The 82,966-nt window shown below is 63.4% G+C and carries 73 protein-coding genes and 7 pseudogenes; 34 read left to right on the plus strand and 46 right to left on the minus strand.

The genetic code is table 11. The annotated features are described in order from the left end of the window. Positions 1-248: 248 nt before the first annotated feature. Positions 249-629, minus strand: a complete 381-nt coding sequence (locus tag EVC45_RS28300; protein WP_129961505.1) for a hypothetical protein — start codon at positions 627-629, stop codon at positions 249-251. Positions 630-2,081: 1,452 nt separating this feature from the next. Between EVC45_RS28300 and EVC45_RS28320 the strand changes: the two genes are divergently transcribed. The 3 genes and pseudogenes from EVC45_RS28320 to EVC45_RS46960 form a co-directional block, all read left to right on the plus strand. Further along, positions 2,082-2,645 (plus strand): hemerythrin domain-containing protein, encoded by a 564-nt coding sequence (locus EVC45_RS28320; RefSeq protein WP_129961506.1) that lies wholly within the window; start codon positions 2,082-2,084, stop codon positions 2,643-2,645. Positions 2,646-2,679: 34 nt separating this feature from the next. Beyond that, positions 2,680-3,888: a zinc-dependent alcohol dehydrogenase gene (locus EVC45_RS28325; protein ID WP_129961507.1), complete on the plus strand. Its 1,209-nt coding sequence runs from the start codon at positions 2,680-2,682 to the stop codon at positions 3,886-3,888. Positions 3,889-4,024: 136 nt separating this feature from the next. Further along, positions 4,025-4,332: pseudogene (locus tag EVC45_RS46960) on the plus strand (cytochrome c oxidase assembly protein); the annotation flags it as partial. A gap of 480 nt (positions 4,333-4,812) precedes the next feature. Here the strand turns inward: EVC45_RS46960 and EVC45_RS28335 are convergent. The 5 genes and pseudogenes from EVC45_RS28335 to EVC45_RS28355 form a co-directional block, all read right to left on the minus strand. Further along, on the minus strand, positions 4,813-5,280 hold the full coding sequence (locus EVC45_RS28335) for a PRC-barrel domain-containing protein (protein ID WP_129961508.1): 468 nt from the start codon (positions 5,278-5,280) through the stop codon (positions 4,813-4,815). A gap of 200 nt (positions 5,281-5,480) precedes the next feature. After that, positions 5,481-5,603: pseudogene (locus EVC45_RS46965) on the minus strand (DUF72 domain-containing protein); the annotation flags it as partial. A gap of 81 nt (positions 5,604-5,684) precedes the next feature. Then, positions 5,685-6,227 carry a DUF4142 domain-containing protein gene (locus EVC45_RS28345; protein ID WP_129961509.1) on the minus strand — a complete coding sequence of 181 codons (543 nt, stop codon included), beginning with the start codon at positions 6,225-6,227 and terminating at the stop codon, positions 5,685-5,687. Positions 6,228-6,541: 314 nt separating this feature from the next. Beyond that, the gene (locus EVC45_RS28350) at positions 6,542-7,141 is read right to left on the minus strand and encodes a hemerythrin domain-containing protein (RefSeq protein WP_129961510.1); all 600 of its coding nucleotides are present in this window, start codon (positions 7,139-7,141) and stop codon (positions 6,542-6,544) included. A 247-nt stretch (positions 7,142-7,388) separates the two neighbouring features. Next, complete coding sequence (locus tag EVC45_RS28355; RefSeq protein ID WP_129961511.1) at positions 7,389-9,128, minus strand: ATP-dependent DNA helicase RecQ; 1,740 nt, start codon at positions 9,126-9,128, stop codon at positions 7,389-7,391. Positions 9,129-9,359: 231 nt separating this feature from the next. Here EVC45_RS28355 and EVC45_RS28360 point away from each other — a divergent pair, with 231 nt between their 5' ends. The 3 genes from EVC45_RS28360 to EVC45_RS28370 all read left to right on the plus strand — a co-directional run bounded on the left by EVC45_RS28360 (position 9,360) and on the right by EVC45_RS28370 (position 11,712). After that, the gene (locus EVC45_RS28360; protein ID WP_129961512.1) at positions 9,360-9,734 is read left to right on the plus strand and encodes a phage holin family protein; all 375 of its coding nucleotides are present in this window, start codon (positions 9,360-9,362) and stop codon (positions 9,732-9,734) included. Continuing rightward, complete coding sequence (locus tag EVC45_RS28365) at positions 9,731-10,033, plus strand: hypothetical protein (RefSeq protein ID WP_248295283.1); 303 nt, start codon at positions 9,731-9,733, stop codon at positions 10,031-10,033. The genes EVC45_RS28360 and EVC45_RS28365 overlap by 4 nt, the downstream gene beginning before the upstream one ends. A 143-nt stretch (positions 10,034-10,176) precedes the next feature. Beyond that, a complete protein-coding gene (locus EVC45_RS28370) occupies positions 10,177-11,712 on the plus strand; it encodes a CYTH and CHAD domain-containing protein (RefSeq protein WP_129961567.1) in 1,536 nt (511 codons plus the stop codon). Positions 11,713-11,780: 68 nt separating this feature from the next. Here the strand turns inward: EVC45_RS28370 and EVC45_RS28375 are convergent. Then, positions 11,781-12,449 (minus strand): annotated as a pseudogene (locus EVC45_RS28375) (sorbosone dehydrogenase family protein); the annotation flags it as partial. On the opposite strand from EVC45_RS28375, the gene EVC45_RS46240 reads away from it, so the two are divergent. Next, a complete protein-coding gene (locus EVC45_RS46240; RefSeq protein WP_211193491.1) occupies positions 12,433-12,600 on the plus strand; it encodes a hypothetical protein in 168 nt (55 codons plus the stop codon). The pseudogene EVC45_RS28375 and the gene EVC45_RS46240 sit on opposite strands and share 17 nt — an antisense overlap. 88 nt (positions 12,601-12,688) lie before the next feature. Next, entirely contained in the window at positions 12,689-13,789 is a 1,101-nt protein-coding gene (locus tag EVC45_RS28380) for an SDR family oxidoreductase (RefSeq protein WP_248295285.1), read from the plus strand. Between the two features lie 47 nt (positions 13,790-13,836). Here EVC45_RS28380 and EVC45_RS28385 read toward each other — a convergent pair whose 3' ends face one another. From EVC45_RS28385 to EVC45_RS28420, 8 genes are all read right to left on the minus strand, one after another. Beyond that, positions 13,837-14,850, minus strand: a complete 1,014-nt coding sequence (locus EVC45_RS28385; RefSeq protein WP_129961513.1) for a UDP-glucuronic acid decarboxylase family protein — start codon at positions 14,848-14,850, stop codon at positions 13,837-13,839. A 50-nt stretch (positions 14,851-14,900) separates the two neighbouring features. Beyond that, positions 14,901-15,857: a glycosyltransferase family 4 protein gene (locus EVC45_RS28390; RefSeq protein WP_129961514.1), complete on the minus strand. Its 957-nt coding sequence runs from the start codon at positions 15,855-15,857 to the stop codon at positions 14,901-14,903. Continuing rightward, entirely contained in the window at positions 15,847-16,986 is a 1,140-nt protein-coding gene (locus EVC45_RS28395; protein WP_129961515.1) for a glycosyltransferase family 9 protein, read from the minus strand. Before EVC45_RS28395 ends, EVC45_RS28390 begins: the two co-directional genes overlap by 11 nt. Continuing rightward, a complete protein-coding gene (locus tag EVC45_RS28400) occupies positions 16,983-18,071 on the minus strand; it encodes a glycosyltransferase family 2 protein (RefSeq protein WP_129961516.1) in 1,089 nt (362 codons plus the stop codon). Before EVC45_RS28400 ends, EVC45_RS28395 begins: the two co-directional genes overlap by 4 nt. Further along, positions 18,068-19,813 carry a carbamoyltransferase C-terminal domain-containing protein gene (locus EVC45_RS28405; RefSeq protein ID WP_129961517.1) on the minus strand — a complete coding sequence of 582 codons (1,746 nt, stop codon included), beginning with the start codon at positions 19,811-19,813 and terminating at the stop codon, positions 18,068-18,070. The genes EVC45_RS28400 and EVC45_RS28405 overlap by 4 nt, the downstream gene beginning before the upstream one ends. Positions 19,814-19,835: 22 nt before the next feature. After that, positions 19,836-21,095 carry a lipopolysaccharide heptosyltransferase II gene (gene waaF / locus EVC45_RS28410; protein WP_129961518.1) on the minus strand — a complete coding sequence of 420 codons (1,260 nt, stop codon included), beginning with the start codon at positions 21,093-21,095 and terminating at the stop codon, positions 19,836-19,838. After that, positions 21,092-21,694, minus strand: coding sequence for an HAD-IIIA family hydrolase (locus tag EVC45_RS28415; protein ID WP_129961519.1), 603 nt, complete (start codon positions 21,692-21,694; stop codon positions 21,092-21,094). The genes waaF and EVC45_RS28415 overlap by 4 nt, the downstream gene beginning before the upstream one ends. Positions 21,695-21,818: 124 nt before the next feature. Further along, positions 21,819-23,126, minus strand: a complete 1,308-nt coding sequence (locus EVC45_RS28420) for a glycosyltransferase family 1 protein (protein WP_129961520.1) — start codon at positions 23,124-23,126, stop codon at positions 21,819-21,821. Between the two features lie 384 nt (positions 23,127-23,510). Between EVC45_RS28420 and EVC45_RS28425 the strand changes: the two genes are divergently transcribed. Next, positions 23,511-26,192 (plus strand): ATP-binding cassette domain-containing protein, encoded by a 2,682-nt coding sequence (locus EVC45_RS28425; protein WP_129961521.1) that lies wholly within the window; start codon positions 23,511-23,513, stop codon positions 26,190-26,192. A 44-nt stretch (positions 26,193-26,236) separates the two neighbouring features. Here EVC45_RS28425 and EVC45_RS28430 read toward each other — a convergent pair whose 3' ends face one another. Then, positions 26,237-27,166 (minus strand): glycosyltransferase family 2 protein, encoded by a 930-nt coding sequence (locus EVC45_RS28430; protein WP_129961522.1) that lies wholly within the window; start codon positions 27,164-27,166, stop codon positions 26,237-26,239. A 58-nt stretch (positions 27,167-27,224) separates the two neighbouring features. Next, complete coding sequence (locus tag EVC45_RS28435) at positions 27,225-27,932, minus strand: PIG-L deacetylase family protein (RefSeq protein WP_129961569.1); 708 nt, start codon at positions 27,930-27,932, stop codon at positions 27,225-27,227. A 176-nt stretch (positions 27,933-28,108) separates the two neighbouring features. On the opposite strand from EVC45_RS28435, the gene EVC45_RS28440 reads away from it, so the two are divergent. Further along, complete coding sequence (locus EVC45_RS28440) at positions 28,109-29,140, plus strand: flavodoxin family protein (RefSeq protein WP_129961570.1); 1,032 nt, start codon at positions 28,109-28,111, stop codon at positions 29,138-29,140. Between the two features lie 28 nt (positions 29,141-29,168). Further along, positions 29,169-30,461 carry a phosphatidylserine decarboxylase family protein gene (locus EVC45_RS28445; protein WP_129961523.1) on the plus strand — a complete coding sequence of 431 codons (1,293 nt, stop codon included), beginning with the start codon at positions 29,169-29,171 and terminating at the stop codon, positions 30,459-30,461. A gap of 72 nt (positions 30,462-30,533) precedes the next feature. Here the strand turns inward: EVC45_RS28445 and EVC45_RS28450 are convergent, their stop codons facing one another. From EVC45_RS28450 to EVC45_RS28475, 6 genes are all read right to left on the minus strand, one after another. Then, entirely contained in the window at positions 30,534-30,767 is a 234-nt protein-coding gene (locus EVC45_RS28450) for a hypothetical protein (RefSeq protein WP_248295287.1), read from the minus strand. Next, complete coding sequence (locus tag EVC45_RS28455; protein ID WP_129961524.1) at positions 30,757-31,029, minus strand: UBP-type zinc finger domain-containing protein; 273 nt, start codon at positions 31,027-31,029, stop codon at positions 30,757-30,759. The genes EVC45_RS28450 and EVC45_RS28455 overlap by 11 nt, the downstream gene beginning before the upstream one ends. Before the next feature lie 55 nt (positions 31,030-31,084). Next, positions 31,085-32,299: an NAD(P)/FAD-dependent oxidoreductase gene (locus EVC45_RS28460; protein ID WP_248295288.1), complete on the minus strand. Its 1,215-nt coding sequence runs from the start codon at positions 32,297-32,299 to the stop codon at positions 31,085-31,087. 194 nt (positions 32,300-32,493) lie between these two features. Continuing rightward, positions 32,494-32,733 carry a DUF6566 family protein gene (locus EVC45_RS28465; protein ID WP_129961526.1) on the minus strand — a complete coding sequence of 80 codons (240 nt, stop codon included), beginning with the start codon at positions 32,731-32,733 and terminating at the stop codon, positions 32,494-32,496. Between the two features lie 27 nt (positions 32,734-32,760). Beyond that, positions 32,761-33,003, minus strand: a complete 243-nt coding sequence (locus EVC45_RS28470; RefSeq protein WP_129961527.1) for a hypothetical protein — start codon at positions 33,001-33,003, stop codon at positions 32,761-32,763. Between the two features lie 65 nt (positions 33,004-33,068). Then, entirely contained in the window at positions 33,069-34,283 is a 1,215-nt protein-coding gene (locus EVC45_RS28475) for an alkene reductase (RefSeq protein ID WP_129961528.1), read from the minus strand. Between the two features lie 307 nt (positions 34,284-34,590). On the opposite strand from EVC45_RS28475, the gene EVC45_RS28480 reads away from it, so the two are divergent. Continuing rightward, complete coding sequence (locus EVC45_RS28480) at positions 34,591-35,511, plus strand: LysR family transcriptional regulator (RefSeq protein WP_129961529.1); 921 nt, start codon at positions 34,591-34,593, stop codon at positions 35,509-35,511. On the opposite strand, the gene EVC45_RS28485 is transcribed toward EVC45_RS28480, so the two are convergent. From EVC45_RS28485 to EVC45_RS28530, 10 genes are all read right to left on the minus strand, one after another. Next, positions 35,508-36,209 carry a sterol desaturase family protein gene (locus EVC45_RS28485; RefSeq protein WP_129961530.1) on the minus strand — a complete coding sequence of 234 codons (702 nt, stop codon included), beginning with the start codon at positions 36,207-36,209 and terminating at the stop codon, positions 35,508-35,510. The two genes, EVC45_RS28480 and EVC45_RS28485, sit on opposite strands and share 4 nt — an antisense overlap. A 61-nt stretch (positions 36,210-36,270) precedes the next feature. Then, the gene (locus EVC45_RS28490) at positions 36,271-37,647 is read right to left on the minus strand and encodes an MFS transporter (RefSeq protein WP_129961531.1); all 1,377 of its coding nucleotides are present in this window, start codon (positions 37,645-37,647) and stop codon (positions 36,271-36,273) included. A 67-nt stretch (positions 37,648-37,714) separates the two neighbouring features. Next, entirely contained in the window at positions 37,715-39,436 is a 1,722-nt protein-coding gene (locus EVC45_RS28495) for a GMC family oxidoreductase (RefSeq protein ID WP_129961532.1), read from the minus strand. Positions 39,437-39,481: 45 nt separating this feature from the next. Then, positions 39,482-40,288 (minus strand): enoyl-CoA hydratase/isomerase family protein, encoded by an 807-nt coding sequence (locus EVC45_RS28500; RefSeq protein WP_129961533.1) that lies wholly within the window; start codon positions 40,286-40,288, stop codon positions 39,482-39,484. 6 nt (positions 40,289-40,294) lie between these two features. Beyond that, on the minus strand, positions 40,295-41,869 hold the full coding sequence (locus EVC45_RS28505; protein ID WP_129961534.1) for an AMP-binding protein: 1,575 nt from the start codon (positions 41,867-41,869) through the stop codon (positions 40,295-40,297). Then, a complete protein-coding gene (locus EVC45_RS28510; protein WP_248295289.1) occupies positions 41,862-42,398 on the minus strand; it encodes a (2Fe-2S)-binding protein in 537 nt (178 codons plus the stop codon). The genes EVC45_RS28505 and EVC45_RS28510 overlap by 8 nt, the downstream gene beginning before the upstream one ends. After that, positions 42,395-43,216 carry a xanthine dehydrogenase family protein subunit M gene (locus EVC45_RS28515; RefSeq protein WP_129961536.1) on the minus strand — a complete coding sequence of 274 codons (822 nt, stop codon included), beginning with the start codon at positions 43,214-43,216 and terminating at the stop codon, positions 42,395-42,397. The genes EVC45_RS28510 and EVC45_RS28515 overlap by 4 nt, the downstream gene beginning before the upstream one ends. Continuing rightward, positions 43,213-46,254 (minus strand): molybdopterin cofactor-binding domain-containing protein, encoded by a 3,042-nt coding sequence (locus EVC45_RS28520; protein WP_129961537.1) that lies wholly within the window; start codon positions 46,252-46,254, stop codon positions 43,213-43,215. The genes EVC45_RS28515 and EVC45_RS28520 overlap by 4 nt, the downstream gene beginning before the upstream one ends. A gap of 4 nt (positions 46,255-46,258) precedes the next feature. Next, complete coding sequence (locus EVC45_RS28525; protein WP_013093433.1) at positions 46,259-46,873, minus strand: UbiX family flavin prenyltransferase; 615 nt, start codon at positions 46,871-46,873, stop codon at positions 46,259-46,261. Continuing rightward, on the minus strand, positions 46,866-48,359 hold the full coding sequence (locus EVC45_RS28530) for a UbiD family decarboxylase (protein ID WP_129961538.1): 1,494 nt from the start codon (positions 48,357-48,359) through the stop codon (positions 46,866-46,868). Before EVC45_RS28530 ends, EVC45_RS28525 begins: the two co-directional genes overlap by 8 nt. A gap of 278 nt (positions 48,360-48,637) precedes the next feature. On the opposite strand from EVC45_RS28530, the gene EVC45_RS28535 reads away from it, so the two are divergent. From EVC45_RS28535 to EVC45_RS28545, 3 genes are read left to right on the plus strand one after another with little or no spacing between them, the layout of a single operon-like run. After that, positions 48,638-49,579: a LysR family transcriptional regulator gene (locus EVC45_RS28535; RefSeq protein ID WP_129961539.1), complete on the plus strand. Its 942-nt coding sequence runs from the start codon at positions 48,638-48,640 to the stop codon at positions 49,577-49,579. Continuing rightward, on the plus strand, positions 49,576-51,015 hold the full coding sequence (locus EVC45_RS28540) for an aldehyde dehydrogenase family protein (RefSeq protein WP_129961540.1): 1,440 nt from the start codon (positions 49,576-49,578) through the stop codon (positions 51,013-51,015). The genes EVC45_RS28535 and EVC45_RS28540 overlap by 4 nt, the downstream gene beginning before the upstream one ends. 19 nt (positions 51,016-51,034) lie before the next feature. Beyond that, positions 51,035-52,057: an XdhC family protein gene (locus tag EVC45_RS28545; RefSeq protein WP_129961541.1), complete on the plus strand. Its 1,023-nt coding sequence runs from the start codon at positions 51,035-51,037 to the stop codon at positions 52,055-52,057. 125 nt (positions 52,058-52,182) lie between these two features. On the opposite strand, the gene EVC45_RS28550 is transcribed toward EVC45_RS28545, so the two are convergent. Beyond that, on the minus strand, positions 52,183-53,178 hold the full coding sequence (locus EVC45_RS28550; protein ID WP_129961542.1) for a LysR substrate-binding domain-containing protein: 996 nt from the start codon (positions 53,176-53,178) through the stop codon (positions 52,183-52,185). A gap of 186 nt (positions 53,179-53,364) precedes the next feature. Here EVC45_RS28550 and EVC45_RS28555 point away from each other — a divergent pair, with 186 nt between their 5' ends. Continuing rightward, complete coding sequence (locus tag EVC45_RS28555; protein WP_129961543.1) at positions 53,365-54,531, plus strand: Xaa-Pro peptidase family protein; 1,167 nt, start codon at positions 53,365-53,367, stop codon at positions 54,529-54,531. A gap of 89 nt (positions 54,532-54,620) precedes the next feature. Then, positions 54,621-56,006 carry an MFS transporter gene (locus EVC45_RS28560; RefSeq protein ID WP_129961544.1) on the plus strand — a complete coding sequence of 462 codons (1,386 nt, stop codon included), beginning with the start codon at positions 54,621-54,623 and terminating at the stop codon, positions 56,004-56,006. Positions 56,007-56,135: 129 nt separating this feature from the next. Here EVC45_RS28560 and EVC45_RS28565 read toward each other — a convergent pair whose 3' ends face one another. The 7 genes from EVC45_RS28565 to EVC45_RS28595 all read right to left on the minus strand — a co-directional run bounded on the left by EVC45_RS28565 (position 56,136) and on the right by EVC45_RS28595 (position 63,122). Next, complete coding sequence (locus EVC45_RS28565; protein WP_129961545.1) at positions 56,136-57,308, minus strand: fumarylacetoacetate hydrolase family protein; 1,173 nt, start codon at positions 57,306-57,308, stop codon at positions 56,136-56,138. Positions 57,309-57,354: 46 nt separating this feature from the next. Further along, complete coding sequence (locus EVC45_RS28570; protein WP_129961546.1) at positions 57,355-58,575, minus strand: glycoside hydrolase family 88 protein; 1,221 nt, start codon at positions 58,573-58,575, stop codon at positions 57,355-57,357. Positions 58,576-58,718: 143 nt separating this feature from the next. Continuing rightward, positions 58,719-59,612 (minus strand): helix-turn-helix domain-containing protein, encoded by an 894-nt coding sequence (locus EVC45_RS28575; protein ID WP_129961547.1) that lies wholly within the window; start codon positions 59,610-59,612, stop codon positions 58,719-58,721. 214 nt (positions 59,613-59,826) lie between these two features. Further along, the gene (locus EVC45_RS28580; RefSeq protein ID WP_129961548.1) at positions 59,827-60,270 is read right to left on the minus strand and encodes a MaoC family dehydratase; all 444 of its coding nucleotides are present in this window, start codon (positions 60,268-60,270) and stop codon (positions 59,827-59,829) included. Beyond that, on the minus strand, positions 60,267-61,460 hold the full coding sequence (locus EVC45_RS28585) for a CaiB/BaiF CoA-transferase family protein (protein WP_129961549.1): 1,194 nt from the start codon (positions 61,458-61,460) through the stop codon (positions 60,267-60,269). Before EVC45_RS28585 ends, EVC45_RS28580 begins: the two co-directional genes overlap by 4 nt. Positions 61,461-61,504: 44 nt before the next feature. Next, entirely contained in the window at positions 61,505-62,650 is a 1,146-nt protein-coding gene (locus EVC45_RS28590; protein ID WP_129961550.1) for an acyl-CoA dehydrogenase family protein, read from the minus strand. 46 nt (positions 62,651-62,696) lie between these two features. Further along, a complete protein-coding gene (locus EVC45_RS28595) occupies positions 62,697-63,122 on the minus strand; it encodes a MaoC family dehydratase (protein ID WP_129961551.1) in 426 nt (141 codons plus the stop codon). A gap of 532 nt (positions 63,123-63,654) precedes the next feature. Between EVC45_RS28595 and EVC45_RS28600 the strand changes: the two are divergent. From EVC45_RS28600 to EVC45_RS28625, 6 genes and pseudogenes are all read left to right on the plus strand, one after another. Further along, positions 63,655-64,574 (plus strand): annotated as a pseudogene (locus tag EVC45_RS28600) (TRAP transporter substrate-binding protein). 12 nt (positions 64,575-64,586) lie between these two features. Continuing rightward, a complete protein-coding gene (locus EVC45_RS28605; RefSeq protein WP_129961552.1) occupies positions 64,587-65,120 on the plus strand; it encodes a TRAP transporter small permease in 534 nt (177 codons plus the stop codon). 11 nt (positions 65,121-65,131) lie between these two features. Then, positions 65,132-66,403, plus strand: a complete 1,272-nt coding sequence (locus tag EVC45_RS28610) for a TRAP transporter large permease (RefSeq protein ID WP_129961553.1) — start codon at positions 65,132-65,134, stop codon at positions 66,401-66,403. A gap of 108 nt (positions 66,404-66,511) precedes the next feature. Continuing rightward, on the plus strand, positions 66,512-67,345 hold the full coding sequence (locus EVC45_RS28615) for an enoyl-CoA hydratase-related protein (protein WP_129961554.1): 834 nt from the start codon (positions 66,512-66,514) through the stop codon (positions 67,343-67,345). A gap of 16 nt (positions 67,346-67,361) precedes the next feature. Then, positions 67,362-68,597: a CaiB/BaiF CoA-transferase family protein gene (locus tag EVC45_RS28620; protein WP_129961555.1), complete on the plus strand. Its 1,236-nt coding sequence runs from the start codon at positions 67,362-67,364 to the stop codon at positions 68,595-68,597. Between the two features lie 65 nt (positions 68,598-68,662). Further along, positions 68,663-70,387, plus strand: coding sequence for an FAD-binding protein (locus tag EVC45_RS28625; RefSeq protein ID WP_129961556.1), 1,725 nt, complete (start codon positions 68,663-68,665; stop codon positions 70,385-70,387). 270 nt (positions 70,388-70,657) lie between these two features. Here EVC45_RS28625 and EVC45_RS28630 read toward each other — a convergent pair whose 3' ends face one another. Beyond that, a complete protein-coding gene (locus EVC45_RS28630) occupies positions 70,658-71,866 on the minus strand; it encodes an MFS transporter (RefSeq protein ID WP_168991552.1) in 1,209 nt (402 codons plus the stop codon). 215 nt (positions 71,867-72,081) lie between these two features. On the opposite strand from EVC45_RS28630, the gene EVC45_RS46970 reads away from it, so the two are divergent. Together EVC45_RS46970 and EVC45_RS46975 are read left to right on the plus strand one after the other, a co-directional pair. Continuing rightward, on the plus strand, positions 72,082-72,522 hold the full coding sequence (locus EVC45_RS46970) for an aldolase/citrate lyase family protein (protein ID WP_248295293.1): 441 nt from the start codon (positions 72,082-72,084) through the stop codon (positions 72,520-72,522). A gap of 71 nt (positions 72,523-72,593) precedes the next feature. After that, positions 72,594-72,956: a hypothetical protein gene (locus EVC45_RS46975; protein ID WP_248295294.1), complete on the plus strand. Its 363-nt coding sequence runs from the start codon at positions 72,594-72,596 to the stop codon at positions 72,954-72,956. Positions 72,957-73,048: 92 nt separating this feature from the next. Here the strand turns inward: EVC45_RS46975 and EVC45_RS28640 are convergent, their stop codons facing one another. Beyond that, the gene (locus tag EVC45_RS28640; protein ID WP_129961557.1) at positions 73,049-73,750 is read right to left on the minus strand and encodes a FadR/GntR family transcriptional regulator; all 702 of its coding nucleotides are present in this window, start codon (positions 73,748-73,750) and stop codon (positions 73,049-73,051) included. 232 nt (positions 73,751-73,982) lie between these two features. Between EVC45_RS28640 and EVC45_RS28645 the strand changes: the two genes are divergently transcribed. From EVC45_RS28645 to EVC45_RS46985, 6 genes and pseudogenes are all read left to right on the plus strand, one after another. Then, positions 73,983-75,533 (plus strand): sugar ABC transporter ATP-binding protein, encoded by a 1,551-nt coding sequence (locus EVC45_RS28645; protein ID WP_129961571.1) that lies wholly within the window; start codon positions 73,983-73,985, stop codon positions 75,531-75,533. Next, positions 75,526-76,557: an ABC transporter permease gene (locus tag EVC45_RS28650; RefSeq protein ID WP_129961558.1), complete on the plus strand. Its 1,032-nt coding sequence runs from the start codon at positions 75,526-75,528 to the stop codon at positions 76,555-76,557. The genes EVC45_RS28645 and EVC45_RS28650 overlap by 8 nt, the downstream gene beginning before the upstream one ends. A 38-nt stretch (positions 76,558-76,595) precedes the next feature. After that, positions 76,596-77,543 (plus strand): ABC transporter substrate-binding protein, encoded by a 948-nt coding sequence (locus tag EVC45_RS28655; RefSeq protein ID WP_129961559.1) that lies wholly within the window; start codon positions 76,596-76,598, stop codon positions 77,541-77,543. 106 nt (positions 77,544-77,649) lie between these two features. After that, positions 77,650-78,660 (plus strand): zinc-binding alcohol dehydrogenase family protein, encoded by a 1,011-nt coding sequence (locus EVC45_RS28660; RefSeq protein WP_129961560.1) that lies wholly within the window; start codon positions 77,650-77,652, stop codon positions 78,658-78,660. Positions 78,661-78,983: 323 nt separating this feature from the next. Further along, positions 78,984-79,139: pseudogene (locus tag EVC45_RS28665) on the plus strand (aldehyde dehydrogenase family protein); the annotation flags it as partial. Positions 79,140-79,662: 523 nt separating this feature from the next. Then, positions 79,663-79,996: pseudogene (locus tag EVC45_RS46985) on the plus strand (ABC transporter); the annotation flags it as partial. A 228-nt stretch (positions 79,997-80,224) separates the two neighbouring features. On the opposite strand, the gene EVC45_RS28675 reads toward EVC45_RS46985, so the two are convergent. The 3 genes from EVC45_RS28675 to EVC45_RS28685 form a co-directional block, all read right to left on the minus strand. Continuing rightward, positions 80,225-80,563: a type II toxin-antitoxin system RelE/ParE family toxin gene (locus EVC45_RS28675; protein ID WP_129961561.1), complete on the minus strand. Its 339-nt coding sequence runs from the start codon at positions 80,561-80,563 to the stop codon at positions 80,225-80,227. Further along, positions 80,560-80,796: a type II toxin-antitoxin system ParD family antitoxin gene (locus EVC45_RS28680; RefSeq protein WP_129961562.1), complete on the minus strand. Its 237-nt coding sequence runs from the start codon at positions 80,794-80,796 to the stop codon at positions 80,560-80,562. The genes EVC45_RS28675 and EVC45_RS28680 overlap by 4 nt, the downstream gene beginning before the upstream one ends. Before the next feature lie 323 nt (positions 80,797-81,119). After that, positions 81,120-81,503 (minus strand): hypothetical protein, encoded by a 384-nt coding sequence (locus EVC45_RS28685; protein ID WP_129961563.1) that lies wholly within the window; start codon positions 81,501-81,503, stop codon positions 81,120-81,122. A gap of 249 nt (positions 81,504-81,752) precedes the next feature. Here EVC45_RS28685 and EVC45_RS28690 point away from each other — a divergent pair, with 249 nt between their 5' ends. From EVC45_RS28690 to EVC45_RS46245, 3 genes and pseudogenes are all read left to right on the plus strand, one after another. Next, a complete protein-coding gene (locus EVC45_RS28690) occupies positions 81,753-82,196 on the plus strand; it encodes an Hsp20/alpha crystallin family protein (protein ID WP_129961564.1) in 444 nt (147 codons plus the stop codon). A 28-nt stretch (positions 82,197-82,224) separates the two neighbouring features. After that, positions 82,225-82,632 (plus strand): Hsp20/alpha crystallin family protein, encoded by a 408-nt coding sequence (locus tag EVC45_RS28695; protein WP_129961565.1) that lies wholly within the window; start codon positions 82,225-82,227, stop codon positions 82,630-82,632. A gap of 153 nt (positions 82,633-82,785) precedes the next feature. Beyond that, positions 82,786-82,966 (plus strand): annotated as a pseudogene (locus EVC45_RS46245) (Hsp20/alpha crystallin family protein); the annotation flags it as partial.

Below are 82,966 nucleotides of genomic sequence, written 5' to 3' on the forward strand. Positions count from 1 at the left end.
CCGACGCATAATCCGCTCGTCCTGCCTGGGGGAATTTAGCCGCCCGCAAGTGGAGGAGTTTGAACTGCCCATCGGGGTTCCTGTTCCGGATTGCCGGGGAACGTTACGGTCCATGACACGCGATAGCGGCGATACTTGCCACCAAGCCAACGCGTCTTCGATAGCGTGACGTGAACCTCGATATTGCAGCCACGATACGGAGCATATTCCTGAGTGGACATCGCCTTTCTCCCGCAACTGAACGCTGGTCAGGTACTGTCTGTTTTACGCGTCGCGTAGCCGGACGCGTCGGCCGCGCGATTGGCAACGGGCGGCGCGCGAGCGTGCGTGACGGTGCTCTCGCAACCTGCGCTTTGCGCGCGGTTGCCCACGGTGTCGAAGCCGGCGGAAAAGTCGATCTCGACCGCGACCGGGTCATAGCCGGAGCAGTGGAGACGTCTGAGGTGCTTTATGACCGCATTGTGCATCGGAACGGTCGGTGCAGCGGCGCGTCTGCTCGGTACCGATGTGCCGTCAGCGGTCAGCACAACAGCGGAATAGGCGCAAGCCGATCGAGCGCAACGGGCGCCTGAGGGCGTCGCATCGCTCCGCTGGTCGCCCGGTTCGGCCGCGATAAACGCGCAGGCCATTTCTGTCTCCGTTATGCGTTTCATATCGACGATGCACGCTCAGCAACGGGCGTTCCCGCGCGGCAAACGTCGCCTGGCTCCGAGGTGCGGCTACGCTCGCGGCCACTTGGACGATCTTCGTGACCATGAACCGGGAGATGGCGACGAACGCGGCTAACGCGACGCGGCCTAATGTTCCGCACACGTGCGACAACGCACTTGGGCCTCGTCGCACCTTCGCCCCGTGCTATCGCGCCGATCCGATCAGTCCCGTCGTGTCCGTAAGGAAGGTAACCATGGCTTTCGCGATCGAGCTCAAAGAAGAAGAACGGATGACCGGCAAGCGCCCGAGCGCAAGGCATTTCCGGACATGGCCCGGTGTTCGCGGGACTGGCCGGAAAGATCCTCGCGGACGCAATTGGCGGCGACGCTTCTTCATTTGGCGTGTTCGGCGCAAAGGGTATCGGCGGTCCTCGGGCGGCAGGATGCCGCGCACCCGGGCTTCGGTTCTGGGCATGTGGTACTACCAAGTGCGGGAACTCATCTGACCGCAGGAAAGGTTGCCTCCGGACCAATCAGGACCTTTTCGGCCGGACCTTCATCATTCCAGCCCCTCATGCTTCATGGCAAGCTGGACGGCCGGACGAGCGCGCATCAGATCGACGAATTTTCGCAGTTTCTCCGGGACTCGCTCATTCCAATTTAATCCCGCCGCATGGCCTCGGGGCTCAACAGGCACGGGCAACGAAGGCACGTTCGACACGGACATCTCCGAATCCAGCGAATGACGGCACGATGACACCGACCACGGGTGCGCGATGGATCTGTTCGCAGCGGCGCCCTTAGAGCGGGAGCGGTTCGGGGAGGGACCGGATCCGGCGAGACAGGGATCGGCGAAATATGCTGGATGCTCACGCGACGCTCGGTGACATTCCCCAGCGCAGGAATCGCAGGAAAAAGTCACTACTGGCGGCCGGGCGCGTCAGCGTGCCCGGCGATGCCGCTCACACCATTCCACGGCCCAGGTTCGCGCGCGGTCGGCCGCCTCGGCTTCCGACCCACACTCGCCGAGATCGCCGCTCCATTTGATTTCAGCGTGCGCATCACCCGTGAAGATCTTCGCTCGCGCGTAACGCGCGCGCAATAGCGGCCGCCTTCGGCAAGCGGTGTCGGATCGATGCAAAAACCACCGAATCCGAATTCCATTGCTGCCTCCTGGCCGCGGTCCGATTTGCCTGCAACTCAGCGGGGGCCGTTCCATCGCGAATGCAGCCGCCTGCCGTCAAACGCGCGACGACAAAAGTGTCCGCGTCGCGAATCACGCTCGCGAGTTGCCTGACGCCGATGCATTCATGCGTCAGCGACGTTCGCACCGCGCCACAGCGTGAGGGCAGATCGGCACAAGCTGCGCGACCTATGCCCCCGGTATGCCGTTTGCTCGACGGAGGAACTTGATCAATCAAAGGAGCCGCCATGAATGACCGCACAACAAACTCCCCGTCCGACGAACCGGAGCTCAGCGCTGCGCGCGAAACCACGAAGACTCCTGACGCGCTCGCGCTGCTCGAAGCCGATCACCGCGCCGTGGAAAAACTGTTCGATGCCTTCGGCAAATCGGGCGGCGACGGGCGCGACGCGCTCGAGACGAAAGCTGCGCTGGCGCAGCGCGCGTGCGAAGAGCTAACGATGCACACGATCATCGAGGAAGAACTCTTGTATCCGGCCGCGCAACAAGCACTGCCCGACGACGACAAGCTCGACGTGGACGAAGCCTACGTCGAGCATTTTCTGGTGAAGATGTTGATCGGGAAGTTCGAGACGCTGAAGCCTGGCGATAAAGGTTTCGATGCGACGTTCAAGGTCATGTCGGAGCTCGTGCGACATCACGTCGAGGAAGAGGAGGGCGAGCTGTTTCCTGCCTTGCGGCGCACCGGCTGCGATCTCGCCGCGCTCGGCAAAAAGATCGCGGCGCGCAAGCAAACGCTGCAAGCGAAGCTGGACGAGGCGGGCAGTCGCGCGGTCGGCGACAGGACCTGATGGGCGCTAACGCCATCGAGCATCGGAGGTGATGATGAAGGCAGTGGTTTTTCACGGGATCGGGGATATCCGGCTCGACAATGTGCCGGACCCGAAATTGCAACAGCCGAGTGACGCGCTCGTGCGACTCACGTCGAGCGCGATTTGCGGCACGGATTTGCACATGGTGCGCGGCACGCTTGGCGAGATGCAGCCCGGCACGATCCTCGGGCACGAAGGCCTTGGCATCGTCGAGGAAGTGGGGCGCTCGGTGCGCAATCTGCGCCGGGGTGATCGCGTGCTAATCCCATCAACGATCTCGTGCGGCTTCTGCTCATATTGCCGCGCCGGTTATACCGCCCAGTGCGATACCGCGAATCCTAATGGGCCGGCCGGCGGCACGGCATTTTTCGGCGGTCCGAAATCGACTGGACCGTTTCAGGGATTGCAGGCACAGTTCGCACGCGCGCCGCTCGCGAACGCAAGCCTGATCCGGTTGCCCGACGAGATTGACGACGACCGCGCAATAACGCTGTCGGATATTTTTCCGACCGGCTATTTCGGCGCACAACTGGCGGGAATCCGTACCGGCGATACCGTTGCGGTGTTCGGCGCGGGCCCTGTGGGGCAATTTGCGATTGCGAGCGCGAAGCTGATGGGCGCGGGCCGCGTCCTGGTGGTCGATCGCGTTGCTTCCCGGCTCGACATGGCGCGGGCACAAGGCGCCGAAGTGATCAACTTCGACGACGAAGACCCGGTCGACATAATCCTGCAACTGACCGGCGGCATCGGCGTGGATCGCGTGATCGATGCGGTCGGCGTCGATGCGGTACGCGCGGAGCACGGACCCGCCGCGCAGAAAGAGAAGGACCAGCAGAAACTGTTCGATCAGGAGGTCAAGGAGATCGCGCCGCGGACGAGACCCGACGGGGACAACTGGCAGCCCGGGAGCGGCCCGACGCAGGTGTTGCAGTGGGCGGTGCGCGCGGTGGCAAAGGCAGGCACGGTGGCGATCATCGGTGTGTATCCGCCGACCGATCGAGTGTTTCCGATCGGCGAGGCGATGAACCGCAACCTGGTGCTGCGCATGGGCAACTGCAACCATCGGGCGCTGACCCCGCGGTTGATCGAACTCGTACGCAACGGCACGTTCGATCCGCTTGCGGTGTTGACTCAGCGCGAGCCGCTAGTCGATGCGATCGCGGCGTACCGCGAGTTCGACCGGCGGGAGCCGGGTTGGATCAAAGTGAAGCTGGTGCCTTGACTAGTACACAGGGCATGGGCCTGATTCACTTGAAGCGTCGCTGGAGACAGTCCTCTCTATAAGTCCATGATTGCGGACGAACGCATCCCGGCAAAAGTCCGCGCGACGCGGCGCCGGCTCGCGCGGGCTGCAGCCGTTTTCCGCGCATACGGTGCACCACGAATCGATGATGCCGATCGCGATGCCTCTGTGTGTCGCTGGGCGTCCGCTCGCCTTGTGGGTCTGGGCGCTGCATCCCGTCGCTTTGTTGAGGGTGGTTCGCGGCGACGTTGCTCGAAGTCGCGCTTGCGCGTCCGGCGGTACATTCGTTGCAGCACGCGAGCCCCTTGCTCAGCGCGGGGATCTTCTGGTGAACCGTGACGGGGCGACGGCGCGCCCCGCGGCAACGGCGGTCGCGGGATGCTGTCGCTATTCACGACGATGAGTCACACGAGTGCGCTCGGCCCCTCATCATCGCGTAGACGCGCGCTGCGCTGACAGGTCAGCGGGCGTAGCGTGCTCGCGAAACTTGCGCGTCGTCGTGAGTGCTACCGGCATGGCACGGTCTGATTGCGTCCGACGCGACGTCCACCCGGCCGATGGCCGCGTGTAGCGTGATTTCCCATTACCGCCGGGAACGGCGCCGTGCTGATCTTCTGCGCAATCTTGGCCATCACGACCGGTGTTGCTCGACGCGGTCAGGACGTTGAACCTCATCGGACCAGTGATTCGCTTCAGGTGCGACCAACGGTCCCCCAAACAGTCATCCCAGCTGCGGTAGGGAAACGAATAAAAGGAACTTCCCGTCCCCGAGGTTGCGGCGGAAGTCGACAATCGGCATTGCCTTCGATCCGCAAGGGACCGGCGGTATCCGCCGGGAAACGTGCAGACCCGTCGGCCCAGGTGCGGAAAATGACGCGAGCAGTGTCGCCTCTGGGTATGCCCTCACACGTCTGTCGGACCAAGCGGTATGTCCGCCGAGTCCGTAGCGGACCAGTATGGTCGTCGGTTGTAGTACTGATGCAGCTGGGTTCCCCACGTTGGATCAGCCATTGACGGCCAGTGGTCCTTGTCGAACCCCGGGTCATCCTTTATTCGTTGCGCCGTGATGTCAACTCGGAAACACTCTTCCGCCGTGTCGAGGGTGAGTGCATTCCACGGAATCGCGTGTAGCGTGCTGCCCATGCCGAGGAAACCTCCTTCAGACAGGACAGCGTAGGCGACGCGACCGCTACGGACGTCGAGCATGATGTCCGAAATCTTGCCGACATGTTCGCCGTCGGCCGTGATCACCTTATTGCCGTCCAGCGTGTCGGCGGCCATCACGTCCGGCCCCGGTCCCTCGCCTACGCCCCCGCCAACTATCCGTGCGCCGGCTTCACCGGTCGACCGTTTTTGATCAAAGGTGCTCATAATATTCTCCCAATGTTTTCTCTCGGTATTTTCCCGTGCGCAACGGCCATGCCTGCCAGGGAAATCTGCTCTGACGAGGTCATAGCTCAATCGTCAGCCTACCTGGCAGTTAGGCGAGGCGTCCCAGAATGCCCGACGAACCTGGACGCGTATTCGCATACAAGAGCCGCACGCGACGGGCGAATATCGCCTTACTGCGAGTTGGTTTCGATGGTCTGCACGACACACAACGCGAATTCGAGCTCGCGTTTTTGCGGCAAGCAAAAAGCGCCGCGCCAGCCGTCGTAGCGCCAGCCCGAAATGCCAATCCGCACTTCACGCATCGTGCTGGCCTCCCCGATTGAAAGCGGGCCGAGACGCCTATTCGTCCGTTGGTCGCGCGCAATGCGGACGTTGTTCACACTTCATTGCGTTACGCCCTTTTTCGCCGCGAGATCCTGCGCCATCTTGTAGTGCTCCTCGATGGTGGGGAGCGCCTTTTGAGCGGCCTTCTTCAGATCGGCGTTCTGTCCGTCCGAAATCTCCTTGTTGAACGCGCTCACTGCGTCCTGATGGCCCTGCAAACCGACCTTCTGGATATACGCCTGATCGAACGCCTTGCCGTGCAAATTCTTCAGGGAGTCGAGCACTTCAGTATCGGAATTGTCTTTTGGCACTGCCACGCCGTGGGGCGCGGCCATCTTCAATTGCATCGTGAGCTTCGTATGATCGAGCATCATGTGATGTGCGAACGATTTCACGTCCTTGTCGCTCGAATTCTTCGTCGCGAGCTTGGCCGCGTCGATCTCGGTCGACGACGACATGCTCGCCGCCTGCACGAAATCCTTGTCGGCCTGGGGCAGTGGATTGGCGGCCGTGGTCGAGGCGGCCTCGGTTTGCGCGCCGGCAATATGCGGGATGACGAAAAGTCCGAAGCATAGTGCAGCAATGGCGGTTACGCGCTTCATGTTTTCTCCTTTACAGAATCCAAAGGGGATGCGGCAAGCGGGTCGGATGACACGCTTCCAACGACGTGCCGCAAGCGCCATACCAACGTCCGCGCACACATCTCGCGTCGCTCTATCCACGGTCGCTGCGCGACATATAGAACACCGCGGACCCGCAGGCGTTGCATGTCGCAATGGGTGCGTGCTTGAAACGAGCGTCTACGCGGAAGTCGCGCAACATCGGGTACGCGCCCCGAGCCTCGCGCTGGGCGCGGCGACGTGTGGCTGCCCGCGGCCGAGACGAAGCGCGGCCGCGCCAGTCATTAGTGAATCCGCTACTGCAATTGACGCCGGGTCCGCGCCGCGCGACGCGACCTTGGCAGGCAATGCCTCAGGGCAAGCAATAAAGTCGATCCCAGCAGCAGCGTAGCGATCGGAAACGTACCCGCGGCATTCATCGCGATGTCCATCGGGCGCTCGCCGAGCAACTGCATCCGGCGGCGCGTCATCGCGGCGCCGAGCGACTGCAGTTCGTTTTTAAGCACGCGCTCGGCCTCGGGCAGCAGGATGGTTTCCTCGTCGGCGACATGATGAGTGACTTCGCGGATCAGATGAAAAAAGAGACCGTCATAGGCGGCGTTTTCGGGTCCGATTGCGCGCAGCTTCGCGATCGTCGTGCGCATCTCGTCGTGCTCCGGACGGCTTTTCGTCAGTGTTTCGTCATTGCCGAGTGCGCGGTCGAGCGCCGGATAGAAAATTTCTTCCTCGAGTTGCGCATGGATTTCTATCGCGTCGCAAACCCCGTTGACGATCGCGCGTTTGCGCCACCACGGCGTTGACGCGTGATATCGGTGCGAAGCGGCGAGCACGTGCATATGATCGAGGCGAATCATCGATGTGATCGACGGCGACAGCGATGAAGCGTCAGTAGACATGGCGGTCTCCAAAGGAAGGGGGCTTCGGGGGATATCGCATGCGCCATTCCTGCTGGCCAACAAACGCTCAGCCGGTTGCCGGCGTCCGCTAGCGGCCCTCATTGCCTCTCGTACCGGCGTTCAACGCAGAGTCCATGGCATCGGCCTCGTGGGCGAACAGGTGCGTTTTTTGTGGCGGCGCTCCGGTTCGGGCGTGGCAAACGCTCGCCTCACGGATGACGGACAGACGTATGCGCGAACAGCAGCATCACGCGTTCTCTTCCTTTACGAACCTGGCCATGAACGTGCGGGTTGTGCCATCGGGAAACAGCACAGCGACCTGTTCGTCGGTTGAAAAAACGACGTGGCCCGAGCCGTACTTGCGTACGCGCACGGCGTCGCCGCGGCCGAAGCGCGGGTTCTTGCCGGCGCGGCGCGGAGGTTTTTTGTCGTCGGGAGCGGTTCGTTGCGCTTCGAGTGTCGCTTCAAGCGGGTTCAGGCAGTTGTCGCAGGTACCGCAGCGCTCGAAACCCTGCGCATCGTCGAAATATTCGAGCATCACGCGCCATCGACAGCCGCCGGTTTGCGCGTAGTCGATCATCTGCTGGAGGGCCTCGCGATCACGCGTCGCGATCTGCGCGTAGCGTTCGACCGCGGCATCGATCGCGCTGTCCTCGCCAGCTTCGCGTAACGCATACCGCTGCATTCGGTCGCGCGACACGTGCCGCGCGTCGGTCAGCATCATCAGCGCGACTGCGAGCTTGTTGCGGCCGACGTCCGGCACCACATCGAGCAGTTCGCGCGCGCTCACGCCAGCACCGAGAGGTTTCGTGCACTGAGCGAGCGCGTCGCGGATTCGGCGCAGCAGCGCGGCATCGGGATAGCGGCCCAGCGCGAGAAACTGCTGCACGCGTCGATCGTTCAGATCGAACAGCAGCTCGCAGCGCGCGACGTTGCCGTCGCGTCCGGCGCGTCCGCTTTCCTGGTAATACGCATCGATGCTGCCGGGCATCTGGTAGTGGACGACAAAGCGGATATAGGGAATGTCCACACCCATCCCGAATGCGTTGGTCGCGATCATCACGCGCACGTCACCGGATACGAAGCGCTCCTGCGCATCGTGCCGCTCGCGCCCGGACATGCGGCCGTGATAGCAGGCCGCGGCAACTTCCCAGCCGTGCACCGTCGCGGCCAGTTGCTCGGCTTCGCGCACGGTCGCCGTGTAGACGATTCCTCGACCCGTATGGCTCGCGAGCAGCGCGCGCAACGCGGCCGCTTTCGCCTCTTTCGCGCGCGTCGACGCGCGCTGATGACCGCCCGCGACCGACACCTGCGTGACGCGATAGTGAAGATTGTCGCGATACACGCCAGTGTTCACGATGCGCGGCTCGCGCAGGCCGAGCGAACGCACGATGTCCGCGCGAATGTCCGGTGTCGCCGTCGCGGTCAGCGCGAGGATCGGCGGCTTGCCGAGCGCCTTGACCGCATCGACGATGCGCAGGAATGCCGGGCGAAAATCGTGGCCCCACTGCGACACGCAGTGCGCTTCGTCGACGACCACGAGTTCGATGCGCTGCCGGGAGCGCGTCTGCAATGCGTCGATAAGCTCGGGCCGCGTCAGTTGCTCAGGCGTGACGAACACGATGCCGCGGCGTGTGCCGCGCAACGCGTCGTACGTCTCGCGCAGTTCGGCGGCGGATATCGCGCTATTGATCCGCCAGGCGTCGATGCCGGTCTCGCGCAGCTTGTCGAACTGGTCTTTCATCAGCGCGATCAGCGGAGACACGACGAGCGTCCAGCCGTCGAGGTGCAATGCCGGCAACTGGTAGCACAATGATTTGCCGGCACCCGTCGGCATTACGGCGAGCGTGTCACGCCGTTCGAGCACGCTGCGGATGATGTCCCGTTGGCCGGGCCGCAGCCGGCTGATCCCGAACACCTCGCGCAGCGTTCTGCGCATCGCGTTCAGACGGACGGACATGTCGCGCGGGGTGGTGGTGTTGGTCATGAAGCTTGGTTGGTGGCTGGCAACGACGCGTGGAAGCCTGCGGCGCAGCAAACACCGTACCGAGCGACGCCGCAGCCGGGAACGTGACGTGCTGGTCCATCGCAAGGCCGCGAGACCGCCCAAAGTGCAAGACAAGCGACATACCCTCAGCGCAGCAAGCGCCGCCGCGACGCGGCTGGCGTCAAACTCGCGACGCCCGGCAGACCGGTTCGATCGTTAAGGAGGTAGTGAATGTCGATCCATGCGAGTGTCACGCGGTGGCGCCATGTTGGGCGATTCTGCGTCGAGCGGGTCACCGACTATAGCGAGTTGCTGGCGCTGGAGGTCGAGCAGACGCGCAAGCGTCTCGTGCGCGAGCTGAGCGCACTCGTGGCGCTGGCCGTCGCGGGTCTGTTCACGCTGTCATTCGTCTGCATCGCAATCATCGCCACGGCGTGGCAGACGCCTTACTTTCTCGAAGTGGTTTGGGGCGTGGCCGTGGTATGGCTGCTTGTATGCATCGTTTCTTTTCTCGTCATACGGGCGCAGAAACCGGCGCAGTCGCTTCATATCCTCAAGGCCGAGATTCGCAGTGATCTCGACGCTCTCAAGGAGTCGCTCAAATGAGTCAGCAACTTCACGCGCTCGACCTCGCGCGGATCACCGTTCTTGAGCGCATGGAGGCATCGCGAACCGCCCTGGTCGTGGCCAGCAGGAACGCCGCGTCGCCGGCTGCTCGTACGCCATTGCGATCTTCCGCCGGTAACGTGGTGGCGGCACTCACCGATGCGCCGCACGTGACGATGCTTCTCGCTCTCGTGGTCGGCGTCGTCGTGTTCGGGCCGCGCCGCACGCTGACGATCGCCGGCCGCTCCGGTCTTGCCGCGTGGATCGGCAGCAATGTGCGGCGGTCGATAGCGCAGTGACGTGAAGCGCTCGAATGCTGTGCGGTAACTTTGGCGTCAATTTAGAAAGGAGCGCAGACGAATTTGCTGCCGCGCCTGTACCGAAAATCGGCGACCTGATCGCGGCAATCGGTGAAAAAGGGCGATTCAGGAAGGGAGTTTATATGGAAAGGGAATTGAAGCTGCAGGTCAGCCTGGAGGACGTAGGCAAAATCTGCGATGCACCTGTGCTCGCCGATTACAAAAGAAATGGCGACCTGACTGAAATGTTGCTCACGAGCACCTACTACGACACGCCTGACCTGGCGTTCCGCCAGTGTGGTGCATCGCTTCGCGTGCGAAATCAAGGTGACACGATGGTCCAGACCATCAAGCTCGACGGATCGGCGAACGCCGGACTCTACGAGCGTGACGAACTGGAAACGCCCGTCGGCAGCGACGCGCCGGATCTGACGCTGTACCATGACGCGATACGGTCCAATAGCGATCTTGGCAAGCTCATTCGCGATGAAGCCAGCGCCGCCCAGCTCGCGCCCGTCTTCGTCACCCGGATTCGCCGCACTATCGTGCCGTTGAACCTTCAGTCCGGAGAAGAGATTGAGTTTGCAATCGATGAAGGCGTCATTGAAGCCGAAATGCGCTCAACGTCTATCGCTGGCGTTGAAATCGAGTTGAGGCAGGGTGAGCCCGGACGTCTCTATGAGCTTGCTTTGAATCTTCTACAAACAGTGCCATTGCGCTTCGACTTTATGAGCAAGGCCGATCGCGGCTACGAAATGCTGGTCAAGAAGCACGAGGCGCCCGTCAAAGCACGGCCCGTCGCGCTACGCAAACGCGATAGCATCGAAGACGCGTTCTACCAGATTGCGCGCAATTGCCTCGCTCAGGTTCACGCGAACGAACGCGGCGTAGTATCCGGGCATGATCCATCGAGCGTTCATCAGATGCGTGTCGGCCTCAGGCGTTTGCGTTCAGCGCTCGATCTGTTTGACAAGGTCATTCCACCCTATCCGGGGCTTCAGGACGAATTGCGATGGATCGCATCCGAACTCGGAGATTCGCGCGACTGGGAAGTGCTAACCCGCTCAACCGTCGAACAGGCGTTCGCGGAAACGGACCATGAGGAACAACGGCGTGCTGTAGAAGATGCGTGCGCTCAGATCGTGACGGAAAAGCGTTCCCACGCCGCGGCCGCTGTCGATTCCGTTCGTTATACGCGCCTCATGCTTCAGCTAACGGCATGGCTGAATGTCAAAGGCTGGCGAGACAGCGCGTCCTCGAAGGAGCGCGAGACCGAGCAAAAAGGAGTCAAGGCGTTCGCCTTCGACGTCGTGCGCCGCAGGCACGACATGTTGCTCAAACGCGGCAAACGGCTTGCTGATCTCGATGATCGCCGTCGCCATCGCGCGCGCATTGCCGCCAAGAAGCTACGCTACGCGTCGGAGTTCTTCGCCTCGCTTTTCCCCAAATCCGTCGTACAGGATTACGTGCGAGTACTAAGCGAGCTTCAGGACGATCTCGGTTGGCGTAACGATGCCGTGGTCGCGGACCGGCTGTTGGATTCGCTGCCGCGCACGCACCCTGATGCGGCCGCGGGTGCCGCTTTTGCTCAAGGGTTCTGGGCTTCGCGGGTCGCGGCTGACCATGACGCAATGAAGAAACTCTGGAAGCGCTTCAGGTCCCTTTCTCCACCTCAATAGCGGTTCACAGCGCATTGCAAAACCGTGAGTCGGCCGCCGACGTTCACGTCCTGCCACAGACCGCGCCGCTATGAGCCGCCTGCTCCCGTCACGCGCCACACCGTGTTACCGACGTCATCGGCAATCAGAAGGCCACCGTCGCGGTCCTGAGCGACGCCCACCGGCGCGCCATACAACTCCTTCTGATCCGGGGACGCAAAGCCGCTCACAACATCCTTCGGCGCACCGACAGGCTTGCCGTTCGCAAACGCGACGTAGGCGACGACATACCCGCTCAAGGGCGAACAGTCCCAACTGCCGTGCTCGCCGATGAACGCGCCTCCGCGATACTGCGAGGGCAGGTTATCGCCGGTATAAAACATCCGTCCCAGCGGCGCGACATGCGAGCCGATCGAGAAGTCTGGGGCAATCGCCTTTGCGACGAGGTCGGGACGCTGCGGTTGAGCGCGGGGATCGACGTGCTGGCCGTAGTAGCTGTATGGCGAGCCGTAGAAGGCGTTTTCCTTCACCGACGTCAGATAGTCAGGCACGAGATCTGGGCCGATCTCGTCGCGCTCATTCGCGATGGCCCAGAGTTGGCCCGTCGCCGGTTCCCACTGGAGGCCGGTCGGATTACGAATACCTGCGGCGTAAATGCGGCTTGCGCCGGTCGCCGGATCGACTTCGAGCACGTCCGCGCGACGATACTCGACGTCGAGTCCATTCTCGCCGACATTGCTGTTGGAGCCGACGCCCACAGCCGCGCTGCCCGGTGGCGCGTGGCTCGGCTATAGCGGCGGCGTGATGGCCGGCGCGCTCGCGTGCGGGGACACGCCGCATCCGCTGCTGATCGCTGCGATGGTCTTCATAGCCGTCGCGTGCACGTACTGGCGCGAGCCGCGCCCGTGAGGTCTAAATTGCGTGGGCGTTGGGATTGAAAGGCATAGAAGGGTATAAGGCTTGCTCGAGCGTCTGGACATCATGGAAGGAGAAGCTCATGTCCAACGATCCATCGACAAGCGCGTCGGGCCGCGAGTCGTCACCCGAAAACGACACGCGCGCGGATCACGTGTCGAAAACGCGCCGCAAGGTGGTACAGAGCGCCGCGGCGGGTCTGGCCGCGGTCTTCGCGGGCAACGCGCTTGGCGCTGATCCGGGGACGCCGGGTAGCGGCGGCGCCAATGCACCGGCTGCGCCAGCCGCGCCAGAGACGAGCGCGTTGCTGAGCGATCCGCGCGACTTATATCCGCATCCGCCGTTTCAGGATCAGGAGCAGCCGTGGCCCGGTCTCGCGAGCCGCATGACGCCGCGTCCCGATCATGGCGAGTCGAGCTACCGCGGCAGTGGTCTGCTGGCGGGACGCAAGGCGTTGATCACCGGCGGCGATTCGGGCATCGGCCGCGCGGCGGCGATCGCGTTCGCGCGCGAAGGCGCCGACGTGTCGATCATCTATCTCCCGGCCGAGGAGCCCGACGCGCGCGAAGTCGTTGCGCTGATTCGCGGCGCGGGCCGCAACGCGATCGCGATACCTGGCGACATTCGCGGCGAGGCGTTCTGCAAGCAGGCCGTCGATCGAGCGGCCAACGGCATGGGCGGTCTCGACATCCTCGTCAACAACGCGGGGCGCCAGCATAGCCACGACTCGATCCTCGACATCAGCACCGAAGATTTCGACTGGACGCTGCGCACCAATCTGTACGGCATGTTCTGGATCACGAAGGCCGCGATTCCCCACATGCTGCCGGGTGCGGCGATCGTCAATACGACTTCGGTGAATGCCTACGATCCGTCGGTCAATCTGCTCGACTACGCCATGACGAAGGCCGCGATCGCGAACTTCACGAAGTCGCTCGCCAAGCAGATGATCTCGCGCGGAATCCGCGTGAACGCGGTAGCGCCCGGTCCGTTCTGGACTCCGTTGCAGGTCAGCGGCGGACAGACGATGAAGAACCTCGAGAAGTTCGGCGCCGACACGCCGATGGGACGTCCGGGTCGGCCCGCTGAGATCGCGCCGATTTATGTGGCGCTGGCGATGTCGCGCGCGAGCTACGTGACGGGGCAGGTGTACGGTGCGACGGGCGGCGAGGGCCCGCCGTGATCGAGTGAAACAGGGCGCGGCGACGCCGACATCGCCGCGCCGCTCGCTCAGTGAGGGTGAGCGGACCTGATTCGAGGCCCGTGCGCGCCCGCATGCGGTGGCGTCTGACTCGCCTCGATGCGCGCGCGGAAATAGCGCGCGGTGCGCAGCAGGCCTTCGTCGAGCGACGTGCCCGGCTGCCAGCCGAGCAGTTTGCTCGCTAGCGAAATGTCCGGCTGCCGATGCCACGGATCGTCGGCCGGCAGCGGCCGTGTTTCGAGCGGCGACGCGGAGCCCGTGACCGCAACGATGCGCTGCGCGATCTCGCGCATCGACACTTCGTGCGGGTTGCCGAGATTCACCGGCCCGCCCGGATCGTCGGCGCTGTTCATCAAAAGCACGAAGGCGTCGATCATATCGTCGACATAGCAGAACGAACGCGTTTGCGTGCCGTCGCCATAGACGGTCAGCGGTTCGCCGCGCAGCGCCTGCATCATAAAGTTCGACACCACGCGGCCGTCGGCCGGATGCATGCGCGGGCCATAGGTGTTGAAGATGCGCGCGATGCGGATCGACAGACCATGCTGGCGGCGATAGTCGATGAACAACGTTTCCGCGCAGCGCTTGCCTTCGTCGTAGCACGAGCGCGGACCGATCGGATTCACGTGGCCCCAGTAGTCTTCCTTCTGCGGATGCACGAGCGCGTCGCCATACACCTCGCTGGTCGACGCCTGGAAAATCCGCGCTTTCACGCGCTTGGCGAGCCCGAGCATATTGATCGCGCCGTGCACGCTGGTCTTCGTGGTCTGCACCGGATCGTGCTGATAGTGGACTGGCGACGCTGGGCACGCAAGGTTATAGATTTCATCGACTTCCACATACAGCGGGAACGTCACGTCGTGACGCATCAGCTCGAAGTTCGCGCAGTCGAGCAGATGCGCGATGTTGTCCTTCGTGCCGGTGTAGAAGTTATCGACGCACAGCACGTCGTGTCCCTGCGCGACGAGCCGCTCGCACAGATGCGAGCCGAGAAAGCCGGCGCCGCCGGTGACCAGAATGCGCTTGCGGGTGAGTTCTTTCATGGTGCGTGATCTTGAGGTTGGACCGCGTGAACGTTGAGAAACAGGCGGCATCATGTCGTGACGTGCAGCAGCGCGTCGTGCCAGTCCTGCGCGAAACGGTCGATATGAAAGCGCTCCAGCGCCGTGCGCCGCGCGCCTTCGCCGAGCCGCCGCGCTTCGCCGGGATCGCGCAGCAGCGCGAGCATCGCGTCGACGAGCGCGTCGACGTCGGTATGCACGAAGCCGTTTTCGCCGTTGCGGATCACGGTGGCGAGCTCGGTCGTCGCGAGACCGACGATCGGCATGCCGATCGTCATCGCCTCGACGATCGCAAGGCCGAGACTGGTCCAGCGGATTGGATTGAAGAAAAACCGGTAGCGCGCGCTGAACGCGGCCAGATCGAGATTGCCGATTTCGCCGATGCCGTCGAGCCGCTGCGCGTCCATGCCGACGAGATCGAGCGGCACGCGCGTGCGCGTTTCGCTGAAGACGTCCGCGCCCAGCCGCCGGCCGCGCTGCGCGAGATGATTGACGACCACGATGCCGCGCTGCAACTCGCCGCTGTAGCGAACGCCGTCGGGCACCACGACGCCATGTTCGATCACGCGCGTCGGCGTGACGCCGCTGTCCCACATCAGCCGGTTAAAGTGCGTCACGTGAACCAGCAGCGTGCTGGGGTCGTCGACCCAATGCCATTGCTGAAACGGGTTTTCCTGCGGCGGATCGTGCTCGACGTAGACGCGCGGCAGTCGTTGCTGCGCGGCGCTCAGCACGTGCTCGCGGTCGTGCTCCCAGTGCGTGCGATGCTGGTACAGCACCACGTCGAATTCGTGATTGGCGACGTCGTCGATCGCGATCTCATGCACGTTGTCGCCCCACGGCAAGACGCCGACCTTGCCGGCATAGCCGGGCGGATGGCCGGGTTTCGTCACCAGGTAGAAATCGTGCGGCGTCTGGCTCAGGTAATACATGTAGTTGCCGTGCACGTGCCAGGTCAGCACGCGCAGCCGGCGGCAATTACGCAGCATGGTGCAGATCCTCGTAAGACAGCGAAACGGTTTCCTGATGCAGGCTCCCGGGTGCGCCCGGTTGCGCGCCAGGCGCGCGCGCAAGCTGTTCGCGGGCGGTCTCGACGACACGTTCGACGCTGATGTTCAGCGCGCACGGATGACCGTAAGGGCAGTCGCGGAACATGCACGGACGGCACGCCGGATAGTCGGCCAGCACGCGATGCCGCGCATGATCGAGCGGTGCCCAGCGCCGCGTGTCGCTGCCGCACGCGATAACGACCGACCCGGTCGCCATCGCCGCGGCGATGTGCGAGATACCGGTGTCGTTGCAAATGACGAGCCGCGCATGCGCGACGAGCGCAGCCAGTCCGCCGAGCGACGTCGCGCCGGCCAGATGCAACGCGGGTGCGCTCATCGCGCCGAGCACCGAACAGGTCAGTGGCGCTTCGGCGGCTGTGCCGGTGATCGCGATTTGCCAGCCGTCCGCGGCGAGATGGTCGGCGACGGCCGCGAAGCGTTCGGCGGGCCAGCGGCGCGATGACAATTGCGAGCCGGGGTGAACCAGCACGAGCCGCTCGTCTTCGATGCCGTGATACGCGCACAACGCGGTGTACTCGTCGAGATCGACCTCGGTGAGTGGAATCGTCAGGCGCCGGTCGTGCGCCTGCGCGCCGAGCGCGCTCATCAGCGCGAGATAACGCTCGGGTTCGGTCAATGCATCGGGCCAATCGATGAAGCAGCCTTCGCGCGGCGCCTCGTCCGGCTGCACGAAGCCGGCGTCGGCACGCGCGCCGAGCCGATGCAGCAGATCGTTGGCGACGCCGCCGCTGCCGTGCAACTGGATAGCCAGATCGAAACGCCGGTTGCGCATCCGCGCGAAGAACGCGGGCAAGCCGTCGTTCGACTCGGCCTGCTCGGGAAACCCCACGGCGCCCGGAAATAAGATCAGTTCGTCGATGAGCGACGCATAGCGTTCGACGAACGCGTGCGCCCACGGCAGTCCGATCAGCGCGATATGCGCATCCGGCGCGGCCGCGCGCAGCGCGCGCAGCGCGGGCACCGCGCACAGCATGTCGCCGAGTTGCAGCGCGCGAAACACGACGATACGGCGCGGCGCGAGCGCCGCCAGCAGCGAGGGTGCGGTCATGGAAAGAACACCTTGAAACGGATGGCGCCATAGAGCCGCCAGTAGATCGACAGGAACGGAATCGGGATCGACGTCCAGATCATTTCGGCGACGTGGCGCCAGCCGTGGTTGCGCCCGCGCAGGCGCCGCGCGCAGAAATGGCCGGTCAACGCGCACCACGCGACCAGACCCGCGCCGGCGAGCGTCGCCAGATTCGCGAGCGCACCGCCGATCGCGAGCAACGCGGCGATGAGAATCGCGTAGTACAGCAGCGGCGGCCGCGAGCGGATGCGCGTTCGAAACAGCTCGGGATGCTTGCGATAAAGCAGCGCGTCGAACTGGCTTTTTTTCTGCTGCGCGATGCTGACGCCCCAGCGTGCAGGCCGCACCGGATGCACGACCACTGCGTCGCGGGCCCGCACGATCTGGCCGCCGGCGGTAAGCAGCGTGAACTGCAGGTCCGAATCCTCTCGCCACGCCGACGTGAACCGTTCGTCGAAGCCGCCGGTCGCGACGAGCGCCTCGCGCGTGACGAACACGTTCGCGGTCGCAAACTCGGCACGCGCGAGGCCGCTCGCGTCGGCTTCGTAGTCGGTCGGCAGATCCGGCAGTTCGGGCAGCGGCACGACGATCCGGCCGGCTGCCGCCGCGGCACCGGAAGCGAGCGCCGCGACGCCGGCCGTCAGCCAGTGCCGATCGGGCAGCGTGTCGTCGTCGGTGAAGGCGATCAGCGAAGCGCGCGCATACTGCCAGCCCGCATTGCGCGCGCCGGCCGGCCCCTGCGTTCGCGCGACCGGCAGGTAGCGCACTTCCAGTCCGCGCGGCGCCTGCTCGCGCGCGAATCGTTCGACGCAGGCGCGCGTGGCGTCGTCGGGACCGTCGTCGCAGACCACGATCTCGTAGCGGTATGACGCGAACTGCTGCGCGCACAGCGCGGTGAGGCAGTTCGCGAGCATCTCGGGACGGCGGTAGGTGGGCACGACCACCGATACATCGGGCCACGACGGCGTGCTCTGCGAGCGGCCAGTTTCCTCGGCATCCTCGCTGCTATATCGCGTTGCCACGCCGCCATGCAGTGGCGCCGGACACATGACCGACGCAGTCATAGACCGCCCCCTGTCTTGTCGACGAGAAATGGACCGATCACGAGCGCGTCGAGCGGCGAGGTCCAGAACGACTCGACCGCGTCGCGTGGCGAATTCACCATCGGCTCGCCGCGCGTGTTGAACGACGTATTGACGAGAATCGGCACGCCGGTGCGCTGCTTGAACGCGGCGAGCAGGTCGTAGTACAGCGGGTGCTGCGCGCGGCTGATCGTCTGCACGCGCGCGGTGCCGTCCACATGCCGCACGGCCGGAATGCGCGCGGCCTTGTCGGCCCGCACGTCGAAGATGAACAGCATGAACGGTGCTGTTTGACCATCGACGAACCATTCATTGGCTTCCTCTTCCATGACGACCGGCGCGACCGGACGGAAGTCCTCGCGATCCTTGATCTCGTTGAGCTTCGCCTGCATATGCGGATCGATCGGCGACGCGAGGATCGAGCGCGCACCGAGCGCGCGCGGCCCGAATTCCGTGCGGCCCTGATACCAGCCGATTACCTTGCCTTGCGCGAGCAGATCGGCGCTCTCGCCGGCGATATCGTCGAGGCGCCGGTAGGGTACTTTTGACCAGCGCAGAAACTGCTCGATTTCCGCGTCGCTGTATTCCGGCCCGAGGTACGCGTGATCCATTTTCCAGTGACGCTCGCGGTCGCCGCGCGCGGCACGCTCGCGATGATCGGTCCACAGCGCCGCGCCGAGCGCGGTGCCGGCATCGCCGGCCGCCGGTTGCACCCACACGTCGCTGAACGGGCCCGCATCGCGCACCTTCGAGTTCATCACGCAGTTCAGAGCGACACCGCCTGCCATGGCGAGCCGGCTCAAGCCGGTCTGCCGATGCAGCCAGTGCGCGAGTTCCAGTACGGTCTCCTCGAGCACGCGCTGCAACGAATTGGCAATGTCGAAGTGGCGTTGCCCGAGCGGGCCGCCGCGTTGGCGCGCGGGACCGAAGCGCTCGGTCAGACGCGGCGCATCGACGGTATAGCTGCCGTCCTGCCGATAGCGGACGATCTCGCGGAATACGTCGACATAGGCCGGCTTGCCGTACGACGCGAGCGCCATCACCTTGTACTCGTCCGAGGAGTGCAGGAAGCCGAGCCAGTCGGTCACCGCTTCATACAGCAAGCCGAGCGAGTGCGGCAGTTCGACCTGTTTCAGACGCCTGTACTCGCCGCCGACGAATTGGCCCATGCTGGTCGTCACACCTTCGCCGCGGCCGTCCATCGTCAGCACGGCGGTGTCGTCGAACGGCGCGGCGAGAAACGCGCTCGCCTCGTGCGCGAGATGATGCTCGACGAAGTGCCATGCGAAGCCGTGCCCGCGGTCCACACCCTGGAAGCGCTTGCGCAGATGATGCGGCGCGCCGTCGAGCAGCTGGCCCTTCGCGTTGGCGATATAGCTGAGAAATAGCGGATCCCACGGCGACGCGGACGGATTGTCGGGACGCGTGCCGGCCGGATCGAACGGTAGCTCGATCGTCGCGCCCGGCTTCTTCGGCATGCCGCCGAACAGCGTGGGGTCGTACGAGTAAGCGACGTGATCGATGTCAGCGAGCGTGATGCCGGCGGCTTTCAGGCAGTAGTCGATCGCGTCGAACGGCAACTGCCAGGTCGAGAACGGCACCGGACGTTTCGCATGCTTGACGTGCGTGAAGCGTTCGTCTTCGGCGGCGGCGAGCACCACGCCGTCGCGCAGCAGCGCGGCCGCGCTGTCGTGATAGACCGCATTGATTCCGAGTGTATACATGGCGTTGGCAGTGGGAGTGGGTTCAGGGGAGCGTTGGCTGATCCGTCAGCGACAGCGATGGTGCGCTCGTGCTATCGGTACGACCGGTGCGAGAGCCGGTGCGCTCAGGCACATCGCGACGCGGGGCACGTGCAGATGCGTGCCGCAATTCGAGTGCCGCGTGTACGACCTCGTCGGCCGGAACGCCGAGCAGGCAGGCGTGATGTCCTTGCGGACACGCGCTGCGATAGCACCAGCGGCATTCGACGTCGCGATACAGCACACGTTGCGGCGTTTGCCACGGGGTGTGCTGAGGGTTGGTCAGCGCGTAAAGATCAACGACCGGCGTGCCGAGCGCGGACGCGACGTGCACGGGGCCGCTGTTGTTGGAAACGAGCACGCTTGCGCGTTCGAGCAGCGCGGCAAGTTCGGCGAGCGTCAGCGCACCGCTCAGGTCGTATAGCCGCGCGTGCACATCAGGCGCGGCCGCGCGCATCACGGTCTCGACCAGCGCACGCTCGCTCGCGCCGCCGGTCACGAGCACGGGGGCGCCGGTTTCGCGCGCGAGCCGTGTCGCGACTTCGCCGAAACGCTCGGGCGGATAGCGGCGCGACGCGGCGGTCGCGCCCGGATGCAGCACGATGCACTCGGCGTGGCGAGAGATACCGAGCGTCCTCAGCTTCGTGGCGAGCGCCTCGCGCGCGGCGGGCGGCACGCGAAAGCGCATGCCGGTGTCACTCGTTTGCGCGCCCACGTGACGCACCAGATCGAGCTGGCGTTGCACCTCGTGCCGCATGCGCTGCTGCGGTTCCGGTTCGCGCAGCCAGTCGGTCAGAAGCGCGTACGGATTCTCGCGGCAATGCGCGAGGCGGCGCGGAATCCCTGCGAGGTAACACAGCATCGCGGCCGGCAACGGGCTCTGGCTATACACGGTAAAAATCACCGCTGCGTCGAAGCCGCCGCGTCGCAACCGGTCCTGCATGCGGTGATCGTCGAGCAAATCCCGTGTCACGCTCGACGCGGGCGCGACCCACGGCGCGTCGTATTCGATCACGTCGTCGACGTCATCGAGAAACGGCGCGAGCGCGACGCCGCTGCGCGATGCGAGCAGCGTGATATGGCGATCTTCGGCGGATTCGCGCAGCGCGTGCAGCGCGGGCGTCGTCATCAGCACGTCGCCGAGATTGTCGAGGCGCACGCACAGAATCCGTTTGACGTCGTCGCCCCAGCACACCGGCTGCGACGTGTCGGACACGCGCGCATGAGCCAGACTGGGCGGTGCAAGTGGCAGAGGTGCGTTCACCGCAGCGCCTCCTTGCGGCGCGCCGCCGGGCCCGGTGGCAGGCCGTACGACACGACGCGTTGTGCGGCCTCGTGCAGACCCGTGGCGCGCGCGCTCGGCACGCGCCGCGGGCCGGTTCGCCATTCGGTCTCGTGGCCGTTGTCGAGCAGGATCGTCCGACAGCCGGCGCGATTGCCCGCTTCGACATCGTCGAGAATGTCGCCGATGAACCAGCTGTTGGCGAGATCGAGTTCATGCTCATCGGCCGCGCGCAGCAGCATGCCAGGCGCGGGCTTGCGACAGCCGCAGACGATCGCGTAACGCGCGACGTTGCCCTGGGGATGATGCGGGCACCAGTACACGCCGGCGAGCGTGGCGCCGCACTCGGCAAACATCTGCTGCAACCGGTGTTCGACGTCGAACAGCGCGACGTCTTCGAATTTGCCGAGCGCGACGCCGGACTGGTTGCTAATGACGAACAGCGCATACGGGTAGGCGGCGAGCAGCGCGAGCGCTTCGCGCGCGCCCGGCGCAAACCGCATCAAGGCGGGATCGGCGTTGTACGGCACGTCTTCGAGCAGTGTGCCGTCCTTGTCGATGAACACAGCGGGTAACGTCATGATGGTTCGTGATATGCGCGAGCTTGGATCGAGAGTCGGAAAAAAGGCGCGCCGCAGCAGCTGGACCGGCCGCGGCGAGTTCCAAATGCGCACGCCGCGCGCGTTCGCGCGGCGTGCGCCGTCGTCAACCGAACGACGCTCCGGCTGCCGCCCGCAGCGGTAGCTGCGCCGGCTCGAATGTGGTGTCGAGCGATACTCTGGCGGGAGCGAGCCTTGCCGCGCGCGCATAGAGTTGCGCGAGCGCTTCGCTGACGCCGCTCCACGTGAAGCCGGTCCGCGCCCGGTCGAGGCCAGCTTCGCCCATCCGCCGCGCGAGCGCGGGGTCGAGCCGCAAGCGGTCCAGACGCGCGGCGAGCGCGACCGGATCGCGCGGCGGCACGAGAAAGCCGGTCACGCCGTCGACCACCGAATAGCGGATTCCGCCGACATCGGCGCCGATCACCGGCGTCGCGCAGGCCATCGCCTCGACCGGCGTGATGCCGAACGGCTCGTACCATGGCGTGGTCACGAACACGTCGGCGGCGCTGTAGAAGTAGCGCAGCCGCTCGCGGGCGCGCCGGCCGACGAAGCAGGTCTCCTGCGCGACACCGCATTCGCGCGCGATCTCGCGCAGGCGTGCGATCTCCGGCGTGGCGATTTCGTTCGGCGCGTCAGAATTGCCGCCGACCACGTACAGCCGCGCTGACGCGTCGAACCTTTGTTTAAGCACTCCGACGCCGCGCACAACGTTGTCGATGCCTTTGCGCTGCACGAGCCGGCCCAGCTGCAGCACGATGAATTCGTTCTGGTGCCAGCCGAGCGCGTTGCGTGCGACCGAGCGATCGATGGGCCAGAACTCCTCGGCATCGAAGCCGCACGGCACGGTCTCGATCCGCGCCGGGTCGGCGCGATAGTGTTCGAGCAGATCGGCTTCGTCCTGCGGACATTCGGCAACGATCACGTCCGAGCGTGCGACCAGTTCGTCTTCGATCGCGAAGCGCTCGTCGGGGAAGCCGTCATCCGCGCCTTGATGGATACGCCTCACGCGGCCGAGCGCATGAAAGGTCGTGACGAGGGGCACGCCGAGCACAGCCTTCACGTGCAACGCGGCGCGGCCGGACATGAAGAAGTTCGCGTGCATCACGTCATAGGGCACTGGCTCGCGGCGAAAGAACGCGATCAGAAATGCGGCGAACTCGTCCATGAACGGCAGCAGCTGCTCCTTTGGCAATTGCCGCGGCGGTCCAGCGGGCACGTGAATCACGCGCGCGCCGTCCATATCGACGCACTCGGGCACCAGTGCGCGATCACGGCGCGTGAACACGTCGACCTGATGGCCCATTTCCACCAGCTGACGCGCGACGTTCGCGACGTAGATGTTCTGCCCGCCGCTATCGACGCCACCGGCGACAGCGAGTGGCGACGCGTGTTCACTGATCAGGGCGATCTTCATTGGCACTCCTTCCTGAGGGTCGCGGTATTCGATATTGAGGATTCGTTCACCGGCCGGGAGCATTCGCTGTGCCATTCGTTTCCTGCGGTGCCGGAAGGCGACACAAGCCTCAGTTCGAACGGACGATGGGCTGTGGCGTGCCCTTTTTGGTGCTGAGAGAAGCACTGTGGCGTTCCCTGTTTCTACATACGGTCATGTAACTTCGAACCGCTCATGCCGCGCCGGTACTAGCATGGGTGGAGGACTGCACGCGATGAACAGGTAAGCGGTGCATGTCAAAACGGCTACGCACAGGTCATTTTTTGCCTACCGCCGGGCGCGTCCCTTGCTCGACGCCACATCTGTGCGACACTTTTTTCCGGCCGCGCCAAGACCCAGGATCTCATGCCGAATTCCGCCCCGCCGCCTCGCTCCGAACTGACGCGCCGAATCGTCGGCGATCTCGCGCATGCGGTATGGCGTTATCGCTGGCAGACCAACGGGGCGCTCGCGCTGATGATCGCCGCGCGGCTCGCGACCGTGCTGATGCCGCTGACGCTGAAGCACATCGTCGACGAACTGAGCCGTCCGCTTGCGCATGTGGCGTTTCCGGTGTTCCTCGTGCTCGCCTATGCGCTGTTGCGCTTTCTCGGAGACGCGCTGAACGAGGCGCGCGACGTCGTGTTCAGCATCGTCGTGCAACGCACGGTCGCGGCGCTGACCGAGCGGACTTTCGCGCAATTGCATCGGTTGAGCGCGCGCTTTCATGCGCGGCGCGAGACCGGCGCAATTGTGCGCGACGTGCAGAAAGGCGCCGACGGCATCGGTTTTCTGCTCGGCACTGCGCTGTTTACGATCGTGCCGACACTGTTCGAGATCGCGGTGATCGTCGGGATCATGGTGCACAGCTACGCGCGCGAGTTCATGTTCGTGATCGTCGCGACCTTCGTGGTGTACGCGGCTTATACGTTCGTGTTCACGCGGCGGCGTGTCGCGTTTCAGCGCGCGGTCAATCTGCTCGAAGCGCAATCGGACGGGCGGCTCGTCGACAGTCTGCTGAACTACGACACGGTCAAGTACTTCGCGACCGAAGACAGCGAAACGCAACGGCTCGGCGAGGTGCTGGAGAAGTGGGTGCACGCGCGGATCGCGAACCAGAACGCGTTGACCGCGTTGCACGTAGGGCAGAGCGCGGTGATCGCGCTCGGGGTGGCGGGGGTCATGCTGCTCGCCGCGCAGCACGTGGTGGCAGGCAGCATGAGCGTCGGCGATCTGATTCTGGTCAATGCTTACCTGATCCAGGTCTGCATGCCGCTGAACACGCTCGGATTCGTGTTTCGGGAGACCAACGACGCGCTCGTCAACGTCGAGCGCATGTTCGTGATTCTGGCGGCGCACGGCCGCGTCGGTGAGGATCTCGATGCGCGCGACGCGCAGCCGCTGAACGTCGGCGCGGGGCTGATCGAGTTCGAACACGTCGATTTCGGCTACGACAGTGCACGCCAGGTGCTGCGCGACGTCGACTTCCGCGCGTATCCGGGCAAGACGCTCGCGGTGGTCGGCGGCAGCGGCTCAGGAAAATCGACGCTAGTGAAGCTGCTGTTCCGCCTTTATCGGCCCGAGCGCGGCACGATCTGTATTGACGGGCAGGATATCAGCAAGGTCACGCAGCGAAGCCTGCGCGAGGCGATCGGCATCGTGCCGCAGGACACCGTGCTGTTCAATGAAACGATCGCCTACAACATTGCCTATGGGCGGCCGTCGGCGACGCGCGCAGATGTGGTGCGCGCGTCGCGGGCCGCGCAGCTCGACCAGTTCATCGAGCGCTTGCCCGATCACTACGACACGCGCGTCGGCGAGCGTGGCGTGCGGCTGTCGGGCGGTGAGCGCCAGCGCATCGCGATTGCACGCGCGATTCTGAAGAACCCGCGGATCATCGTGTTCGACGAGGCGACCTCCGCACTCGACACGCGCTCCGAGCGCGCGATCCAGACGGAGTTGACGCGCCTCGCACAAGGCCGCACATCGATCGTGATCGCGCACCGACTTTCGACGGTCGTCGACGCGGACTGGATTCTGGTGATGGAGCATGGCCAGGTAGTCGAGCAGGGCACGCATCGCGAGCTGCTCGCGCGCGAGGGCGTGTACGCGAAGATGTGGTCGCTGCAATGGCACCAGGGCGAACTCGAGCACGCGCAGCGCCGGCTGACCGCTCGATCGGTCAGCGTCAGCGCATTGGCGGCGGGTGTCATCGATGCGTTGCACGACGAAATCGCCCAGCAGCGCGTGGTCGTCTACGCGGAGCCGTCCGACGACGAGCTGCGCGTGACCGGCGATCCGAGCGTGCTGCAACCGCTGATTGCCGAGTTGGGCCGCAACGAGATCGCGCAGGCGAGCCCGGGACAGCGCATCGCACTGCGCGCGACGCGGCACGGCAATCACGTGTGGTTCAGCGTGCTCGGCATGGGCGACAAGCCGGCCGAGCTATCGCAGTCGATGGCGCGGCATATGGAAAGCGCGCTGGCGGCCGCGGGCGGCAGCTTCACGCTGACGCCGCTGAATGGGCGGCTCGCCTATGTGGCGATGCTGCCGCTGCGGCCGGTGGCGGATGCGCAGCAGCCATCGGCGCCGGTGCCCGCGGCGCCGGATGCGGCAGATCCCGCTCCGCTCGATGGCCTGTTCGTGCTCGTGATCGACGATCAGGAAGAAGCGCGCGACGCGCTCGAAGCAGTGCTGAGCACGAGCGGCGCGCAAGTGCGGCTGTTCGCATCGGGCGCCGAAGCCCTGGACTGGCTGCGCGGGACGGACCCAGCGCAATGGCCGCACGTGCTGCTCTGCGATCTGATGTTGGTCGGCGAAGATGGCTACGATGTGTTGCGCCGGCTGCGCGAACTGGAAACTGCGCGGCCGTCGTTACAAGGCAGGCCACTGCCTGCGATCGCGTTGACCGGCTACGCGGACGCACTCGACGAACAGCACGCGCCCAGCGCTGGCTTCGATGCACATTTGCACAAGCCAGTGCCGCCCGCAGAACTGATCGCCGCGATACGGCGACTCGCGCATATGCCATCGCATACGGACACCTAGTCGCCTCGATAAAGGAGCTTGCCGGTCAGGCCTATGTCGAGGTCTCAGGACGGCGCGTCGAACTTACCCACGGTCGTCGTGGCGGACGCATCGAGATTGCGCTCGGCCGCATGCACGCGGGCCCGCAACCCGAGGATCGACCGTGGGACGACCCGCCGTCGCGGCGCGGTCCATGCGAGCCCGGCCAGTAAGTTGATGCCGTCGCGCACAAGCGCGCCTTCCCGCGCAAACACGTCGAGCGCGCGCAGCGTCGCGCGCAACGCTTCGCCCAACGGCAGACGCAGCCATGCGACCCAGGCCGCGTTACGCGCGAGCATGCGAGCCCGCAACGCGCTGTCGCGCACCGGCGACGGATGATGATGGAGCGTTAATTGCTCGCAGTAGACGATCGCATGTCCGGCTGCGAGCACGTCGAGCGAAACGAGTGCTTCCTCACCGCCGATGAAAAGATGCGGCTCGTAGCCGCCGACATCGCGAAACAGCGCGGTGCGAAACACGCATGCGCCCGCCATATAGCCGATCAACGAGGGGCCTGGCAGGCCGGCGCGCCCGAGCGGGCTCGCGCGCATCAACGTGCAGGTCGGATCCGTCGCGTTGTCCGCGCCGACGGCGACGCGCGCATTCAGCACGCCGACGCACGGCCATCCATCGAGCAATTGCACCGCGCATTCGAGCGAACCGGGCTCCCACCAGGTGTCGTCGTCGCAGAACGCGACATAGTCGGTCTCGACGCACGCGAGCGCGTGGTTGCGGCCGGCCGCGCCGAGATTACCTTTGCATTCGACGACACGAACACCCGGGAAGCGCGCTTGAACGAGCGTGACCGTGTTGTCGGTGGAGCCGTTGTCCGCGATGATGATCGGCGGGTTCTCGGGTAACGCGAGCAGACGTTCCAGGGTGGTGAGCAATTCGCCCGCACGGTTATACGTGAGAACGACGATCGAAATGCGCGGGTGGGTGGCTTGTCTTTGCATTCTGGGCGATCGCTTTGACGGTTGGACTGCGATCGCGACGCAAGCCCTGTGCCCTCCATCACGCGCTTTGCGCAGAGAGACCCGATTCGTCGCGGCCAAGCTGCCAATAGCGTTCCGGCGAAAAGAGGCTTGCCTGTCCTTCGGGACCGAATGCGCGCAATTGGCTGCAATACGCGTCGAGTGCCGCCCGCTTCATGCGTTCGTGTTGCGGCGTGCCGGGCACAGCCACCGCCCGGGGCGTGTCGGCGACGTAGCCACGTTTCGCGAGCTCGCAGAGGCGCGCTTGCACGACGCCGGGATTGCGTCGGTAGGGCACGTCTTCATAGGCGATGAACGGCGTGGCTGGCTGACTCTGCATCAGCGCAAGACAGGCATTGGCCACCAGAACATGATCCGAATGGAACAGGCCCAACGGTATCAGGACCAGCGTGGGTCTTGCACGAGAAAGAGTCTGGCTCAACGCTGTGATCAGTTCGTCCGCACCGGGCGATGTGTGGTATTGAGCGTCGCGAAACAGCAGATGCACGGGCATCGCCGACAGTAGGCCAAGCGCCTCCCGGTCTTCCTCCTGACGTGCCCGCATCGCTTCGAACGCGTCGGCGAAACCGGACGCGCGGTCCCAATCGGTCGTCATGTTCTCTGTGGGCGGCGCGGTGAAGACCGTGCAGACGACCGCGCCTGGATGCGCGGCGATCAGAAGTCCGCAACCGAGGACCGCATCGTCGAGGTGCGGTGAAATGACGAGTAGACGCTGGTTCGAATCCATACCGGCGGACAGCAAGCTGCGTTCCGCCGTCGCGCGCGCACAGGGTCGGTGCTGGAACAGCGCTTGCTCGCTGTTGGGTTCTAATATCGCTTGCCACTTCAGCCATGAGTCCCTCTGCCAAACCGCCCGATCATGTACGCACCGTCGAAGTCCGGAAAGGTCAGGTAACCGAAGCGATGTCGCGCGAAGCGTTTCGAGAGCGCTTCATGGCTCGCTTCTACGATCCGGCCTTTCGCGCGGAAGACGAATCGCTCGCACGGCTCGAAGCGATCGCGTGGGACGCCTATTCGCACGGCCGCAAGGCGCCGGTGACGGAAAAGGCCGGCCCGGGATTCGCCGACCCGGACTACGATCTGTCGGTCGAATGGCGCGCGGCGAGCGAGCGGATCAAGGCGGCGCAAACGCGTCAGCGCGATCCAGCAACGCGTTCGCGCGTGCTCGTGATCAACGCGTCCTCGCGGAACGACTACACGTGCCCCGGCGAGATGTCGAAGAGCTTCCGGCTCGCGAAGATCGCGCAGCAGGCGCTCGAACGCCGGTCTTGCGACGTCGATTTGCTTGATCTGTCGCGCCTGAACTCCGATCGCGATCTTCATATACATCCGTGCAAAGGCTGCGTGTCGACCGCGATGCCGCTGTGTCACTGGCCATGCAGCTGCTATCCGAACCACTCGCTCGGGCTTGTCAACGACTGGATGAACGACATCTACGAGCGCTTTGCGGCCTGTCACGGCGTGCTGATCGTGACGCCGGTCTACTGGTATCAGGTGTCCGCGCCGCTCAAGCTGATGATGGATCGGCTCGTGTGCGCCGACGGCGGCAATCCCGATCCCACCTCAACGCACGGCAAGAAGCCGGACGAAGCAAAGCGTCTCGAACTGGCCGGCTGGGACTACCCGAAACATCTGGCGGGTCGCGCCTATGGCGTGGTCGTGCATGGCGACGTCGCCGGCATCGAGGACTCGCGCCGGGCGCTCGCCGACTGGCTCGAGTGGATGGGCTTCGTCGAATCGGGCGCGAAATCGCGGCTCGATCGCTATATCGGCTATTACGAGCCCTATGCGACCAGCCATGAAACGCTCGATCGCGACGAGGACATGCAGCAGGAAGTCGCCAACGTAGCGGAAGCCGTCGCGACCTGCGTCGAGCAGATCCGTGGCGGGCGCAAGGAGCCGGACCACAACCTCGGCACCCCGCGCGCCAAATGATCTGCAACTCACATAGGAAGGGCAAAGCATGACGAACGGCGAAGCGACGAGCCCGCGCACGCAACGGCGCCGGCTCGGAGGATGGCTGCCGCGCGAGGAAGCTCATCTCGCGCGCTATCGGACAGAGCTGGCCGCTAAAGCGTGCGAACGTGCGCGCACAGCGCCACGCACGCGCGCCGTCGAAGAACTGGCGGCGCTGATCGAAGGCGATCCGGTGCTACGCATGGATATGACGCGGGCCATCATGCAGGCGCAGCAGGCGGGTTACGTGCTCGGCTACGCATCGGTCGACGAACTGATGACGATCTTCGATTACCTGATGACCTACGCGCCGCCGTTCAGCGAATCCGATCTGATTCATTGTCCGTTGAATGCGGTGCTCGACTGGCCGATGTGCATGCCGTCCGGCTATGCACTGTTTCGCGACCCGGCACTCAACGCGCAGCTCAAGCATGTGCTGAACTGCTGGTGCGGTTTCCTGAGCGGCCCGCATTCACGCGAGCATTTGAACACGTCGTCGCCCGACGGCTGGTTCAGCCCCGAGGCCGATAAACGCATCGGCCTCGCGCAATTCGTCTGCGATCCCGAGCGGGCGTATTGGGGCTGCACGTCGTGGAACGATTTCTTCACTCGGCGCTTCCGTCCCGGCATGCGGCCCGTCGAGGAGCCGGACAACGACAGGTTGATCGTCAGCGCGTGCGAGGCGACGCCGTACAACGTGCAGCACGGCGCGCAACTGCGCGACACGTTCTGGATCAAGTCGCAGCCGTATTCGCTGGAAGACATGCTGAGCTCGCGCGAGCGCGAACTGGCGCGGCGCTTCGAGGGCGGCTCGGTGTATCAGGCCTTTCTGAGCGCGTTCAACTATCATCGCTGGCATGCGCCGGTCAGTGGGGTGATCGCGCGCGCGTACGCGGTGGATGGCAGCTACTATTCGGACGCCGATAGCGAAGGCGAAGACCCGAGCGGGCTCAATGATTCGCAGGGCTACATCACCGCAGTGGCGGCGCGCGCGGTAATCGTGATCGAATGCGACGATCCGGCGGTGGGGCAGGTGGCGTGCGTGTTCGTCGGCATGGCGGACGTATCGTCGTGCATCATCGAGGCGCCGCCTGGGCAGCGTGTCACGAAAGGCGACGAACTGGGGTTTTTCCAGTACGGCGGATCGACCTGCTGCCTCGTGTTCGCGCCGGGCGTGATAGACCGCTTCGTCGTCGAACCACCTTTCGACGACAAACAGCCGCCGATCAAGGTCAACGCGGCCGTTGCGAGAGTCGCGTCACGCAACGCGTCGCCGTCAGCGTCGCAAAGCAACGGATAGACGCGTTGCGCTCCGCCGTGCGGCGGGTTCAACCGCGCAGCCGCGCGAAAATACTCAGCAGGTCTTCGAGAATCACCGGTTTTTCAGGTGGGCGTCGAAGCCCGCGTCTTCAGCCGCGCTGACGTCCGCCTGCTGGCCAAAGCCGCTGACCGCGATACAGATCACGGACTTCATCGCCGGCATGCCGCGGAGCTTGCCGATGAACTCCATGCCATCCATGCCCGGCATGCCGATGTTGCGCTGCTGGCATCCTGAAGAGAAGAACGGGAGGCCGCCCGCCCGGGCGGCCTCGCCGTCAGGATTCAAGCTCACCCGCGACGATTTCGTCGCGATAGCACCAGATCCACGTTTCGCCGGGCTCGATTGAACGCACCAGCGGATGGCCGGTCGCGTGAAAATGCTTGCTTGCATGCCGGTTGGGCGACGAATCGCAGCAGCCGACGTGTCCGCAAGAAAGACAAAGCCTCAAATGTACCCACGGCTGGTTGAGCTTCACGCAGTCCTCGCAATAGTCGATGGACGTGTGGAGAATCCGGGCTTCGCCCAGGTGCGTGCAACCAGGCGTCATGATTGTGCTCCTCGGACAGGTGCGCGCAGACGCGCGCGGATCAAGGTTGCGCTTCTCAAGCGCTATTGAGGTAGCGATGTACCAGCGCCACAGCCATTGCCCCCTCGCCAACTGCCGACGCCACGCGTTTGATCGACGCGTGACGCACGTCGCCCGCGGCGAATACGCCGGGCATGCTCGTTTCCAGATGCAGCGGCGCGCGGTCGAGCGGCCATTTCAGGTCCGTTCGATATTCCTGCAGATCGGGACCGGTCACGAGATAGCCGGCTTCATCGCGGACGATGCCGACCTCCTTCGCCCATTCGGTCTGCGGCACACCGCCAATGCAGACGAACAGCCAATTCGTTTTGACCGTGCGGGCCTGCGCGGTTCGCACATCGGTCAGCGTGATCTCCTGCAACACGTCGCTGCCTGCGAGGGCGGTAACTTCGACGCACGTGCACACTTCAATGTTCGACGCCGATGTAATGCGATCCACCAGGTATTGTGACAACGTGTTCTTGAGCGATGCGTCACGCACGAGCATGAAGACGCGGTTGGCGGACTGCGAAAAATGCATGGCGGCCTGTCCCGCCGAATTGCCGCCGCCCACCACATATACGTCTTCGCCATGAATCAGCGCGGCCTCGCTCGCGCCGGCGCCGTAATAAAGGCCCGCGCCGAGAAAGCGCTCTTCACCTGCCAGTCCTAGCGTGCGATATGCCACGCCGGTCGCGCAGATGGACGTGCGCGCCGTGATACGCGTGCCGTCTTCCAGATATACGATGCCCTGACCGGGCGGGAACTCCGCGCGCACGCCGGCGCGCGCGAGCAGGATTTCGGCGCCGAACTTAATGGCCTGGTCGCGCGCCCGTTCGGCGAGCTCCGCGCCGCTCACGCCCTGTGGAAAGCCCAGATAGTTCTCGATCCTGGAACTGCTGCCGGCCTGGCCGCCCAGTGCCCAGCGCTCCACGAGTACGGTCTGCAGCCCCTCCGATGCACCGTACACCGCGGCACTCAATCCCGCCGGTCCTGCGCCGTAGATCGCCAGATCGTAGGCCTCACGGGATGGACTCGCAAACCAGCCGAGCTTCTCGATGATTTGCCGGATGGTCGGACATTCGAGTCGCGTTCCGTCGTGGAAGACACAGACCGGCAGGCGCGAATCGGAAACGTGCTGCACATGCGCCAGTTCCCGAGCTTCCTTATCGCTGCGCAGTTCGATCCATTCGAACGGTATGTCGCAGCGATGCAGGAAGTCGCGTATCGCGTAGCCATTTGTGCTGCGCATGCGTCCATAGATCCTGACCATGAAGATGCCACCTTTGAGGAGGTCACGACTTTGTTTCGTTTTCTCGCGCTTCACGAGCAGGCGGCCGCGCCACGAAAACGGCGGTTGGCCGTATTCTTGCACCGTAAGCGCATCGGAAGCTGGCGTCTTTCGCGAACCTGCCGGGTTTTGTTCGCTTTCTGCCGACGGCTCGATCAGATCGGGTTTTGCAACGCTTCCAGCTTGTGATCGATAAATCGCGTGCCCCATTCGATGCCGTCGCGCACCGCCTCGCCCTGCGTCAGCCATTCAGGCTGAACCGTCTCCGGACGGAACTCGGCCACGGGGCTATCGGCATGGCGCACACTGACCTTCGCCTGCCACGCGCCGTAGGCATTCTGCTGCGGCTGTAGCGCGATCTCGTAGCCTCGATGCTCGAACACGTGCGTTTGCATGAGCGGCTCCGGTTGGGTATCAAGGCGTCAATCGGGAAGCACGAACTCGGTACGCATGTCTTCGATCACTTTCTGGACATGATGTACGTAATCGGCGCCGGGGTCATTGAGCGGCACCAGGTTCCAGTTGCGGCCGGATGCGTCCGGCGGATGCCGCTCCGGTAACGGTATGCGCACGCGCAAAGCTCCCGGCACGTCAGCGGCGATTTTCGCCATGCGGTTCTGCAGTTCGTCGCGAATCTGCTCAGCGGTTCGAACGGTCTTCGACATCGGTTCTTCCTCCCTCGGTCGCACGTCCGGGTGGTTATTGAACGGATAGCTCGCGGTGGGCCACGCTATCTCCACCGCCCATCGATGACGGACCGTGGGGCCTCCCCGCGCTCTTGCGCGAGCGACGGATAGTCGGTATACCCGCGCTCGCCGCCTCCATAGAACGTGGACGGATCGGGCGAATTGAGCGGAGCGTGCAACCGCAAGCGTTCCGGGAGGTCGGGATTGGCGATGAACAACCGTCCGAACGCGATCAGGTCCGCCTTGCCGTCCTCGAGCCATCTTTCCGCACTGCCGCCGTCAAATCCGCCCGCGACCATCAGCACGCCGCGATAGGCGCGGCGGATCATCTCGCTCATGCGTTTCGCTCGCTCCGTGAAGGCGACATCCTCACCGGTCGCCGCCAGCGCGGGATTGACGATGTGCAAATAAGCCAGCCCGTATCGATTGAGCTTCTCGATAACGTAGGAGAAAGTCGCCTCGGGGTCGTCGTCATGCATGTCGTTGAAGGCGCCGAGAGGGGACAGCCGTACGCCGACCTTTTCCGGCCCCCACACCTCGCAAACCGTTTCGATCACCTCGAAAAGCAGCTTGGCCCGACGCTCGATCGATCCGCCGTATTCATCGGTGCGGCGGTTCGTGCCGGACAACAGAAACTGGTCGAGCAGATACCCGTTCGCCGCGTGCACTTCGACGCCGTCCATACCGGCCGCCTTTGCGTTGCGCGCACCCCTGAAGTATTGGCGCACGAGATACGGCATCTCTTCGACCTGCAGGGCGCGAGGCGTGACGCAGGGCGCGACGACACCTTCGCCGCGCTCGTTCTCGATGAACGCCTCCGCTTTCGGCCGGACCGCAGAGGGCGCGACGGGCAGCATTTCATCGGGCTGCAACGAGGGGTGCGATATGCGTCCGACGTGCCAGAGCTGCATGAACATCAGTCCGCCCGCCTCGTGCACGGCGTCGGTCACGAGCCGCCAGCCCTCGACCTGCTCGCGACTATGGATGCCGGGCGTCCAGGCATAGCCCTGTCCTTGCATCGACACCTGCGTCGCCTCGCTGATGATGAGCGCGGCCGCCGCGCGTTGCGCGTAATAGCAGGCGTTGAGTTGCGACGGTATGCTGCCTGGCCGGCTCGCGCGCGAACGCGTCAGCGGCGCCATCACGACACGATGACGCAGGTCGTGCGGTCCCACCCTGATGGGTTCGAAAAGCTTGTGCAGCCGGACTTGCTCGTCGTGCTGCCCGGCTTCTGCGGGCGCGATTTCCGTATCAGGCATAGATTCGCTCCTTGTGTTTTCAACTCGGCCCGAAAGGTGCTACTTTCGACGCGTCGAAGCGTCGGCGCCAAATGAGATCGACAGGATCCCGCTCTGTGGCCAGTCTAGCCATGGCCCGCGCGCGCTTCTTTCCAGTTTCTGCTCAGCTGTGTCACGATTCTGCGGTTACCCGGTCAGTCGAACTGACCGCGTTTGGCGATGAGCAAGCGGTGATCCGCATCGCGTGGGTTAGCCATACCACGCCCACCTCATGAAAGACGGTGCGCGGTACTATCTTCGTCGGCCCGTCACGTATACGCCATGTCCCATGGAACTGAAGCAGATCCAGTACTTCATCGCGCTTTTCGAAGAAGGCACCGTCACGCGCGCCGCCAGGCGGCTCAACATCGCGCAACCGGCGCTCAGCATGCAGATCGCCAAGCTCGAAACGGAGATTCGGCAGAAGCTCTTCGAGCGGGGGCCGCACGGCATGGCGCCGACCGAAGCCGCGCGGTTGATGTACCGCCTTTACACGCCGATCATGCGCGACATCGATCACGCACGCGAACACCTGAGCCGTCGCGATGTCATCGTGACGGGCCGCGTGTCGCTGGGAATGGTGTCGTCGGAGGCGCAGAGCGTATTGCCCGAATCGCTCGCCCGATTCGATGCGCTTTTCCCGCAAGTCGAAGTCTCCGTCGCCGATGGCTTCAGCGCGCAGCTGATCGACGCTGTCGAATCGGGCCGGCTCGATGCCGCCATCATCAACAAGCCGCGCGGACGGCTGACGCTCCACGTAGAGCCGTTGTTGGTCGAGGAAATGGTGCTGGTGACGAGCGTGGAGCACGGCCCAAAGCTGCCCGACGAGATCGATCTCACGCAGCAGTCGGACATCGAATTCGTGTTGCCCACGCGCCGCAACGGCCTGCGCGGCGCGCTCGATGCCGCGCTGATGGCGGCTGACGTCGTCATCAAGCCGAAGTTCGAGATCGATCTGCTCAGCACCATCGTGCAGTTCGTCGAGCAGAGCGGTGTCGCGACCATCCTGCCGCGCGTCGTCGTGCAGGCGAAAGTGGAGGAAGGGCGCTTGCGCGCACGCACGATAGCGTCGCCGCCGATCGTGCGCCACATCATTCAGGTCACGCATCCGAAGCGGCCGATCGGACCGGCCGCCCAGGCGCTCATCACGATTATCACTGATGAGATAAAGCGCGTGACGACGGGTGTTTTGGGGAAACAGGCGCCTTAGCGGCCGCGTTCCAACTGTTCGCGCGCACGGCTCGGAACGTCGCTTCGCGTGCCGAACAGCGTGTCGCAGATCGGGAACGTGAGGTTAAAGTTCTGTGTCGCCATCACTTCGGGATCGTGGTGTGTGGCGTGCAGGCGCCGCACCGTGTTGACGAGCGGAACGCGGTCGAGCAACGGGCTGTCGGTGACGTGTGAGAGCGTATGTAGGCCCTCGTACATCAGAAAGTACGCCGCCATCGTGAGCAGCGCGACGTAACCTGCGTTGCGGGAGAATACGAACCCGATCACGAGCGCGAACGGCACGGCCGCCAGCACGAACGCAACCGGCGCAAAAGGCGGAAACAGCAGCGCGCGCCAGTGACGGTGGCCCTTGTATTCAAGCGTCACATGCGTGAAGAACCGGTGATGGACCGCGCAATGGCGCTTGTAGATCATGCTGAAATACTTCGTCGGACGATGCAGCACGTAGCGGTGCGCCGCCCATTCCGCCCAGTTGCCGAACAGAAAGAGCGGAATGACCGCCAGCCATTCGGCAAGCGTCGGTGCATGAAGCTGCATCAGGCAATACACGATCACGCCGCCGGTGAAGAGTAATGTGAAGCCGAGGTGCATTTCGCCGCGATACCACCATGGCGTGGCATTGACATACTCGTCACGGAACTTGTAGGAACGCGCACGAACGTCTTCTTCGTATTTCATCGATGTCTCCGGCTATAGTGAAGGCGTGCGCCCGTTGGCGTCCGCCGTTACGTCCAATGACTCAGGATCGACTGCGCGCGGAACCGCCTTCGAGCTTGCCGAGCGTCTCGGGCACCACGAACGCGCCCACGAGAAAGATCACGCTGATCGCACCGACGAAGATCGCGAGCGTCGACGGCAACTGGCCCGCGTCCTTCGCGACGAGGGAAACGAAGGTCGGCATCATTCCGCCGATCGCGAAGCCGATGTTCCAGGACAGACCCGTGCCGGTCGCGCGGATCGCGGTCGGGAAGCGTTCGTTCAGGAAGATCAGCACGGGTGCATAGCCGGCGCTGCCGAGCGCGGAAAGCAGCACCGCGTAGACGCCGACCATCGTGATGCTTTGCGCCGTCGGCAGCAGCAGGAACAGCGCTGGCATCGCGATGAGCCGGATGATGCCGATCCAGATAAACGCGCCCTTGCGTCCGATGAACGTACTGACGTGCCCTGCCGCGACCGAAGCGATCACCACGGCCACGCTGCAGATCATCAGGATCGCGGCGGCGGCGCCGTTCGGCGCATGACTCACGACTTTCAGGAAGGTCGGCAGATAGCCTGATGTGAGGTAGTAGCCGCTGCCGCCGCCGATAGTCAGCAGCAGATTGACGAACAGCACGCCGCGATATTCCCGCGAGAACAGCGTGCGGATCGGCGAGCGCGCCTTATCGGCGTTGACGATCTTCTTCTGTGCAGCGGATTTTGCAGCTTTTTCCGCGGCGAGCTTCTTCCAGAGCGGCGATTCTTCCAGACCGTTGAACACGAAGAGACCGAGCACCGAACTCAGGATGCCTGTGAAGAACATGCAACGCCAGCCCCAAGCGTCGAACGCATCGCCGGGAAAGACCGCGGACATCGCCAGATACGTGAGCGATGCGAGCAACGCGCCGAGCCCGGCCCCGCCCCCACCGATGAGACCGGACACCGCGCCGCGATACTTCGGCGCGACGGATTCGGTGCCGATCGTATGCGTCGACGCGACCACGCCGCCGACGAACACGCCCTGCACGAGACGCAGCAGCAGAAACAGGACCGGAGCCACGAGCCCGACCTGGGCGACCGTCGGCAGCGCGCCGAAGGCCGCCGTCGAAAGCCCGACGCCGACGACCGCGACGATCATCGCACCCTTGCGGCCATGACGGTCGGCATAGGAGCCGAACAGCGCGGAACCGAGCGGGCGCATCAGCAGCGTCACCGCGAAGGACGCGTACACCGCAGCGAGCGAGAGCATCGCATGTTCGGACGGAAAGAACAGACGCCCGACAACCGGCGCCACATACAACAATACGAACAGGTCGAACAGGTCGAGGGCCCAGCCGAAGCATGAGGCCATCACAGCGCCCATCACCTGGCGCTGATTGACCGGAAGCACGGTGGCCCCGTCTTGCGCTGCTACAGACATTTGCATCTCCTTGTGTGTCACAGGCGCGCTTTGTTGGATGCGCGCTCTTGTCGAGGTTGAAAAATCGTCAGTGCGCGGCGGCGAACGGCGATGCCACGCTCGCCCGTCGCTGGGCGACCATCGCATCGGCGATCTTCTCGGCGATCATGATGGTCGGTATGTTGGTATTCGCCGATGGCAGTCGCGGCATCAGCGACGCATCCACGACGCGCAGCCCGCACGTGCCTCGCACGCGGCCTTCGGTATCGGTGACCGCGTCGTGGTCCTGCGCGCCGCCCATGCGGCACGTGCCGCTCGCATGCCACACGCCGAACACGTTCGCGCGGATGAAATCGGCGAGCGCGCGCTCGTCGTGGATCAGCGAAGTCATCTGCAGGCCGCGCGTGAAGAAGCGTTCGATCAGCAGACGCCGCAGCGGCGCGGGCGTATCGAGCAGCACACCGAGGATCGAAGTCAGAAGCGCATTGCCTTTGCCGACCTTGCTCAGCGCCTTCACGCGCGGTGAGAACGCGGCCGGGAAGAAGTCACGTGAATCGCGGCCAAGACCGGATGCGTCGACGACGCGCGCCAGCATCCGCACGCCGGCGGCGAGCCGCTGCAAATCGCGTTCGTCGTCGAGCAGATTCAGATCGACACGCGGCGCAACGGCCGCATCGGGCGATGCCAGTTGCACGCGGCCTCGCGAATACGGCCGGTTGCACCAGAGGGACAAGAGGCCGAGCCGGTTGCCGAGCGCATGCCACGCGGCGCGCGTCGCGCTCGACAGATACAGGTCCGACTCGTCGCAGCCCGCGACCCCCGAACTCATGCGCGCGGCCATCATGCTCGCGCGGCGGCGCGCGAGCGGCATGCGAAAACGTGGCTCGAGAAAATGACAGAACGTGAGCGACGGATGATCCTGCAGATTGCGTCCGACACCCGGCAGGTCGGCCACACAAGGAATACCCATCGCGACGAGTTGGCGAGCATCGCCGATACCGGCGCGCATCAGCATCGCGGGCGACTGCAACGCGCCCGCGCTCAGCACCACCTCGCCCGCATCGAAACACACGCGCTCGCCGTTCGCCGCGATCGCGACGACACCGCGGGCCGTCGCGCCTTCCATCACGATGCGCTCGACGCGCAAATTCGAATAGATGCTGAGATTCGGACGCTTGCGCGTGGCTTCATCGAGATAGGCGATGGCCGTCGACACGCGCTTGTCGTCGAGGTTCGAGAATGCGCCCGGAAAGAAGCCGTCGCCGAATTCGCCATTCTGGTCCTGAAGTTCCGCGAAGCCGTTCGCACGCAAACCCTTAGCGAATGCATGGCAGAAAGCCGGCCAGTCCTTGGGCATGATCCGGCGGATCGGAACCGGTCCGTCGCTGCCGTGCAATTCGCCGCCGGGAAAGTTCACGTCGCGTTCGAGCTTGCGAAAGTACGGCAGCACATCGCGCCACGACCAGCCTTCGGCGCCGTTCGCAGCCCATTCGTCGTAGTCGCGCGGCAGGCCGCGATTGGCCGATTGCACGTTGATGCTCGAGCCGCCTCCCATCACGCGGCCCTGTTCGTAGACGCGCGGCGCGGCGTGCTGCGTGGCCCTCGCTTTCAGATCGGGCCAGATGTACGCGTCGCCGCAGAAGACGGGCATCGGATAGCTGTCGAGAATCGCCGCGGGCACCGCGCCCGGCGGTGTATCGGCGCCCGCCTCGATCAGCGCGACGCGCACCGACGGCGCCGCCGACAGCCGATGCGCGAGCACGCATCCGGCCGAGCCGCCGCCTACGATCACGTAGTCGAAGCGATTCATCGCGTTGTCTCCTCTTGTCTCGTCCGCCGCGCGGCGTGTCAGGTATCAGTTGCCGCGAAACACCGGCTTGCGCTTGCCATGAAACGCTTCGACGCCTTCGCGGAAATCGTCCGACGAGCGCAGACGGCTATAGCAATGGCCTTCGAGTTCGATCGCGATCGACAAGGGCGCGTCTTCCGAATCGTTCAGGAGCTTCTTCGCGGTACGTTGCGCGAGCGGCGAGAATGCGCGCAGTTCGTCGACGAGCGCGTCCGTCGCCGCTTCGAGTTCGGCGTCCGCAACGCAATCGACCGCGATGCCCCACTCGCACGCCTGCTTGCCGGGAATGCGGCGCGAGCGCATCACGATGTCCTTCGTGCGGCCGATGCCGACCATCGACTGCAAACGCGCCGAGCCGCCCGAGCCGGGAATCTGGCCGAGCTTCTGCTCCGGCAGCGCATAGAATGTCGTATCGGTGACGATCCGGAAATCGCACGCCAGCGACAACTCGAAGCCCACGCCGAAGCAGAAGCCGCGGTTGGCCGCAATCACCGGCTTCGAGCAGCGCGCGGGCGCCGCGATATTCCACGCGAGCTTCGACACGTGTTCCGGCGAGGCTTCGAGAAAGCCCTTGATGTCGCCGCCGCTCGAAAAATGCTCGCCCTTCGCGCGCACGACGATCACGCGCACGCGGTCGTCCTCGTCGAGGGCTTCGAATACGGCGCGCAACTGATCGCGTGCGTGCATCGAAATGACGTTGAACGGCGGCCGATGCAGGATGATGTCGGCGCGCTCGCGCTGCGCGTCGATTTCGACCGAGAAGCCGTCGAGGTCTTGCAGCAGCGTCTGGCCGCGATGGTTGAGATCACTCATTGTGGGTTACTCCTTGGTGGTTGCTGTAGGTTGCGCGGGCAGGGCGTGTGAATCGGGCGTGTACTCGCCCGCTTGCAGCTTGCGGCGCAAAATCTTGCCGACCGGCGACTTCGGAATGTCGTCGACGAACACGTAATCGCGCGGGCGCTTGAAGTTGACGAGGTCCGACTGGCGGCACCATGCATCGAGCGCAGCGGAATCGACGTACTCGCGGCGCTTGATGAACGCGACCACGCGCTGCCCCCAGCGCTCGTCCTTGACGCCCGCGACCGCGACTTCATCGACGGCGGGATGCAGCGACAGCACCGATTCGATATCCACCGGTGAGATGTTTTCTCCGCCGCTGATGATCATGTCGTCGACGCGGCCCGTCACATACAGATCGCCGTCGCGGTCGAGATAGCCCGTGTCCCCGGTGAAGTACCAGCCCTCGCGCAGGCACTTCGCATTCGCGTCCGGGCGATTCCAGTAGCCTTCGAAGGCTTCGTCGCCGAGCAGGTCCACGATGATCTGTCCTTCTTCGCCGGCCTCGGCGATCTCATCGGGCGAGAGCGCATCGAGTCTCGCGACGCGAAGCCGCGTATTGATGCCCGCGCGGCCCGCGCTGCCGGGCTTCTTTGTCGCGTCCTGGTCGATGCTGAACGTGTAGACCTCGGACGAACCGTAGTGATTGACGAAGAGCTCCGGCTCGAACGCGGCCGAGAGGCGCTTGAGCAGGCCGTCGTTCATCGGCGCGCCCGCGAAGCCGAGCTTTCTGACCGACGACGTGTCCGTGCTCGCGAACGCGCTGTCGGCGAGCAGATCGTGATAGAGCGTCGGCACGAGATAGAGGCAGGTGAGCGTGTGCTTCGAAATGCAATCGAGCGCGAGCTTCGCGTTCCAGCGCCGCACGCAGACGAACAGGCCATCGACGAGCGCCATCGCGAGCAGCGAGCGCACGCCCATCGTGTGATAGAGCGGCATCACGCCGAGCGTGCGCTCGCCGCGCCTGTACAGGTTCTGCGCGACGTGCGCGAGCGCGCCCGCGCGTTCATGCCGATGCCGGCGCGGCACGCCCTTGCCTTTGCCCGTCGTGCCGGACGTATAGAGGATCAGCGAAATGTCGTCGGCGGTGGCGTGCGTCGTGTCGGTCACCTCTCCACTGCGCGTTCGTTCGACGATGAGCGCATCGAAGGTGTTGGTGCGGCCGGGCGGATCGTCGAGTCCGACGCGCGGCACTTTTTGCGCGGCGGCGCTCTGCACGACGGAATCCGCGCTGACGGGTTCGTAGACGATCGCCTTCACCCCCGCGTCGGTCACGCAGTAGTCGACTTCTTCCGGCTTCGCCCGCCAGTTGAGCGGCACGATCACGATGCCCGCAAACTGTCCGGCCCAATGCAGCGTCGCCATTTCCCAGCGGTTTTGCAGGACGACGAGCAGCCGGTCGCCGTGTTCCAGGCCCAGTTCGCGCAGGCCATCGGCGACATTGAGGATCATGCGATGCCACTGCGCGTAGGTCAGTTGCACATCGCCGTCGACGAGCGCGAGCGCGTTCGGACTGCGCTCGACGCTTTGCAGGAACGTACGTCCGAGATCAAGCATGTTCGGCCTCCTTCGCGCTTGCCTCGGCCCGGCGGCGCGCCGCTACGTCGAGCACGGCGGCCACGATGGGCGTGTAGCCCGTACAGCGGCAGATATGGCCCGAGAGCATCTCGCGCACCTGCTCTTCGGAAGGATCGGGCACGCGCCGCAGATAATCCGCGCACGACATCAGAATGCCCGCCGTGCAGAAGCCGCACTGCAGCGCGTGATGCCGCTGGAATGCCTGCTGCAGGTCGCCGAGCGTCTGGTCGGGCGCAAGGCCTTCGACGGTATCGATACGCCGTCCGTCGGCCTGCACCGCGAGCATCAGGCACGAGCGCGCCGCGACGCCATCGACCTGCACGGTACATGCGCCGCACACGCCGTGTTCGCAGCCGACGTGCGTGCCCGTCGCGCCCAGTTCGTGCCGAATGAAGTCCGACAGCAGTTCGCGCGGCTCGCAATAGCCGCTTCGTTCGCGGCCGTTCAGCGTCAGCGCGATGCGCCGCGCTTCGCCGTGCCGCATGATGGTGTCCGGTATCCTGCTCACTTTGCCTCCTCGATCACGCGCCATCCGAGTTGCCGGACCAGATTCCGGCGATATGCCGCGCTGATCTGCGCATCGTCCTGCGCGTTCAGTTTCCAGCTCAAATCGTTCAGTGCGCCGCGCAGGTCGTCGCCCCGCAGACGCGGCCATTGCTCCGTCACCGGCCGGTCCGCGACGCCGCCGACCGCAATACGGATCGACTCGTCGGTGACCACGGCCGCGCACGCGACGATCGCGAAGTCGCCGTGCCGCGCGGAAAATTCGGCGAACGCGTAGCGCTCGCCTTCCTTGCGCAGCGGGAAGCGCACCGCCTCAACCAGTTCATCGGGCTCGCGCGCGGTCATCAGCATTCCCTGAAAGAAGTCCTGCGCCGCGAGCGTGCGGCGCCTCTTTCGCGAGCGCAGCATCACGTCACCGCCGAGCGCCGCAAGCACGAGCGGCAACTCCGCGCTCGGGTCCGCATGCGCGATCGATCCGCACACGGTGCCGCGATTGCGAATCTGAAAGTGCGAGATATGCGGGAAGGCCATCGCGAGCAGCGGCGCTTCGTCGGTGAGCGTGCTGCGCCATTCGACGCTGCCTTGCGTCGCCGCTGCGTTCACCACGAGACGCCCCGCCTGCTTGTCCACGCGCACGGCATCGAGTTCGGCGGTGCGCGAGATATCGACGAGCACCTTCGGCTGCGCGAGCCGCATATTGAGCACGGCCATCAGCGACTGGCCGCCCGCCAGTACGCGGGCGTCTTCGCCGTATTGCGTGAGCGCGTCGAGCGCGTCTTGCGCGGTCATCGCGCGCAGGTAATCGAATGGTGCGGGCTTCATGCGTGCCTCCTGAAACGTGCAAGGAGTCTTGCGATCCACGATCCGTGCGCTTGCACGGGCTTGCCCGCCGCCTGCCGTCCGAGCGATGCGAACAACTGCTTGAGCACGACCTTCGCCGCGCCTTCGAGCATCCGGCCGCCGACCGCCGCAACCTTGCCCGACACCTGCGCTTCGTAGTCGTATGTGAGCCGCGTGCCGCTGCCTTGCGGCGTCAGTTCGACGAGACCGCTGCCGCGCGCGCTGCCGAGCGGCGAGATTCCCGAGCCGGCGAGTCGCAGGCGGCGCGGCGCATCGATCTCCGACAAGCCGATGCGCGCCTCGAAACGCGCCTTGATCATGCCGACGCCGGCGGTCACGTCAGCGTGATACTGGTTCGGCGCCGTCTCTTCGAGCGCGTGACAGCCGGGAATGACGTTAGCGAGTGCCTTCGGATCGAGCAGCACTGCGAACACGGCTTCGGGTGTCGCGGGCAGGTCGACCGCGCCCTGCGCCGTCAGTGCGCGACCGCCGCCTGGCGTCGCCGGCTTCGCGGCGGGCGCTTCGCGATATTCCGGCCGCGACGGTTCGGGATCGTCCATGCCGATCATCGCCATCACTCTGGGCGGCGTGAGCGGCAGGCGAATGTCTTCCACGCCAAGCGCGTCCGCCACCGCATTCGCGATGCACGGCGGCGTGCTCATGTTGTTGCCTTCGCCGAGACCCTTCGCGCCAAGCGGCGTGAAAGGCGAAGGCGTCTCCAGATGCACGATCAGCGGATCGGGCACTTCGCAGGTGGTCGGCATCAGATAGTCGGCGAGCGTGCCCGACTGGAAGCTGCCGTCCGCGCCGTAGCGGAACTCTTCCATCAGCGCCGCGCCGAGGCCTTGCGCGAACGCGCCGCGAATCTGGCCATCGGCGAGTGCGGGATTGAGGAGGGTGCCGGCGTCGTGCACGGTCACATACCGGTCGATGCGCACGCGTCCCGTCGCGCGATCCACTTCGACCCCGCACATGTCGAACGCGAAGCCATATGCCGCCGAGGTATTGATGCGGTCCTGTTCGTCGGGCGCATCCATGTGCGGCGGCGACCAGAACACGGTTTCGCGCAGGCCCGGCTCTTCGCCTGCGGGCAGGAGCGCGGGCGCCCAGTGCGGCGCATTGCTCGCGGCACGCGCGAACGGCAGCGCGCGGTCTTCGGCGTCGTGCGGAAAGACGCGCGCGCCTTCGAAGCGCACGTCGCCGGGCGCGCAGTTGAACTGCTTCGCGAGCACGCGCGCGAGCTTGTCGCGCACGCGCGTCGCGGCGAGATGCACCGTGCCCGCCACCGCGCCCGCGAAGCGGCTCGAATAATTGCCTGCCGCGACGGACCAGGCGTCCTTGTGCGTATCGAATTCGACGTTGACGACGATGTCCTTCGGATCGAGCCCGAGCACATCGGCGACGACTTGCGCGCACACGGTCATGTGGCCCTGGCCCGCGGGCGTCGATGCGATCGTGACGACCACGCCGCCGAGCAGATCGACGCTGACGGTCGCGCTCGCGATCGCGCCGTTCTTCGGCCCGGCTTTTTTGCGTGCGTCGGCTGGCATCACGGTCGTGATGTAGCCCATGTTCGATACCGAAGGCTCGACGATCGCCGCGAAGCCGATGCCATACAGCCGCCCTTCGTTGCGCGCGGCGTCGCGGCGCGCAACGAGTTCCCGGTATCCGCCTTCGTCGAGTGAACGGCGCAGCGCTTCCTGATAATTGCCCGAATCGAGCAGGGCGCCCGCCGCTGCGCGATACGGGAACGCATCGGCGGGAACGAAGTTGCGGCGATACACGTCGAGCACATCGAGCTTCAGTTCGATCGCGATACGCTGGATCAGCCGCTCCAGCGCGAAGTACACCTGCGGGCCGCCGAAGCCGCGCACGAGCCCCGTCGGCGTCTTGTTCGTCAGCACGACGCGATTGCGCACGAGCAGATTCGGGATCGCGTATGCGCCCGTCAGGCAGCCGTGCATCCGGTAGAACGTCGCCGGCTCGGGCGCGCGCACGTAGCCGCCCACGTCTTCCAACTGATCGTAAGACAGCGCGACGATCCGGCCATCGGCTTCGACCGCCGCTTCTATGGTTGAAAGACGCGCCGTCGCCGATGTCGCCGCACTCAGGTGTTCGAGCCGATCCTCGACCCACTTCACCGGCGCGCCGGCCTTGCGCGACGCGAGGCACATCAGCACGACATACGGAAACACCGCCTGCTTCACGCCGAAGCTGCCGCCGGAATCGCGCGGAGCCTTATGACGCAGCCGATTGGCGGGCACGTTCAACGCCATCGCCATGACGGCGTGCAGCGAGAACGGCCCCATGAAATTGGACGTGACGTCGTAGCCTTCTTCGCCCGAAAGATACTCGGCGATGACCACGCCGCACTCGATCGGCGCGCAGGTGTTGCGTGGATAATGCGCGACCAGCTTCACGCGATGCGGCGCGCGCTCGAAGGCCGCTTCGGGCTCGCCGTAGCGGAAATGCCGGTCGCTGATGACGTTGCTGCCGACGCGTTCGTGCAGCACCGGCGCGTCGTCCTTCGCGGCCTGTTCGATCGACGTCACGGGATCGAGCATCGCGTAGTCGACCTTGATCAGATCGAGCGCGTCTTCCGCGAGCGCACGCGATTCGGCCATCACGACCGCAACCGGCTCGCCGACGTAGCGCACACGGTCCATCGCGAGCGCCCACTGTTCCATCGGCGATTTCACGCCGACGACGAACGGTCGCGACCACGGACGCAAATCGTCGCGCGTGAGCACGGCACGCACGCCCGCGAGTTTCGACGCGGCTTGCGTATCGATCGACAGGATGTCCGCGTGCGCGTGCGGCGAACGTAGAATCGCGGCGTGCAGCGTGCCCGGCTTGACAGCGATGTCGTCGCAATAGCGGCCACGGCCCGTCAGGATCGCCGGGTCTTCGAGGCGCTGCATCGAGCGTCCGATGTGACGCTGCGGTGCGCTCGCTTCGCGCGCCTCGTTGCCGGCGACGCGCGCGTCCATGTCGGCAAATGCGGTTTCGCGCTGATTCATGACCTTACTCCTCACGTGCGGCGCGGCCGCCGAATTCATCGGCGAGACCGCTCCAGCGGCGCGCAATCTCGTCGTGCTCGATCTCGAACAGATCGAGAATGCGCCCGACAGTGTGGTCGACCACGTCGTCGATAGTCTGCGGATGCGCGTAGAACGCGGGCACCGGCGGCATCACGATCGCGCCCATTTGCGTGGCGAGCGTCATGTTGCGCAGATGCGCGAGATTGAGCGGGGTTTCGCGCGCGACCAGCACGAGGCGGCGGCGCTCCTTGAGCATCACATCGGCGGCGCGCGTCAGCAGGTTGTCCGCGAAGCCGTTCGCGACGCCCGCGAGCGTTTTCATCGAGCATGGCGCGATCACCATGCCTTCGGTCAAAAACGATCCGCTCGCCACGGCCGCGCCGATATCACGCACGTTGTGCACGACGTCGGCAGCGGCTTCGAGATCGCCGCGCGCGAGGCCGAGTTCCTGGGCGGCCGTCACCGCGCCCGACGACGACACGATGAGATGCGTCTCATGCGTGCCGAGCCGGCGCAAGGCGGCGAGCAAACGCACGCCGATCACCGCGCCGCTTGCGCCCGAAATGCCGACGACGATGCGTTTCTTTCGTTCAGCCATGATCGCGTGACAGATAGGCGTCGAACGCGCTGTTGTCGGCGGCGACGAGTGCTTGCAGGTCGACCGTGTCCTGCCCCGGTATGCGCACGCGCGTGAACACATGCGCGGGATAGACGACGGGGCGGGTCGCATCGAGACCCATCTTCGCGCTGACGCCTTGCAGATGCGACGGCGCATCGTCGGGCTGACCGACCGTCGTCGACGGATCGAGCGGCGAGCCTTGCGCGCCTGCTATCACGACGAGATCGCGGTCTGCCTGGAAGCGCGTCGCGATGGCCCATTCGATTTCGGCAGGATCGTGCACGTTCACATCGGTATCGACGACGACGACCTGCTTGATGTCGTAATGCGCGCCGAACGCGCACAGAATGACGTTCTTCGCTTCGCCTTCGCGCTTCTTGTCGAATTGCACCCACAGGTGATAGCGGCACACGCCACCCACCGACAGATGCACGTCCTTCACGGCGGGATGACTGCGCTGAAGATGCGCGAGCAACGTGGCTTCACGCGGAATCGCGCCGAGCAGCAGATGCTCCATTTCGGCGGGCACGATCGTATGAAAGATCGGATCGCGCCGATGCGTGACGGCCGTCACTTCGATGACTTCGCGTGCTTCCTTCGCGCTGTAGTACTTGGGAAATTCGCCGAACGGACCTTCCGGCTCACGCACGTTCGGCAGAATGCGCCCTTCGATGACGATCTCCGCGAACGCCGGCACGTGCACGCCGTTCGTCACGCATCGCGCGACAGGCAGCGACGCACCGTGCAGCGCGCCCGCGATTTCGAGTTCGTCGTGATCGATCGGCGTGATCGCTTGCGACGCGAGCATGGTCAGCGGATCGACGCCAATCGCGATCGCGACGTCGAGCGCATCGCCCGCGGCTTCCGCGTCGCGCTGGAATGCGTAGAGATGACGCGGCAGCAGCAGAATCGCCATGCGATCCGGGCCGTGCACCTGAATGCGGTTGATCGAGACGTTCTGCACGCCGGTGCGCGGATTGCGCGCGATCACGAGACCGGCGGTGATGTACGGGCCGTTGTCGTGTTCGCTGTGCGTGGGAATGGGCAGCAGCGCGTGAAGATCGATGCCGCTCGTATGCACCACTTGCTGACAGGGCGCGTCCTCACGCTGAATCAGTTTCGATGTGAGCGGTGCAGCCGCCGCATCGGAAAAATGCGCGAGCAATGCGGATTCATCGACGCCCATCGCTTCGGCGATCCACGCGCGCTTCGACATGAAGCCGCTCACGACGGGCATCGCATGTCCGCGCGGCTGCGTGAAAAAAGCAGCCTGTTCGCCGTCGAGCCGTTTCGCAATGGCGGCGAGTTCGTGCTCGAGCGCGACGGGCTTGTCGATCGTCGCGACACGGCCGGTTTTCGCGAGATGCGCGAGCCAGTCGCGCAGCGACAGCGAGCTGGTGTCGGCGTGATCCCGTGCTCGGGCGAATGAGGGAATGCCGCGCGTTGCGGCATCGCGTGTGTTCATCAGCGTCTCCATCTGTGCGCGCTACCGTAGCAAGCGCATGGGATGAAGCGTAGCGAGATCGCGCCATAACATCTAATACTGTTTACTGATGCGACGAATCATTCGTCGTTATATCGGTGTTAGCCCGGATGACAGCGGTCTTACAGTTACGTATCAATAGACCGCTCACGCACGCCCGTGCTGAAGGGCGTACTACCAAAAGGGGCCCTGCACCGTCGATGAACGCAGGGTGATAATGTCACCGCGCCCCATTAGCATCGCTGATGCCCCGAGGGAACATGGATCTCAAGCAAATCCAGTACTTCATCGCACTATTCGAGGACGGCTCGGTCACCCGTGCCGCGAAGCGGCTGAACATCGTGCAACCGGCCCTGAGCATGCAGATCGCCAAGCTCGAGGACGAACTGCATCAACAGCTGTTCGAGCGCGGCGCACACGGCATGGCGCCGACCGCCGCGGGACGGCTGATGTACCGCCTGTTCTTACCGATCGTGCGTGACCTTGCCCACGCACGGCAGCAACTCGTGCAGCGCGATGAAGTGGTGACGGGGCATGTCGGCATCGGGCTGATCGCATCGGTGACGGAAAGCGTGCTCGCGGATTCGCTGTCGCGCTTTCACGCGCGTTACCCCGATGTCGAGGTCACCGTCGCCGATGGCTACAGCGCGACCTTCATCGACTGGGTGGCGGGCGGGCAGCTCGATGCCGCCCTCATCAACAAGCCGCGCGCGCGCTTGTCGCTCGACTCGCGCCCCCTGCTCGACGAAGAGATGGTGCTAGCCACCAGCGCCGCGCATGGCCCCGACTTGCCGCATGCAATCGAACTCGCGCAATTGCCCGAACTTGAACTCGTGCTGCCCACCAAACGTCACGGCCTGCGCGGCGTGCTCGACAGCGCCGCGCAACACGAGGACGTGCTGCTCGCGCCGCGCTTCGAGATCGACGTGCTTTCGACGATTCTCAAGCTCGTCGAGCACACGCGCTTTGCGACGATTTTGCCGCGCATCGTCGTCGAGCGCGCCGCGCGGCACGGCACGTTGCGCGCGTACCCGATTCTGGCGCCTCGCATCGTGCGGCACATCGTCTGCGTGAATCATCCGCGCCGCCCGTTGAGCGCGGCGGCGGAAGCACTGATCGAGATCATCGGCGACGAGTTGCACCGCGCGTCGAGCCGGTCGGGCGACGAGCCCTCACACACCATCAAGGAACGATCTTCATGAACGCACGACACTGGATTGCCGGCGAATGGACCGGCACGCCCAACCTCGACAGCATCGATCCCGCGACGGGCGAGCCCATCGGCCGGTTCGCCGACGGCGGATCGAGCGAAGCCGATGCCGCCATCGCCGCCGCTCGCCACGCGTTCGATCGCACGACATGGGCGCAGGACGCGCGTTTGCGCCAGGACGTGCTGCTCGGCTGGGCTTCGGCGCTCGAAGCCGAACGCGACGTGCTCGCGACGCTGCTCACGCGCGAAAACGGCAAGGCGATCGCGCAATCGCGCGGCGAGATTGCCGGCGCGATATCGGAAGTGCGCTATTACGCGGGGCTCGCGCGCCATATTGCCGGGCACGTGCTCGAACCGGAACCGGGCACGATATCGACGATGCTGCGCGAAGCGGCCGGCGTCGCGGCGATTATCGTGCCTTGGAATGCGCCCGCCGTGCTGCTCGTGCGCTCGCTCGCGCCCGCTCTCGCGGCCGGCTGCACGGCGATCGTCAAACCGGCGGCGCAAACGTCGCTGCTCACGGCCGCGATGTTGCGCTGCTTCGAACACACGGCGTTGCCTGAAGGCGCGGTGAACCTCGTCAACGAACGGGGATACGCGGCCAGCCAGCGGCTCGTCGATTCGCACGGCGTCGACGTGGTGAGCTTCACGGGATCGACGGCGACGGGCAAGCAGATCATGGCGGCCGCTGCCGACAGCATGAAGAAGCTGTCGCTCGAACTTGGCGGGAAGTCATGCTGCGTCGTCTTCGACGATGCCGATGTCGCGGCGATCGCGCCGCGTCTCGCGCGCGCCGCGACGATCATCTCCGGGCAGCAATGCACTGCGGCGCGCCGGGTGCTGGTTCATGCGTCGCGCGCCGCGCAAATGCGCGAGCACCTCGCGTCGGCGCTTGCGTCGCTGCGGGTCGGACCGGGCATCGATCCGGCGACGGATATCGGCGCGCTCATCGACGGCACGACGCGCGATGCGGTGGCACGGACGATCGAGCGCGCGTGCGCAATGGCCGAGCGTGTGCTGTTGCGAGGCACTTGCTCGGGGCACGCGTTTCTGTCGCCGACGCTCGTCGAGCATGACGATCCGAAGGCGTTCTTTTGTCAGGACGAGATCTTTGCCCCGTTCGTCACCCTGGAAGTCTTTGAGAACGAAATGGAAGCGATCGAGAAAGCCAACGACACGGTCTTCGGTCTCTCGGCGAGCGTATGGACGCACGACGGAGCGCGCGCATTGCGCGTCGCGCGTGCGCTGCGCAACGGCACGGTGTGGATCAACGACCACAACAAGCTGTTCGCCGAAGCCGAAACGGGCGGCTATCGGCAAAGTGGGCTGGGTCGGCTGCACGGCTACGATGCGCTGGCGGACTTCACCGAGTTGAAGCACATCTGCATGCCGGCCGGCGTGTCGGAAGGTATCGCGCCGTTGCGGTGAAGGGCAAGGAGGCGAGTCAATGGATAGCGTGGATCTCGAAGTCCTGAAAAGCAGCGCGCGATGGCTGGCAGACGGGCATCGCGTGCTGCTGGTGACGGTCGTGAAGACATGGGGATCGTCGCCGCGTCCCGTGGGCGCGATGCTCGCGGTGCGCGCCGATGGGCAGGTGGTCGGGTCGGTGTCGGGCGGATGCATCGAAGACGATCTGATCGATCGCGTGCGGCAGCGAGGCATCGAACAGGAAAGTCCGCAGGTGCTGAAGTACGGCGTCAGCGCGCAGGAGGCGCATCGCTTCGGCCTGCCTTGCGGCGGCACCATTCAGCTCGTGCTGGAGCCGTTGACGCTCGCGAGCGGTATCGCCGGGCTGTGTGCAGCGGTGGAGGCAGGCAGGCTCGTAGCGCGCACGCTCGACATGGCGACGGGGGCTGCGCGCCTCGAACCCGCGCAGGCGACGGACGGCCTTCTGTTCGATGGGACGACGCTGCTGAGCATCCATGGGCCCCGTTACCGGATGCTGGTGATCGGCGCGGGACAGTTGTCGCGCTATCTGTGCAGCATCGCGGTGGGGCTCGATTATCAGGTCACGGTATGCGATCCGCGCGAGGAATATACGGACGAGTGGAACGTGCCCGGCACGACCCTCGTTCGCGCCATGCCCGACGACACCGTGATGGACATGAAGCTCGACGAACGCTCTGCGGTGATCGCGCTGACGCACGATCCGAAGCTCGACGATCTCGCGCTGATGGAAGCGCTGAAAACGCCTGCGTTCTACGTGGGTGCGCTCGGTTCGCGTCGCAATAACGCCGCGCGGCGCGAGCGCCTGAAGGAGTTCGATCTCAACGACGAAGAACTCGCGCGCCTGCACGGACCGGTGGGCATCTACATCGGCAGCCGGACGCCACCGGAGATCGCCCTGTCGATACTGGCCGAATTGACGGCCGCGAAAAACGGCGTGTCGTTGCCGGAACTGCTGCGGGTCGAAGGCGCCAAGGCGGTCCGGGAGATGGCGGGCAACGCGGCGGGCTGTGACGCCTTGTAAGCGGAACCGATTTCGCCACAGGCGCCGTAAGGCGAGCGGTCCATCGCCCAACCGCTGGCGCAGGAAATCCACCGCCACGCGCCCCTTCGCCGTGGACGGCCTGCGCTGAGTCCCGTCGAGGTAAGTCAGTCGTTGTCGGCGTCGGGGGCTCCGGTATCGAATCCGGCGGCCTCGCGCAGCGCTTGCAGCATCGCGCGCGCACCCGGTGAGAGCCTGTCCCCGCGCCGTGTGACGATGCCCGCCGGCCCTAGCTTCAGATCGAGCTCGAACGGCAGCGGTTCGAGCGCGCCGGCAATGCAATACGGCCGCACCGGCTCGAGCGCAAGCGGCGCGATCATATCGCTAATCTGCAGCAGACTCGTGATGACAGGCAGCGATGAGCTCTCGACCACATCCGTCGGCAACGCGAGCTGCCGTTCGAGAAAAAGTTGCGTGAACTGATTGCGCATTACGTTGCCCTTCGGCGGCAGGATCCACGTTTGCGGCGCCAGTTCGTTCCAGCTGAGAGTCTTACGCCTGGCGAGCGGATGGCCAACGCGCGCGAACAGCGCGTGCTGAGCTTCTGCGAGCGGGGCGTAGTGCAGTTCCGCCAGATCGTCCGGATTGCGGATTCGCGCGACGATCATATCCAGCTTGCCTTCCTGCAAGCGCTGCACCAGCACCTCGCTGAACTCCATCTCGATGTTGACGCGAATCTGCGGAAAGCGCTTCTTGAGTAGCGCCACGGCCCGCGGCACGAGGTTGGTGGCGGCCGTGACCTCGGTGCCGATCATCGCCTGCCCGGTCAGGCCGGCTTTGAGCGCGGACACTTCGTCGTACGCGTGCTGCAATTCCGCCAGCACGCTGCGCGCATGGCGGATCAGCACCTCGCCGTACCAGGTGGGCTCGACACCGCGCGGATGCCGTTCGAACAATGGCACACCCATCGTCTCTTCCAGTTCCCGCAGCAACTTGGTCGCGCCGGGTTGGGTCATGTGCGCGGCGTCCGCCGCGCGCAATACCGAGCGATGGGTGTCTAGCTGAACGATCAGGGCCAATTGGCGCGTCTTCAGGCGCGCGGGGTCGAAGCGGCCCGGCGCGACAGCCCCCGCGCCGGTGTCCGGATGAAGTGCCGAGCTCACGATGTCGCCTCCACGTATTCCGTATCGATATAGATCTTGCGTTATTTTTCATTATAAAAGCATACCGAACAATCCTACTATGCAGCAGTCGCCCTGCATTTCGAGGCGGGCGGTTTCCCATCACGGGCATTGAGACCGGCTGCATCCAGCATCCGCGCATGCAGCCGCACAGGAGGCGAAGAGGTAATGAACATCCGTACTGCAGACATCCCGCCGGAAGGCATCACCACCGACGAGTTCCTCGGCCGCGTCGCCAAGGTCCGCAGCGCGCTCGACAAGGCGGGCCTGGTCGGCCTGCTTGCATTCGGCGATTGCTGGCGTGGCGCGAACATCGGCTACTTCACCGAGTTCCGCCCGCTCGACGGCGTATCGGACATTGCCAATGCGATCCTGCTGCTGCCGGTGGACGGCGACCCCGTGCTGTTCGTGTCGGACCAATGCTTCGATTACGCGACGAGCGTGACCGCCTTCGAGGTGCGCAGTCTGCGTGAAGTCACGCAACAGGTGCAGGCCTTTTCGGCGCGGCAGCGTAACGGCACGGTCGGCCTCGCCGGCGCCGCCTATATCCCCGCGGACCTGTTGCAGCGCCTGAACGCCGGTCTCGGCGAACTGAAGCTCGAACCGACGATGGTGCTGGCCGAAATCAAGGCGATCAAGAGCGAGGCGGAGGTCGCGCTGATGCGTAAAGCCGCGGCCCTGACCGATGCGGCGATGGCCGCGATTCGCGACGCGCTCGCCGACGGCCGTCCCTACACCGAGCGCGAACTCGCACTAATCGCCGACCGCGCGATGCTCGCGGGCGGCGCGGACCGGACCGCGTTCGATTCGATGGTGCAATCCGGTCCGCGCTCGGCGTATAACCTGGCGCGCCCCACCGACCGCATCCTGCAACCGGGCGACCTCATCATGACCGACATCGGTGCGCGTTATCGTGGGTACGTGGCCGACGGCGGACGCGGTTTTACCTACGGTCCGGCGAATCCCGAGAAGATGGCGATCGTCGCGGCAGCGGCGCGCGCGGTCGAAGCGGGGCTGGCCGCCGCGCGTCCCGGCATGGCGGCGATGGAGTTGAACGCCGTGATCCAGCAGGCGCTGGTGAAATCCAACTACGAGCAATACTCGAGCGAAGCGCGCGGCCATGGCACCGGTCACGGCACCGGCATGGACCCGGAAGAAGAAGCGCCGTGGATCGGGCCGGGCAACAGGACCGTGCTGCAGGAAAACATGGTCTTTACGCTGAAGGCGACGATCACGGTGCCGAACGTCGGCGGTCTGCGCACGGAACGTATCGTGCGGTTGACCTCGGGCGGCGTCGAAACGCTCGACCAGTTCCCGATGGAACTGCACTGGTGAGCACAGTGAACTGATCGTAACGTGCGGGCGGCCCCGCGCCGCCGACACGCAGCAGTTCAAAACATAGATTCCCAGAGAAGGGAGGAGACGTGAAAACATCGCCCGTTTTATCCGGCAACACCCCGGTCATCAGCCGGTCGGCCGTCAACCGTGTGCTGGTCGCCTCGGTGGTCGGGACCGCCATCGAGTGGTACGACTTTTTTCTCTATGCCACCGCTTCGGCGCTGGTCTTCGCCAAGCTGTTCTTTCCCTCGTTCGATCCGACGGTCGGCACCATCGCGGCGTTCGGAAGTTTTGCGGTCGGCTATCTCGCCCGGCCCTTCGGCGCCGTGTTTTTCGGGCATTTCGGCGATCGCATCGGACGTAAGGCGACGCTCGTCGCGACGCTGACGATCATGGGCGTCGGCACCTTCGTGATCGGCCTGCTGCCGACTTACGCCTCGATCGGCGTCTGGGCGCCGATGCTGCTGGTCGCGATGCGGTTCCTGCAAGGGCTCGGCGTCGGCGGCGAATGGGGCGGCGCGGTGCTGATGGTGGTCGAAACGGCACCGGCCAGAAAGCGTGGTTTCTTCGGCGCGTTCCCGCAATTGGGCGTGCCGCTCGGATTGATGCTCTCGACCGCCGTGTTCAAAGCCGTCTCGAGTCTGCCGTCCGAGGCGTTCTATTCTTGGGGATGGCGCCTGCCGTTCCTGCTGAGCGTCGCGCTGATCGCGATCGGCCTGTTCATCCGCCTGCGCGTCATGGAGTCGCCGGTATTCGAACAGATCAAGGCGAGCAGGCAGGTCGTGAAAGCGCCGCTGATCGAATTGCTGCGCCGGCATCCGAAAGACCTCGTGCTGACGATCGGCACGCGTTTCGCGGTCGACATCACCTTCAACGTGATCAACGTGTTCGTGCTGGTGTACGGAACGACGCGGCTCGGCTTGTCGCGCGGACTGCTGCTGAACGCCATCATTGTGGGCTGCGTGGTTGCGCTGTTCACGCTGCCGCTGTTCGGCAAGCTGTCGGACGCTATCGGACGCCGGACCGTCTTCATGCTCGGCGCGGTATTCGTGGCAATCTATGGATTCGCGTTCTTCCCGTTGCTCGAGACACGCAATCCGACTTTGATTTTCGTGGCGTACGTGTGCGGTATCGCGTTGAGCCAGGCGTCGGTGTACGGCGTGCAATCGACGTGGTTCGCGGAACTGTTCGGGACCCGGGTGCGTTATACAGGTGCTTCGCTGCCGTATCAGATCGCCGGCATCATCACGTCGGGACCGACGCCATTGATCGCCACCTATCTGTTCGCGACGTATGGCCAGACGCTGCCCATTTCGATCTATATCGCGGCGACAGGATTGCTGAGCCTGGTGTGCGCGTTCTTCCTCGCCGAGACTTTCAAGCGCGATCTGTCCGCGGAGCCGGGAGATGAGGCGGCCGCGGCGCCGGGCGCGCGAGCGTCCGCGCACTCGCCGCATCCTCTGGCGCGGTGAGTGCAAATCGATCCGGTTGCTGTGCCGTCCGGGACCTGGTCATTTTCGGTGCTGGAGCGGCAGCCCGGCGAGGGGGCCGGCGAGTCGCTAATGTGGGTGGAGTGGAAGCTCGCCGGCCTGTTCGCTGATTTACGCATCGCTTACCGGCCCCATGGCGCGGGCAAGCGCAAGTCGTTTTGCAAGGGCTTCGTATAGAGCGCGCACGCCGAATCGCCAGGGCGCGATTTCGGTTGACGACTGCACGGTGTTGACCAGTGCGCCGAGCTCCGGCGTTGCAATAGTCACCTTGTCTCCGAGGTGATGCGTGAAGCCACTGCCCGGAGCATGCCGGTCTTTAATCGGGGAGAACATCGTGCCGAGAAACAGCATGAAGCCGTCGGGATACTGGTGATGTGGGCCGGCAGTCTGGGCGACGAGTTCCTCCGGGTCACGGCTGATCTCGCGCATGTGGCTCCTGCCTTCGAGAATGAATCCGTCGTCCGCGCCTTCTATCCTCAGCGACACGCTGGCCGCCCGCACCGAGTCCATCGTGAAGCGATCATCGAACAAGCGGATAAAAGGACCAATCGCGCATGAGCCGTTGTTGTCTTTCGCCTTGCCGAGCAGCAACGCACTGCGGCCCTCGATGTCGCGCAGATTGACGTCGTTGCCAAGGGTTGCGCCGACGATCGTTCCGCGGCTGTTTACCGCCAGAACGATTTCCGGTTCGGGATTGTTCCAGTGGGAGGCCGGGTGAAGCCCGACGTCCGCGCCGTAGCCGACTGCCGACATCGGCTGAGACTTGGTGAACACCTCTGCGTCAGGCCCAATGCCGACCTCCATATATTGCGACCATGCGCCGCGCCGTTCCAGTTCCCGCTTCAGACTGTCGGCAGCTGGCGTGCCGGGGCGAATTCTGGAGAGATCAGTGCCGATCAGTTGCGCGATCGTCGCGCGCACCGTGTCGGCTTGCGTCGCGTCGCCGGTAGCCTGTTCTTCAATGACCCGTTCGAGCAAGCTCACGGCAAAGGTCACGCCACATGCCTTGATGGCCTGAAGATCGCATGGCGCGAGCAATGCGTGGCCGATGTTCTCGACGGGGCCGAGCGCTTCGCCCTCGACGTGACGCGCAAACTCCAACAGGTCCACGCGCTCGAACAGATCGGAGGTTGTCGGCGCCGACGCCGTGATGTCGTAGACCTGACCGGCACGAACAACGACGACCGACGGCCCGTCTATCGGCGCGTTTCGCCAGATGCGTCCGACCAGCAGCGCATCGGGTAGGTCAGCAGGTACGAAAGGCGGAAGATCGTTCGATATCATGGACGGATTGGCTAGCGAGGGTTCGGAACCGCGAGGCAGGGGTGCTTCAGGCGAGCGATACGCGTTGCGTGCCGGGCCGAAGCTTGCCTGGCAACATCACGCGACTCAGCGCTTCGGCGAAGAAGAAATCGCCGAACATCGTCGCGCCGTCGACGCCTTCATTGTGCGGCTTCGAATAGCAGGAATTTCTCAGGAGTCCGCGATGCGCAGGTTCGTAGGCAAACTCGTCATGACAAAGAGCTTCGAGCATCGCAAGTCCGTGTTCGCGCCAGTGAACCGCACCGGCAGGATCGGGATGCAGACGGCCCATCTCGATCAGCGCTGACGCCATCACCGCTGCTGCGGCCGTGTCCTTGATTTCCGCGTCCGCGCCAGTGGCGTCGAAATCCCACGGTGGCACCGAGCGTCCATCGAGCCGGCGCAGATAGTACGCCGCTAGCCGCCCTGCAAGATCGAGCCAGACGCGTTTGCCGGTTTCACGCGCCGTGTTCACGTAGCCGTAGACGGCCCACGCCTGGCCCCGGCTCCAGGCCGATTCATCGAATGCGCCCTGAAACGTGTAGCCGCGCCGGCGCACACCGGTCGTTACGTCATATTCGACCGCGTGATAAGTCGAACCGTCCGGGCGGATAAACGCCTTCGCGGTCATGACGGAATGCGCTTCGGCGGCGAGGCGATAACTGCCGTCCCCGGAATGGTTCGCCGCCCAGTAAAGCAACGATAGATTAGCCATCGTGTCGATAGCTGAGGCGCTGCGTCCGCGCGGATCGTCGAGCGGGCCCCAGGAAGCGAGATAGGCGCCGCTGCGCGTGGTGACAAGGCGGGCGCGCAATTTGTCCGCGGCTTCCAATGCAATTTGCGCGTACCACGGGTCGCGGGAGATTTCATAACCGGGGACGGCGCTGCTGTCGAAGATAAAGCCAATGTCGTGCGTGTTGGGGTCCTGCGCGCGCTGCGCGACGAGGCGCATGCGCTCACGGGCCCACGAGAGGTATTTGTCCTCGCCGGTGTGCAAATACGACGTCAGCAGGAGTCCGACCCAGAACCCGCAAAACCAGTTGCCGTGGCTCCAGGCTGAACCGCTGTAGCCCGCGGACAGCGACGCGGGGAGCAGCACCCACTTTCCATCGGGCGCCGTGATCTGAGGGAATTCGACGCCGAGCGTCGGCTCGTCCTCTGCAACTTTGGCCGCCATGCGGTCGAGGATACCGGTGAAGAGGGCGGACCGTTCAGAGGACAGCCCTTGATCTTGGTACGAAGCATTCACGCCTTTGTCTCCTGATTGCTTTCACGTTTCCCGAGTGACGGGGACACGCAAATTCTAGGAGTGCGGCGGTTCAGGCAGTTAGGACGAAGTGCGGCTTATGTTGGACTTTTCTACCCGCACCGGGCGTGTATCGTGCCACTGCGTCAGATGCTCAGTTTTTCCAGGCTGCGGCGAAAGTCGATGGGCGAGCGGCCCGTATGCTTGCGAAAACATCGGCTGAAGTAGGCCGGGTCGTCGAACGCAAGCTGGGTCGCGATCTCGGCCACATTGACCTCGGAATGCAGCAGCAGACGTTTCGCTTCCAGCATCACGCGTTCACGAATCAGCTTGGCCGCGGTGCTGCCGAGCGCCTGACGCGTTGCATCGTTTAGCGCCCGTTCGGTGACGTTCAGCAGGCAGGCGTAGCGAGCGACGTCATGGATCGTGGCGAAATGTTTTTCCAGCAGGCTCTTGAAGCGTCGCGACAACAGCACGCTACGCGACGAATTGACCTCGGTGACGGCGTCGCCGCCCAGGCGCGCGGCCTTGATGAGCAGAACCCGCAGATATGACCAGATCACGTCCTCGTAGCCTGCCTCTTCACCCTGATATTCCGCATTGATTCCATCCAGCACACGGCGAAGGTCCTGAGCCTGTGCGTCGCTCATATAAACCGTGTTCGGAATTCGCTCGAAATCGTAGACGGGAATCTCGGTCTGCGAATGGCGGTTCTGCACCTTGAACGCGAAAAATTCGGACGAGAAACTGATCGCGTGCCCGATGGTGTCTTCGGACAACGCGAAATCGTGGATCTGGCCAGGGGCCATGAAAAACAGCGTATTGGGCCGCACCTCGTAGCGGATCGAGTCGATGATGTGGTGACCGCTACCCGACTCGACCCAGACGACGTGATAGAACTCGTGCCGATGGGGATACGGCAACGTCGATTTCATATCTTCGAGAGGCGCGAGATGAAAATCGATCGACTTGATTCGCGACCCATACTCGTAGTGAGCGATCTTGAATACCGGCAACTCACAACCACAACCGCTAGGCATCTGATTTGTCTCCTGCATCCAGCGCATTTCTCACGCTCGCTTAGCCAGTTGCCCCCCGGCTAAGTCAAGCCCGCTGTTTCTCCTTCGTCGGTTCGACACCGAAAATAGTTTAATTGTAAATAGCAAAGCGGGGTGACGGCTGTTGTCGAAAACCCGCAAAGTCTCGGCCTCGCGTGCCGATTGCCAGCTCATTGGGTCAGCTCATCGTGTCGGTTCACTGGAAACGCAATTCCTTCAGCGCCGACAATCCGCTCAGCACCGGCTTGCCGTCCTGATTGCGAACCATCGTGTCCATTACGAGGATGCGCTTGGCGGGTTTCTTCTCGACTACGGTCACGTGGATTTTGATCGTATCGTCGATGAAGACGGGTCCGAGAAAGCGCAACTCCTGCCCGACGTAGACGAAGCCGGGACCGGTCAACCCGGTATGCGTCGTCGACACCAATGCCGCGGTCAGCAGGCCGTGCGCCACGCGCTGGCCGAATGGCGTGTGTGCCGCGAAGTGCTGATCCATGTGCAACGGATTCAGATCGCCCGACAGATGGCCGAAAGCGTTCACGTCACTTTCCGCAATGGTACGCACGAGGATCTGGCAGCGGCCAATCGCGATATCGTCAAAGCGCAGCATCTCCCGACTCTGATTCAGATGCGTGTTCATGCGGTTCTCCGCTCGGTGAGCGCTGTGCCGGCTTCGACCAGCGTATCGATTTCGTGCGGCTCGTAGCCCAGTTCGGCGAGCACCTCGCGGGTGTGCTCGCCTTGGCGCGGCGGCTGACGGGTGAGCGGCGGTGCTGCGCCGTCGTATCGAACCGGATGCGCGAGCAAGCGAACCGGCCCGGCCTGCGGATGGTCGACCTCCATGATGATGCGGTTGTGCGCCACTTGCGGGTCGGCCTCGACCTGATCGTAATCGTTCACGGGCGCGTACCAGATGTCGTGCTTGTCGAAGGTCGTCATCCAGTCGGCCGTCGTGCGCGTGGTCAGCGCGTCGTACACGATGCGGTTCAATTCGTCGCGGCGGCGCACATTGTCCTTTGGGTGCGAAAACCCGGCGAGTATGGGTTGAGACAAGGCCGCCGCCAGCTTCTCAGTGGGCGTCAGCGAAACGGCGATCCAGCCGTCGAGAGTCCGGTAAATCCCGTACGGTGCCGGATGGAACCGGCTGCCGGTCGGCGGGTTTGTGCGCGGCCAGAGTGGCCCCTTGTTCAGGTAGTAGGTGAACGGCTCGATCTGAAGATCGAGCGCCGCGTTGAGCAGATTGCTTTCGACCAGCGTGCCTTTGCCGGTACGCTCACGCGCCTGCAAGGCCGCGACGACGCCGAAGGCCGCCAACGCCGCCGCGTGCTGGTCGACGATCGCGGATCCGACTGGCGTGGGCGGGGAGTCGGCGTCGCCGGAGAGCATCGTCATGCCGCTGATCGCCTGCAGCAGCAGGTCCTGCCCTGGCCGCTTGAGATAGGGCCCCGATGACCCGTAGCCGGTGCACGAACAGTACACGAGCCTCGGATTGATCTCGCGGACATCGTCGTAACCGAAGCCCATGCGCTGCAGGACGCCTGGGCGGTAGTTTTCGATCAGGACATCGGCTTCCTTGAGCAGCCGCGAGACGATCTCTCTCGCGCGCTCGTCGCGCAGATCCAGCGAGATGCTGCGCTGATTGCGGTTGCCGAGCAGGAAAAACATGCTCACACCTTCGACATACGCATCGAAGCCGGTCCAGCTTCGCTCGAACGCGCCGCCCGGCGGTTCGATCTTGATCACGTCCGCGCCGACGTCGGCCAACATCTGCACGGCAGCGGGGCCCTGTAAGAAGTGAGTAAAACTTAGTACCTTGATGCCTTCCAGCATGACTCGTCTCCTGAGCGCGTATTCGTACCTGTTTGACTGAGGGCTCAGGCAAGCAGGTTTCGCGAAATGATCATTCTTTGAATCTCCGAGGTCCCCTCGACGATCTCCAGCACCTTGGCGTCGCCGAATGCGCGCGACACCGGGTACTCGCTCATCACGCCGTAGCCGCCATGTATCTGCAACGCCTGATGAGCCGCCTCCATCGCGCGCTCGGTGGCGAAGAGCTTGGCCATCGACGCCTGTTGATCGAAACGAACGCCCGCATCTTTCTGCGCGGCGGCATCGTAGAGCATCAGCCGCGCGGCGTGCGCGTGTGCCGCCATGTCGGCGATCTTGAACTGCAGCGCCTGGAACTCGGCGATCGGCTTGCCGAACGCGCGCCGCTCCTTCATGTACGCGATCGACCGATCCAGTGACCCCTGCAAGATGCCTAGCGCGAGCGCGCCGATCAGGATTCGGCCCGTGCTGATCTGGGCGAGCGTCTGTCGCAAGCCCGCACCGCGTTCGCCGAGCAGGTTGGCGGCCGGAATCGCGCAGCGCTCGAAGAACAACTCGTAGGTGCTCGATGCGCGCCAGCCGATCTTGCGCAGCTTGCGTCCGTAGCTGAAACCGGGGGTGCCGTTGGGCACGATGAAGTTGGAGATTTCCTTGCGGCCGTCCGGGCGCGTGCCCGTTACCGCGGCGATGACGACCGGTCCGGTCACTTCCGTGCCAGAGTTGCTAATGAAGGTCTTTGATCCATCGATGACCCATCGGTCGCCTTCCAGCGTCGCACGCGTCGCGATGTTAGCCGCGTCGGAGCCCGCGTTGGGCTCCGATAATCCGATCGCGCCGACATTGCGGCCGTCGAGGATAGGTCGCAAATAGCGGTCCTTCTGCTCATCGGTGCCATAGTTGGAGAGCAGGCTCGCGACCGTCGAATTGGCCATCAGCGAATTGGCGATTGCGCAATCCACCCGTGCGAGTTCTTCCAGCACGATCACATAGGAAAGCCATTCGCCACCGCCGCCCCCCCAACTCTCCGGATAGGGCAGGCCGGCGAAGCCGAGCTCGCCGGCACGCTTCCAGATGTCGTAAGGAAAGGCTTCGGCTTCCCAGAGCTCTTCCGAGACAGGAGCGATTTCGTTTTCCGCGAAACGGCGCACGGCGTCTCGTATCGCGGTGTGTTGTTCGTTTAACCAATGCGGCATGTTCGATTCCGTGAAATGCGGGAGAGATTAAAGGCAGTGCGCTGGGTTACAGCACCTTCAGATAGGTATCGCCGGATGCGACCACCGTGCCGTCCTGGCGCGTGACCTCTGCTCTGAACACGCATACGTTGCGACCGTCGTCCTTCTCGCGCAGCGTGAGCCGGGCAGTGACGGTGTCGCCGATAAATACCGGCGCGTTGAACGTGATGTCGTAGCGATAGGAAACCGCACCAGGGCTCGGCGCCTTTTGCGCCATATAGCCCATCACAGTCGATAAGAAGCCGACCGACAGACATCCTTGCGCGATGCGCTTTTCGAAACGCGTGGTTTTGGCGAATTCCTCGTTCAAATGCACGGCATAGAAATCGCCGACGATCCCGGCGAAGCCGTAGATATCGAATTCGGTTACGGTCTTGGCGAAATCGGCAGTGTCGCCGAGCGCGTAACAATCCATGTGCGGGCGTTTGGCCATGGTGGTTCTGACAGTGAGAGTGGGTTGAGAAGCCGGCCTGTTCTTCGTTGATTGGGGCCGGCGGCCATGACTGAAATTTAATCAGCGCGGGTTGCTGACCGTTAGGACGGTTTGGGGGAATGCTTGGACTTTTTTGACCGCACGTGCGCAGTGATTGCACTGGTCGGCCGGTCCGCAATCGGCACGCCGATCGCCCCGGTTAGTCATCAGGCAATATCGCCAAGGGCTTTCCCCGTGTGAACCGGATAAGTCGCCACCCCGGCTGTGAAACGCTTGCTATTAAAGACGCCGTAAAAAAGTACAAGAAATCAGGCGACCGGTCCTAACGCCCGTTGCGTGCACTCACGAATACTTGAAGCGCCTGCAGACGGATCGACCGGATGCGGAGCAAAGACTAAATTCCAGTACGGAAGGAGACGAAATGAAAGCATTCTTGAGCGCGCGCCGCGCAGGACGCGCCATCATGGTAGGTACGCTGCTCGCGGCAGGCATCGTTGTCGCCGGCGTCGCCCGCGCCGACGACCCGATCGTCATGAAGCTGGGCCACACCCTCGCTCCGAACAACCACTATCAGCTGACTGCCCAGGTGTTCGCCAGGGAGGTCGGGCAGCGAACTCACGGCAAGGTCAAGATCGAGATCTTTCCGCAGTCACAGCTCGGCGGCGAAGTGCAGATGGCGCAAGCGCTGCGCACCGGCACGCAGGAGCTCATGATTTCCGCCCAGGCGCCGATCGGAAACACGATCAGGCAGTGGCAGATTTTCGATACGCCTACCTCTTTAGCAGCATCGACGACGCCAACCGGGTTCTGCAAGGACCGGTCGGCCGCAAGTTCCTCGACATGATGCCGGCCGCCAACATGATCGGCCTGACGTGGCTATCGGTGGGCGAACGCAATTTGTTCACGGCTAAGAAGTCCGTCGGCTCGCTCGGTGACATGAAGGATATGAAAGTGCGAGTGATGCAGAGCCCCGGCTATATCGCGGGCTATAAGGCTCTCGGCGCAAACCCGACGCCGCTGCCTTATAACCAGTTATTTCTGGCGCTTTCGCAAGGTCTGGTGGACGGCGGCGATACCTCACCGGAGCAGTTCATCCAGGACAAATTTTCGGATGTCGCCAGGCATTACTACCTGAGCCACGTGAACTACTTGCCCGTGGTGCTGGCAATGAGCAAGAGCGCCTGGACGCGTCTTTCGCCTGACGAGCAGAAGGCGTTTCAGGCCGCTGCCGCCGTCGCCGCGGACTACGACATGAAGGAATACAAGCACGAGTACGACGACGCGCTCGCAACGATGAAGAAGAATGGCACCCAGGTGAGCGAGGTAAACACGTCGCCGTGGGAGGCCGCGACCGAACGGGCGCGCCAGAGCCTGCTCAGCAACATTCCAGATGGCCAGGCGCTTTACCAGGAAATCAAGGCGGCCGACAAGTCCGCTGTCGCTTCGAAATGAAGGGGGAGCGCCATGGAAAAGCTTGCGCGTAGTCTCCTGTTTATCGACGACCTGGTCCTGAAGATCACGCTGTTCCTATGCGGTGGACTGCTTCTCACGATGGTGTGCGTCGCTGGCCTCGGGGTGGTCTTTCGCTTCATCCTGCAGGACTCGCTGTCGTGGTCCGACGAACTCGCGGCTTATCTGTTCGTGTGGCTTACGTGCCTCGGTGCGGCGGCAGGAGCCAAGCTGCGGGTTCATCCGGAGGTGCGGGTACTGGCCGACCGTTGTCCGCCCATCTTCGCGCAGACACTGGCGGACCTTACCGACTGCGTAGTCCTCGCGCTCGGCGTGGTGTTCGTCATGTACGGTGGCGAGATGCTCGAGCTGATGGGCACGGAAACCGCGACCTCTTTGCCAGTTTCCATGGTCTACCCGTATCTCTCGATTCCCGTCTGCGGCGCGCTGCTGGTCTTTCATTCCGCGGTGCGAATCGCGGTTTCCCATCTCGCGCCCGGCGCGCAAACGAGGCCCTCTCTGTTGCAGGGCGTCTCCGAACATATCTGAGGTGAATCAACATGTGGGCACTCGCTCTAGGCGCCGGATTGCTCGGCTTGGGTGTACCGGTGGCCATTTGCATCGGCATTGCGGCGACGATTGCATTGACGCTGAATGGAACCCCGCTGCTGGTGATTCCGCAGCAGCTGTTTGCGAACCTGAATAACGTCGGCCTGCTGGCCATCCCGTTCTTCATGTTGACTGGCGCCATCATGGATGCGGGCGGCGTCTCGCGCCGGATCATCGACTTTTCGCAGGCGCTTGTCGGATTTATGCGCGGCGGCATCGGGCAGGTGACGATCGTTGCCAGCATGTTCTTCGCCGACCTCTCCGGTTCGGCGACCGCGGACACCGCAGCGATCGGCTCGGTCATGATCCCGGGGATGGTCAAGCAGGGCTATTCACGCGCGTTCGCAGTGGCGCTGCAGTCGGCCGCGGGCTCGCTCGGACTGCTGTCGCCCGTGTCGATGAGCATGCTGGTGTATGCGTACACCGCCAACGTGTCGGTCGGCACGATGTTCGTCGCGGGGATCGTGCCGATGCTGCTGGTCGTGATTTCCTTCATGCTCGTGAACTACGTCACTGCCGTGCACCAGAACTATACGGCCATCGAACCGTTTTCCGCCGCGCGGCTGTGGACCACGTTCAGACAGGCGATCCTGGCACTGCTGACTCCTGTGATCATTCTGGGCGGTATTCTCGGCGGCATCTTCACCCCGGTTGAGGCAGGCGTCATCGCGGCGGTCTATGTGACGCTGGTGAGCGCCTTCGTCTTCAAGTCGCTCAAGCTGTCGCACTTCAGGGAAATACTCACGCGCACTGCTATCAATACCACGCGGGTATCGTTTCTTCTCGGGCTCGCGTTCGTGCTCGGCCGCTATCTGATCGAGGCGCAAATCCCGCTGCACGTCGCCAACAGCTTTCTCGCCGTGACGACCAGCGCGTTCGTGTTGCTGATCCTGATCAATCTCTTCCTTCTGGCAGCCCATACGGTACTGGAAACGATCTCGAGTATCGCGGTGGTGATCCCTGTGTTCCTGCCGCTCGTGGTGCAGATGCATATCGACCCGGTGGTGTTCGGTGTCATCGTACTGATCAACTCGGCCATCGGCATCAACCTGCCACCGATCGGCTTTTGCCTCTTTACGGCTGCATCGATCGGCGGCGTGTCCGTCGAAAAAGCGACTCGGGCGATCCTGCCGTTCATCTTCGCGCTGGCAGTCGACCTGCTGCTGATCATTGTTTTCCCGCATATCCCACGCTTCCTGCCGAACCTGCTGGCAATCAAATAACACGAGGACAATGGGCCGCCGCCCGCACGCGCCCGGCCCAATCTTCAGAACTTCGTGCGCGGCGACTGTTCTCGCGCACCAAGCGATCGCAATACCGAGAGGCTCATCATGAACACGGCTCACATCGAACGAAGCGGAGCGGCGCCGGTCCCGCTTGCCGCAGGCGAGGACCTGCGGTACCTGAAGCTGGAACAACCCGTTGAGTTCGTCTGGTTGATCACGTTGAATCATCACGACAAGCGCAATGCGCTGTCTGTGCCGCTGCTGGAGGAACTGGCGCGCGTGCTCGCGGCGGCCGAAGCCAGCGACAACGTCAGGGCTGTCGTGCTCACCGGCGGCGAGCGTTTCTTCAGCGCGGGAGCGGATATCGCCGACATGGCGGCACGCGGGGTCGCAGCGTATGCGGACCCGGTGCGCCTCGCGAGCTGGAAGGCGATCGAAACGTTTCCGAAGCCGCTGCTCGCTGCGGTCAACGGCTTCGCCATCGGTGGTGGCCACGAGCTGGTGATGCTGGCCGATATCGTCGTCGCGGCGGACGACGCGACCTTCTCGCAGCGAGAAATCGTGATCGGCGCGCTCCCGGGCGATGGCGCCACTCAGCGCCTGCCGCGGGTGCTCGGCAAGACAGTGGCGATGAAACTCGTGCTCACCGGCGAACCGCTGACGGCTGCCGAGGCCGAGCGCCACGGACTGGTGACCGAGGTCGTCGCGCCGGCACGCAGCATCGCGCGCGCTATCGAGATCGCGTCGCTGATCGCCGCCCGCGCGCCGCTCGCGGTCCGATTGGCCAAGCGCGCGGTGCTCGATTCCTTCGAGACCGACCTTCAACGAGGCCTGCAGCGGGAACATCAGGCGAATCTCGACGTGTTCAAGACGGAGGATCGCGCCGAAGGCCACCGCGCATTCGTCGAAAAGCGGCCGCCGCACTTCAAGGGTCGCTGATCCTAACGGAGATCGTATGAACGGGCTGAACGGTATCCGCATTCTCAGCTTCAATCATTTTCTGATGGGGCCTTTGGGCGTGCAGCACCTCGCCGATTGCGGGGCCGAAGTCATAGCTGTCGAACCTGTCGACGGCGCATTTCAGCGCAAATGGGGCGGCGCGAACCGCGCCATCGATGGACAGACGATGCTGCTTCTGATGGGTAATCGCAATAAGCGCAGTCTGGCGCTCAATCTCAAGGACGCGCGGGCGATCGAGATCGTCATGAGCTTGCTGCCACAAGTCGACGTCGTCGCCGAAAACTACCGTCCCGGTGTGATGGAACAGCTGGGATTGGGTTACGACGCGCTCAGGGCGATCAAGCCGGACATCATCTATGCGTCCGGCTCGGGATTCGGTCCTGACGGACCCTATGCCAGCCGGCCAGGGCAGGACCTGATCATTCAGGCCATGTCGGGTATCGCGACAATCACCGGAACCCGGCAGGGCGGTCCGCGCGCGGTGGGTGTGTCCGTCGTCGATCATCACGGCGCTGCGCTGTATGCGAACGGTATCCTGACGGCACTCCTCAACCGTGAGCGTACGGGCGAAGGCTGCCGGGTCGACGTTAGCTTGCTGGCGGCTGCGCTCGATCTGCAACAGGAGTCTCTCACGTGCTTCCTGAACGGCGAAGGCCGTGACGACGTGCGACAGGCAGGGCGTGTATCAGGTTGGTACTTCCCCGCGCCGTATGGCATATACGCAACTGCGGACGGTTTCATCGCATTGTCGCTGAGTCCTCTTGACATCATCTATCAGATCCTCGAGATCCCGGAAAAGGAACGGATTCCCGCGAAGGGCGCATTCGACGAGCAGCAGGAAATCTCCGACCGGCTTGCGCGCCGACTTGCGCAGAACACGACGGCGCACTGGTTGCCACTCTTCGAGCGGCATCATGTCTGGCACACGCGCGTCAACGATTATGAGCAGGTGGTTGCCGATCCGCAGGTGCGCCACTTGAACAGCTTCGAGACAGTCGAAGGCGCAACCGGCAGCCCCGTGACGCTCGTCAATCACCCGGTGCGCTACAACGGCAGCGCGCCGGCTATCCGCACGCCGCCGCCACGGTTGGGCGCGCACACGATCGACATCCTGTCAGGGTTGGGAATGAGCCGGCCGACCATCGACTCGTTGCTGGCGGACGGCGTAATCGGCGTTGCCGAGGACGCCGCGGCCGTTGCCGCGGACGCGGCAAAAGACGGCGTTGCTTGAAGCAGGGGGGCGCCGTCCACGCGGCCAGCGTGCCGCACGTGTCGATGAAAACAGGAGAAGCAGGCATGAGTGACAAGTACAGGGAAGTCATGACGGACGTGCTCGTCGTTGGCAGCGGCGGCGCTGCGCTGCGGGCTGTGCTCGAAGCAGATTCCGCCGGCGCTGACGTGCTGGTCGTGATCAAAGGTCAATTTGGCAAAAGCGGCGCGACGTTTCATAGCGTAGCTGAAGTAGGCGCCTTCAATGTGCCGGACGGAGCAGGGGACCCAAGCGACAATCCTGATGTTTTTCTCGCTGATATCCTGCATGCCGCTCAAGGCATGGCCGACCCGCGCCTGAGCGCGATTCTGGCGAACGAAGCGCAGGATTCCCTGCGATACCTTGAACGGTACGGCGTCAAGTTCGAGCGCGAGGACGACCATTACCTGGTTTTTCGCGCGTGCTTTTCTTCCAGGGCGCGCTCACATGTGATTCATGAGCACTTCAAACCCATCGTGAAATCGCTGGGGACCGAAGCGTCGCGGCGAGGCATCAAGGTCATGGACCGGTTGATGCTCGTCGACCTGCTAACGCGGGACGGCGAATGTCTCGGCGCATACGCGATCAATTCTGATGGAAACCCGGTGCTGATCCGTGCCAAGTCGACGATTCTTACCACCGGCGGCGCAAGTCAGCTGTTCGCCCAAAACCTGTATCCATCGGACATTACCGGCGACGGCTATGCAATGGCTTATCGCGCGGGCGCAAGACTGGTCAACATGGAGTTCATGCAGGCCGGTGTGAGCGTGCTGACGCCTTTCGTCAACCTGTTCGGCAACTACCTGTGGGACGCGCAGCCGAATCTGACCGACCGCGATGGCAGGGCGTTCGTCCGTGACTATCTGCCGGCGGGACTCGCTCAGGTTGATGTCATTCGGCAAAAAGAGCGGCACTTCCCATTCAGCTCAAGCGACATCTCGCGCTATGTCGAAATTTCTATTCAGAAGGCACTCAACGATGGCCGCGGCACGGTTGAAGGCGGCGTGTTTCTCGACTTCGTCGGATGCGATCTCGAAGCGATACTGGCCGACAGGAGCCGCAGCATCGCAAGGATGTGGCCGCTGACCTGCCAATGGTATAAGGAGCACGGCGTCGACCTTCATCGCGACCGAGTGCAGATCACCTGTTCCGCACATGCGATCAACGGCGGTTTATACATCGACGAAAACGCACAGTCCAATTTGAAGGGTTTGTTCGCTGCGGGTGAGGTGGCAGCGGGTCCACATGGCGCCGACCGTCTCGGCGGCAACATGGCCTTGACGTGCCAGGTCTTCGGCCGCCGCGCGGGCCTCGCTGCGGCCGAACGAGCGAGAAAGACAAACCACCGCGCGATTGCGGGGGCCCTGGACGACAGGCGCACGGTCGCCACGCAATTCCGCCGAAGTGGCAGGCACACGGTGGACGAACTGAGAGCACGGATTCAGCAGAGTGCAAACCGGTATTTGCTGATCGTGCGCGAGGAAGCCGGGCTTCAGACCTTCAGGCGGATCTGCAGGGAGACGCGAGACCAGTTGTTTCAGGACACGATGATCCGCACTCCGGCCGAGCTCATCCGGAGCATCGAGTTGGCGAACTTGATTCAGGTCGGTGAATTGATGGCTTGCGCATCGCTTGCCAGACGTGAGAGTCGCGGCGGTCACTATCGCGAAGATTTTCCCGAGCGCAATCCGGACTTCGCCAGCAACATCTTCCTCGAGCGCAACGTACCGGAAGGCCTGTGGTTCGGGCGGCTGGCGGATTTGCCGGGCTGAGCGGAACGTCAAGCCAGTGGCCGTGCGCGGCAGAATCCAAACCACGAGAATACCGTAGACGCTGTCGCGTTCCATCGGCACACGAATCGGGCCGGTCATGCCAGCGAAGCTCAAATCAGTTTCCAGCGCGTTCCTCGCCTTGCCGGGGGTATCCGACCTATCCATCCACGCCGTTAGCGGAGCCGACGGTCGCTGAGATCTGGGTAGAGTATGCCCTGTTTCCCCTGGCAAATAGAGCGCGAGGTGCGCTCCAGAGCAAGGCCGCCGCCCTCAACGATCAATCAATCGCGACGGGAAACAGAACACGATCAGGCCGCCGACGATCATGCTCGCGGCAAGGACATACAGCCCGATGCTCGTACTGCCCGTGTTTTGCTTGATCCACCCGAGCATGTACGGGCTGACGAAGCCGGCCAGGTTGCCGACCGAATTGACGAGCGCAATGCCCGCGGCGGCCGCCACACCGCCCAGCAAGGCAGGCGGCAGATTCCAGAACTGCGAAACGACCGACAGGACACCTATCATGCCGATCGTCAGCCCGCACACGGCCATCACGGTGCTATGCGGATACTTCGCGGCGAGCCCGAGGCCGATTGCGGCGACGACGCCAGGCAGCGCGAGATGCCAACGGCGCTCACGTGTCTTATCCGAATGTCGCCCGATAAGGAACATCGCTATAACAGTCGCGGTGTAGGGAATCGCTGTCAGCATGCCGACCTGTAACGGATCCGTGACGCCCCTGTCCTTGATGATAGTGGGCATCCAGAACAGAACACCGTATTCGCCCATCAGGATGAAGGCATACATGACGCACAAAATCCACGTGCGAGCGTCGGTGAAGGCGCCACGCAGCCAATGCACCTGGGCCTCCGGAATCTCACGTTCGAGATTCGTCTCGAGCAATTGCTTCTCCGCTTCTGTGAGCCATTTGGCGGAGCGGACATCATTGCCCAGTACAAAAGACACCGCGATGCCGAGCAGTACCGATGGCACCGCCTCGAACAGGAACATTATTTGCCATCCAGACCACGCGCTGATATTGCTTAGCGAATGCATGATCCAACCGGAAAGCGGGCCGCCGAGCATGCCTGCGAGAGGAATGCCACCGAGGAATAGCGCAATGATGCCTCCACGCCGCGACGACGGATACCAGTACGTCAGGTATAGCAAGATGCCAGGCAGAAAGCCGGCTTCAGCGACGCCGAGAAAGAAACGCATCACGTAGAAGGTAGTCGGAGTTTTAACGAACACCATCGCTGCCGAAAGAAGGCCCCACGTAATCATGATCCGGGCAATCCAGATCCTCGCGCCGACCTTATGCATGACGATGTTGCTCGGTACTTCGAATATCACATAGCCGATAAAGAAGATACCCGCGCCGAGACCATAGACCGTTTCACTGAACTTGAGTTGGTCGAGCATCTGGAGCTTGGCGAAGCCGACGTTCGCGCGGTCGAGATAGCCAGCTGTGTAGCACATGAGCAGAAAGGGGATAAGTCGCCACGACACCTTTGAATAGACACTGCGCTAGTCTAACGGGGCTTCCGAATATGCCATGGCGGCTGGCGTGTTGATCGACATGTCTCGCTCCATAATGAGTAGGCAGCCTTCTCGCTGCGCTTTCGTCTGCTCCAGCCTGGCCTGATCGATTTCGGCCTAGAATCTTCCTTGCGGTGCCGGCCCATCAGCGTCGGATGGTCGAGTCGGCGGCGCGTAGCTACCTCCCTTTCGATGGTCGCACTAGCCGGCACATTGACGCGCACGCTAACGGTTTTGCGCCCCCAGTCGAGCTCGTTAATCGCCGCGATGGCGCCGAGAAGCGCGGCCTCCTTTTGAGCTTGCGGCACGCCATCTTCGAGGTCGAGAAAGTGGCCCAGCTGCTCACGTTGGCGCCCCGGCTAGACACGCTGCTAGTTCCGGAAGTCGAAGGTACGACTGACGTGGACGGCGTCGTTGGGTTGATCAACCTTCACGGCCAGCGTCGGAAGACGCCGATCGGGCTGGAAGTGATGATCGAGACGGCTCTCGGGCTTGTGAACTGCGAGCAGATTGCGGGACGTTCGGAATTGATCGAGTCACTGCATTTTGGCGTAGGCGACTTTTCGGCATCGATCGGGCAAAGGGGGTGGATATAGGACTTTCGCATCCCGGATACCGCCTCGCCTCTCGCTCGGCGCAAGGCGATTACTCGAGCACGGCACTCGATATGTGGGCCAATCCGATGATGCGTATCCTGGTCGCGGCGCGCGCTCACGGTCTCAGGGCAATCGATGGGCCTCGCGGGGCGTTCCGTGATGGCGAGTTGACGTCGTCATTTGCTGTTAAGGCTGCAATGGGTTCCGACGGGAAGCAGGTCATTCATCCTTGTCAGGTCGATGCGACGCTCCGCGCTTTTGTTCCGAGCGAGGATGAGCTAACCGAGGCTCGACGTGTTACGGCGGCGCTGATCGAGGCGGAGCGCGGGGGACGCGGAGCCGTTCAGGTCGATGGCAAACTGATCGACCATGCGAACATCCGAATGGCGCAACGTGTAATTTCGATGGCAGAAAACGTCGTCGTATCTAAGTAGGAGCGAAACACTTCGCGCGGGGCGGGGCCGCCTGATTCGCGAGAGAGACGGGAGCCTGTTCCGCCGAAGGCGTTGCCCGGCGAGCAGACGAACTAGTCGATGTCCTGTTTCAATGCCCCGCTAATCCACCGCTCTTCGGAAGCCATGAGGTGCGCGCGCATCGCCGTTTGCGCCGCGATAGGGTCGCCGGCCTGCAGAGCCTTCAGCACGGCCTCATGTTCCTGCACGGCTGCCGTCCACGTTTGGGCGGTTTCCGCATGACCACGCATGGCGGCTGCGATCGGATCGTGGCGGCTATCGAATAACTCTTCCATGTAGCGGCTGAGCACCGAATTACCCGCGGCCTCTGCAATCAACATGTGGAATTGCCGGTCCGCCTCGACGGGCGATTTCCCAGCGGCCGCGAGTCGACGCATCCGCTCGACTGTGCGACGCAACCGATCCAGCATGGCTGCGGTCATATGCGCCGTGGCAAGTACGACCACACTGCCTTCGATGGCGGCTCGTGCCTGCATCAATTCCGATGGGCTGTCGCCTAGCGCTCCCACCGTGCCTGCGGCGTCCTCGCCCGCCTCGCGAACATAAACGCCCGATCCCATCCGGATCTCGATCTGGCCGCCGATCTCGAGCGCGATCAATGCTTCGCGCAGCGACGGACGCGACACGCCGAGCTTCAGCGCTAGTTCCCGTTCTGGAGGTAAGCGCTCTCCTGGCGGAAATTCACCCTGACGAATCAACGCGACGATTTGAGTGGCGACGGATTGGTAAAGCCGCTTGGGTTCTGTTGATTTCATCGTTGGGGCAAAAGGGACGCTGGAGAGAACCGTACAGCATGCGTCGAAGTCTAGCAAGATGGCTGTGAACCATTGCCTCGCAAGGGTTTGCGGGGCCTATAGGGGTTTCTACCATTGGTAAGATGTGTCGCGTGAAATCAATATTGGCTTGACCACGATAAGGATTTTGACTTTAATCCAACCAAATTGGCCTGACCGCATCCAAGTCCGGGTGGTGACACATGGAGACGAAATGACAGTGCCCCGCAGTTCGTCAAGCCTTGCCGTTACCGGTCGGGACGCGCCGGGACGGGAAATCCTGCGCCTCGAGGGCGTCGTGAAGCGATTTCCCGGCGTACTCGCACTCGATGACATTCGTCTGGACCTTCGGGCGGCAGAGGTTCACGCAGTCTGCGGTGAGAACGGCGCCGGCAAGTCGACGTTGATGAAAATCATCAGCGGCCAGTACCAGCCTGACGAAGGCACCATGTGGTTTCGCGGCGCATCGGTGCGATACGGTTCGACGGCGGAGGCCCAGGCCGCAGGCATCGCGATCATTCATCAGGAACTGAACCTCGTTCCGCATTTGAGCGTGGCGGAGAACCTTTACCTCGCACGCGAGCCGAAGCGCGGACCGTTCGTCGATACTCGCAAGCTCAATGCGGACGCCGTGCGCTGCTTGCAACGAATCGGCCTCGACGTGGCTCCCACGACACTCGTGGGCACGCTGTCGATCGCTCAGCAGCAGATGGTGGAAATTGCGAAGGCGCTTTCGTTCGATTCGAACGTTTTGATCATGGACGAACCAACGTCCTCCTTGACCGAATCGGAGACCGCCCAGCTGTTTCGAATCATTCAGGAACTCCGCGCGGCTGGGGTGGCGATCCTTTACATCTCGCATCGCCTCGACGAGATGGCACAGATCGTAGATCGTGTCACGATCCTGCGCGATGGCCGGCACATATCCACCGACGATTTCGCGGCATTGACTATCAATGACATCGTCGCACGCATGGTGGGGCGGTCCCTCGATGATGCATATCCCGCGCGGCAATCCGTACCTACGCAAGATGTGCTGCTCAGCGCGCAGGGTCTGCACCGCACAGGCGTATTCGGCCCCGTGTCATTCGAACTGCGCAAAGGCGAAATTCTCGGTTTCGCGGGTCTCATGGGGGCGGGTCGCACGGAGGTGGCTAGAGCAATCTTTGGTGCGGACAAACTGGATGAAGGGACCATCGAGTTGCACGGCAATCGCGTGACGATTCGCTCGCCGCGAGAAGCGATTCGTCAAGGCATTGCTTACCTGTCGGAAGATCGCAAACTGGAGGGCCTCGCGCTCGGGATGTCTGTCGCCGCGAATATCACGCTTTCGAACGTTGGCGGTATCTCGTCTCGCGCGGGATTCTTGCGCTTCGATGAAGAAGCTGCGATCGCGCGTCGCTATGTTCATGACCTCGCCATTCGCACGCCGTCGGTTGCGCAGACCGCTCGCAACTTGTCAGGCGGCAATCAGCAGAAGGTCGTGATCGGCAAATGGCTGTACCGGGGATCGAAGATTCTGTTCTTCGATGAGCCCACGCGCGGCATCGACGTCGGAGCGAAGTTCGCCATCTACGGCCTGATGGATCGGCTCGCCGCGGACGGTGTCGGTGTCGTACTGATCAGTTCGGAGTTGCCGGAGTTGCTCGGAATGACCGATCGAATCGCTGTTTTCCATGAGGGCCGGATAACGGCCGTTTTTGAAACGAAAAGGACCAGTCAGGAGGAAATCATGCACTTTGCTTCGGGGCGTACACATGCTTGAAATGGCTTCGGATCATAGCCGGCCCACGGATCGCTCGGCTCGGCAGCGGCGCCGCGAACTGATTCAAAAGTTCGCGGCTCTGGGCAGCCTCGTTGCACTTGTGATTGCTTTCTCGGTCACCAGCTCCGCGTTCTTTTCTGTCGGCAACATGATGACCGTCAGCTTGCAAGTGACGTCGATCGCCTACCTGGGCGTTGCCGCTACCTGCGTCATCATTACAGGCGGCATCGATCTGTCGGTGGGCTCGGTGCTGGCGCTCGCGGGTGTTTCAGCCGCGTTGCTCTCGAAGGCCGGTATGCCTGTGCCTCTCGCCATGCTTTGCGGCGTGCTCGTAGGTGCTCTATGCGGATACGTCAATGGGACCTGCGTGACGCGAATGGGATTGCCGCCGTTCATTGCGACGCTCGGCATGATGCTGGTCGCTCGAGGTCTCGCTCTTCAAATCACCGGAGCTCGACCCGTCTCGGACCTCGGCAACGAATTCGGTGTCCTTGGCAACGGCGCATTGTTCCGGGTTTCCCATATCGGCGCAGATGGGTTTCCGGATACGACGTTTCCAGGCATCCCTTATCCCGTTGTCATCATGGTCGTGTTCTTCATTGCAGGCGCCATCCTCCTTTCGAAGACGTCGCTCGGTCGACACATCTACGCCGTCGGCTCCAACCCCGAAGCAGCTCGTCTCTCGGGCGTCGACGTGCGAGGCGTGAAGATGTTCACCTATGTGCTTTCGGGCGCACTTGCGGGCGTCACAGGTTGCGTGCTGATGTCCCGTCTCGTGACCGGTCAACCCAACGAGGGGGTCATGTACGAACTCGACGCGATCGCCAGTGCCGTGATCGGCGGGACATCGCTGATGGGCGGCGTGGGCACGATCTCGGGCACCGCCATCGGCGCGTTCGTCATTGGCGTGCTGCGTAACGGCCTGAACATGAATGGGGTGTCGAGTTTCATCCAGCAGATCATCATCGGCGTCGTGATTCTGGGCACCGTATGGATCGATCAATTGCGAAGCAGGAAGCGTTAATTAAACGCAGTTCAACCACGAAAAACGAGGAGCGAGACATGCAGAGGTTTTCGATATTCGCGGCATCGGCGCTGTTGTGCGCGGCGTTCAGCACGGGCGCGTATGCCGCAGGCGGCGAGATCGCCGTCATCGTCAAGACGGTCAATTCGAATTACTGGCAAAACGTGCAGAAAGGCGCGAACGCCGCACTCGGCGACGCGAAGGGATACACGATGACCTTCCAGGGGCCGGCCGCCGAATCCGATATTGCGGATGAAGTGAACATGGTCGAGAACGCGGTCAACCGGCACGTCGCGGGCATTGTGCTCGCTCCGTCCGATCCCGATGCGCTCGTGCCGGCAATCAAGAAAGCGTGGGAAGCGCACATCCCCGTCGTGTTGATCGACTCGGCACTGTCGGATTCCGGCAAACAGTACTATCAGTCGTTCTTGTCGACCGACAACGAGAAGGCCGGTGAACTTTGCGCGCAGGCGCTGATAGACCGCGTCGGTCAGACTGGAAAGATTGCGCTCATGTCCTACGTTCCGGGTGCGGGATCGGAAATCGGGCGTGTCGGCGGCTTCAAGAAGTATCTCGCGACACATTCAAAACTGCAGATCGTCGGTCCGTACTACTCACAGTCCCAGATGGCGACGGCACTGAACCAGACCACCGACGTACTCTCCGCGAACCCCGATTTGAAGGGGATTTTCGGTGCAAATGAGCCGACGGCAGTCGGAGTAGGTCGCGCCCTCAAACAGAGCGGAAAGGCGGGCAAGGTGGTGGCAATCGGATTTGACGGCAATCAGGATCTGCAAAACTTCGTGCGCGACGGGACGATTCAGGGGATCGCCGTTCAAGGCTCCTACCAGATGGGATACAAGGGAATCCAGACGGCCGTCAACGTTATCGAACACAAGAGTGTCGCGAAGGATATCGATACGGGTGTCGTGATGGTCGACAAGCAGAACCTCGATTCGCCCACGGCGAAAAACGTCCTTTACTGACCACGCCGACGTTGGCGATGGCCTGCGTCGATGCCGGTGCGTGATTGGCGCAGGACCTGTTGCAATTTTTCTGACGAAGCTAGCGATTGAATCAGGAGGAGTCCATATGCTTAGCGTGATATGCGAATCACCGGGCGTGTTGCGCGCGCAGCACTCCGACGCACCCGTTCGAGCGGCCGGCGAGGTATTGCTGCGCGTATCTCGCGTTGGAATTTGCGGTACCGACCTGCACATCTTCACGGGCAATCAGCCTTACCTGCAGTATCCGCGCGTGATGGGACATGAATTTTCCGGGGTGGTAGTCGAAGCTGAACCCGACTCGGAGTTTGCACCCGGCGACGGTGTCTACGTCATGCCGTATCTATCGTGCGGACATTGTGTCGCGTGCCGGCAAGGGAAGACCAACTGCTGCGTCGACATCAAGGTTTTGGGTGTGCATCGAGACGGCGCGCTCACCGAGTATCTGAGCGTTCCCGCACAGTTTGTTCATAGAGCCGAAGGAATCACGCTCGATCAGGCCGCGATGCTCGAATTCCTGGCGATTGGGGCGCATGCGGTGCGACGGGCCGACGTTTTTGCCGATCAACGCGTGCTCGTAGTCGGGGCCGGTCCGATTGGCATGGCCGCGATGATCTTCGCAAAACTGCGGGGCGCCAATGTGACCTGTCTCGACACGCGTTCTGATCGTCTGGAATTTTGCAAGTCCCAATTGAAAGTAGATGCTGCCGTTGCTGTTGGCCCCACGGACACCCAACAACTTGCATCGATAACGAACAACGAATTCTTCGATGTCGTCTTTGACGCGACGGGCAATATCGATGCGATGAACCGCGGATTCGAATTTGTGGCCCACGGCGGCAAATACACGCTAATCTCGATTGTGCCGGGGCAAGTGACGTTCTCCGATCCGGAGTTTCACAAGCGCGAGACGACCTTGCTGGCCAGCCGGAACGCAACCGTCGCCGACTTCGAGACCGTGCTGGAAGCAATGCGTGTGGGGCGCATTCCGGATCAAGGCCTGAACACGCACCGAATGCGGCTTGCCGATGTTCCGGAGGCGTTCCCGCGCTTACTTGAGACTGGACAGACCGTGGTGAAGGCATTGGTGGAGTGCTGAGCGGCGCGCCATCGCGCAGAGCGCGTTGGATCTAGCGAACAAAGCCGCACTGAAAGGCGAGCGGCGGATCCTGGAATCGCCGCGACGCTATGCCCGATCGGGTGTGCCGCTCGTAAGACGCCGCAATTCGTCCAGCGGTTTTGCTGCGGAGGCGGGCAGGATTCCGTCGCGGCGCCTGAATGCAGTGAGTGTCCGCGGGGCCCCTGGTCCGTCGATTTTCAGCCGCTCAAGAATGCCCGCTGTCTTCTCCCTGTCGTACATTGGTTCCGACATCCAGGTGACGAACCCTGATCGTGCCACGAGGCTCTTGCTGAGCGTCACAGAAAGCCGGCATGGTGAAGGTGAACGCACCGACGGCGGGTGTCGATCCGCATGTCCGGTTTGGGGGCCGGAAAGGATCGAGTTTCGGAGCGCGAGAGCAGGGGCGCTACGCGGCCGAATTCTTTACCACCGTGAAAACCGCATACGTGAACGCCTGAGCGAGACGTGTGCCGCGGCACTTCCGGTCCACCGCACACTGCGGTTCGGCTCGGAGGCTGCCGGTACACCGCCATCTGGTATGTCAGCATCCGTTACAGTGAGCGCTTGGCCGAAGCGGGCATCGAGCCGTCCGTCGGCGGCCGTGGCGACAGCTACGATAACGCGCTCGAATGAGGATGTCGTTCAGACACGTGATGAAGCCGAAGCCGCATACAAAGAACATCGCCGACATGAGGGCGAAGGCCTTCCTTTGTGCGCCGGAGGAAAGCGCACTTTGCTCCGGCGGGACGCCGTTTCCCCTGCCGACCTCGATCGTTGGGATAGCTCGAGGACGCCGCAAAAGCGGTTGCGGTGGGGTTTCTCTTTACGACGTCCTACAACCACTGCATATCTGTTTTAGTCTATCGAAACCGGTCATCGATGGACTGCTCGCAATCGTAAGTCCGCAAACGTGGAAGTCGTGAGGAGAGAGCGATGGAATACCGTCAGCCGCTCGGGCCTTAGAGTCTCGAAAATTGCGTTGGGTATCTGACGCGTTTTCCGAAGATTGATGGCGTGTTCGCTGTTAACGATCCCGAGGCGATTGGGAGCGATTTGGCGGCGAAGCAGTTCCATCGCTCAGGCATCGTGATTGCCTCAGTAGACGGGGCGCCTGACATCGAGAGCGCACTCAAAACTGAGACGTCCATTTACGCGTCGGCGAGCTAGGACCCGTATGCGATGGCTCAAAAAGTAATCGAGGTCGGATACGAAATTCGGAACGGAAAGAAGTCCGGAGACGACATAATTCCTTGAGCCTATTCTTGTGACACGAGAGAACGTCGGCGCGTATAAGGGATGGAATTCGGCTCACTGATGTCTTGCCGACGCTTCGCCCTTCCTGCAAACCTTAGGACGGTTGTCAAAGGGGGCGACCGTTGCGCCGGGGATGTGCTAGCCAACGGTACGCGTGGCCCAACTCCAACGAGACGCCCCATTTTTTGGGCGATCTCGCATTGCAGGTGATTAGTGGTTGGCGGGCGGGAGCATTCTCTCGGGGCCGCGCAGGTGAGTGAGCTATGAGACCTTTGGTTGTGGCAGGGTGTCAATGAATCTGAGCGTCGTTGCTCTCCAGCCACGCCGGAATATCGCGTTTTCCGTTGAGCACGCGCCAGATTTCGACATGAGCCTCGCGCTCAATGTAGAAGATCAGGTGTGGATAGCGATCAAGCGGCCACGATGGCAGTCCCGGTATGTCTAACTCGTAGGCGTAACGAGGGGACCCGATGTTCGGGTGCCTGGAGAGACGTGCGTATGCCTGCTCGATTTCCGCGACGAACCCGAGCGCTGCCTGCTCCGAGCCTTCGTGCACGAGGTAGTGTGTCACCTCGTCCTCTACGTCTTGCATGGCCAGTTGAGTCGGGATGACGGGCTTAGCCGTCATTTGCGAGACGTCCGCACGCGAGCACGCAACGATTCGAAGTAGTCGGCGTCGACAGGTGCTGCGAGGCCGGACGTGGCGCCTTGCAAGATCATCGCGCGCAGACGCTTGCGATCCTGGTCCTTTCGGATCAGTTCGCGGACATACTCGCTGCTCGTGCCGTAGCCACCCACGTCGACCTGTTCGTCGACATAGTCCTTCAGGGAATCCGGTAGGGAAATGTTCATCGTGGTCATGAAACGACTTTAGCACGCTTTGGCAAATTTTGCCAAAGCGTGCTAAAGCCAGCTTTCCGGCGTATTGACCATGGCCGGGGGCACCGGGCGAAGAAGGCCTGCATATCAGGTATTCGTCGTGGAATACACAGCGCATCCCAGGCAACCCTTGATCGTTGGCGAAGCAAGGGCCAAGGGGTGCACGACGACTGGTTGCGGCGGAGGGGTCCGGCGCATTTTACGCACGTGAATTTCCGTGGAACGCTGAGCTTTCCGATCGACAGTTGCCTCTTCATTTCTGGCGCTTCTGTTGCCAATCAACCGCTTGACGCCTGCCGCGCGGGTTACTGGATCGGCGGCACCACGCCGAGCTTTTCGGCCAGCATCCTCTCGTAGACACCGAAGTGCAGGTCGACTTCCTCCTGTGTAACGACGGTCACGAAAATGTTGATCTGCGCTGGCTGCAAACCCAGTACGGTCGCGATCGCCGCTTCAAGCTGCGGCGCGCATAACCGGTCCTCTGCGAACGTGGTGCCAACCGCAATTTCGTAGGCGGATTCCTGCCGGAATACGACCTCAGCCAGCCGCGCCCGAGCACTCATGTTGCTGTCGATAGCCAGCCGGATCACTTCGACCGCCGTGCGCATCGTTTCGGTCGGGAAACCCTTCGTTGAGCGCAACCGGACACGGTGACGCCCAAGAGTAAGCCAATCGTATTCGAATTCCATGGTGGCCTCGCATCGTGTTACAAGGTGCTGGGTTACATAGGGGCGCTTCAAGCCGGGTTCAAGAGCGCCACGTCGCCAAAATTTCCTTGAAATTTTTGTATCCAGTTCTATCTTATATACCGCTCGGGCAGCCGCGCCGGGAGGTTTCAGGCGCGCTGCGTGTTTCGATTTGTTTGCCGGCAGCATGGCGGACGGACTGGAGCGCGTAGGCCGGTTCGTCCTCCTGCTGGTTTGAAGGAGGAAACGACCATGAGTGATCTCTACTTCGGGACCGACCTTTTCAGCGAGTTCGACCGTCTGCAACGGCAGATGGCGAGCCTGTTCGGCGGCTTCCCTTCCAGCATCCGTTCCGGGCGCTTCAGCGCCTTCCCGCAGGTCAACATCGGTTCGACCGACGATTCGATCGAGATCGTCGCATTCGCACCGGGTGTCGATGCGGCGAACCTCGACGTATCCATCGACAAGGGGCTGCTGACCATCAGCGGCGAACGCAGGAGCGTACGGCCGGACGCGGCTGGCGACGACACGCGTACCTATGCGCAGGAGCGCTTCGTCGGCCCGTTCCGGCGCGTCATTGAACTGCCGCAGCACGCCGATCCCGACAAGGTCACGGCGAAGTACACCAATGGCTGCCTGACGGTGAGCATTGGCAAGCGGGAGACGTCAAAGCCGCGGGCCATCAGCGTTCAATGAACTGCGCCAGATAACCGAGGAGAACATCATGAACGATACGACCGAACTTGCCCGGAAAGATGAAGCGGCAGTTTCCCGCCGCGAAGACGAACAGTCCCAACGACGGGTCACGCTAACGCCGCCTGTAGATATCTTCGAGGATAGTCAGGGCATCACCCTGTGGGCGGATTTGCCCGGCGTGACCAGGGAACGCCTCGACGTGAAGGTCCACGACGGCAATCTGTACATTGAGGCCGAAGCGGTGGTGCCGACGCCGGCGGGCTTACGCGTGCAGCATGCGGAGATCCGCGAGCCTCACTTCGCGCGTGCTTTTTCCCTCAGTCCTGAGTTCGACACTTCGAAAATCGACGCAAACCTGAAAGACGGCGTGCTGAAGTTGACGATACCCCGCCGCGACGAAGCGAGGCCGCGCCGCATCGAGGTGCGCACGGGCTGAAAGTGCGGGCAACGGCGACAGGGAGATCGCCCGGTGGCGGCCTTTGGCCGCCACTTCCCGACCGCGGCGGGTGCAAGCGGTAGGTGGCGGAGTCGGGATTCCGGTGACATGGAGAATCCGCGGCTCTCCCGCCGCACTTTAGCGGAGGATAGGATGAATACGAGAAAGTGGAATCCCTTCAAGTTTCTTCGCGGCGCGGGACGCAGGTCCGATGCGCAAAGACCGGAAGGTCAGTCGGAAAGTGAACAATGGAATACCTCATGGCCTGACATTTCGCGATTCCTGTCGCGGGAACCATGGCGTGCGGTTGAAGAGTTCATTCTCGATCCGTTCG

Source organism: Paraburkholderia sp. UYCP14C (assembly GCF_004197395.1).
In the GTDB taxonomy this organism is placed as follows: Bacteria; Pseudomonadota; Gammaproteobacteria; order Burkholderiales; family Burkholderiaceae; genus Paraburkholderia.

Bases quoted from the DNA above. Each gene is read 5' to 3' on its own strand.
- EVC45_RS28370 (WP_129961567.1), top strand. From the start codon at position 10,177: ATGGAAAGGGAATTGAAGCTGCAGGTCAGCCTGGAGGACGTAGGCAAA.
- EVC45_RS28475 (WP_129961528.1), bottom strand. From the start codon at position 34,283: ATGCCTGATACGGAAATCGCGCCCGCAGAAGCCGGGCAGCACGACGAG.
- EVC45_RS28490 (WP_129961531.1), bottom strand. From the start codon at position 37,647: ATGTCTGTAGCAGCGCAAGACGGGGCCACCGTGCTTCCGGTCAATCAG.
- EVC45_RS28640 (WP_129961557.1), bottom strand. From the start codon at position 73,750: ATGAAATCAACAGAACCCAAGCGGCTTTACCAATCCGTCGCCACTCAA.
- EVC45_RS28465 (WP_129961526.1), bottom strand. From the start codon at position 32,733: ATGCAAACGCACGTGTTCGAGCATCGAGGCTACGAGATCGCGCTACAG.
- EVC45_RS28395 (WP_129961515.1), bottom strand. From the start codon at position 16,986: ATGACCGCACCCTCGCTGCTGGCGGCGCTCGCGCCGCGCCGTATCGTC.
- EVC45_RS28525 (WP_013093433.1), bottom strand. From the start codon at position 46,873: ATGGCTGAACGAAAGAAACGCATCGTCGTCGGCATTTCGGGCGCAAGC.
- EVC45_RS28655 (WP_129961559.1), top strand. From the start codon at position 76,596: ATGCAGAGGTTTTCGATATTCGCGGCATCGGCGCTGTTGTGCGCGGCG.
- EVC45_RS28555 (WP_129961543.1), top strand. From the start codon at position 53,365: ATGAACATCCGTACTGCAGACATCCCGCCGGAAGGCATCACCACCGAC.
- EVC45_RS28320 (WP_129961506.1), top strand. From the start codon at position 2,082: ATGAATGACCGCACAACAAACTCCCCGTCCGACGAACCGGAGCTCAGC.
- EVC45_RS28400 (WP_129961516.1), bottom strand. From the start codon at position 18,071: ATGACTGCGTCGGTCATGTGTCCGGCGCCACTGCATGGCGGCGTGGCA.
- EVC45_RS28390 (WP_129961514.1), bottom strand. From the start codon at position 15,857: ATGCTGCGTAATTGCCGCCGGCTGCGCGTGCTGACCTGGCACGTGCAC.
- EVC45_RS28630 (WP_168991552.1), bottom strand. From the start codon at position 71,866: ATGTGCTACACAGCTGGCTATCTCGACCGCGCGAACGTCGGCTTCGCC.
- EVC45_RS28445 (WP_129961523.1), top strand. From the start codon at position 29,169: ATGACGAACGGCGAAGCGACGAGCCCGCGCACGCAACGGCGCCGGCTC.
- EVC45_RS28680 (WP_129961562.1), bottom strand. From the start codon at position 80,796: ATGACCACGATGAACATTTCCCTACCGGATTCCCTGAAGGACTATGTC.
- EVC45_RS28650 (WP_129961558.1), top strand. From the start codon at position 75,526: ATGCTTGAAATGGCTTCGGATCATAGCCGGCCCACGGATCGCTCGGCT.
- EVC45_RS28420 (WP_129961520.1), bottom strand. From the start codon at position 23,126: ATGAAGATCGCCCTGATCAGTGAACACGCGTCGCCACTCGCTGTCGCC.
- EVC45_RS46975 (WP_248295294.1), top strand. From the start codon at position 72,594: ATGTGGGCCAATCCGATGATGCGTATCCTGGTCGCGGCGCGCGCTCAC.
- EVC45_RS28595 (WP_129961551.1), bottom strand. From the start codon at position 63,122: ATGGCCAAACGCCCGCACATGGATTGTTACGCGCTCGGCGACACTGCC.
- EVC45_RS28360 (WP_129961512.1), top strand. From the start codon at position 9,360: ATGTCGATCCATGCGAGTGTCACGCGGTGGCGCCATGTTGGGCGATTC.
- EVC45_RS28430 (WP_129961522.1), bottom strand. From the start codon at position 27,166: ATGCAAAGACAAGCCACCCACCCGCGCATTTCGATCGTCGTTCTCACG.
- EVC45_RS28605 (WP_129961552.1), top strand. From the start codon at position 64,587: ATGGAAAAGCTTGCGCGTAGTCTCCTGTTTATCGACGACCTGGTCCTG.
- EVC45_RS28380 (WP_248295285.1), top strand. From the start codon at position 12,689: ATGTCCAACGATCCATCGACAAGCGCGTCGGGCCGCGAGTCGTCACCC.
- EVC45_RS28435 (WP_129961569.1), bottom strand. From the start codon at position 27,932: ATGGATTCGAACCAGCGTCTACTCGTCATTTCACCGCACCTCGACGAT.
- EVC45_RS28425 (WP_129961521.1), top strand. From the start codon at position 23,511: ATGCCGAATTCCGCCCCGCCGCCTCGCTCCGAACTGACGCGCCGAATC.
- EVC45_RS28690 (WP_129961564.1), top strand. From the start codon at position 81,753: ATGAGTGATCTCTACTTCGGGACCGACCTTTTCAGCGAGTTCGACCGT.
- EVC45_RS28545 (WP_129961541.1), top strand. From the start codon at position 51,035: ATGGATAGCGTGGATCTCGAAGTCCTGAAAAGCAGCGCGCGATGGCTG.
- EVC45_RS28520 (WP_129961537.1), bottom strand. From the start codon at position 46,254: ATGAATCAGCGCGAAACCGCATTTGCCGACATGGACGCGCGCGTCGCC.
- EVC45_RS28350 (WP_129961510.1), bottom strand. From the start codon at position 7,141: ATGTCTACTGACGCTTCATCGCTGTCGCCGTCGATCACATCGATGATT.
- EVC45_RS28535 (WP_129961539.1), top strand. From the start codon at position 48,638: ATGGATCTCAAGCAAATCCAGTACTTCATCGCACTATTCGAGGACGGC.
- EVC45_RS28455 (WP_129961524.1), bottom strand. From the start codon at position 31,029: ATGACGCCTGGTTGCACGCACCTGGGCGAAGCCCGGATTCTCCACACG.
- EVC45_RS28505 (WP_129961534.1), bottom strand. From the start codon at position 41,869: ATGCTTGATCTCGGACGTACGTTCCTGCAAAGCGTCGAGCGCAGTCCG.
- EVC45_RS28460 (WP_248295288.1), bottom strand. From the start codon at position 32,299: ATGCGCAGCACAAATGGCTACGCGATACGCGACTTCCTGCATCGCTGC.
- EVC45_RS28580 (WP_129961548.1), bottom strand. From the start codon at position 60,270: ATGAACACGCATCTGAATCAGAGTCGGGAGATGCTGCGCTTTGACGAT.
- EVC45_RS28470 (WP_129961527.1), bottom strand. From the start codon at position 33,003: ATGTCGAAGACCGTTCGAACCGCTGAGCAGATTCGCGACGAACTGCAG.
- EVC45_RS28345 (WP_129961509.1), bottom strand. From the start codon at position 6,227: ATGAAGCGCGTAACCGCCATTGCTGCACTATGCTTCGGACTTTTCGTC.
- EVC45_RS28675 (WP_129961561.1), bottom strand. From the start codon at position 80,563: ATGACGGCTAAGCCCGTCATCCCGACTCAACTGGCCATGCAAGACGTA.
- EVC45_RS28355 (WP_129961511.1), bottom strand. From the start codon at position 9,128: ATGACCAACACCACCACCCCGCGCGACATGTCCGTCCGTCTGAACGCG.
- EVC45_RS28335 (WP_129961508.1), bottom strand. From the start codon at position 5,280: ATGAGCACCTTTGATCAAAAACGGTCGACCGGTGAAGCCGGCGCACGG.
- EVC45_RS28480 (WP_129961529.1), top strand. From the start codon at position 34,591: ATGGAACTGAAGCAGATCCAGTACTTCATCGCGCTTTTCGAAGAAGGC.
- EVC45_RS28575 (WP_129961547.1), bottom strand. From the start codon at position 59,612: ATGCCTAGCGGTTGTGGTTGTGAGTTGCCGGTATTCAAGATCGCTCAC.
- EVC45_RS28540 (WP_129961540.1), top strand. From the start codon at position 49,576: ATGAACGCACGACACTGGATTGCCGGCGAATGGACCGGCACGCCCAAC.
- EVC45_RS28415 (WP_129961519.1), bottom strand. From the start codon at position 21,694: ATGACGTTACCCGCTGTGTTCATCGACAAGGACGGCACACTGCTCGAA.
- EVC45_RS28620 (WP_129961555.1), top strand. From the start codon at position 67,362: ATGAACGGGCTGAACGGTATCCGCATTCTCAGCTTCAATCATTTTCTG.
- EVC45_RS28300 (WP_129961505.1), bottom strand. From the start codon at position 629: ATGGCCTGCGCGTTTATCGCGGCCGAACCGGGCGACCAGCGGAGCGAT.
- EVC45_RS28405 (WP_129961517.1), bottom strand. From the start codon at position 19,813: ATGTATACACTCGGAATCAATGCGGTCTATCACGACAGCGCGGCCGCG.
- EVC45_RS28615 (WP_129961554.1), top strand. From the start codon at position 66,512: ATGAACACGGCTCACATCGAACGAAGCGGAGCGGCGCCGGTCCCGCTT.
- EVC45_RS28365 (WP_248295283.1), top strand. From the start codon at position 9,731: ATGAGTCAGCAACTTCACGCGCTCGACCTCGCGCGGATCACCGTTCTT.
- EVC45_RS28565 (WP_129961545.1), bottom strand. From the start codon at position 57,308: ATGATATCGAACGATCTTCCGCCTTTCGTACCTGCTGACCTACCCGAT.
- EVC45_RS28485 (WP_129961530.1), bottom strand. From the start codon at position 36,209: ATGAAATACGAAGAAGACGTTCGTGCGCGTTCCTACAAGTTCCGTGAC.
- EVC45_RS28500 (WP_129961533.1), bottom strand. From the start codon at position 40,288: ATGAGTGATCTCAACCATCGCGGCCAGACGCTGCTGCAAGACCTCGAC.
- EVC45_RS28695 (WP_129961565.1), top strand. From the start codon at position 82,225: ATGAACGATACGACCGAACTTGCCCGGAAAGATGAAGCGGCAGTTTCC.
- EVC45_RS28660 (WP_129961560.1), top strand. From the start codon at position 77,650: ATGCTTAGCGTGATATGCGAATCACCGGGCGTGTTGCGCGCGCAGCAC.
- EVC45_RS28495 (WP_129961532.1), bottom strand. From the start codon at position 39,436: ATGAATCGCTTCGACTACGTGATCGTAGGCGGCGGCTCGGCCGGATGC.
- EVC45_RS46970 (WP_248295293.1), top strand. From the start codon at position 72,082: ATGGTCGAGTCGGCGGCGCGTAGCTACCTCCCTTTCGATGGTCGCACT.
- EVC45_RS28440 (WP_129961570.1), top strand. From the start codon at position 28,109: ATGTCGCGCGAAGCGTTTCGAGAGCGCTTCATGGCTCGCTTCTACGAT.
- EVC45_RS28610 (WP_129961553.1), top strand. From the start codon at position 65,132: ATGTGGGCACTCGCTCTAGGCGCCGGATTGCTCGGCTTGGGTGTACCG.
- EVC45_RS28585 (WP_129961549.1), bottom strand. From the start codon at position 61,460: ATGCTGGAAGGCATCAAGGTACTAAGTTTTACTCACTTCTTACAGGGC.
- EVC45_RS28590 (WP_129961550.1), bottom strand. From the start codon at position 62,650: ATGCCGCATTGGTTAAACGAACAACACACCGCGATACGAGACGCCGTG.
- EVC45_RS28645 (WP_129961571.1), top strand. From the start codon at position 73,983: ATGACAGTGCCCCGCAGTTCGTCAAGCCTTGCCGTTACCGGTCGGGAC.
- EVC45_RS28625 (WP_129961556.1), top strand. From the start codon at position 68,663: ATGAGTGACAAGTACAGGGAAGTCATGACGGACGTGCTCGTCGTTGGC.
- EVC45_RS28530 (WP_129961538.1), bottom strand. From the start codon at position 48,359: ATGAACACACGCGATGCCGCAACGCGCGGCATTCCCTCATTCGCCCGA.
- EVC45_RS28515 (WP_129961536.1), bottom strand. From the start codon at position 43,216: ATGAAGCCCGCACCATTCGATTACCTGCGCGCGATGACCGCGCAAGAC.
- EVC45_RS28325 (WP_129961507.1), top strand. From the start codon at position 2,680: ATGAAGGCAGTGGTTTTTCACGGGATCGGGGATATCCGGCTCGACAAT.
- EVC45_RS28685 (WP_129961563.1), bottom strand. From the start codon at position 81,503: ATGGAATTCGAATACGATTGGCTTACTCTTGGGCGTCACCGTGTCCGG.
- EVC45_RS28385 (WP_129961513.1), bottom strand. From the start codon at position 14,850: ATGAAAGAACTCACCCGCAAGCGCATTCTGGTCACCGGCGGCGCCGGC.